The organism is Chryseobacterium sp. P1-3 (assembly GCF_000738495.1).
Taxonomy (GTDB): domain Bacteria; phylum Bacteroidota; class Bacteroidia; order Flavobacteriales; family Weeksellaceae; genus Chryseobacterium; species Chryseobacterium gallinarum.
On sequence record NZ_JPEQ01000005.1, the window covers coordinates 115,344 to 230,686 of the forward strand.

The following is a 115,343-nucleotide window of genomic DNA, read 5'->3' on the forward strand; positions in this document are numbered from 1 at the left end:
CTTCCGCCGGTTTTTCAGGTTCAGGCTTTTTGGCAGCAATAGCGCCTCCTGTTTTTCTGTCAATAGCTTTTTTGTAATCAATGACAGCATTGTAAATACTTTCTGCAATTTCATTCTGTCCTTTTTCGGAAGCGATATAATGGCTTTCTTCAGGGTGATTGATAAAGCCGGTTTCTATCAGAACGGAAGGCATCGCGTTCATACGGAGAACGTGAAGGTTTTTCTGGAAAACACCTCTTGAAAATCTTTTGTCCTTATTTACAAAATTGTCTTCCACCAGGCCGCCCAAAAGAAGGCTTGATTCCAGATATTTGCTTTGCTGAAGTTTTAAAGCAATTAAAGATTCCGGGGAATCCGGATTATAAGAGCCGAAGATCTGTCTGTCTTTTTCGTCCAGGTAGATCACATCATTTTCCCTTTTAGCTACCTCAAGGTTTTCATTATTCTGGTTGGGGCCCTGTACATAGGTTTCTGTTCCATAAGCGGTAGGCCTTTGTGAAGAATTGCAATGTATGGATATAAAAAGATCCGCTTTGCTCCTGTTGGCCAGGTTGGTCCTTTCGGATAAAGAAGGGTATTCATCAATTTTACGGGTGTAAATTACTTTGAAATCCCTGTTTTTCTCCAGCATTGCACCTACCTTTAAGGTAATGGCAAGGGTAATGTCTTTTTCTGCGACCCTTCCAATATCAGCATAGGTTCTGTTGGCTCCATGGTCACTTCCTCCGTGTCCTGCATCCAGAACGATGGTAAACTTCTTCTGAGAGAATATAAAGTTGGAGATAAGGATAAGGAGAAATGATAAAATTATTTTAAAATTTTGTTTGTGCATCTTACAGTTATAAAAATTATATTAATTTTGGACCTTAATTATATAGAATAAAATTGGCCAAAACCGTCTTCAAAAATATATTACAAATTTTAATTATCCTAATTTTTAACAATTTTTTAGCACAGAAAACACCTGAAAAATTGCCTAAAAATGCGGTTAACGATACTATTCCCAAAAAGGATACCATTGTTGTAAAAAAAGAAGCCTTAGAGGATGTTCTGCGTACCAAAGCTGATGATCAGAGAAGGGACGTTCCTAAAAAAAATGACATTCCTTAATAAAAAATGCGCAGGTAAAGTATCAGGATATGCAGATCGATGCAGATTATATCTCTATTGATGATAATAAAAATATAATCTATGCCCGGGGAAAACAGGATTCTTTAGGGAAAATCATTGAGCCGGTGATTACTACACAAGCCGGAAAAAAATATGAAACCAATGAGTTCAGCTATAATACCAAAACCAGACAGGCCATTGCTTTTAATGCGAGAACTGAGGAAAGTGAGGGGGTGATTATAGCTCAGAAAACAAAGAAATATAACGACTCGGTATTCGCCATGAGAAGAGCGGATTATACCACTGATGATTATTTCATCAAAAAGAAAGATACGGCAGCAGACTACTTTATGAGGGCTTCTAATATCAAACTCATAAAATCCAAAAATAAATCTCAGATTGTTACAGGGCCTATTCAAATGTATATAGAAAAAGTTCCTACACCGTTGGTTTTACCATTTGCTGTTTTGCCGTTTTCGGATAAAAGGGCGGCCGGAATTTTGATTCCGAGTTTTGGTGAAAGGGAAGATGTAGGTTTTTTCCTGAACGGAATAGGATATTACCAGCCGATAGGAGAACATTTTGACCTTAAGGTGCTTGCGGATATTTATACAAAAGGAAGCTGGAACCTGCGGCCACAGATGAACTATCAGAAAAAGTACAGGTATTCCGGTAACTTTACAGCCGATATAGGAACTATGGTCCGAGGAATAAAGGGCCTGGATGATTATACCAAAAACAGTACCTACAGAATTTCCTGGACACACTCACAGGATACTAAGGCTAATCCTTTCCTTACATTCAGTGCTTCTGTAGATATTGTAAGCACTAAATTTTACAATAATCCGCTCAACAACAATTATATTTTCAACCAGAATGTGTTAAATACACAGCAAAATTCAACAGTTACAGTAACGAAGAGATTCCTGAAACTTCCGATGACGATTACCGGGACGGCTTCTTATTCACAGAATTTTGCAACCGGTTTAGCAGACCTGCGTCTTCCACAAATGAACGTGGCCATCAACCAGTTCTATTTATTCAGATCCAAAACAGGGATCAGAAGCGGACTTCTTGAAAATATTACTGTGAATACCGGGTTTAACCTGACCAATTTTGTAAATACCCAGGAGAATGAGCTCTTTACAAAAGCTATGTGGGATAAGATGCAGACAGGATTAAAAAACAATATTGCCATTGCCACCAATACTACTTTAGCGAAGTTCTTTACATTCAGCTTAAGTGCCAATATTGATAATGCATTAACGACAAAATCATTGAACAGGTATTATGATCCTATCAAAAACGTGACAGTAGATGAAATCAGGAAGAACTTTACAGGATATTCCTATTTCTCCACTACAGCTAGTCTTCAGACAACATTGTACGGGATGATGAAGTTTAAAAAAGGATCTGCCGTGGAAGCGGTGAGGCATATGATGACCCCAAGTATCGGGTTTACCTATTCACCGGATTTCTCAAGCCCAAATTTCGGCTATTATAAAAATTACTATAATGCCTCGGGAGCTCTTACCCCTTACTCTATTTTCGAAAAAGGAATTGTAGGAAGTCCTACTAACGGAATGGTGGGTGCTCTTGGTTTTAATATCGGGAACAATATCGAAATGAAGGTGAAGTCTAAAAAGGATTCCACGGGAGTAAAGAAAATCAAGATTTTTGAATCTTTAAACCTTTCAGGAAGCTATAACTTTGCAGCCAAAGATCATCCCTGGTCTGTACTTTCCATCAATGGTCAGTCTTCTTTCTTTAATAACAAGCTTACCGTTAATACAAGCCTTAGCCTGGATCCCTATAAAATTGTTTTTCTTCCGGGACAGGATACGGGAATCAGATCGGAGCAGTTCGGACATTTCAGTGTACAGGGATTCAATGTTCAGATGTCATATCCTTTAAGCAGTGAGCTTTTTGGAGAAAAAACAGATTATGCCAAGAAATATTCTTCGAAGGGAGAGGTACGAAATGAAAATTACTACTTTGATGATGACAATTATGCTCACTTCGACCAAGCGTGGACACTGAATGTAAACGCCAATTATGCTTATACCAAAGGTCTTAGCAGGGTAGGCTCAAAAATTGCATCTATAGGTCTGGATGGAAGCATAAAACTGACGCCTTACTGGAATGTAAACGGAAGTACTCATTATGATTTGGTGACTAAACAACTGGCCTATACAAGAATCGGATTCTCCAGGGATCAGCGAAGCTTTACCATTAATTTTAACTGGGTTCCTTTTGGACAATATAAAGTATATGACTTCTTTATCGGGATTAAAGCCAATATCCTGAGTGATGCTTTGAAATATAAAGACAGAAGTTTTACCCAGCCTAACGCACCTTTCTAATGTCACATTGGCATTTGAAAATATAAATTTTATATTTGCAATCGAAATATATTCTAAAAAAATCACTGTTGAAAAGATTCCCAACGGTAAATACAGAGATGGTGATTGGAAGATAACCCTGAAAAAAAATAAATATCCAGATATGAAACAAATAATCAACACAGTTAATGCACCTGCGGCTATCGGGCCTTATTCACAAGCTAATATGGCAAACGGGGTTTTATATATCTCCGGACAGATTCCTGTAGATCCTGCAACTGGTAAATTGGTAGAAGGGATTGAAAAGGAAACGCATCAGGTAATGAAAAACCTTGAAGCTATTCTTACAGAAGCAGGAATGACTTTTAAAAATGTGGTAAAAGCAACAATCTTCCTGAAAAGTATGGATGACTTTGCGGTAATGAATGATATCTATGCATCTTATCTGGACGCAGAAAGTTACCCTGCACGTGAAACAGTACAGGTTTCTTGCCTGCCTAAAAATGTGGATATCGAAATTTCTATGATTGCACATCAGGATTAATGAATTTTTTAAGAAATACAATTGCGGTGTTGTTGGGTCTTGCTATAGCAGGGCTTATTATCACTCTTGGGATAAGGGCTTTTCCGCAATGGGTTACTTTTGAAGCTTTCGCTCCTTTTGAGCACTGGCAAAGATTTCTTTACAGTATGAAAGACGATAAAGCTTTTTTTGGCTTCCTGCTGTTTATTTCAGGATTAGGAACAACAATTGGCGGCGTCGCTACAGCAATTATCGTTAAATATGCCAAAGTAGCCTATGCTATTCTTATTGGTTTTATCATGCTGTTCATTGCGATGCTGGACATAATTATATATCCTTATCATCCTACATTTTATAAAATTTCTATTTTCCTTACCTTTTTCCCGTTTTCATGGGTTGGAGGTAAAATTGTAGAAGTGATGTATGAGCGGAATAAAAAGAAAAGGATCGCTGAGAAAATGAATAAACCCCAATAAATAAAAACGCTGTAGATTTTCTACAGCGTTTTTTATGAAGTTATTTTATTACTGGTTATGGCATTTTGAAACCTTTTGTATAGATTCTACCATAGTCATCTACAAATTTTACCTGTACATTCCCCTGGTATTTATCCAGAACTTTTTCTACATCTTTTTGAGAGTTGACAGGTTTACCATTGATCTCAATAATGATATAGTTGTCTACAATTCCGATTTTAGCCATTTCGCTGCCTTCAGATACATTTTTAGCCACTACACCGCTTGTCAGTCCATATTCGGTTTTAAATCTGTCATTCAGCGGGTCAAATTCAGCTCCTATCTTTTCCGTTACGCTAAGATCAGCCTTGGTTCTTGTGGAAGTACCTCCTTTCTGATCTCTAAGGGTTACGGTAGTAGTAGATTCTTTACCGTTTCTGGAATACGTTACCTGAACTTTATCTCCAGGACGTTTGCTTCCGATGGACATTGACAGATCAGCGAAATCAGTGATATCATAATTGTCTACTTTGGTAATGATGTCTCCTTTTTTCAGGCCGGCATCTTCTGCTCCACTGTTATCACCAAATCCGGTTACATATACTCCTGAACCTACCTTCAGACTTGTTTTGTTCTGCCTGTTATAAGCCTGAACCAACTGATCATTGGACAGGTCTAATGACTGAACTCCAAGGAAACCTCTTTGTACAATCCCGAATTTCTTGATATCCTCAACAATTTTTCTCGCCAGGTTAGCAGGAACGGCAAATCCATATCCCTGGTAGTATCCTGTGGTAGACTGAATAGCAGAGTTGATACCGATAAGTTCACCATTTGTATTCACCAATGCTCCTCCCGAGTTTCCAGGGTTGATGGCAGCATCCGTTTGAATAAAGCTTTCAATAGGATTGGCAGCTTTTCCCTGGCTTCCCAAGATTCCGATACCTCTTCCTTTAGCAGAAACAATACCTGCCGTTACAGTCGAATTTAAGCCCAGCGGATTTCCTACAGCCAATACCCATTGTCCTACTTCGATATTGTCTGAGTTGGCAAAATTTAAATAAGGAAGCCCTTTTTCTTCAATCTTTAGTAAGGAAATATCCGTGTTAGGATCAGTACCTACTAAAGTGGCTATATATGATTTTTTATTACTCAGCACCACTTCCAGTTTATTGGCACCCGCCACTACGTGGTTGTTGGAAATAATATACCCATCCGGAGAGATAATTACCCCGGAACCCATTCCTGAAGGCATATTATCCGGAGCCTGCTGCTTTTGTCTCTGTTGACCTCTTCCTCCGAAAGGATCTCCGAAGAAGAAATCAAATAAATCCTGCTCTGAAGCTCTGCTGGATGTTCTGCTCTGGTAATTTTTAATGGTAACTACAGCGGGAACGGTTGTTTTGGCTGCTTTTACAAAATCATCACCTACTGCTCCGGTATTCATGCCTGCAAATGAGGCTGTAGGAGCTGATGTGGTAAAATAAGATTGATCTCCATTGTTGGAACCATGACCGAAATATTGTATTGCTCCAACGGTAGTAGCTCCTGAAACGACTCCAACTACTGCAAATGGTAATAGTTTTTTTAAAGTACTCTTCATTGTATATCTTTCTTGTTTATTAATTAATTTTTTATATATGTTTTTGAGTAAACAAATTTAATGTTAAATAAGTAAGCAATTAGTATGCTATGTTTCAATTTTAACTAAAATTTAACGGGTATTGTGTCATTTTATACATTATGTCATAATTATTAATGTCACAGTTAACAAAACTTAAAAAAAATATTAAAGATTGCCTGATTAAAAAGCAATGATAACCTTTTTTATCCGTATCCTATGCGCTGATCGGTTAGGACTATAAATATACTTATTTAAAAATGATTATCTTTGCAAAAATATTTTTCTCACTTAAAAAACGTTTATAGCATGCAACTGTATAACACCTTAAGCGCAGAAGAAAGAGCTAGACTTATTGATGAAGCTGGTAAGGAACGTCTTACTTTATCTTTCTATGCGTATGCCAAAATTGAAGATCCAAAAAAATTTCGCGACGATTTATTTATAGCCTGGGATGCTCTTGATGCCCTTGGCCGTATTTATGTTGCCCATGAAGGAATTAACGCTCAGATGAGTATTCCGGCGGACAATTTTGAGGCTTTTCGTGATACGCTGGAAGCATATGATTTTATGAAAGGCATTCGTCTGAATGTGGCAGTGGAGCAAGATAACCATTCCTTTTTAAAATTAACAATAAAGGTCAGAAATAAGATCGTTGCCGATGGATTGAATGATGATACTTTCGATGTTACCAATAAAGGAATCCACTTAAAAGCACATGAATTTAATACTATGCTGGAAGACCCGAATACGATTGTAGTAGATTTTAGAAATCACTACGAAAGTGAAGTAGGGCATTTCGAAGGCGCTATTACTCCTGATGTGGAAAACTTCAGGGAAAGCTTGCCGATTATTAATGAACAGTTACAAAATTTTAAAGAAGACAAAAACTTACTGATGTATTGTACAGGAGGAATCCGTTGTGAAAAAGCGAGTGCATACTTCAAACATCAGGGTTTTAAAAATGTTTATCAGCTGGAAGGCGGAATTATTGAATATACACGCCAGATAAAAGAAGAAGGAATAAAAAGTAAGTTCATTGGAAAGAACTTTGTATTCGACCATAGATTAGGAGAGAGAATTACAGATGATATTATTGCACAATGCCATCAATGTGGTAAACCTTGTGATAATCATACGAACTGTGCCAATGATGCCTGTCATTTGTTGTTTATTCAATGTGATGAATGCAAAGCTGCAATGGAAAACTGTTGTTCTACAGAATGCCAGGAAATTATACATTTACCGTGGGAAGAACAGGTAAAACTAAGAAAAGGATTGCAGGTTGGAAATAAAGTATTCAGAAAAGGGAAATCAGAAGCCTTAAAATTCAAAAAATCCGGGGATCTGCCCACTCAGCCTTTAGCCAAAGCTACAAAAGCTGAAACAAAAGATATCCGCCAGAAAATAAAAATCAAGAAAACTTTAATCGGAAAAGCTGAGCATTACTATTCAAAATCGAAAATTGCCCAGTTCTTAATTGAAAACAAAGAGCTTTCAATTGGGGATAAAGTTTTAATATCAGGACCTACAACCGGTGAGCAGGAGGTTATTATTACTCAGATTTATGCCAACGGTGGGCCTGCTGAAACAGCAAAAGCAGGAGATCAGATTACTTTTAAACTCCCTTTCAGGGTTCGCTTATCAGATAAGTTATATAAAATTTTAGAAGCTGAAAACGCATAGATCCATGTTGAAAGCTGAACTTAGAAAAAAATATATGCAAAAAAGAAAAGCCTTGTCTTATGATGAGGCTTTCTTGTTATCCGGAAAAATACTGGAGCATTTTATCGAATATTTTAATCCTGAAGCAGGACAAAAGATACATGTTTTTATTCCTATTGAGAAGTTCAATGAGATAGATACCCGGCTCTTTATTCACTATTTTTTATCACATGATATCCGTGTTTTCGTCCCTAAAGTAATAGAAGGTCAGTTGCTTAATATTGAGATATTTGAAGAAACAGAGTTTGAGGTAAGCAGTTGGGGAATCCCGGAGCCTGTTTCGGGACAGGATTCCGGGGAGACATTTTTTGATTATGTGATTACTCCTTTACTATATTGCGACAGAAGAGGAAACAGGGTAGGTTATGGTAAAGGCTTTTATGACAGGCTTTTTCAAAGTATTTCGCCGAGCGCAAAAAAAATCGGAGTCAATTATTTTGACCCCGAAGAATATATCGATGATGTCTGGGAGAATGATATTCCCCTGGACTATTTGGTCACTCCTGTGGAAGTGCTGTCCTTTTTAAGCGGCTTGGAATAGAAATCCAGGAAATAAAATTTGAACTCCTTTTTAAATTTTGGAGTTGAAATTAAAATATACTGTGCATTCTTCTCAAAATTTCCCAAGGATTTATTTTTGTTATCAAAATATTCTACATTGAATCTGGCATAGTCAAGGGTATCCTTTTTATAAAATTCTTTGTAGACATTCAGATTATTTACTTTTACCGATTTTACTTTCATGCTGTCCAGTTCTTTGAACAGCCTTTTAAATGTTAAGGAATCGGGTTTGTGGAAATAGCTCTGCATCTGTGAATAGATCACAGTATCTATTTCTGTATTTCTGTTCCCGGACAGGTAGAGTGTCGACAGATCGAGAAGCTCCTGTACTTTTTGTTTGGTAATGGAATTGATGGCCTGCATGCTGTCCATTTGTACGGCAGGATAACTTTTTGCGTTATTGCTGTTTCTTAATTTATCGAGATCGCTTACTTCTGTTTTTTTATTATTGCAGGCAACAAATGCTAAAAGAAGCATTGCGGAGATTAAAAAATTAGGGATTCTTTTCATCTGTGGAGGCAATTTTAAATTTGATGGATATGATCTTTCCTTTGTCTTTTTTCATTTCTATTACGCTCAGGTTTTTCAAAGAGGTAGTAGGAGTGGTTACAAGTGTAATATATTTTTGTTTATCGAGTCTTTCAATTCCGTAAGTATTATTATCATACACCTGATAAATAACTGCATTGTTACTGATCAGGTTTTCCAATTGACTTCTTTTCTGCTTAAGGAGTTCCGGATTTCCATTGGCATCTTTTACTGAGAAATAATTGACAGCCATTTTATAATCATCGGGTTTTAGCTCTATCATTTCCTCTTCAGGAGCATTTTCCAGATTCCTGTTGATTTCCATGTATTCATAAAAAGGAGCATTGATCTGCATTTTTTATATTTTTATCCTTTGTAGAATAATAAAAGCATTCGCCCGGTTTTATTTTATAGAGAAGAGGAGATTCATTTTGTTTGATAACCCGTATTTCAAGTGTGTTAATTACAGCAACCCCGCGATCTTTATCGGTGAAGCAATATTTATATGTTTTAGAAAAAAGGACATCTTTAAATCCTAATACTCCGGTTATGGCAATAAGAACTGAAGTAACAAGAGCCCATGCATTTTTTTTGAAGAAATTTTTCTCAGGTAATGCTGGCGGAATTTCAGAAGGGTGTGAAATTTCTGTATTTTTTGTAACTATTTGATTATCAATAGTTGTTTTTTGTAAATCAGTAATTTCCTGAATAGTATTCTCTTCTTTTTTGGGTGAAAACTCCGTTTTTGGAAGATCCTGAGCTTCGGAAACAGCTTTTTCCAATTCATTGATATCTTCTTCTTCCATATTATCATTTTCCTGTAACAATTCTCCTGCAAAAAGATGTTGCTTTTTGAATTCGTACCATGAGTCGTATCCTGCATAAATACTCAATAAATTGAGCATATCAATTCTTGGTAATTTGGTTACCGGTGAGGTTTTGAAATAGGTGTAAAATGATTTTTCACTGATGTTACCTTTGGCTTTTTTGCGAAGGTCTTCCTGGAAATATATGATATCTATACCCTTCCACTTTGAAATATCATCGTGAGAAGGGGTGTGTTCTTTTAAATATTGCCCCTGAACATCCTTTTTCAACTGTTCAAAGTGTAATAGATCTAAATCTGTCAATTTTTTTAAAAATGATTAAATTATTGATTATCAGTTATATTTTTTTGTAAAACTATTTTACAAAGGTATTACAATTATTTTTCATAGACAAATTTCATATCTGCTCTACCTTTGTCTTGTTCAAATAACAGAACAGAAGAAAATTTTATAAACAATATTAACAAAATTAAATTTAATTTATTATGAAAAAGTCATTATTCGTAGCTGCTATCGCTGCAATCTCTCTAGTTGCTTGTAAAAAAACTGAAGCTACTTCTACTGAAGGTGCTACTGATTCTGCTGCTGCTCAAGTAGCTGATTCTGCTGCTGTAGTTTCTGATTCTGCTGCTAAAGTTGTTGATTCTGCTGCTACTGCTGCTGTAGGTGCTACTAAAGATGCTGCTGCTGCTACAACTGCTGCTGGTGCTGAAGTTGCTAAAGATGCTGCTAAAGGTGCTGCTGACGCTGCTAAAGGAGCTGCTGATGCTGCTAAAGGAGCTGCTGACGCTGCTAAAGATGCTGCAAAAGACGCTGCTAAGAAATAATTTTAGCTTACGCTTAACAATAAAAGAACCGTTTCACCCAGTGAGACGGTTTTTTATGTTTTACACTCAAGTCTCGTATCAGTCTCAAAAATTGGGGACATAATAAATTGGGTCTGAATATAAAAAATTCTGTCCATTATTGATTAGCATCAAAATTATCGAGCTCGTTTTTCACGCAAAGTTTTAAAAAATAATGTCTATTTCAAGTAGGCAAAGAAGGCAGCATAGCTCCTACGAATTATGGGATACCTCCGAAAATAATATATTATTTAGCCCTTCTTCTGTCTTAACGATTCATAGCAAGTAATTGCCACGGCATTGCTCAGGTTCAGTGAATCAATGCTGCCGGCCATTGGGATCAGCGTATTCTTTCCTTTTCCCATCCAAAAATCACTGAGTCCTGAATGCTCAGTGCCAAACAGAACAGCTGAACGCTGCTTAAAATCTCTTTTATAAAGGTCTTCAGCACTTTCGTCCATTAAGGTCGTATAAATATTGAATTGGTTTTGCTGAAGAAATGCCAGCGTTTCTTCATTTTCAGCCTGGTACACTTCCATACCGAAAAGACATCCCACACTGGAGCGGATCACATTGGGATTGTAAAAGTCTGTTTTCCCGTCAGCAACAATTAATGCATCGATTCCGAATGCTTCACAGCTTCTTAGAATGGCACCAAGATTTCCGGGTTTTTCCACTCCTTCTACTATGATTACAGTAGCATTATCTTTAGGAATAAACGAAGAGAGAGATACTTCTTTTGTCTGATATATTCCGATAATACCTTCTGAAGTTCCCCTATAGGCTATTTTTTCATATACTTTTTCACTTACAAAATGAATTTTACCGGCGGGAATCTTCCCCTTAAAGATATTTTCACAGATAAAATATTCTACAGGTTCATAATGGAATTGTTCAGCCCTTTCATTTTCCTGCTGACCTTCTACGACAAAGACCTTTGATTTTTTACGGAATCTGTTGTCAGTAAGAAGCTTAGTGACATTTTTTATTTTTTCGTTTTGAAAACTTTCTATCAACATGCCGCAAAATTATGCAAAATTTATGATTGAATTTCCCTGATTTTGATAAAATGGCCTCCGCATACTGAGAGAAGTTGATATTACCGGTAAGTAGGAAAGAGGACTTATCACCCGGAAGAAACTGTTTTATTCTAATATATTGCTGTTGTCAATCAGGCTCGGAGGAAGGTCTTTTTTATTTTTAATACCCAGTGATTTCAGTTTCTGGGTTTGGAGTACCAGATTATCATTTCCGGTATGAAGCTGCTTATAGGCTTCATTATATACATTCTTAGCCTGGTCAAGATTTCTTCCTACCTTCTCAAGATTTTCCACAAAGCCTACGAATTTATCATATAACCGGGCACCACGTTCTGCGATTTCCAGGGAGTTTCTGTTTTGGTATTCCCGTTTCCAAAGGTCGGCAATCAGCTTTAAGGAAGTAATCAGGTTGCTTGGATTCAGTAAGAGAATCCTTCTCTCGTAGGCATAATTCCAAAGGTTCTGGTCTGCCTGCATGGCCGCAATATACGCAGGTTCACTCGGAATGAACATCATCACGAAATCCAGAGATTTTCCATAATCATCGTAAGCTTTCTGACTAAGCTGTGTGATATGGTTTTTAATAGAGCCCAGATGTTGATTCAGTTTCATCAGATAAACATCCTGGTCCGTTTCATCTACCAATTCTGTGAAAGCTGTGAGGGATACTTTGGAGTCTATGATGACATTTCTTTCATCGGGATATTTTACCACGGCATCGGGACGCATCTTCTTACCTGAAAACTCTGAATATAAGGCTTTATTATCTTCATCACGGAGCTCATGTTCCAGAAAATACTCCCTGCCTTTTACCAATCCTGATTTTTCAAGGATGCTTTCAAGAATCATTTCACCCCAATTTCCCTGGGTTTTACTTTCCCCTTTTAAGGCTCTGGTCAGTTTTTTAGCATCCTCGGAGATTTGCTGATTCAGCTCCGCAAGTTCCTTTACTTTTTCAGCCAAGGAGAAGCGCTCTTTGTTTTCTTTTTCGTAGGCCTCATTGACCTTGTTTTTCAGATCTGCGATTTTTTCCTGGAAAGGCTCAAGGATGTTTTTCAGGTTATTTTGATTCAGAGTAGTGAACTTTTCCGTTTTTTCTTCCAGAATCTTATTAGCCAGATTTTCAAACTGCAATTTTGATTCTTCCTGAATTCTTGTAATTTCTTCTTTCTGAGACTCCAGAGATTTCTGAAGGCTTTCATTTTGAGCTGAAAGCTCAGAGTTCTTGGCAAAAAGCTCCTGTTTTTCGTTGATGAGTGTTTCGATATGGGAGCCCTGTTTAATATTAAGTTGTTTCAGCTCCTGGAACTGGAGATTCAATGATGAATATTCCGCCGAAATTTTGGAAAACTCGTTTTTCAGATCATTCATCAGGTCCTGATGAAGAAGATGCTGTTCTCTTTCTTTTTGAATGTCGAGATTCAGCTCCTGGATTTTCGTTGTCGCGTTTGGAAAAGTCTGAATTACTTTTAATATATAAAGTATTCAGTTCATCATAAGAGCTTCTTGAAACCATTGATGATTTCAGGGCAAAATATAAAATAACCGCCCCCAGTATTCCGCCGGCAATACAACCTATAATTAAATATATCATCTCCATCTTCCAAAATTATGAAAAAAGGGCGTAAGTTGTAGAAAAGGTGGCAGGAATAGCTGAACCATTTGATTTTTTATGTCTTCGGAAACTTCTGTGCTGCGGGTTCCTTTTTCGAAAGATTACCTATATTTATGGGAAATTTCTGAAAGTATGAATATTTTGTTGGTAGAAGATGATCAAAGAATCAGTAATTTCCTGGTGAAGGGCCTTTCTGAAGCAGGCTACAATATGACGCTGGCAGATTCAGGTGAAAAGGCCAGGAAGTTTCTCAATGATTATGATTTTGACATTATTCTTATGGATATCATGCTTCCGGGATTGGATGGTATGCAGCTCACTCAAATTATAAGGTTTAAAGGAAACTATACTCCAATTATTGTTCTGAGCGCCTTAAACAGCCCGGATGATAAGATCAAAATGCTTGATCTGGGAGCTGATGATTATTTATCCAAACCTTTCCATTTTGAAGAACTTATTTCCCGTATTAAGGCTTTGACAAGGCGTAATAAATTAAGTTACCAGAAAGATAGTAAGCTTTTGACCTGTGGAAATATTGTGATTGATACAGACCTTTATAAGGTAACCCAAAACGGAAAGGATATAGAGTTTTCTCCTACAGAATATAAACTTTTTGCTTTCCTGATGGAAAATAAAAATAAAGTATTAAGCAGGACCCAGATTTTACATGCGGTATGGGGAATAGATTTTGATAACAGCACCAATGTGGTGGATGTATATATTTCTTATATCCGGAATAAAATTGATGAAAATGAACAGAAAATTATTCACACAGTGAAGGGAACAGGATATCTGATCAAAGATTGATATGACTTTAAGAAACAGATTTACTCTTATTTCGAGCCTGTCGTTTGGTATTGTGTCTATCATTACTTTTGGGGTGATATTTTTTGCCTATTACGATAGTACCAAAATTTTTTTATTTTGAAAAATTAAGGAATACGGCTCTTATTTCTGCGATTTATTATCTTGAAAAAGATGAGCTTCCCAAAGACAGGCATGACCAGATAAAAAAAGGAATACAATCATCTTATTCAGAATAACAGAGTAGCAGTTTATAATCAGAACAATGAAGTTACATTCGGGCAAAATCTGAATGATAAGAATATCCGGCCTTTTCATTTACAAGCTGTCAGGAATAACAAAGGAATGCAGTTTATGTCTGACAATCAGTTTTACTATGGAATCTTTTATCCTGACAACCAGGGAGACTTTGTTGTATTTGTAAAGTCACCCAATGATTCCTTCCGTTCACAGATCCTGAGACTCTCTATTATTATGCTTTCCGTATTGGTGATTGGTTTGCTGGCTATTTATTTTTTAAGCAGATATTTGTCAAAGATCGTTTACAAACCTATCTCCAACGTTGTTGCACGTATCAATAAAGTAGATTACAATAATATTTCTACAGCCATTACCTCTACCCATACGAATGATGAAGTTGATGAACTCATCAAATCTTATAATAAACTGATAGGGAGGATTTCTGAAAATGTACTGTTGCAGCAGAATTTTATTAATTATGTATCTCATGAATTTAAAACCCCGCTGGCAGCCATATCCGGAAACCTGGAAGTATTTGCCCAAAAGGACCGAACCCCTGAAGAATATAGAAAAGTAGCCAAAGAATCCCTGGATAATGTATATGAGATTGAAAATATTCTCAATAATCTTCTTCTGATGTCAGGAATGACCAAGCTTGAATCTTCACATCAACAGGTAAGAGTGGATGAGCTGGTCTGGAAGATTTATGAAAAGCTGGAAGCCAGAGCAAAGGAAAACCGCTCTGCAATTAAAATTCAGCTTGAAGTGACGAAGCCTGCATTACTGGAATTTCCCGGGAATGAAACCCTTTTATACCTGGCCTTATACAATATTGTGGAAAATGCCATTAAATATTCTGAAGATCATCCTGTCACGATCCGTTTGCTGGAGAAAGAAGGCAGGCTCAATATTGAAGTGAAAGATAAGGGCAGGGGAATTCCTGCAGATGATCTTATTAAAATCTCTGAAACTTTTTACAGAGGGAAAAATGTAGATCAGGTTAAGGGAAGTGGTATTGGCTTATCATTATCCAAAAGTATTTTTGACCACCATCATATTGCCATGAAAATTGATTCTGAAATAGGGGTTGGCACAAATGTTTTGCTTGTGTTTCCTTCTGATGCTTAAAATTGCTGCGCCTTCTAAGTTTTGGCTGAAGCCAATTGAATTTTAATTAAAAGATAAACGGACTAAAGTCCGTTTGATATTCTTGAAAAGGATGAGTGGTATTCCTGTTAAACCTGCCCTTTTTTGATTGTTCTAATCAAACTCTAATGTTGGGCTAATTGAATTTTAATCCCATTCGAAATTGGGTCTAATACTGGAAAAATAGTTTTGTAGTCCTAAATATGAGACTTTGAAGAAGACTATTTTTATTTTATTGTATATCCATTTTTTCAGTTTTTTCTCAGCACAGGTTTCTGACACTCTGACGATCGGCAGAAAAGATGCTGAAGCTATGTTTCTTGCGAGAAATCTCGATCTTATTGCCCAAAAACTAGAGATTTCCCAGGCTGAAGCCCGTGCCGTACAGGCTAAATATTGGCCTAACCCTAAATTAAGCGTCAGCGAAGTTAATCTATGGCGGACTTACGACATTGAAGAACAGCCAGCCCTTATTGGAAACTGGGGGAAAAACACCCAGATTTCTGCGGAAATAGAACAGGTGATTCAGACTGCCGGTAAACGAAGGAAAAATATAGAACTTCAAAAAATAGAGGTAGAAGGAGAAAAATATGAATTACAGGAAGTATTGCGGGAGCTGAAAAAGAGTTTAAGAAATACTATTACCGAAATTCTTTACAATCAGGAACAGCAAAAAATCTATCAGGGACAGATTGCATCCATCGAAAAATTAACAAAGTCCTATCAGAATCAATTAAATCTTGGGAATATCAGTAAAGCGGAATATGTCCGTTTAAAAGCGCAGGAAATTGAATTCAGGAAAAAACTGGTTTCATTGAAACAGGAAATTGAAGATCAGCAGGTAGAGCTGAAAGCTTTACTAATGATTCCGTCCCATTCTTATGTGATTATTTCTGATTCTTTGCATATGCCAGAAAGAGAGCTTTCGGAAATAGAGCTTACCCAATGGCTGGAGAAAGCGAAAGAAAACCGCCCGGATATTCTGATTTCTAAAAATAAAGAGAAACATGCCGAAAAAAACCTGGAAATACAAAATGCAATGAAGACCCCTGATATTGCTGTTTCCATAGGATATGACCGGGGTGGAAACATTATGAAGGATTTCATAGGGCTGGGGCTGTCTGTTGATCTTCCCATTTTCGACAGAAATAAAGGAAACATTCAGGAAGCGAAACTGGAAATAGAAAAAATGAAAAATGAAACCCGCAAAAATGTCCTGAAGTCTGAAAATGAAATAGTTTCCGTTTTCAGGAATTATATCCGGACCCAAAAGGTATCTGAAGAAATTGATGAGTCATATGAGTCTGTCCTGGACGGATTATTGGTAAGCCATGAGAAAAATTTCAGACTCAGAAATATCAGTATGCTGGAATACATGGACTTCTTGGATACATATATCGGCAATAAAATGATCATCCTGGATACTAAAAAAGAACTTAATCAATATTACGAAAACCTGCAATATGTTGTAGGACAAGATTTATAAGATATGAAATCACCATTAGTGAAATTTCCTCACCAACCGATACAAATGAAAATGAAAACAACCCGATATATTGCTGTGATTTACCTGTCCGCATTAGTGGCTTTCACAGGCTGTAAGGATATGAAGCAAAATGACGAAGTTAATAAAAGTTACTGCATTAGTAAAGAGCTTAAAAAAGATCTTAAACTGGTAAGAGTGGAAAGGCTGCCCATTGAAGAAAGTATTACCCTTACCGGAGAAGTTGAAAGTAATTCGGACAAAACTGTTCCTTTTGTAAGTCTTGTAGATGGGGTAGTGACAGATACATATTTTTCTTTAGGAGATTATGTGAAAAAAGGCCAGGTACTGGCAACGGTAAAAAGTACAGCTGTCAATGAAATGCAGGATGATACCCAGACTTTACAGGCACAGCTGGCTGTAGCCAGGAGAAAACTGGCCTCCGTGGAAGCAATGTATAAAGATGATATTGCTTCTCAGAAAGATTTGCAGGAAGCCCGGTCTGAAGTAGCCATATTACAGTCCAATATTTCCAAAACCCGGAAAAACATGCAGCTGTATTCTGCAGGAGGGAATACAATTCAGATTAAAGCCCCGGCAGATGGATATGTTATCTCAAAGAATGTATCTAAAGGAATGCCGGTTACTGCAGGAGGAGATCAGCTCTTTACAATTTCCAATCTGGATAAAGTCTGGGTAATGGCGAATGTGTATGCCACCAATATGCGGAATGTATATGTAGATCAGCCGGTAGTGGTGAAAACACTGGCGTATCCGGATGAAAGTTTTTCAGGAAAAATCAATACAATTTCACAAGTGTTTAATGAAAATGAAAGAGTGTTGAAAGCTAAAATCATTATGGATAACAATGGGATGAAGCTAAGGCCGGGAATGTCGGCAGATGTTGTTTTACCAATCAATTCACAGAACAAAAATGCCCTGGCCATTCCTGCAAAAGCTTTGATTTTTGATAACAATCAAAGCTATGTAGTAGTGTATAAAAAAGACTGTGAGCTGGAAATAAGACCGGTAACGGAGATCGCATCCAACAGTCAGTATATTTATGTAGAAGGAAACCTGAAGGAAGGAGAAAACGTGATTGCTTCCAATGGCCTGCTTATTTATGAAAACCTGAAAAATCAATTCAATAACACTACGAAGTAATGCGAAAATTTGTACAGAATATAGTTTCCTTTTCTTTAAAAAATTCCCTGATTGTTCTTTTGGGCACTCTCCTTTTGTTGGCCGGAGGGATCTATTCCTACATACATACTCCTATTGAAGCCTTTCCTGACGTTACCAATACGAGAGTAAGGGTAATCACCCAATGGCCGGGAAGAAGTGCGGAGGAGATTGAAAAATTCGTCACGTTGCCGATTTCTAAAGAAATGAATGCCATCCCGAATAAAACTTCGGTACGGTCTATTTCATTATTCGGATTGTCGGTGGTTACAGTGATTTTTGATGATCATGTGAATGATTTTTATGCGCAGCAATATGCTTCCAATAAACTGGGAAACGTAAGCCTTCCCAATGGAGCCGAATACAGCATTGAGCCGCCTTCCGGGGCTACCGGTGAAATTTACCGGTATATTATTAAAAGCAAGCTTCCCATTAAAGAAATAACATCTGTACAGGATTGGGTAATTGAGAGGGAATTGCTAGCAGTGCCGGGAGTTGCAGATGTTGTAAGTTTTGGTGGGGAAGAAAAGATATATGAAATAAAAATTAATCCTACGGAATTACACAATTATGACCTTTCCCCCCTGGATGTGTATGAAGCGGTATCGAAGAGTAATATCAATGTAGGTGGAGATGTGGTGGCAAAAGGAGATCAGGCGTATGTAGTGCGGGGGATTGGTCTTTTGGAAAGGAAGGAAGATATTGAAAATATCCAGATTGAGGTGAAAGGATCTACCCCTATTTTGGTAAAGCATGTTGCAGAGGTAAAAGTTTCTGCAAAACCAAGATTAGGGCAGGTAGGCTATAATAAAGAAAATGATGTTGTTGAAGGAATTGTCATCATGCTTCGGGGAGAAAATCCCAATGATGTTATTGCCAGGCTTAAAGAGCGGATAGAACAGCTGAATGGAGGAGAATTGCCGGGAGATATCCAGATTGTACCGATTGTTGATCGTACAGAACTGGTAAATACCACCGTTCATACTGTTTCCAAAAACCTGATTGAAGGTGTGGTTCTGGTATCCATTATTGTATTTATATTCCTGTACAACTGGAGAACCACCTTTATTGTGGCTTCAGTTATCCCACTGGCTTTTCTTTTTGCGATCATTATGCTGAGAATACAGGGACTCCCTGCAAACCTCATTTCCATGGGAGCGCTGGATTTTGGTTTACTGCTGGAAGGAACCCTTGTGATCGTTGAACATGTATTTGTTGCCCTTGAACATAAGGCCCGGAAAATCGGGTTGAGGAGATTCAATAAAATCTCAAAACTTGGGATTATTAAGAGAAGTGCAGGAAGTGTAGCAAGCTATATATTCTTTGCTTTGCTGATACTCATTGTTGCCCTGATGCCTATCTTCTCTTTCCAGAAGGTGGAAGGGAAAATGTTTTCACCTCTGGCATTCACGTTAGGCTATGCATTATTAGGATCCTTGATTTTAAGTTTAACGTATGTTCCGGCAATGTGTAAGCTTTTACTGACAAAAAATATTGAAGAAAAAGAAAACTTTATCTCGAGGTTCTTCAGAGTTAATATCTTCAGGATTTACGAGTTCAGTGACCGTTATAAAAAAGGCTTTATTATAGGGTTTGTAGCATTGCTGGCCGTTTGCGGATGGAAATTTTCCAATTATGGATCCGAGTTTTTACCGAAGCTGAATGAAGGGGCTATTTATGTAAGAGCCACACTGCCCAATAGTGTAAACCTGGATGAATCGGTACGGCTGACTAAAGAAATGAAAGAACTTCTGATGAAATATGACGAAGTACAGTTTATTATGACGCAGACCGGAAGGCCTAATGACGGAACCGATCCCACAGGTTTCTTTAATATTGAATTCAATATCCAGCTGAAACCGGAGAGCGAATGGAAGAAAAAGATATCCAAGGAAGAACTTCTCGAGGAAATGAGAGTGTCTCTTGAAAAATATCCGGGAATCAATTTTGGATTCAGCCAGCCTATTCAGGATAATGTAGAAGAATACGTGGCAGGGGTAAAAGCCCCGTTGGTCATTAAAATATTCGGAAACGATTTGTTCGAGCTTGAAAATTATGCCAATAAGGTAGCCAATTCTATCAGAACCGTTCCGGGGATTTCAGATGTGAACGTTTTTAAAAATATTGGCCTGCCGGAATTGAGAATTCAGCTCCATGATTCAAAAATGGCAAAATATGGGGTCTCTACAGCCGATGCACAGGCGGTCATCGAAATGACCATCGGTGGTCAGGCAGCAACTAAGTTTTATGAACAGGAAAGAATGTTTGATGTCATGCTGAGGTTTGAAAAACAATACCGGGATACTCCTGAAAAAATGGGAAATATTTTGATTCCGACCCAGGATAACAAAAAAGTACCTTTAAAGGAAATTGCTACAATTGATTATCATACCGGGCCTTCATTCATTTACCGTGAAGGGAACAGCAGGTATATCGGGGTAGGTTTTAATATTGAAGGGCGTGACCTGGGCAGTACCATTAAAGAAGCTAAAGCTAAAGTGGATAAAGAAGTGAAGCTTCCGAAGAATCATAAAATGACCTGGGCAGGAGAGTTTGAGAGTAAGGAAAGAGCTGCAAAACAGCTGGCAATGGTAGTTCCGATTTCACTGACGCTTATTTTAATGCTGCTGTATTTTAATTTTGGTAATATAAAAGATACGCTGATTTCTTCCATTACCCTGGCTTTTGCTTTTATCGGCGGGTTTTTATCCCTCTGGTTTACGGGTACTATTTTCGGAATTTCCGCAGGAATCGGTTTTATAATCCTTTTTGGAGTGGCTACTATTGACGGTATTGTTCTGATAGGAGTAATGAAAGAAAACCTTCAAAACAGGATGTCACTGAAAGAATCCATATCCAGGGGAGTTCAAAGCAGGATCCGACCTGTTGTTATGATCGCTCTCATGGGATCTATGGGGCTTTTTCCTGCGGCGATGTCCAACGGAATGGGGTCGGAAATTCAAAAGCCTTTAGCCATTATGATTGTAGGAGGACTGATTATCTGTATGCTGCTGTCCTTTACCATACTGCCTGCTGTGTTCTATTTTGCCTATCGTAAAAAGCATAGGGAAGCAATATAGTTTCTCATCATTTTGTTCATTCTTTAGGCCGGGATTTTGAGGAAGGTCCCGGCCTTTTTGTTGTACCAGAATTCAAAAAGAGCTGTAATGGCTCACTATATTTATTTTTCAGGGACGGATTCTATTGGATTATTATTATCATACATTTTTCTGATGGCTTTTTCCTGTTCCTTCAGAAACTCACTCAATGTTTTTCCATCATTGTAGGGCTTATTCATCATATCTTCCGGAAACATGCCGCGTAGGCTGCTTAACGGATCTTTTTTTATAGGCTGTTTGTACTTTTAAGAACTTTTCCGGGGTGATTTCTATGAGCTTTTCACTATTGGGAAGCTGTTTTTCAGCCAAAGAAATTTCGCTGTAATTTTCAATTTTTTTTATTTCCTTTCAATGTCCAGGAATAATTCTGAGAACTATCACTGATTCTAACGATCAATCCTGGCAATCCGTAAAATTTATAAGGCCCGTCCTGAAAAGGAATGTCTTTTGAAAACCATGCGGTCCATTTTCTTCCTCCGAAGTCGACTTCTGCTTTTTGTGTATCATATTCCCCGATTTTTTCTTTTTCCGGAAGAATCTTCCATTGCAAAGTGGTAGATAAAGGATAAGAGAAATTGGCCTCCAGGAGGTATTCCTGGTACTTCTGCTTCATAGAAGGATATTCTTTAATGATCTTATAGGGTATAGAAGGTTTTTTCAAAGAGGCTGAAAGATCATAATACACCCCGTTTTTTTGCCGGGCTTCAATCTTCGCTGAGATTAAAGAATCCTGTGAATAATAAGTATAATCCTGATATATTGATCCTTTATCGGTAATATCCAATATCGTATATGCTTTTTCTGTTACTTTTGAATTCTTTTGAGGCTTAAAAATCAGCTCATAAAAAAAATCTGTTTGCTGTTTGGGCATTCAGGAAGAAAGGAATAAAGATAATATTTAGTAGGAAGATTTTCATAAGATTAATCAGTCTATATATTTTTCTGTTAAGTTATACAGCGGGAGGTTAAAAATAATATAAAAGTGAGCCATATGACTCACTGTATTTTAAATGTTCAAGATTTATTCTATGGGTACTAAAAGTCCGGGATCAATGGGACCAATGGGACCGATAGGGCCAATAGGTACATTTGGGCCGCAGAATCCGGTTTCAAGCATACATTTTCCTCCCATACAGGAATAACCGGTCATGGAAGTTGTGCCGTTAGGACATTGAACCATAGCTTCACCATAGCGGCTGCAATCTCTGTTGGAGTAGCATTCTAAAGCAGGATACAAAGTTCCTCCGGAAACATTTTTCAATTCTTTTCTTGAAAGTTTTGTTACGTTCATTTTTTTCATGGAATTAATTTTTTATGTTGGTAATAATTAGTGGGTAAATGGGTTAATGAATTGTTTACGTAAGCTAAAATAATAAAAAAAATCAACTCATTATAGGTTAATGGGTTGATTTTTAATTTTTTATGATTTTAAATAAAACATTACAGATTTTCTTTTGTTATCTCTTTATGGTGTTTAAGATATAATGGAAGTGCGGCAGAGCCGTACCAGGGAAAAATCTCATAACTGAAAATGCCGGCCTGAACCGCGGGATCTGTCTTTACCCATTGTTCCGCCTCTTCTTTTGATTGAGTATTGAAGATAAACATACCACGGTAGTTTTCTTTATTCTTTTCTAAAAAAGGACCTGCTACAATCACTTTTCCTTCATCAGCCAATTTCCCGATATTAGTCATATGACCTTTCATCAGTTCCGCCATTTTGGTTTCATCTGCAATCTGTGTTGCACCGGTTGTAAGCATTACAATAGTATAACCTTTCATCCCGTATCTGTCGGCTCCAAGCGAAGTGGCCAGTTCCTGGTTGAATTTTGACTTTTCATTGGCCTTTTTCTGAGCAGAAGATAAACTGAACGTCAGAATACTGAGGATTACATAAAATTTTACTTTCATAACAATAACTTTTATTATAGGATCTGTAACCGGATTCTAAGCTTTTATTCTTAAGAACTCTTTAGCCAGTTCGATCATTTTAGGATCTCCCGTATATTTTCCATGTTCGTCAGAAAGTTTTACCGTAGGAATCCATTCTTTATTGGGAGCCTGTACTCCAATCAATTTCATTACAATATTCATGGGTTTTAGTCCTACATCATTGGTAAGGTTGGTTCCTATTCCAAAAGAGATTCCTATCTTTCCACGGCAATAATTGGTGATTTCTTCTACTTTTTCCAGATTCAGCGCATCTGAGAAAATAATGTATTTAAACATTGGATTAATGCCGTTTTTCTGATAGTGAGCAATGGTTTTATCGGCAAATTCCAAAGCATCCCCACTGTCATGACGGACACCGTCAAACAGTTTAGCAAACTTTTTGTCAAACTGCTGGAAGAAAACATCCGTCGTGTACGTATCGGAAAGAGCCACTCCCAGATCCCCCCTGTAGACATCCACCCAATGTTCCAGTGCCAGTTCATTGGCCATTTTGAAACCATACTCCGCTGCATGGAACATAAACCACTCATGAGCATGGGTCCCTATAGGTTTTACCCCGTATTTCATGGCAAAATGAACATTGGAGCTTCCTATAAAAGTAGAATCTTTTTTCTGGGTTAAAGCTTCCATTACCAGGTTTTGAACTTTGTAAGAATGTCTTCTCCGGGTTCCGAATTCTGCAAAGGTCACCCCAAGCCTTCCCAATGAATCAGCCTTTTCTATGGTTTTGCTCATAACTACCCCGTTGGAATCTCTCTCCATATGATTCATTTCGTAATGAAGCTCGCTGATCAGCGCCAATAAAGGAACTTCCCAAAGAATAGTCCTGTACCAAAGCCCCTCTACCACTACAGAAAGATCGCCTCCTTCCTGATGAATCTTTACTTCAGACGGATCATAATGGTAGCCTTCAAGAAAATCCAGATAAGGAAGGTCGATATAAGGGCAGGTTCTCGCCATGAACTTTTTCTCATCCTTGGTTAATTTAAGCTCTGCCATTTTATTGACAGCTTCCTTCAACGCTACATCAAAACCTTCCGGAAAGTGATGTTTCCCTCTGTTGATAAATTCATATTTTACAATAGAATTAGGAAAGAGTTTCACCACTGCATTTTGCATGGTTATTTTATAAAAGTCATTATCTAGAATAGAATTCAGTCTCACGTCATTCATAATATGTGTAATTTTAACGCAAATATAAAAAATAAAAATAAAATCGCCTAAATGTAAGGCGATTTTTTTGAAATATTCCGATGATGTATCGATTTACTTTCCTAAATACGAGTTGTACATCCAAACTTCTTTTTCCTGTTCAGTGATGTAGTCGCTCATCTGAGAGTTGGTCCCTTCATCCCCGGCTTCATCCGTAATATCTAAAAGTTCCCTCTGAAGATCAATCACTACTTTAAATGAGCTTAGAATTTGTTCAACACTTTTATTTCCGTCAGTTACTTCTTTGCTTTCCTTGATGGTAGCTACTTGTAAATAATCTGAATAATTATGTGCCGGAGTTGCCCCAAGTGTAAGAATTCTTTCAGCAATTTCATCGATCTTTAAAACTAAGCTGTTATAAAGCTCTTCGAACTTTGGATGAAGCGTGAAAAACTGATCTCCTTTAATATTCCAGTGAGAGCCTCTTGTGTTCTGATAAAATACGGAATAATTAGCTAACAGTACATTCAGTTTTTCTGCGATTTTCTTACAGTCGGCTTCTTTAAGGCCGATAATACTAGCGTTTTTCATATGTATATATTTATTTTTTAGGTCAACGTGATCACCGTTTTCTGTCTGTAGCAGGGTACAAAAGTTAAAAAAAATGGTGATTTTATTTAAGTCAATCATTTGCCTGTAACAAATTTAGAAAATATTATGCCGAATACGGTTGATTATTAATAGATGATAACTATAAGAAAATTTTTTAAAATAGTTTGGAAGTATTAATATTGCAGATGATGAAAACCTTTCTGATAACAGCAGCTGTTTTTTTTGGAGTTTGCCTGATCTATATCCTGATCATGCTTTCTTCTACCGATAATTATTTTACTTATCTTTTAGACGATGCTTATATTCATATGTCAATTGCCAAGAATTTTTCCACTTATGGAGTGTGGGGAATTACCAGATATGCATTTTCATCATCTTCCTCATCTCCTGTTTTTACTTTTATTCTTAGTGTTTTAATTGCTGTTTTCGGGAACCAGATTTTGATACCGCTGATTTTTAATTTAATTACAGCCGGTTTTCTTATTTTTTTGCTCAATAAGTATTACATCCATTTTTTTGGTCGGAAACCAATTGTTATTGTTGCTAGTCTGTTTACTCTTTTTCTGGCGGTATTGCATGTACAGGTTATGACCGGGATGGAGCATATCTTACATGCACTGATGGTTGCAATCAATATATATTACTTTCAGCAATGGTCGGAAAGCCATTTTAAAAACAACCGTTTTTCTTATGGTTTTTATACAACCATTGCACTATTGGGGTTGATACGTTTTGAAAGTATGTTTTATTTCGTGGCTCTTGCTTTTGTTTTTTTTATTACCAAGAATGTTAGAAATGCATTGCTTGTCCTTATTTTAGGTTTTGCACCTGTTTTTGTCTTTGGCTATTTTAATTATGGCAAAACGGGGTATTTTCTTCCCAATTCAGTTGTCTTAAAAGGCCCTCTGTTGGATTTATCAGGAAATATGGGTAAACAGATCATAGAAATTTTTGTTGAAAGAATCCTTATTAACCTTAGTTTTTATAAAATAGGCCTCTTCCCGTTGCTGATCAGTATAGCTTTAGTGGTTAAAGATTATAAAAAGGGAACCGGTCTGCAAAAAATTATTTTACATCATTTTCTTATTATAGCCTGGTGTCTGGTTTTATTAATGCATAGTATATCGGGGCGTCTTACAGGTATTTTCAGGTATGAGGCCTACCTTTTAGTTGCTTTTTCTATGATTTTAATTCCGAAACTGAAGCTTTTTTTTAGCACATCCTCTGGCTGCATTGAAAGCAGAGAAAGTAATTGGTCTTTTTGTTGTTGCCAATTTCATATTACTTATCTATAAATCCGGATATGCCCATCTTATCATTTCCAACGGTAGTGCCAATGTGTATCAACAACAGATACAGTCTGCAAGATTTTTTAAAGAAATATTATAATAATTCTAAGGTGGTTGCCAATGATATAGGGGCGATCAGCTATTTTACCGATATTCATTTACTGGATTTTATGGGGTTGGGGTCTAACGAAATTGTACATTTCAGAGCTAATACTAAAAAAGCTTGATGAAGATTTTTATGGCTTTTTGTCCCAATATTCTGAAAAGGAGAACTATAAACTGGCTATAGCTTATGAAGAATGGCTGGATTGGCAGACTCCTGAAAACTGGAGAAAAGTGGCGCGTCTGGAAATAAGTGGAAGAAATCTGGTCCTTGGGGAAAAACATTTGTTTATTTATTCTATTGATCCCCGAATTCATGATTCGCTGAAACAAAATATAAAATCTTTCCGGTGGGACAAAAATGTAAAGGTTACCCTGTTGGAATAAGTGGGAGGCTTTATATATAAGGTGTGAAATTTCCCTTGTTGTTGAATTTTTAAGAAATAGATAATAATCTGTTAACAAAAACTCGGATCCTGTTTTCCTAGCTTTGCACTCAAAATCCACAAATATAAAAAAGCTATGAAAAAAAATCTTCATGTATTTAATCCTGTCAGTTGCTGTTTTCTCATGCAGCAATGATAAAGACGAAACAATCAGAATTGAAGAAAAGTATCAAACAAAAAATGTTGTTCTTTTAGTTGTTGACGGACCCCGTATTTCAGAAACCTGGGAAGCGCAGGGTAAGGAGAATATTCCCAACAGGGTTGCTCTTTTAAACCAGGGGGTGTTTATCAGCAATTTTAAAAATAACGGAACCACGAATACCAACCCGGGGCATAGTGCTATGTGTTCGGGAGTATATGAAAATATCAAAAATGATGGAACTGAATTGCCAGGGTTCCCATCTGTAATGCAGCAATGGCTGAAGTTTACCGGTGCGGATAAAACCAAAGCCTGGGTAATTGCATCAAAAGATAAGCTGGAGGTTTTGAATGACTGTAAACTTGCAGACTGGAAAGGCAAATTCCAGCCTAGTACTGATTGCGGGGTGAGTGGAAACGGATCAGACTATCGTGATGATGTTATTACCATGACCAATACAAAAAAAGTAATGAAAGAATATAGCCCGAATATTATCGTAATCAATCTTAAAGATGTAGATCCTACGGACACGCTAATAATTGGAATGAATATATTAAGGCTATAAAAACCACTGATGCTTCAATAAAAGAAATCTGGGATTATATTCAATCACTTCCTGCCTATAAAGACAAAAACGACTTTGATTGTTTCTAACGATCATGGAAGACATCTTGATGCTAAAGGCGGGTTTAAAAGTCACGGAGACGGCTGTGAAGGATGCAGGCACATCGAATTTTTTGCAATAGGGCCGGATTTTAAAAAGAATACCATCATTACTACCGGAAATTACGAGCAGATTGATATTACCAGTACTATTGCCGAGCTTCTGAGATTCCCTTTACAATATGGAAAAGGAAAAGTAATAAAAGATGCCTTTAAATAAATAAAAAATATTTTTCTACCAGCCTTCATGATTTTAAACCGTTTTAAATCATGAAGGTTTTTGTTAGTTATGGAGACAAATAAAAATATTGTGAAGAAATAAAAATACATAACTGCTTGTCAATTAAAAAAATATTATTATTTTTGCAGCCTAAAATAAAAAGCAATTAAATGCCTACTATTCAACAATTAGTAAGAAAAGGAAGAGCCACGCTTGCCAAGAAGAGCAAATCGGCTGCCCTTGATTCTTGTCCACAAAGACGTGGTGTATGTACGAGAGTATATACGACTACACCTAAGAAACCTAACTCAGCACTTAGAAAAGTTGCAAGGGTAAGACTTTCTAACGGTAAAGAAGTGAATGCCTATATCCCGGGCGAAGGACATAATCTTCAAGAGCACTCGATAGTATTGGTTAGAGGCGGAAGGGTGAAAGACCTACCGGGAGTACGTTACCACATCGTAAGAGGTGCATTAGACACAGCTGGTGTAAATGGAAGAACACAGAGAAGATCTAAGTACGGAGCTAAGAGACCTAAACCAGGACAAGCAGCTGCTGCACCTGCAAAAGGAAAGAAAAAATAATCATTAAATAAGGTACAGAAACAATGAGAAAGACAAAAGCGAAAAAAAGACCGTTGTTACCAGATCCGAAATTTAATGATCAATTGGTAACTAGATTCGTAAACAATTTAATGCTTGACGGTAAGAAGTCAATCGCATTCAAAATTTTCTATGATGCATTAGATATCGTAGAAACTAAAAAAGGAGATAGTGAAAAAACTGCACTTGAAATCTGGAAAGACGCACTTACAAATGTAATGCCTCACGTAGAAGTACGTTCCAGAAGAGTAGGTGGAGCTAACTTCCAGATTCCTATGCCAATCAGAGCTGATAGAAAAATTTCTATGGCGATGAAATGGTTAATCAAATATTCTAAAGCCAGAAATGATAAGTCTATGGCTTTGAAATTAGCTAACGAAGTTGTAGCTGCTTCAAGAGAAGAAGGTGCCGCTTTCAAAAAAGAAAACAGATACTCACAAAATGGCGGAAGCTAACAAGGCTTTCTCACACTTCAAATTCTAATCTGAAATGGGAAGAGATCTTAAATATACAAGAAATATTGGTATCGCTGCTCACATTGACGCAGGTAAGACTACCACTACAGAAAGAATTCTATTCTATACAGGTAAAACTCACAAAAATTGGTGAGGTTCACGAAGGTGCATCTACGATGGACTGGATGGAGCAGGAAGCAGAAAGAGGGATCACCATTACTTCTGCTGCCACTACTTGTACTTGGAATTTCCCAACAGATCAGGGACAAAATTTACCTGAAACTAAAGGATATCACTTCAACATCATCGATACACCGGGACACGTTGACTTCACCGTAGAGGTAAACAGATCTTTAAGAGTATTAGATGGTCTTGTATTCTTATTCTCTGCGGTAGATGGGGTAGAGCCTCAGTCTGAAACCAACTGGAGACTTGCGGACAACTATAAAGTTGCTCGTATGGGATTCGTTAACAAAATGGACAGACAAGGTGCTGACTTCCTTAAACGTTTGTAAGCAAGTAAAAGAAATGCTTGGATCTAACGCAGTTCCAATCGTTCTTCCAATTGGTGCAGAAGAGGATTTCAAAGGAGTTGTTGACTTGATCAAAAACAGAGCTATCGTATGGGATGAAGCAGGACAAGGAGCAACTTTTGAAGTAGTTCCAATTCCTGAGGACATGAAAGACGAAGTTCTTGAATATAGAGAGAAATTAGTAGAAGCTGTAGCTGACTATGATGAGACTTTGATGGAGAAATTCTTCGAAGATCCGGATTCAATTTCTGAAGAAGAGATCAACGAAGCATTAAGAAAAGCTACTATCGACCTTTCTATCATTCCAATGACTTGTGGTTCTTCTTTCAAAAACAAAGGAGTACAGTTCATGCTTGACGCTGTTTGTAAATATCTTCCTTCTCCAATGGATAAAGATGATATCAAAGGAACAGACCCAAGAACTGACGCTGAGATCACAAGAAAGCCAGATGTAAACGAACCTTTCGCTGCATTAGCATTTAAGATTGCTACTGACCCGTTCGTAGGTAGATTAGCATTCTTCAGAGCTTATTCAGGAAGATTAGATGCTGGTTCTTATGTATTGAACACCCGTTCAAACAACAAAGAAAGAATCTCAAGAATCTATCAGATGCACGCTAACAAGCAAAACCCAGTAGAATTCATTGAAGCTGGAGATATCGGTGCAGCTGTAGGATTTAAAGATATCAAAACAGGAGATACCCTATCTGATGAAAAGAACCCAATCGTTCTTGAATCTATGATCTTCCCGGATCCGGTAATCGGTATTGCTGTTGAACCTAAAACTAAAGCTGACCAGGATAAAATGGGTAACGCTTTAGCTAAATTGGCAGAAGAAGATCCTACTTTCACAGTGAAAACTGACGAAGCTTCCGGACAAACTATTATCTCTGGTATGGGTGAGCTTCACCTTGACATCATCGTTGACCGTATGAGAAGAGAGTTCAAAGTAGAAGTTAACCAAGGACAGCCGCAGGTAGAATACAAAGAAGCTCTTACTCAAAAAGCTAACCACAGAGAGGTTTACAAAAAGCAATCTGGAGGTAGAGGTAAGTTCGCAGATATCGTATTCGAAATCGGTCCAGCTGACGAAGGTAAGACAGGTCTTGAATTCATCAACGAAATTAAAGGGGGTAACATTCCTAAGGAATTCGTTCCTTCAGTTGAAAAAGGATTCAGAGAAGCAATGAAGAATGGTCCATTAGCTGGATTCGAAGTTGAATCAATGAAAGTGACATTGAAAGATGGATCTTTCCACGCGGTTGACTCTGACCAGTTATCATTCGAATTAGCTGCTAAATTAGGATTCAAAGAATCCGGTAGAGCTGCTAAAGCTGTTATCATGGAACCAATCATGAAACTTGAGGTAGTAACTCCTGAAGAATACATGGGTGATATCGTAGGTGACCTTAACAGAAGAAGAGGTACTGTAAACGGTATGGATGACAGAAACAATGCTAAGGTAATCAAAGCTTTCGTTCCACTTTCTGAAATGTTTGGTTATGTAACTTCATTAAGAACATTATCTTCTGGTAGAGCTACATCTTCTATGGAGTTTGAAAGATATGAAGCTGCTCCGCAAAACATTGCTGAAGAAGTAATCGCTAAAGCTAAAGGTTAATATTAAATTAGATTAAAATGTCACAAAGAATCAGAATAAAACTTAAGTCTTACGATTACAATTTGGTAGATAAGTCTGCAGAGAAAATCGTAAAAACGGTAAAGGCTACTGGTGCTGTTGTAAACGGACCCATTCCATTGCCAACCAATAAGAGAATCTTCACTGTGTTGAGATCTCCGCACGTAAACAAGAAAGCAAGAGAGCAGTTCCAACTTTCCGCTCACAAGAGATTGATGGATATCTACTCTTCTTCTTCTAAAACTGTTGATGCTCTAATGAAATTGGAGTTACCTTCAGGTGTAGACGTAGAAATTAAAGTGTGATACTTGCATACTTTGCAATGATTATAGAATCCGTTCCTTTTCAGGAGCGGATTTTTGTTTTTAAAACTTATTTTTGTATTTAAGCTAAGATTATAACTAATTTCTATGAACCAACAAATAAAAAAGAACGGCAGAATCATTTGGAATTTACTATGACAGCTTTTATTATGAAACCAATAGTTCCGGAGAAGTTATTGAGCTGGAGCTATATGAGCCGGAATATAATAGACTTACTGATGAAGACAGGGCAAACCATCTGCGTTTTGCGACAACATTCGATAAACTTGAAAGCCTTGAAATTTCCTTTTACGATTATGAAATTACCGACCTTAGCTTCCTGTCCGGTCTAAAAAAACTTAAATACCTGTCGATAGATTGTAATTCGCAATTTTTTAACCTGAGCGGTTTCCTTCACCTGACGGAGCTTGAGATGCTTCATATCCAGGGATCAAAATTAGAGTCTATAGCAGGTATAGAATTATTTCATAAGCTTGAATATCTGAGTTTGGGATATAGTAAAATTAAAGATATCAGCCTGCTTGCAAAATTATCAGCTACTTTAAAGGGAATTTATTTAAGTGATAATCAGATTACAGATATATCATGTTTTGCTTTGTTACATCAACTTGAATATTTTCATGTATCCAAGAATTATATTTCCGAAATCCCTGATCTGACCGATTTAACTGATCTGACTGAAATAATGGTAGATGATAATCAGATCAGTTCCCTTGAAGGTTTGAGTAATTTGAAAAAGCTTACAAAACTTGAAGCAAGTGGTAACAGACTTACTAATATTGATTCGCTTACCAATCTTCCCGCAATTCAGGAGCTTTATTTGAAAAACAATCTGATTTCTGATATTTCATGTCTTTCCGGCCTGCAGACACTTGTCAATCTTGATATTTCAGATAATAAAATTGAATCTTTAATTTCCGTAAGCAGCTTGAAAAAACTCAATTTTTTAAGCTGTAATAATAATGCGATTAAAGATTTTGACAAGACCCAACTAAGTTCCTCCATAAAGTTTTTATATCTGAATAATTGTGGCATACGTGACATTCGATTTTTGAACAGACTGGCAGAATTGAGCACATTGTATTTAAATGATAACCATATATCAGAATTTTCATCTTTTAAAAATACAGGCTGCTTAAGGTATTTGTCTTTAGAGAATAATAATATTGCGGAACCATTCTCTCTTAATGATTATCCTAATATTCATATGGTTTCTCTTTCTGGTAATACATTTGGTAATAAAAAAATTTGCTGTAAATCCGTCTGATAGATCTGTAGGAACAATCAAAGAGCTTTCAGCAATGAGTAATCATTCCACATCGGATAAGGTAACCCATGAACTTGATAAGGGACCTTCAGACTTTGTGTTCAATAAAGTTAGGAATGAACATCACCCTTTTATAAAAGCTGTGAGAATAGCTCTTCTTGTTTTTCTCATCGTAATGCTGATAATCATAGTCAAAGCAATTGGTTTTGGCTTATAAATGTTATCGTATGAATATCTTTAGTGTTTCCAGTTATACCTTTAACAACGTTCTTTTGACACCATAAAACTCCCCTTTTTTTATTTTCTAGCTAAAAGATATATTTTACGTACTAAGTTAAATTATAATTATAGTCGTTTATATGCTTGCGATAAATTCAGAGTTGATACTATGATATTGATTTTTTTTTGTAGGTGACATATGTCATCCGACTTTCTTTATTTAGAATCAATAAAAACAATAAATTTGCAAAAAAATTATCAGATGAATAAAGTAGTATCCTTTTCTCTGCTTGTATTGGGTGGGGTTTTTTGTAAATGCACAGAAAGTAAATGATTCAATTAAGCATAAAAAAAATTGAAGAAATAGAGCTATTTGGAGACAGAAAAAAACAACCGGAGGGCTTAGAGGCTATTACAAGGCTGCCTTTGAAAACTAGGGATCAGATTCAGAGTATTTCTGTCATCTCCCATAAAGCAATTGAAGAGTTAGGAGCACTTACCGTTACCGATGTTGCTAAAAATGTACCGGGGGTTACTTTATTCTCCAGCTATGGAGGAGGTAGTGAAAGTATGTCAATCAGAGGGTACAGAGGAGTTCCTGTTTTAAAAAACGGAGTTCAGATGGATTCGGATTTCCGTACAGCCGGAATGATGACTGATATGCAGGGAGTAGAAAGCATTCAGGTGATCAAAGGATCTGCGGCAGTAAGCCAGGGAATAGGAAATGGTTTAGGCTCTGCAGGAGGTGTAATCAATGTAGTGACCAAAAGACCTCAGTTTATTGATCAGACTAATATAGGATTTCGTTATGGAAGCTGGGACTTTTACAGACCTACACTAGATTTCCAGAGAGTATTGGATTCTCAGGGGAAAGTAGCCGTAAGATTCAATGGAGCTTATCAGAATAACAATTCATTCAGAAGTCATGTTTCAGGCGAAAGAATTTATGTAAACCCATCAGTAGCATTCCGCCCGGATGATAAAACTTACATCAATGTTGAGCTGGATTATTTGCATGATAAAAGAACTCCGGACAGGGGAACCATCAATACGGCTCCGGGAGATGTGGAAGCACTATACCATATGCCGAAAGGTAAATTCTTAGGATATTCTTCGGATTATTTAAAAACACAGACTTATAATTTTGCTACTACTGCAGTAAGGAAACTTACCAATAAATTGAAGGTAAGAGCAGCTTTTGTAAACTCTGTTACCAATACAGATAATCTGGCTTCTTCCATTGCATTGCCAAAAGGAGAAACCAATTACAATATAAGACAGCGTACCATTGGAAGGTCAGAATCAGAGGATATCAATAGAGTATTGCAGCTGGACTTCATTGGTGAGCAAATTAAAACAGGCATCATCAACCATACCTTCCAGGTTGGGTTTGACTGGCGCGAAACAGAAACCTCTTCAGTAGGATATAAAATTTATAAAAACTCTGTTTCCCCTGAGAATCTTCTTAGCTCTGCTGCTCCGGTTAATGGAAAACCTTTTACTTCTGTTCCGCTTGATCGTTTTGATGTAGTGAACGGGACAATTCCAAATGAACTTCCGTTCAATCTTGTATTCCAGAGCTTAGACCGTTCCAATCCTATTATGACTCCAAGTATTGGGGCAATGGCCCAGGATGTGATGTCAATCGGGAAATATGTAAAAGCACATTTGGGTATCCGTTATAGCAGGCTTAATGGTTCATCGAGCCAAACGGTAGATGCATGGAATCCGTCTTTGGGATTAATTGTTTCCCCTATTGAAAATATTAATGTTTTCGGATCATATACCACCACCACTTCATTGAGGGCTGCCAATAATATTCTACAGGCAGGCGGATTTGTCGGAGCATCAAACACAAAGCAATGGGAGGCGGGAATTAAATCAGATTGGTTTAATGAGCGTTTGAGATTTAATGTTACATGGTTCGATATTAATACAGAAAATTTATCCTTCCAGATATTGGATGATTCTTACCAGCCGATCAGAGATGCCAACAATAATGTGCTGTATGGGCTGGCCGGTAATTTAAGAAGAAAAGGTTTGGAAGTGGAGCTTATCGGAAGAATCTTACCGAATCTGCAGGTAATGTCAGGATGGGCGTACCTTGATGCCCAATATCAGGACAGCCCGGCGTATGTAAACGGTTCAAGACCTATGAATGCCCCGAAACATACAGCCAATGCATGGTTGAACTACAAATTTAACAGGGGAATATTGGATGGCCTGGATCTGGGTGCCGGGATTTATTATGTTGGCAGCCGTCCGGTAGATGAATGGACTCAGAAAACATTTACAGCAGCCCATGTGAATAGTGTACAACCCGGGGTAAAGCCATTTAATATGCCGGAATATACAACGGTAGATGCCCAGGTAGGATATTCTTTGAAAAATGGTATGGGAGTACGGGTATTCTTTAATAACATCTTTGACGCTGTGGGATATAGTTCTTATTTCCGAGGTGGATATATCGATCAGATTCAACCTAGAAACTTTGCCGTACAGGTAAACTATAAATTTTAATAAATGAACAGGCCTTTATAGCCACTCTTATATTAACTTTTTTTAATTATTCATATCAATTTTAATTTTGGAAACATTAAGGCAGTAAACTGTCTTAATGTTTTTTTTATATGGATACTCTATGAATATCAATCTAAAGTGATTTTAAGCTATTTTGATTCCTCTTTTCAGTTTTATGTTCCTCATTTTAATTTTATTTTTTGAATTCATGTTAATTTTATACATTTATTAATAGAAAAATAAATATTATGAATCGGAATAATAATAATTTTTTTTGAAAAATTTTCAAACTGGGCCGTAAAATTTACCGGGAGTGCCAGTGCTTTTATAGGAGCAATGCTTATTGTGGTAATTTGGGGTATTTCAGGGCCTCTTTTTAACTATTCCGAGACCTGGCAGCTTGTCATCAATACCGGAACGACCATCATTACCTTTCTAATGGTTTTCCTGATTCAAAAGGCACAAAATAAAGATTCGAAAGCCATACAGATCAAGCTGAACGAGCTCCTTGCTGCCCATGAAAAAGCCAGCAACAGAATTGTAGATATTGAGGAGCTTACAGAAGAAGAACTGGATCAGATTCATCATTATTATGAAAATCTGGCACAATTTGCCAAGAAAGATGCCGATATTCATACCTCGCATTCCATTGATGCTGCACAGAGGAACCAGGATTACAAATATGAGTTCTTTAAAAAGAAACATGAGGAATGGCTGCAAAAGCAGGAACAACAAAAAAAGGAATCTTAACGATTCCTTTTTTATAAGCCTTTGCCTATCTTATTTTGTAATAATTATCTCTTCATAAAGTAACTGAAATAAGAACAGCTTCCCATCAGCCCTTTTGCAGTTTCAGTATCAGAATATTGAGCTTTCAGCTGGGCAAAGTAAGTTCTGTACTTTTGGTTTCTGAGGTTGTTAAGCTCTTTCTGGTAGGCCTCTTCTTTTTCAGACCACTTCGGGTCAGAATAGTCATACTCCTTTTGGTTTTTTGCCTCATACTGGTAATACTTACCCTGCTCGGCACTTGCCATCTGGAATAAAATCCTGGCTTTTTCTTCTTTATTGCCGGAAAGCTTCAGGGCTTTCTGATAATACCCGATGGACAGATCAAAATTATCCGGTTCAATATAAGAGGTATCCAGGAAATTTTTATAGTAATATTGATAAGGGTTGGATCTTTCTGTGTTCCAGAAGTTATATTTCCCTCCATTGCTATTGTCGATATCCATAACGAATAATTCACGATAATACCCTAAAATGGAGGTGTTGTATAACAGGTTTCCGATAAGTTGGTTCGCTTTTGCCGCTTTTTCATCAGTTCCGTTTCCAATTTTTTTAAGCTGTATTAAAATATCGGCCAATTCCAGTTTATTCATGCTGTTTTTGATAAACGGGAAATAAGAATAGTCCTCTGCCTTCATACTTTCGGTATCGGGACTTTGGTAACTTTCCCAGACATTATGTCCAAAGACAAGACTGGAGATATTTTTAAAGCCATTGTATTCCGTACTGCTGTACTGTTTGGTGGTGATTTTTTCCCCTTTGTCTGTCCAGTCATAATTGAGCCTTGGAATTCCTGTAAAATTCTGAGCTTTTTCATAATATGATCTCGCTTTTTCAAAGTCTGCCTGCCTCATTGCCCTGTCTCCGTAGATCGTATTGAAGAATGCATCAATATTGCCTACACTGTCCATATTTTTAGCGATGATCTGCTGCTCAAACCGGGTTTTATTGGCTTTCCTGTAGAAATCTTCAACACTTTTCACCAGGCTGGAATTTGGGTTGTACTGAAGGTCAGAAAGCTTATTACTCATCAGGAAAGATTTTCCGTCTTCACCTTGCAGGAAGTAACGGTTGGCAAGCACATCTCTAAGGAAATCTGCGGTAGAGGGAACCTCTCCGTAATAATCAAAATTATCGGTAATGGTACTATCTTTTTTTACTTCTTTCTCTACAAAATATTCAGGATAATCTTTCATCAGATGATCTTCATAAGCGGCATCAATTTTAGGCTGGGAAACAATATCGTTAAGAACCTTCATCCTTTTGATCTGTTCCTGATATTCGGGATTGGAAGTTTTGATATTAGCAAGGACCTCACTGCTTCCCTTATAATCCTTTTTCAAAAATTTTAGATAGGCATCAGCGATCTGCCAGTATTCATCTTTAGACTTTTCCTTTGTTTTTTCTGTGAATTTTTCCAGATCATCAAGAAAGTCCTGAGTTTTATTATCGTAATAATAAGCAGTTCTGTTGTAAAACGGAATCCGGTCCGGATTGCTGAACAATTCATCATCGCTTTGATCAGCTTTGGTACTATTTCCGGCTTTATCCGATTTTGAGCCCCCGAAAAGGTTTTTAAAGAATCTTACAATTTTTTGCCAGAACGAAAGTTTTTCCTCTTTTACTTCAGCAACAGGGTTGCTTTTGCCGGCATCTTTTGTATCACCTGTTCCTGTATTCGCTTTTTGGATGGAAGCCTTTTGTGACGCATCAGAGGAATAATAATAGGTGGGAAGATAGCTTCTTTCCAGCTCATTAATACTTCTCACCGCCATTACTTTCAGGATTTCAGAATCAGGATTGATGTCATACATTTTTTCCATAATAGGAATCGGATTGTTGAAGTCCTCATAACCCAGAAGGAAATAAGCCATATTTTTTTCCTCATTCGTGTTGGCTCTTTTCATAATATTACTGAAAGAGGCTGTATCAGAAAGTTTCATTGAAACGAAAGCAGACTCTTTGCGGTCCTTACTATTCATAAACACCTGGAAAAAGTTCCAGTTGGCTTCATTATTCATAGACAGGCCTCTTTGAGCTCCTGCCAGCTGATCCAGAGCCATAAAATAGACCGTGCCTTTCAGTCTGACTGGTTCCACATACATTTTGAATGCCTGCAGTGCCGAGTCATAATTTCTTGTATAATGATTCAAACGTACCAGCTGATAACCGTAGCGTTGTTTGATCTCGGGATTTCTTGCAGCATTATATAACGAAGTCAGCGCAGAGATGGTTTTATTATAGTCAAGGCCTGTAGCATCCTTTCTGTTGGCGTCTCTGTCATAATAAAATGAATTCTCACTTTCGACATAATTGATGCTCATGTAAGGCTCGAGGTATTTGGCCTCAATCAAATAGTCAATCCCTTCTCTATATTTTTGGTAAAAACCCGTACCTAACTTTTGCAGCAGGGGGTTGGTGGGTGCCCCGTTCTTTAGGGCATTAAGGTCATTTATGCTTACCTTGTAGACCAGGTTCTCTGTTTCGGCATAGCTGAGCTGGTTATTAAAATATTTTTTCCATGACTCCACATTATCGTCAGGAACCAGAGCAGCATTGTATCCCGTATAAAACCTTGTAGAATAACTGTGTAAAAAAGGCAGATATGATTTGTCTTTAATGATGCTTTGCGTAAAAAGATTGAAATACTCATAATCAGGATCTGACCAGGCACAGGCATCAGATTTTGTATAGAAAAGTGATGCAACAGCAATTGAAAGAATATACTTTTTCATATGGGTTGTGGTTTTTTATTTAAAATAGTTAATAGTAAAGTCGTGACGGGGATAATATGAGCTTGGTAAATATTCCTCCTACAACTGGCCGACTGATTTTCCTCCGGGATTAAAACTGCCGATCTAACACAAATTTACTATCTAATTGATAATATATAATGTTAAAATGAGGTATTTTTTTCTGGAGAAACAGAATGACATCTTCCAGCTGTTCAGGGGATATTTCTTCTACTTTTATTCTGAACCCTTTGTTCAGGTAATTCCCGAAATAAAACCCGTCTTTCAGAATTTCAGCTTCGTTTTCAGTAATTTTTTTAAAGTCCGGATTGTTCAGATCGTTTTTGGATAGTGCATTGATCAATCTGTGTTTTTCGAGATGATTAGTCACGATTCCCCATGAATAGATGGGCAAGGCTACTTCAATTTTCTTAATGGGATAGTCTTCAATTTTAGAAAGGTAACTTTTTAAAACGCCAACATCCAGAATGGAATTCTTATCAGATTTTTCCAACGGTGAGGAAGTGGAGTAGCACATCAGGTATACCTTTTCTACAGGAGGAATCCCTGTTTGCTTTTTATCCTTTACCTGATGGAGTCGTAGAGTACAGGTGACCTCTTTTCCTGAGATTTTTTTCAGTTCCTTTAAAAATTTGAAATAATCATTTCGTGTTCCGGCTGTCCAGTCGCAGTCGATCTGGATTTCGTTTGCTGTTTTTAAGTGATATTCTTTCGTTTTTTTCTGTATTAATTGATAAATTCTTTCCGCCAGAAACCTGATCTCTCCTGGCGAGATATTGAATAAGGCCTGATTGGTAATAAATACAGTGGGAACAATTTGTTTTTCGGTTTGAAAACTTGGATCTTTTGTAATCACAGCTACCGGCTGAAATCTTCCATTGATTTTATCCACATCGAAAAACCTTGTATATAAATAAGGAACAGAAGACTGGTCCAAGACTTTTTTTTTCCTCCCGGTCCAACCTGAGATTGGTTTTCCAATAATAAAAAGTATGAGCATGGTCGTCCTTCTTACTGCATGAGACAATAAAAAATAAAATCCATAAAGCCAGTAGTCTTTTCATGCTTTGGTCAATATAATTATTCTTCAAAAGTAAAATTATTTAAGCAAAGAATAAACCGTAAAATCCCGGTAATTCTTTATTCAAGGCTATTTCTGTAAATTCTCTGTTCTGCTTTCCTTAAAAATTCATATTTATATACCTGCCTTTCACCGGAAGGAAGCAAGTCACAGATGTACGGATGGTATCTCATAACAATAAAAATCCACTCCCGGGGAGTGGCTATGATTTTATTCGTATAATTCGCTTTCGCATTTACAGGTGTCTTTATCAATGCTTTCCCTGGAAGAGCAGCAGCCTTCAAGGCTTTTAATATTTCCTTTTTCGTCGGTAAGATAGATCTTATCCTTATTAAATTTTACGAAGAATGTTTCTTTGAATTTCTTAAATTGTACTTTCATCACCTTGTTGGGGGTATACTTGCCGGCATTCATTTCCTCTGTTGTCTCTTTCCCATTTGCCTGGTTGACCTGAATGTATCCGAAAAAGACATCTCCATTCTTTTTTACATCCAGGTAATAATGAGGAGTGCCGGTACCACTGTAACCTTTCATGATATCAAAAACCCTGCGTCCCGTAAAAGGAGTTTTTACCTGTGCTAGAGTGAAAATGCTGATGCATAAAATGATTACACTTAAAATCTTTTTCATAGTTTTTTTTTCAAAATTAAAAATATTTGTTTAAACCATAAGCCGTAAAATCCCGGTGATTCTTATCCGGTATCAATTGCATATCCGACTCTTTTCAATATACCTGGTGATTTGTATAACTACTCCGTTCACAGGTATTGGTGTAACAAAAACCACCCCAAAAAAGGAATGGTTTTCTATATAATTTCAGCTGAAATTAAAAAACAGTCGCAGCCAATTGAATCCTTGCATACTTATTAGAAGGATTCCACATGGCCAACATAGCAACAGGAAGACTGTAATGATCGGATATTTTAATAACTTTTCCTGCTTTTAGACCTACGTTTACGATATCAAAACTATTCTTTCCGTTTCCGTACAGAAAGGTGTTGTCATTAAGTGCAAAACCGGCACCTACAAAAGCATCCAGATTTACTTTCTGATCTTTGATTACCGGATAGCTTGCCTGGATATAAGTAGAATATCTGTTTTTCTTATAACTTCCGTCCGGTTCAAGAATAACCTCTCCGGCGTTGGCGCCACCATACAGCATGATATCGGCTTCTATATTGATCGGAAAAGAAGGCCCGAAAGTATAATTGGTTCTCAGATCTATAATATGGGCCGTTCTCCTTTGGGAATAACTGAAAATATCATCAGCAGCCACTGCTGTATTGATGTTTCTGGAATTATAGAGATCCCATAAACCTATATAAAAACGACCGTCAGAATACTGAACGTAATAATTGATCTCTTTGTAATGAGTGTTGTCCTTATCATCTGCCAATGCTGATGCACCCCAGATCCCTACCTTCCATTTCTTTTCTGCATCCAGGGCATAAGAGAGATTTCCCATTACCACGGGTTTGTCTGTAATAATCAGTCCTCTCCATAAATGGTTGTTTTGAATGTTGGCTGTAAAATCGAGCCTGCCTTCTTTGGCTTGCACGTTTTCCTGAGAAAACAATCTTCCAATGCTTAAGGCAGAGAGAAAGATTCCTTGTAAGATTTTTTTCATCATTTGTCTTTATTTTAAAAATCCATATAAAAAAGCAGCGATAATAGCGCCTATTACAGGTCCTATCACCGGAACCCAGGCATAGCTCCAGTCGCTGCTGCCTTTTACGGGCAAAATAGCATGCATGATTCTTGGGGCAAGATCTCTGGCGGGGTTAATGGCGTACCCTGTTGTCCCCCCTAAAGACAAGCCTATTACCCATACAACAAAAGTAACCGGTATGGCTCCTATGGAACCTAGCCCTACTTTCGCTGTAGGATCAGCCTGTAAAGAAAGGCTGGGATCTGCAAAATAAAAAAATCGTAAATACCAATACAAATGTTCCGATAATCTCACTGATCAGATTGGAAGAAAACTTTCTGATAGCAGGTCCTGTGCTGAAACATGCCAGCTTAGCTCCTTCGTCCTCTGTAATGGCAAAATGGTCTTTATGAAATAGCCATACCAGAAAAGCCCCCAGCATTCCTCCGATCATCTGGGCAGCAATATAAGAAGGTACCAAATCCCATGAAAATTTTCCTGCAGTAGCGAGACCAATGGTGACAGCGGGGTTCAGGTGCGCACCACTTACCGGTCCTGCTACGGTTACTCCTACAAATACAGCCAGTGCCCATGCAGTCGTAATAACAATCCATCCGGAATTATTCCCTTTAGTATCTTTTAATACAACATTGGCCACAACGCCGTTGCCTAGCAATATAAGAAGCATCGTGCCGATAACTTCTGCAATAAATGGGGTCATATAAGTTTTTTTAGATGAGGTAAATTAATCTTCTATCCAGCTTTGTGCACTCTTGATAGCCTTCTTCCAAAAGTGAATCATTTTATCCACTTGATCTTTACCCAGTTGAGGGTGGAAATCTTTGTCTACAATCCATTGCTCCTGGATTTCGTCAATGTTTTTCCAGTATCCTACTGCAAGTCCGGCCAGGTAGGCTGCTCCAAGGGCTGTCGTTTCAAGGGTTTTCGGGCGGGTTATTTTAAAGCCGAAAAGGTCAGATTGTATCTGCATCAACAGGTCGCTTGCCGACGCGCCGCCATCTACTCTCAGCTCAAGACTCTCTCTTCCCGAATCTGCCTCCATTGCTTTCACAATATCATACACCTGGAATGCTATTCCTTCCAATGTAGCTCTTGCAATATGTCCGTCAGTGGTACCACGGGTCATTCCCACAATAGTTCCGCGGGCATATTGATCCCAGTAGGGAGCACCAAGGCCAGTAAGTGCCGGAACGAAATAAACTCCCCCGTTATCTTTTACAGAAGCAGCCAGCTTATTGACTTCCTCAGAAGAATGAATAATTTTAAGCCCGTCTCTCAGCCATTGAATAGCCGCACCACCTACAAATACACTCCCTTCCAGGGCATAGTTTACTTCCCCGTTAATTTTCCAGGCTACAGTGGTAAGCAGGTTGTTTTTGGAAGAAACAGCTTCTTTACCTGTATTCATGAGCAGGAAACATCCTGTTCCATAGGTGTTTTTTACCATTCCAGGAGTGGTACACATCTGCCCGAATAAAGCTGCCTGCTGATCTCCGGCAATACCCGCTATTGGAATTTTTGTAGAGAAAAGGGTTGTGGCTGTCTCTCCGTATATTTCGCTGCTTTGCTTCACTTCAGGAAGAATAGCTTCAGGAATATCAAATAGTTCCAACAGGTCGTTGTCCCATTCCAAAGTGTGAATGTTCAGAAGCATAGTTCTGCTGGCATTGGAAACATCTGTAATAAACATTTTTCCCCGGGTCAGTTTCCATACCAACCAGGTGTCTACAGTTCCGAAACATAATTTCCCCTCTTCAGCCTTTTGCCTTGCTCCTTCTACATGATCAAGGATCCATTTCAGCTTGGTGGCCGAGAAGTAGGCATCAAGGACCAGTCCTGTTTTTTCTTTAATCGTTTCTGCGTGCCCTTGTTCTTTCAGTTCATCACAGTATTTTGAGGTTCTGCGGTCCTGCCATACGATAGCGTTGTAAATAGGGTCACCTGTTTCCTTATCCCATACAATAGTAGTTTCACGTTGATTGGTAATTCCGATTGCAGCAACTTCCAGTCCGGATATTCCGGCTTTTGCTATCACTTCTGCAGCTACGGATATCTGTGAAGACCAGATTTCATTGGGATCATGTTCTACCCAGCCCGGAGTAGGGAAAATCTGTCTGAAATCTTTCTGAGAAACATATTTTATTTCTCCGCTGTGATTGAAGAGAATCGCTCTGGAGGAAGTTGTTCCCTGGTCTAGAGCGAGAATTAATTTTTCATTCATATAAAGCGTGTTAATTTAGGTTAGTAACTTTAGGTGAATAAGGAGTTAATAAATATCCTTTTGCCAGTTCAATAAATTCGTTTTCCTGCTGCTGTGCCCATTCTTCAGAATACCCTTTTTCTTCAGCAATAATTCTGGCTACATGATGAGCGCTGTCTATCGCTGCCCTTGCATCCAGGAATAACAGGCGGACTCTTCTTGCCAGGATATCCTCAATGGTTTCTGCCATCTCATTTCTTACAGCCCAAACCACTTCTGCAACAGTAAAGGGATGGTCAGGATGTATTTTTTGAGCATAACGCGGGTTGCTTTCCTGTAAAGCTTTTATAGCTGGAATATCAGAACCGTAAACATATAGATGATTGGTTCTGTCTACCTGTTCAGGTTTTACATTTCCATGGATGGAAAGATGTTCTGTTTTAGAAGGGGTATTGCCTAACCGGTGAACTTTCATGGCTTCATTCACAGTATCTTCAGCCATTTTACGGTAAGTAGTCCACTTACCTCCGATAATGGAGACCAATCCTGTGTCAGAAGCAATCACCTTATGGCTCCGGGAAACTTCTTTGGTGTTTTTGCTTCCATCTTTAGGAGCGGCAAGGGGACGAAGCCCTGCGAAAACTGATTTTACATCTTCGCGGGTTGGTTTTTTGGCAAGGTATTGTCTTGCGGTATTCAAAACAAAGCTGATTTCTTCTTCCAAAGCGCGAGGCTCAAAACTTTCATTTTCCAAAAGCGTGTCTGTAGTTCCTACTAATGCCCTGTCGTGCCATGGAACGACAAACAGAACCCTGCCGTCTGATGTTTTCGGGATCATGATCGCGTCATCACTTTTCAGGAATGACTTATCCAGAACCAGATGGATCCCCTGGCTTGGAACAACAAGCTTTCCGTGCTTAGGATTGTTCATATTGAGGATATCATTAGTAAACACACCTGTCGCATTGATCACGACATTCCCATGAATCTGATATTGCTGTTGGGTAAACTGGTCTTCAGCGGTAACCCCGATAATCTTACCTGAGTCATTTTTCAGAAGTCCGACTACTTTCATATAGTTGATAGCGGTTCCCCCTTTTTCAATAATAGTCTGGGTTAAGTTGATCGCTAATCTGGCATCATCAAACTGTCCGTCCTGGTAAACAACACCACTCATCAAGTGGTTTTGTTCAATAGTAGGGAGTTTTTCAACGGTTTTTGATTTGCTGATGTATTTTGTTTTCCCCAAGCTCAGTTTCCCGGCAAGAAAGTCATAGATTGATAGTCCTATTTTATAGTAAATTCCGCCCCACCAGGTATAATTAGGGATAATAAAAGACTGGTTTTTGACAATGTGGGCTGCATTTTTTGCCAATAATCCTCTTTCTTTTAAGGCTTCTTTTACCAGGCCAACATCTCCCTGTGCCAGATATCTTACTCCACCATGTACCAATTTGGTACTTCTGCTGGACGTTGCTTTTGCAAAATCATGTGATTCAAGCAATAAGGTTTTAAAGCCTCTGCTTACTGCGTCTAAAGCTGAACCTAAACCACTGGCTCCTCCTCCTATGACTATAAAGTCCCATTCTTTTACATGGTTTAATTTGCTGAGTTCTTCGTTTCGTTTCATAAATGTTTCGTTTATGTTTCGTTTTCAAATATATAAATTAAAAATGAAAGCAAAAAGAAAATAAATGAAATTTCAGCATATAAGAAAAAAATGGTATTTTTGAGCAAACGAATAAAATGGAGAAGCTGATACATAGGCATGACCAAATATTAAAAGAGCTTGATGAAAAAGGCCATGTGCTTGTTCAGGACTTGTGTGAGAAACTGAACGTATCTTCAGTTACGATCCGAAAGGATCTGAACTATCTCGAAAGTCTCGGACTGCTCTTTAGAAACCATGGGGGAGCGAGCAAACAGGTAAGATATGCATATGAAAAAAATGTAGGAGAGAAGGAAAATATCAATGTGGAAGCCAAACAGGCTATTGCAAAAGCTGCTTTGTCTCTGATTCAGGAAAATGACTGTATTATACTGGCTTCGGGAACAACAATGCATTATCTGGCAAGGATGCTGGTGAATTCCGGGCCGCTTACCGTATTGACATCTTCCCTGCGGGTGGCTATTGAATTATGCAATAATCCCAATATTAATATTATACAACTGGGAGGTGAAGTTAGGAAGAGTTCCACTTCTATAGTAGGATCCATTTCGGAAGGCATTCTTAAACAGTTTTCCTGCAATAAACTTTTCCTGGGAGTAGACGGGATTGATCCCGAATTCGGAATCAGTACTTCTAATGCGGCCGAAGCCCATTTGAACCAGGTGATGATAGAGTGTGCTGATCAAACGGTAATCCTTGCTGATTCTTCCAAGCTGAACAAAAAGGGATTTGGTAAAATTGCCTCGTTGGATAAAATAGATTATCTGATTACTGATGCGGGAATTTCTGATGAAGATAAACTTGGTCTTGAAGAGCTGGGAGTAAATGTTATGATGTAAAACCGGACCCTTTCCGGCTTCTTTTTTTTAAAATCAAAATAATTTCCGGGAAAATTTGTTCTGAATTTTTTCAAAATCATCTAATTGATTAAAAATCAAAATATTTTAGTCAAAATATTTGTCAGTTATAAAATTATTCATAAATTTGCACACTCATTTTAGGGGCGTAGTATGCCTATATCAAAAGTAGAAATTACTTCAGACTCCCGGGAAATGGTGATAAATAAAGGATAAATTTTATTATAATATAAACAATGTCAGGTATTATTGGTAAAAAAATCGGTATGACATCTTTGTTTAACGAAGAAGGGAAAAACATTCCTTGTACAGTTATTCAGGCTGGTCCATGCTCGGTTTTACAGGTCAGAACCTTAGAAAAAGACGGTTATAAAGCTGTTCAATTAGGTTTCGATGACAAGAGTGAGAAGAACGTTGGTAAAGCGTTAGCTGGTCATTTTAAAAAGGCTGGTTCTGCTCCTAAAGCTAAATTGGTTGAATTCTACAGAGAATTCGTTGATGAAGTGAAAGTAGGAGAAGAAGTGAAAGTTGATTTATTCACAGAAGGTGAGTATGTTGACGTAACAGGAACTTCAAAAGGTAAAGGCTTCCAGGGTGTTGTTAAAAGACACGGATTTGGAGGTGTAATGCAGGCAACTCATGGTCAGCACAACAGACTTAGAGCTCCAGGTTCTATCGGTGCTGGTTCAGACCCTTCAAGAGTATTCAAAGGGATGAGAATGGCTGGAAGAATGGGAGGTAAGCAGGTAACTGTTCAAAACCTTCAAGTGTTAAAAGTTGATCAAGAACAAAATCTTTTAGTAGTAAAAGGTGCTGTTCCGGGAGCTAAAAATTCTTATGTAATTATCAGAAAATGGAACTAGTAGTATTAAATACATCAGGAAAAGAGACCGGAAGAAAAGTAACTCTAGACGAAACAGTATTCGGAATTGAGCCAAATCAGCACGCGGTTTACTTAGAAGTTAAACAGTATCTTGCTGCTCAAAGACAAGGTACTCATAAAGCGAAAGAAAGAAGCGAAATTACTGCTTCTACTAAAAAGCTTAAGAAGCAAAAAGGATCAGGATCTGCTAGATACGGGGATATCAAGTCTCCGGTATTCAGAGGTGGAGGTAGAGTATTCGGACCAAAACCAAGAGATTACAGATTCAAATTGAACAAAGCTCTTAAGAGATTAGCTAAAAAATCTGTTTTATCTCAGAAAATGAGAGACAACAGCATCAAAGTTTTAGAAGATATGAGCTTTGCAGCTCCTAAGACTAAAGATTTCATCAATGTATTAAACGCATTGGAACTTAACGGTAAAAAATCTTTATTCGTTCTTCCTGAAGCTAATAAGAATGTGTATTTATCTTCAAGAAACTTACCTAAAGCTAAAGTAATGAACTACAATGAAATCAGTTCTTACGATTTAGTAAATGCTGGTGAGATCATTTTCTTTGAAGGTGCAGTTGAAAAATTCCAGGAAAATTTAAAGAAATAAGTCATGTCAGTTATTATTAAACCAGTTATTTCAGAAAAGGCTAATTACCTTACAGATTTAAGAGGTTCTTATTCTTTCTTAGTGAATCCTAAGGCGAATAAAATCGAGATCAAAAAGGCTGTTGAAGCAGCTTACGGTGTAAAAGTAGCAGACGTTAACACAATGATTTATGCTCCGAAGGTTTCTTCAAAATACACTAAAAAAGGTCTTCAAGTAGGAAAGACAAACAAATTGAAAAAAGCGGTAATCAAACTTGCTGAAGGTGAGGTTATCGATATTTTTGCTGTAAATTAATTATTAATTATAAATAATAGTAATGTCTGTTAGAAAATTAAAACCTATCACCCCGGGACAGAGATTCAGAATTGTAAACAATTTTGAGGAAATTACTACTAACAAGCCAGAGAAATCTCTAGTAGTTGGTATTAAAAAGTCAGGTGGACGTAACAACACAGGTAAAATGACCATGCGTTACACCGGAGGTGGACACAAAAAGAAATACAGAATTATTGACTTCAAAAGAAACAAAGCAAACGTTGAAGCTACTGTAAAATCTGTAGAATACGATCCAAACAGAACTGCATTTATCGCTTTATTAGAATACGCAGACGGAGAGAAGAGATATATCATCGCTCCAAACGGTATCAAAGTAGATCAGAAAGTAGTATCAGGAGAAAGCGTTGAACCAAACGTAGGTAACGCAATGAAATTGAAAAATATTCCATTGGGTACTGTAATCTCTTGTGTTGAAATGAAGCCTGGACAAGGTGCTATTTTAGCAAGAAGTGCTGGTTCTTCAGCTCAATTAACTTCCAGAGATGGTAAATATGCAATCATCAAGTTACCTTCAGGAGAATCAAGAATGATCCTTACTGAGTGTATGGCAATGATTGGTTCAGTTTCCAACTCAGATCACCAATTAACGGTATCAGGTAAGGCTGGTAGAAGCAGATGGTTAGGTAGAAGACCAAGAACAAGAGCGGTTGTAATGAACCCTGTAGATCACCCGATGGGTGGTGGTGAAGGACGTTCTTCAGGAGGTCACCCAAGATCTAGAAACGGTAAACCGGCTAAAGGTTACAAAACTAGAAAGAAAAACAAAGTGTCTAACCGTTACATCGTATCTAAAAGAAAATAATTATGGCAAGATCACTTAAAAAAGGACCGTTCATTCATCATACTTTAGATAAGAAGGTTCAGGCAAATATAGAGTCTGGTAAGAAGACAGTTATCAAAACTTGGTCTAGAGCATCTATGATCTCTCCGGACTTCGTAGGACAAACTATCGCTGTACACAACGGGAAATCTTTTATCCCTGTTTACGTTACAGAAAATATGGTTGGTCACAAGTTAGGCGAATTTTCTCCAACAAGATCTTTCAGAGGTCATGGTGGTAACAAAAACAAAGGAAGCAGATAAACATGGGATCTAGAAAACAAGATAGCGCAATCGCAAGAAAAGAAGCAAACAAAGACGTTGTTAAAGCTTCATTAAATAATTGCCCGTCTTCTCCAAGAAAAATGAGATTAGTTGCTGATATCATCAGAGGAGAGCAGGTAGACAAAGCACTTTATATCCTAAAATATTCTAAGAAAGAAGCTTCTAACAAATTAGAAAAATTACTTCTTTCTGCAATTGCCAACTGGCAAGTGAAAAACGAAGGAGCTGACATTGAGGAAGCCAACCTTATCGTTAAAGAAATCTTCGTGGATAGTGCAAGACAATTGAAGAGACTAAGACCAGCTCCACAAGGTAGAGGGTATAGAATCAGAAAAAGATCTAACCACGTTACATTAATCTTAGGTAACAAAGAAAATTAATCAAGGTATGGGACAGAAGACAAATCCAATTGGTAACAGATTAGGTATCATCAGAGGATGGGATTCTAACTGGTTTGGTGGAAACGATTATGGAGACAGAATCGCTGAAGACTACAAAATCAGAAGATACCTTGAAGCTAGATTATCTAAAGGTGGTATTTCAAAAATTTATATTGAAAGAACTTTAAAATTAGTTACAGTAACTATTACTACTGCTAGACCGGGACTTATCATCGGTAAAGGAGGTCAGGAAGTTGATAAATTGAAAGAAGAGTTGAAAAAACTTACAGGTAAGGATATTCAAATCAACATCTTCGAAATCAAAAGACCTGAATTAGATGCTGTATTGGTTGCTGATAGTATTTCTAAGCAAATTGAAAACAGAATTTCTTACAGAAGAGCTGTTAAAATGGCAATGGCAAGTACTATGAGAATGGGTGCTGAAGGTATCAAAGTTCAGATCTCTGGTAGATTAAACGGTGCTGAAATGGCAAGATCAGAATCTTTCAAAGAAGGAAGAATTCCATTGTCAACTTTCAGAGCTGATATCGATTACCACTGGGCTGAAGCTCACACTACTTACGGTAGACTAGGTGTAAAAGTTTGGATCATGAAAGGTGAGGTTTACGGTAAAAGAGAACTTTCTCCACTAGTGGGACAACAGAAAAAAGGTGGTCAGTCTGATAGAGGAAACAGAGGAGGAGACAGAGACAACAGAAGACCTAGAAAAAACAACAATAACAATAATAATTAATTAGAAGTTAGAAGATAGAAACTAGAAATTAGATCTTCCGTTACAAGAACTGATTCAATTTTATCTAACATCTAACATCTAACGTCTAACATCTAATATTAAATTATGTTACAACCAAAAAGAACCAAATTCCGTAGAGTTCACAAGATGAAGATGAAGGGGAATGCCCAGAGAGGTAGTCAACTTGCATACGGAACTTTTGGGATCAAAGCTACTGAAGGAGCTTGGATCACTGCAAGACAAATTGAAGCGGCTCGTATCGCTGCGACAAGATATATGAAGAGAGAAGGTCAACTATGGATCAAAATCTTCCCGGATAAGCCAATTACTAAGAAACCAGCTGAAGTAAGGATGGGTAAAGGTAAAGGTGCTGTTGAATACTGGGTAGCTGTAGTAAAACCAGGTAAAATTATGTTCGAAGTAGGAGGAGTTCCTTACGAAGTTGCGAAAGAAGCTCTTAGACTTGCTGCACAGAAATTACCAGTAGTTACTAAATTCATCGTTGCTAACGATTTTGTTAAACCTCTATAATCTTTGAATACAATGAAAAAAGCTGATATTAAAAATCTAAGCGCGGGTGATATTCAAGCTCAATTAACTGAAGCAAAAGCTCAATATTCTAAATTGAAATTGGCTCATGCTATCAGCCCAATTGAAAACCCTATTCAAATCAAAGATTTGAGAAAAACAATCGCAAGACTAAACACTGAGTTAACTAACAAACAATAATTTCATTTTACAATGGATAGAAATTTAAGAAAAGAAAGAATCGGAGTGGTTTCCAGCAATAAAATGGAAAAGACCATTGTTGTTAGTGAAACGATGAGAATGAAGCACCCGATGTACGGTAAATTCGTATTAAAAACGAAAAAATATACTGCACACGACGAGAACAATGAGTGCAACGAAGGAGATACAGTTTTGATCCAGGAAACTAGACCTTTGAGCAAGAACAAGAGATGGAGATTAGTAAGAATCATTGAAAAAGCTAAGTAATAATGTTACAAACAGAATCAAGATTAAAAGTTGCTGATAACACAGGTGCAAAAGAAGTACTGGTTATCAGAGTTCTGGGAGGAACCAGAAGAAGATATGCTTCAGTTGGTGATAAAATCGTTGTTACTATCAAGGATTCTACACCATCAGGAAACGCTAAAAAAAGGTCAGGTATCTAAAGCTGTAGTAGTAAGAACGAAAAAAGCAGTAAGAAGAAAAGATGGTTCATACATCAAATTCGACGACAATGCTTGTGTATTACTAAACGCAGCGGGAGAAATGAGAGGAACGCGTGTTTTTGGACCAGTTGCTCGTGAGTTGAGAGACAAAGAATATATGAAAATCATTTCATTAGCTCCTGAAGTACTTTAATTTTTAAAATTTTTTAAAGAAATGTCAAAGTTAAAAATAAAAAGAGGAGATAACGTCATCATTACTACTGGTAAGAAAGATATCAAAGGTAAGACTGGTGAAGTTATTGAAGTGATCAAGAAAGAAGGTAGAGACCCTAGAGTAGTTGTTGCAGGACTTAACATCATCAAAAAGCACGTTAAGCCTTCAGCTTCAAATCCTCAAGGAGGAATCGTTGAAAGAGAAGCTTCTATTCATATCTCAAACGTAGCTTTAGTAGGTAAAGACGGAAAAGCTATCAAAGTAGGTTACAAAATCGAAGGAGATAAGAAAGTAAGAATCAACAAAAAAACGGGTGAAACTTTATAATTTTAAATAACACATGGAATATATAGCAAGACCCAAAAAAGCATATAAAGAGAAAATTGTTCCTGCAATGATGGAAGAATTCGGGTACAAGTCAGTAATGCAAGTACCTAGATTAGAGAAAATCGTTGTATCACAAGGTTTAGGTGATGCTACTGCAGACAAGAAAATCATTGACTATGCTGTAGAAGAACTTACAAATATCACTGGTCAAAAGGCTGTTGGTACGATCTCTAAGAAAGACGAAGCTGCTTTCAAATTGAGAAAAGGAATGCCTGTAGGTGCTAAAGTAACATTGAGAGCTGACAAGATGTATGAGTTCTTAGACAGACTTACTTCTTCTGCTTTACCACGTATCAGAGATTTCTCTGGTATCAAAGCAGATGGTTTCGATGGTAGAGGTAACTACAACTTAGGGATTACTGAGCAGATTATCTTCCCTGAAATCGTAATTGACAAAGTGAAAAAAATCCAGGGGATGGACATCACTTTCGTAACAACTGCGAAAACAGATAAAGAAGCTAAAGCATTATTAACTCACTTCGGTTTACCATTTAAAAAGAACTAAGAAATGGCTAAAGAATCAATGAAAGCGCGTGAGCGCAAAAGAGAAGCACTAGTTGCTAAATACGCTGCTAAAAGACAAGCTCTTAAAGAAGCAGGTGATTACGAAGGGCTTCAAAAATTACCTAAAAATGCTTCTCCTGTAAGATTACACAACAGATGTAAACTAACAGGTAGACCAAGAGGATATATGAGAACGTTCGGTATTTCCAGAGTAACTTTCAGAGAAATGGCAAACAACGGTCTTATCCCGGGAGTAAGAAAAGCTAGTTGGTAACAATTACAAATTAATCGGGACAATTAAGTTGTTCAGATACTAAAGATAAAAATATCAGACCTAAGATTTTCTGAAGTCTGATATTTTACTCTTCAAGTCTTTGCAAAACTGATTGTTCTTTAACCAATAATTTATAAAAGAAAAATGGTAACAGATCCAATTTCAGATTTCCTAACAAGAGTAAGGAACGCACAAAGCGCAGGCCACAAAGTGGTGGAAATTCCTGCATCGAAAATCAAAAAGGAGATTACTAAGATCTTATTTGATCAAGGGTATATCTTAAACTACAAGTTTGAAGATAACGCTGTTCAAGGAGTGATCAAAATCGCTTTAAAGTACGACAAGCAAACCAACAAACCAGCTATCAAGTCTATCCAAAGAGCTTCTAGACCAGGTTTGAGACAGTACAAAGGTTCAACTGAACTTCCAAGAGTACTAAACGGTTTGGGTATTTCTATCATCTCTACTTCAAAAGGAGTAATGACTGACAAGAAAGCTAGAGAAGAGAAAGTAGGCGGTGAAGTAATCTGCTATGTTTATTAATTTTTAATCAGAGGAAAATGTCAAGAATTGGTAAAGCAATTATAACAATTCCAGCAGGAGTTACAATCACTGAAAACAACGGTGTGGTAACTGTAAAAGGAGCGAAAGGAGAACTTTCCCAGGAGCTTACAGCAGGAATTACTTTAGAACAAAAAGATGGTGAGCTTAACGTAAACAGACCATCTGATTCTAAACAACACAAAGCGCTTCACGGTTTATACAGAGCGTTGATCGCTAACATGGTCGTTGGTGTATCAGAAGGTTTCGAAAAGAAACTAGAACTAGTAGGAGTAGGATACAGAGCTTCTCACTCAGGTCAAAAACTTGAGTTAGCTTTAGGATTCTCTCACGGTATCGTATTGGAACTTCCAAGTGAAGTAAAAGTAGATACATTGACTGAAAAAGGTAAAAACCCAATTATTACTTTAACGTCTCATGACAAGCAACTTCTAGGAATGGTTACTGCAAAGATCCGTTCTTTCAGAAAGCCTGAGCCATACAAAGGAAAAGGTGTAAGATTCGTTGGTGAAAATGTTAGACGTAAAGCTGGTAAATCTGCTTAATAAATTATAAGTATTATGGCATTAAGTAAATTAGAAAAAAGAATAAGAATCAAAAGAAGAGTAAGAGGAAAAATCTCTGGTTCTTCTGAATTGCCAAGATTATCTGTATACAAAAGTAATAAGGAAATTTACGCTCAGTTAATCGACGATAAAAATGGTAAAACTTTAGCATCAGCTTCTTCCAGAGAGAAAGGCGTAGACGCTAAAGGGACTAAGACAGAAGTTTCTACAGCTGTTGGTAAAGCTATTGCTGCTAAAGCTATCGCTGCAGGAATCGAAAATATTGTATTCGACAGAAACGGATTCGTATACCACGGTAGAGTAAAAGCTTTAGCGGATGGTGCGAGAGAAGGAGGACTTAAATTCTAATCATTAAATTTCGGAAATATGTTAGGACTAGATAATATAGAAAGAGTAAAACCGGGAGGATTAGAATTAAAAGATCGTCTCGTAGCTGTTAACAGAGTAACAAAAGTAACTAAAGGAGGTAGGGCTTTCGGATTTTCTGCTATCGTTGTAGTAGGAAATGAAGAAGGTATTATCGGTTTCGGTTTAGGGAAATCTAAAGAAGTTGCTTCTGCAATTGCTAAAGCAGTTGAAGATGCTAAGAAAAACCTTGTGAAAGTTCCTGTAATGAACCATACTATTCCTCACCAGACTACTGCCAGATACGGTGGTGCAGATATCTTCCTGAGACCTGCTTCTCATGGTACCGGATTGATCGCTGGTGGTGCGGTAAGAGCAGTATTGGAATCAGCTGGTATTCACGATATCCTTTCAAAATCTAAAGGATCTTCTAACCCTCACAACGTGGTGAAAGCTACTTTCAAGGCGTTATTGGATATCAGAAGACCTGAAGAAATCGCTAGAATGAGAGGAGTTTCTCTAAGTAAAGTGTTTAACGGTTAATAATTAAAACAATGGCAACAATTAAAGTAAAGCAAGTAAGAAGCGCTATTGGTAGAACAAAAACCCAAAAGAGAACGCTTGAAGCATTAGGATTAAAGAAACTTCACCAAGTTGTAGAACACGAAGCTACTCCTTCTATCTTAGGAATGATAGCTGCAGTAAGTCACTTACTTGAAGTTCAAAAATAATTTTATAAAAGAGAAATTAAAATGAATTTAAATAATATACAACCAGCTGCAGGATCTACTTTCAATTCAAAAAGAATTGGTAGAGGTCAGGGGTCCGGAAAAGGAGGTACTTCAACAAAAGGACATAAAGGTCAAAAATCCAGAGCTGGTTATTCTCAGAAGATCGGTTTTGAAGGTGGACAGATGCCTTTACAAAGAAGATTACCTAAATTCGGATTCAAAAACGTAAATAGAAAAGAGTTTAGAGGAATTAACCTTGATACTATCCAGACTTTAATCGAGAACAAATCCATCACAGGAGATATCACGAAAGAAGTTTTAGTAGAAAACGGTTTAGTTTCTAAAAACGAATTAGTGAAAATTATGGGTAGAGGAGAATTGAAATCTGCGGTTTCAATCTCTGCTGACAAATTCACTAAATCTGCTGAAGAGCTTATTGCTAAGGCAGGTGGAAAAGCAATTACCTTATAATACTTACTAATGAAAGAATTTATACAAACACTTAAAAATATTTGGAGTCTTAAAGAATTGAGAGATAAAATTCTCTTCACTTTAGGGATAATCCTTGTGTATAGATTCGCATCTTATATCTCACTTCCGGCAATTAACCTTGCAGAAGTGGGAGATCTCTTAGAGCATTATAAAAATCAAGGCGGTAACAAGCAAGGAGCAGGTCTCCTTGGCTTGCTTTCGTCGTTTACGGGGGGAGCTTTCAGCCACGCTTCCGTAATGGCGTTGGGTATCATGCCTTATATTTCTGCTTCTATTATTGTTCAGTTGATGGGGATGGCTATTCCTTATCTTCAGAAGCTTCAGAAAGATGGAGAGTCAGGTAGAAATACATTGAACCAAATTACAAGATGGTTAACGATCGGGGTTTGTCTGGTACAGGCACCTTCTTACTTAACTTCTATTACTCAATTATTCTTACCGTATGCTCAGTTCCAGTCTGCATACTATGTAGAGCCAAATTCAATCATGTTCTGGTTACCAAGTATTGTTATTTTGGTTGCCGGTTCAGTATTTGCAATGTGGCTAGGTGAAAAGATTACCGATAAGGGAATCGGAAATGGTATCTCTATCCTGATTATGGTGGGGATCCTTTCAAGATTACCTGAGGCATTCGTACAGGAGATAGCCGTGCAGAACGGAAAAGGGGGAATGGGATCTATCATGATCCTTATTGAAGTATTATTCTGGATGTTAGTAGTTCTTTTAGCAGTGATCTTATCAGTAGCTGTTAGAAAAATTCCCATTCAGTATGTAAGCAGAGCTCAAGCAAGAGGAGGTGTAAACAGAAATCTTATGCAGGGAGCAAGACAATGGATTCCATTGAAAGTAAATGCTGCTGGTGTAATGCCGATTATCTTTGCCCAGGCATTGATGTTCGTACCAGGATTATTAACCAAATTCGATGAGTCTAATACTTTTCTTGCAGGTTTCAAGAATGTTTTTAGCTGGCAGTACAACGTATTGTTTGCGCTATTAATTATTATCTTCTCATTTTTCTATACTGCGATTACAATTCCGGTAAACCAAATGGCTGATGATTTAAAGAGAAACGGAGGTTTAGTACCAAAAGTAAGACCCGGAAAAGAGACCGCTGATTATTTAGATGATATTTTATCAAAAATTACCTTGCCAGGTGCAATTTTTTTTATCTATCTTTGCAGTCCTTCCGGCAATTGTGCATGGAAGCTTTGTTCAGACAGATGCGTTTGCCCTATTTTTCGGGGGAACGTCCCTATTAATTATGGTGGGTGTAATTTTAGATACAGTTCAACAGATTAATACATATCTGCTGAACCATCATTATGATGGCTTAATGCAGTCTAAATTATCAAGAACGACTGGATATTAATTTATGGCAAAACAAAAACATATTGAACAGGATGGCGTGATCGTGGAAGCACTTTCGAACGCCATGTTCCGTGTAGAGCTGGAAAATGGGCATATCCTTATTGCTCATATCTCCGGCAAAATGAGAATGCATTATATTAAACTTTTACCTGGAGATAAGGTGAAACTAGAAATGTCTCCTTATGATTTAACGAAAGGGAGAATCACATTTAGATATTAAACAATTAGCCAAATGGAATACTCATTCCATTTGGCATTTGTAAAAAATAAATACTATCAAAAATGAAATCTCATGATTCCATTCGGTAGTTATAAAAAAATAAATATTTTCAAATGAAAGTAAGAGCATCAATTAAAAAAAAGAAGCGCTGATTGCAAAATCGTACGCAGAAAAGGTGTACTGTTCGTAATCAACAAGAAGAACCCAAAATTTAAACAAAGACAAGGTTAACATTAAATTATGGCGAGAATTGCAGGTATTGATTTACCAAAAAACAAAAGAGGTGTTATCGGTTTAACTTACATCTATGGAATAGGAAGAAGTACTTCTTCTGAAATCCTTAAAGCTGCCGGTATCAGCGAAGACAAGAAAGTCAACGAATGGAATGACGATGAATTGGCTGCAATCAGAACCTATATCTCTGAAAACATAAAAGTAGAAGGAGAATTGAGATCTGAAGTGCAATTGAACATCAAGAGATTGATGGACATAGGATGCCAACGAGGAATACGTCACAGACTTGGATTACCTTTAAGAGGCCAGAGAACGAAAAACAACTCTAGAACACGTAAAGGGAAGAGAAAAACTGTTGCTAACAAGAAAAAAGCTAGTAAATAATCGTTAGGAATTATGGCAAAACAAACTAAAGTAGTTAAGAAAAGAAAAGTAAAAGTTGAAGCTATTGGTGAAGCTCATATTCAGGCTTCTTTCAATAACATCATCATTTCTTTAACAAATAAAAACGGAGAGGTTATCTCTTGGGCTTCTGCCGGTAAAATGGGTTTCAGAGGTTCTAAAAAGAATACTCCATTTGCTGCTCAGATGGCAGCTGAAAATTGCTCTGCTGTAGCTCACGAAGCTGGTTTAAGAAGAGTAAAGGTGTTTGTGAAAGGACCAGGTGCAGGTAGAGAATCTGCCATCAGATCTATCCACAATTCAGGAATTGAAGTTAGCGAAATCATTGATGTGACTCCAATGCCACACAATGGATGTAGACCACCAAAAAGAAGAAGAGTTTAATTTTTAGAATTTACCCATTATGGCAAGATATATTGGACCTAAAACTAAGATTGCTAGAAAGTTTGGTGCTGCAATCTACGGAGATGATAAAAAACTTCGAAAAAAGAAAGAACCAACCGCCAGGACAACACGGTCCTAACAAGAGAAGAGGTGCTAAAAAATCTGAATACGCAGTTCAGTTGGCTGAAAAGCAAAAAGCTAAATATACTTATGGTATTTTAGAAAGACAGTTTGCTAACTTATTTGATAAAGCACACAGAAGTAAAGGTGTAACAGGTGAAGTACTATTACAACTTTGCGAATCCAGATTGGATAACGTAGTATACAGATTAGGTTTTGCTAAAACAAGATCTGCTGCTAGACAATTGGTTTCTCACAGACACATCACTGTGAACGGAGAACTGGTAAACATTCCATCTTATTTGCTTAAAGCTGGTGATGTAATCGCTGTAAGAGAAAAGTCTAAGTCTCTTGAAGTGGTAACCAATGCATTAGCTTCTAAAGCAAACTATGAGTGGTTACAATTCAACGATGAGAAGAAAGAAGGTACTTTCGTTTCTGCTCCTGAAAGAATCCAGATTCCGGAGGACATTAAGGAACAGCTTATCGTCGAACTTTACTCTAAATAATTTTTTAATCAAATTTTTGCTCAACCCAATAATATGGCAATTTTACAATTCATAAAACCCGATAAAGTAATTTTACTTAACTCTGATGAATTTAAAGGTCAATTTGAATTCAGACCTTTAGAACCAGGTTTCGGGCTTACAATCGGTAATGCTTTGAGAAGAGTGTTGCTTTCTTCTCTGGAAGGATACGCTATTTCATCTATCAAAATAGAAGGTGTAGAGCACGAATTTTCAACTATTCCAGGAGTAATCGAAGACGTTACCGAAATTATTCTTAACCTTAAGCAGGTAAGATTAAAAGCTGCAGCAGAAAACCAGGCTAACGAGCAGGTAGTTGCTAAAGTTTCAGGTCAAACGGTTATTACTGCTGGTGATTTAGGAAAATCGATCAACGGATTCGAGGTTTTAAACCCGGATTTAGTGATTTGTAACCTAAATACTGATGTAACTTTCGAAATTACTTTCAATATTGAAAAAGGTAGAGGATATGTTCCTTCAGAACAAAATAAGTCAAACAATGCGCCTGTAGGTACTATTGCTATTGACTCTATTTTCACGCCAATCAAGAAAGTACAATACAGCATTGAAAATTATCGTGTAGAGCAAAAAACAGACTACGAAAAACTTGTATTAGATATAGAAACTGACGGGTCTATCAGCCCTCAGAATGCTTTAACTGAAGCTTCTAAGATATTAATTTATCATTTCATGTTATTCTCTGATGAGAGAATCACGCTTGAAACAGAAGCGGTAAAAGCATCTATCCAATACGATGAAGAAACTCTTCATACAAGACAATTACTTAAGTCTAAATTAGCAGATATGGATCTTTCCGTAAGAGCCCTTAACTGTCTGAAAGCTGCTGAAGTAGAAACTCTTGGAGAGCTGGTTTCTTACAGTAAGTCTGATTTGATGAAATTCAGAAATTTTGGTAAAAAATCTTTGACAGAACTAGAAGAATTAGTGCATTCAAAAGGTCTTAACTTCGGTTTCGACGTTGCAAAATATAAGTTAGACGCTGATAAATAATTAATAATGAGACACGGTAAAAAATTCAATCACTTAGGAAGAACAGCTTCTCACAGAAGTGCTTTACTTTCTAATATGGCTTGTTCTCTAATTGAGCATAAAAGAATCAACACTACTGTAGCTAAAGCTAAAGCTTTAAGAGTATATGTTGAGCCTCTATTAACAAAAGCAAAAGAAGATACTACACACAACAGAAGAGTAGTATTCTCTTACCTTCAAAATAAATATGCGGTTGCTGAATTATTCAGAACTGTAGCTCCTAAAATCGCTGAAAGAAACGGTGGTTATACAAGAATCATCAAAACAGGATTCAGACCAGGTGATGCTGCTGATACTGCTCTTATCGAATTGGTAGATTTCAACGAGCTTTACAACCCTAATGCTGAAGAGAAAAAAAGCTACAAGAAGAAGCAGAAGATCTACATCTGCTAAAAAAAGCTGAAGCAGTAGTTGCTGAAGCTCCAAAAGCAGAAGAGAAAGTTGAAGAGCCTAAGGCTGAAGCAGCTGACTCTGCTGAAGAAAAAACTGAAGAATAATATTCATTCAGATATTGAAAAACCATCCGGGATCCGGATGGTTTTTTGTTTTCTGTTTATTCGGATTTTGATGGAAATTCATCAAAAAGTTTATGGTTATAAAGTAAATGTCCCTCAACATTGGAGGGACATCCTTATTCTAGATCTTTGTTCTTTTTAACTCAATAATGTTATCCCCCTGTTCAAGATGCAGACTGTCTCCCTTTACCCTTGCTGTCATATCATCTTTCTTATAGATGGTTTCATCACCTTTGGTTTCCGCTTTAGGTAAGGTAAAAGTTTTCTTATTGCTGGTAATAGCTACCGTACTTTCTTTCGGATCATTTTTGAATACGACTTTTACCAGGGTGCCATCTGTCGCTTTATAGACAAAATCGGTTTTTTCATACCTTTTCCCGTTTACATCTACTGTTGAAGAACTCTGGCTTACAGAATCAATTTTACCATTGGTATCCGTAACAATTGTTGCAGTACTATCGGTTTTGATAACGCTTTTATTTCCGCTTTCACTTTTTTTACAGCTGATCACTGCCAATGAAAGAATAGCGCCAAATGTTAAGAGGCTTTTTTTCATGATTATTTTTATTTGATATCCAATATAATTTTTTCATCTTTAATTTTACAAAAATCATGCCTTATCATATGAGAATTTTCAGCAGATATTTTTACATAATTCTTTTTATTTCCTCAATAAATCTCATGTTTTGCCAAAAAGGAAAGTTTGGGATTGAAGATGGTCATTTTATGTTAAATGGAAAACCTTTCAGCATCTATTCGGGAGAAATGCATTACCCCCGGGTTCCGTCACAATATTGGAAGCACCGTTTACAAATGATGAAAGCAATGGGGCTGAATACTGTTACCACATATGTATTCTGGAATTACCATGAAGAAGAACCCGGCAAATGGAATTTTTCAGGAGAGAAAGATCTACAGAGATTTATTAAAACAGCACAGGAAGCAGGCTTATTTGTGATAATACGCCCGGGGCCATATGTTTGCGCGGAATGGGAGTTTGGAGGATATCCCTGGTGGCTGCAAAAGAACAAAGGATTGGAAATAAGAAGAGATAATCAAGCATTTCTGGAAGAATGTGAGAACTATATCAGGCAGCTTGCAAAACAGATCGTTCCATTACAGATTGATCATGGAGGTCCTGTCATCATGGTTCAGGCCGAAAATGAATTTGGGTCTTATGTTGCCCAAAGAAAAGATATCTCCCTGGAAGAACACCGGAAATACAGCCATAAGATCAAGGAAATGCTTTTGAAAAGCGGAATTTCGGTACCATTATTTACTTCAGACGGGAGTTCACTGTTTAAAGGAGGCTCCATTGAGGGAGCTCTGCCAACTGCCAACGGAGAAGGTGATATTGATGTTTTAAAGAAAAGTATTAATGAATACACCGGAGGAAAGGGCCCCTACATGGTTGCTGAATATTACCCGGGATGGCTGGATCATTGGGCGGAGCCTTTTGTAAAAGTGAGTACAGAAGAAGTGGTAAAGCAAACAGAGCTCTATTTAAAAAATGGTGTTTCTTTCAATTATTATATGGTTCATGGAGGAACTAATTTCGGTTTTACCAGTGGGGCCAATTATGATAAAGACCATGATATTCAGCCGGATCTTACCAGCTATGATTATGATGCCCCGATCAGTGAGCCGGGATGGGCTACTCCAAAATATAAAGCTTTACGGGAGATCTTTCAGAAAATAAATCATGAAAAGCTTCCGGATATTCCCCTGCCTGCAAAAGTAATTACAATTCCGGAAATCAGGTTTACAAAAATAAATAACCTATTTGATTTAATTGCTCAAAAGAAACCCATTGTGAGTAATGTGCCTCTTACCTTTGAGGATCTGAATATTGGAAATGGATATGTATTGTACAGGAGAAAGTTTGATAAAAATCAAAACGGAGTTCTTGATTTGTCGGGGCTGAGAGATTATGCCAATATTTATATTAACGGAATCTGGAAAGGAGAAGTAAACCGGGTCTTCAAAAAATATAATCTTAATATTGACATCAAGGTAGGTGACCAGCTGGACATTTTGGTTGAAAACATGGGCAGAATCAATTACGGAGCCAATATCATTCATAATCTAAAAGGGATTATAAGTCCTGTGAAAATTAACGGCGTTGAGATTTCCGGAAATTGGGAAATGTTCCCGTTACCTTTTGATAAGTTTCCCAGCTACAATTACCAATTTAAAAATATTGCAGACCATTCACCGGTTATTCAGGAAGCAGAATTTAATCTTTACGAAACAGGAGATACATTTCTCGATATGAGAAAACTGGGAAAAGGAATTGTTTTTATTAATGGCAGGAATATAGGCAGATATTGGAGTAAGGTTGGTCCCCAGCAGACCTTATATATCCCGGGTGTCTGGCTAAAGAAAGGCAAGAACACCATTCAGGTTTTTGAGCAGATTTTTGAGGGAACCCGTTCCATTAACAGTATTGATCATCCCATTTTGGATCAGCTTGTGAAATAACAAGCAGCATTTATTATTTGAAGCAGCGGGATGGAAGCCGTGGGACCCTTTAAAGAATAACCATTCATCTGTTTTTATCTTCTTTAAAGTTAAAATTAATGGTGTCGTTGGCTGCCAGACTTTTATACTTAATTTCCTTAACCCGATCTCAGATTAATTATTTAAAATGAAATTGACTTTATAGTGAATAAATAACTAAATTTAATCAAAAATTAAAAATATAACCGCGAACTCAATCATTAAGATTACACAAAGGGGTAATTGTTTCCGATCTGTTTTCTGTTGAAATTTGCTTCAAACAAAAAAAGACATGAGCATTTCTATAGTCATAGTGGAAGATGAGAAAAACTACAACAATGCGTTGAAGAAGATCATCAATTATCAGCATGATATGAAAGTAATTGCTCAGTTTTTTTGATGGCAATGAAGCATTGAAAAATCTTCCCGGCCTTGTTCCCGATGTTGTAATGATGGATATCCAGCTGCAGGATATGCTGGGAATTGAAATTATCGGAAAGCTTAAAAAAGAAATGCCGGGAACCCAATTCATCATGTGTACCAGTTTTGAAGATGATGAGAAAATATTCAGTTCTTTAAAAGCCGGTGCTATGGGATATCTTGTGAAAGGAGAAAGTATGGACAAAATCCTATCTTCGATCCGGGATGTATATAACGGAGGTGCTCCGATGAGTTTTTCCATCGCCAGAAGAGTCCTGAGCCATTTTGAAAGAAAGCTTCCCGAAATTAAAAAATTTTGGTGCACTTACTGCACGCGAAAAAGAGATCCTCGAACTTCTTTCCGAAGGGCTGCTATACAAAGAAATTGCCGATAAAAAATGTATCAGTATGGATACGGTGAAAAAACATGTAGGCAATATCTATAGAAAACTGCACGTCAGCAATAAAGTAGAAGCAGTTAATAAATTTAACCATTTTAAAAACTAAGAAATCATGGAGAACTTAAATGAAACCAACCAGACAGCTATTATTGAAACGATGCTGTACAACGGACCAATCGGAAATAAATTTGAACAACTGGTTGAAGGAGTAGAATTTACACCAATCAGTCGTATTATAGCAGAAAGTTTTATTGATAACGCAAAAAGAGGAACCTTATCTTTTTTGAAAGCTCAAAACGTGAATTTTAATCTCGGAGGCATTTATGAGATAAAATACTCGCTGCTGAAGGACATTTGTGAGGTTATGGAAGAAATTCAGGCCACTTATTTAACATTTACTTTTGTACAGATAGATCCCCGGGATCAGAGATTGCAGTGTAAACCATATTCTGAAAACAAAATGATGTATATGATTGCCTCTTTACAAACGCAGTCTAAAGAAACTATTGAAGAAAATAATTACCTGATCATTAATGTAAAACAGGATCTTTCGCTCGGGGATTTGAAAATTTCAGATGAAGACCTAAACGGTTTTAGGGAATCTTATCTTAAGAATGGTCACCTGCTTTTGACGGATTACCTAAAGAATAACAATACGCTTTATATAAGCTATCATATTGTTGATCTGCTGGATACTTTATCAAAGGATGTTTGTGAACAATTTATAATCAACCTTTGTGAGATCAGTGATGTGAAGAAAGTGATTTTTGAAAATAATCTCGGAGACAGACTTCTGCAGGACCAGTATAAAAAATTCTTTGAAACCCGCGAAAAACAAATGACACTGGTTTTTGGTACAGACAAAGGGTATTACGATATGGGCTCATTATATCCATAGCATGCTGATTCAGATCCTGTATATTGCAGTACTCTTTGCAGCTACTGTAAAGTCTGTAGTTTTAGCTGGAAAAAAGAGCCTTTCCAGCCAAAACTTTCTGGCAGCTTTTTTAATAATTTCGCTGGGACTGGAGTTGTATGGGCATTATAAAATTTATATCAAAGAATTTGATTTTGCTTTTCTGTTCAACTACTACAGTATCTTTATGATTGTATTTTTTTACAGCTATTACAGTAAAATATTTCCGGGTAAATTAAAAACAGCCTCTTTGTGTATTGTTATTGCTATCCTTGTTTATATTTTGTTGTTCGTAAAATTTTATGAGGAAAATTATCAGAACGAGCTCGGCATCCTGGTTTGCCTTTACTTTATCATGAACACTCTGGTCTGGTTTTATTTCAGGCTTAAAAATTTTGATGAAATTAAAATAACACATGACCCTCATTTTTGGGTGTCATTGTGGGCTGCTTTTTTGGAGCATCTTTTTTAATTTTCCGGTCCATTCCGATGTTTTTTCTTAAAGATAACGATCCCGCTTTCCTGGAGGTTTTAAAGAATATGCAATATGGAGTGAATATTGTCATGTATGGAATGTTCTATATTGCCTTGACCCAATTTGACAAATCAACAAAATAGGAGATTACCATGAAACAGCTGCCGGATACAATCAGATTGACATACATTATTGCAGCGATTTTGTTAATTGCATTTGTGGTATTCATTGTTTTGATGGTAATTTTATATAATAAGAGACAGATTTTTTTTCATACAGCAGCAAAGACTTAGAGATATGGAACATCAAAACGAGCTGCTGCAGAAAGAACTTGAAAAACAAAAATCAATAGAAAAAGAAAGGGAACGGATTTCCCATGATATGCATGACGATCTGGGAGCAGGCATCTCAGCAATAAAACTGCAGGCAGAATTTTTAAGACAGAGGGTCCGCAATGAGGAATTTCAGGCTGATATTGATGAGTTGATGAAAACTTCTGAAGAAATGAACATTTCTATGAGGGAAATGCTCTGGAGTCTTAATTCAGGAAATGATACTCTGGGAGGTTTTATAGATTATGCCATCCTTTATACCGGTAGCTTTTTAAAAAAAACAACAATTCTGCTGCATTCAGAGTGTGAAGGTATTGCTGTCGAAACCCCTATCTCTACAGAATTGAGACGTAACCTTTTTCTGTGTTTAAAAGAAGCCGTCAATAATGTTTATAAGCATAGTGGTGCAGATTGTCTAGACCTTTCTTTTTTCCAGGAAAAAAATAATTTCATTATGAAAATAGCAGATAATGGAATCGGAATCTCGGAGAGCCGGCAGGAAGGTAACGGACTCAGGAATATGAGGCGAAGAATGACAGAACAAAAAGGTGAGTTCAGGTATTTGTCCGGAAGCCCCGGGACCTGCTTATTTTTTAAAATAACCGTGTAACTGATGGCCGGAAGAATGATACAGACTTTTATAATCACCCTTTTGTGTAATTGACAGGTGTATTTTTTTTGTGGAACTTTGAAGTGCAAAACCAAAACAATTAGCCATGGAACTTTATTCCAACTGTGATATATTACAGGGAGGAAAGCAATGACTCCCGGATATAGAGGAGTATTGTCATAAATCAGGTAGTCCCATTATCTATAAACAATATTTAAAACCGGAATCATGAAAAAATTAACATTAAACCTTACCGTATATGGCGGAATTTCTGTTTTAGGAATTATTTTTAAACTTTTTAAAAAAGGAATCGCCGATCCGGTAGTTGAGGAAACAAAAAGCGGATCTTTCTCTTATGATTTTGAATTAGAACCCGATACAGAATATGACCTTTACATCATTGGCTCAAATCCTATTTCTGAAAATAAGAGGACAATCATAAAACTTGATCACGATCACTTTACTTTTGATCCGACATCTGATAAAAATCCTGTCACTAAAACAGGAAAAGCATATCTGGTAACCTATTCATTTAATACGAATTAATATCATGAAAACACTGTTTTATAAACTTCTTATCTTAGTTTCTCTCCACAACCTGATTATGACGTCAGCACAGGAAACTCAATTGAATACGCGGGCCATAAGCTCAGATGAAGTGTATAAGAGTATGCAGGAAATGAAATCAGGCAACTGGAAGGATGTAATGACTGATTTTATGCAGGCAGCAGTTAAAGATCTTACGGGTGATAAAAAAATCTTTTCAGTATAAAGCGAGTATTTTTTCCATAAAATCAAAGGCGGACAGTACATTATTAACTGACTATAATTATACAAAAGAAACATTCAGCAGAAACTTTCAGGTAGCCATTGGACTGAATCTCGATAATGATTATAAATTCACAGGCTTTGAATACGGATTTGACTGGGCAATTATTAATAAAAGAGACCTGAGTGTTGCAAAGCCGGCCCAAAGCCTGCAAAAAATGTTTCAGGATTCTAACCTGCTTCTTATTGAAAAATTACAACTTTACAAAGAAAAAATAAATGATAGCAGGGAGTTCCTAAGAGTAAAAAAAATAATTGATGATGCTCTGGATAAAGGAGAATACATTCCCCGTGAGAATTTACCGGAAGAATTTTTGAGTTTATTGCCGGATAGTTATAATGATACCTCTGTAAGATTTGAAAAGGAATTTAATGAAGAAATTGAAAAAATTAAAATGCGCCCGCTACTTACATTGGGATTTCGGAGTAACTTCCGGAAAGATGCTAAGTTTTTAGATGAGTTTAATGCAGATCTGGTCTACTTGCAAGGATTGAAATCAAAAAACAACAGTAAGCTGGAAATTGATTTTAGAAACCGGTTCAGCGCCAAAGATAGTATGACGACCTCCATAATTAAAAGAAAAGAATTTTCTTCTCAATTGGGTTTGAATATTTCCGTCCTTAAAAAAGGAAATAAATCTTTGATAGAGTTCAAACCTAATTTTGAATTTAAGAGGGTTATTTCAGGATTAATGGATGAAGAAAAAAATAATCAGTTTCTGGCCAACGCAGATCTGAGGCTGAGAGTTTTAAAAAATCTTTGGATTCCTCTGGTATTAAAGTATGATATTGAAAATAATAACCTTTTCGGGTTTTTGAATGTTAGTTTCAATTTTGAAGCAATAAAAAATGATTAGAATTCAACAAAAAACTCCTGGTATTAAATCTCCGGGAGTTTTTTTGGATATCAGGTTCCAGAACCCAATATTCCGTATAATAGCCTTGAATAAATTGACAGATTTATCATAATATAAAGTAACTGTAATTTAACTTTGAATTGTTTCAAAAAGATACTTCCAAAATACCCTTAAAAGTTAAATTTTGATTAAATTTGTCTAAACTAAAAAAAATAAAAAATGAGTGCAATTTCTTACATAGAAGCAAGACAGATTTTAGATTCCAGAGGTAATCCTACCATTGAAGTAGATGTATTTACAGAAAAGGGAGCAATGGGCCGTGCTGCTGTACCATCAGGGGCATCTACAGGAGAACATGAAGCCGTGGAATTACGTGACGGAGGTTCAGACTACCAGGGGAAAGGAGTCCTGAAAGCTGTTGAAAATGTAAAAGAAATAATTGCAGAAAATTTAGTTGGCCAGCCTGTTTTTGAACAAAACTATATCGATCAGATTATGATTGATCTTGACGGATCGGCAAACAAAGGAAATCTTGGTGCTAATGCAATTTTAGGAGTTTCCCTGGCGGTGGCTAAAGCAGCGGCGGCAGAATTAGGAATGCCTTTATACAAATATGTAGGTGGTGTGAATGCCAATACACTTCCTGTTCCGATGATGAATGTAATCAATGGAGGATCTCACTCTGATGCTCCTATTGCGTTCCAGGAATTTATGATTATGCCGGTAAAAGCAGATTCTTTCTCTCACGCTTTGAGAAAAGGAACTGAAATTTTCCACAATCTTAAATCAATCCTTAAATCAAGAGGACTTTCTACAGCAGTAGGAGATGAAGGTGGTTTCGCTCCGACGTTCAATGGAACTGAAGATGCCCTGGATACCTTATTGCAGGCTATTGAAAAAGCAGGTTATAAGCCTGGTGACGATATCATGTTGGCATTAGACTGTGCTTCTTCAGAATTCTATAAGGACGGTACGTATGATTACAGAAAATTTGAAGGAGATAAAGGAGCTCACAGAACAAGAGAAGAGCAGGTTTCTTACCTTGCTGAGCTTACCCAGAAATACCCGATCATCTCCATCGAAGACGGAATGCAGGAAAATGACTGGGAAGGTTGGAAAATGCTAACAGATAAAATCGGGGACAGAGTACAATTGGTAGGGGATGACCTGTTCGTAACCAATGTGGAAAGACTATCCAGAGGAGTGAAAGAAGGTATTGCCAATTCAATCCTTGTAAAAGTAAACCAGATCGGTTCCCTTTCTGAAACTATGGCCGCTGTACAAATGGCTCAGAATAACAAATTCACTTCAGTAATGTCTCACAGATCAGGGGAAACTGAAGATGCTACCATCGCAGATTTGGCAGTAGCAATGAACTGTGGGCAGATCAAAACAGGTTCTGCTTCAAGATCAGACAGAATGGCAAAATACAACCAGCTATTGAGAATTGAAGAAGCCTTAGGTGAAACTGCAATTTTCCCAGGATTAGAAGCATTTAAAATCAAAAGATAATCGAATTTATAAATAACGGCAAGCGATAATTTTTGTTTGCCGTATTTTATGGAAAGTAGTATATTTAAAAAAAAATAAATAAATGTCAGACAACAAAGTAATATTGAATTACGACGGTAATTCATATGAATATCCAATCGTGGATAGTACTATCGGAGACAGAGGGATTGATATTTCAAAATTAAGAGACCAGACAGGTTTAATCACTCTGGATTTAGGTTACAAAAATACAGGAGCTACCATTAGCGACATCACTTACTTAGACGGAGATAAAGGAGAATTATTCTACAGAGGTTATCCAATCGAACAGATTGCTGAAAAATCAAACTTCACAGAAGTAATGTATCTTTTATTACATGGAGAATTACCTACTCAGGATCAGTACACGTCTTTCGAAAACAATATCAAAAAATATAACTTTATTGCAGACGAGATGAAAAAAATCATCGATGTTTTCCCTCGTTCTGCTCACCCTATGGGAGTTTTATCTTCTTTAACTTCTGCATTGACTGCCTTCAACCCGAAAGCCGTTAACGTAAACTCTAAAGAGGAAATGGATCATGCTGCTGAGCTAATGATCGCTAAGTTCTCTCACCTTTGTGCCTGGACTTACAGAAAAACTCAAGGTTTACCATTAAACCACGGAGACAACAACCTAAACTATGTAGAAAACTTCTACAAAATGGCATTCAGATTGCCAAATGCCGATTTCGAAATCGATCCGGTAGTTGTAGATGCATTGGATAAATTATTAATCCTTCACGCTGACCACGAACAAAACTGTTCTACTTCTACAGTAAGAATGGTAGGTTCTGCTCATACCGGTCTTTTTGCTTCTATCTCTGCAGGGGTGTCTGCACTTTGGGGACCTCTTCACGGTGGAGCTAACCAGGCGGTAATCGAAATGCTTGAGCTTATCGAAAAAGATGGTGGTGATGTAGCTAAATATGTAGCTAAAGCTAAAGATAAAAACGATAGCTTCCGTCTAATGGGATTCGGACACAGAGTATACAAAAACTTCGACCCGAGAGCAAAAATCATCAAGAAAGCTGCTGACGATATCCTTAAAGCTTTAGGGATCCAGGATAAAGCTCTTGATATTGCAATGCAGTTGGAAAGAGTAGCCCTTGAAGATGAGTACTTCGTAGAAAGAAAACTATACCCGAACGTAGATTTCTATTCAGGAATTATCTACAGAGCGCTAGGAATTCCTACAGAAATGTTTACCGTAATGTTCGCATTAGGAAGATTACCAGGATGGATCTCTCAATGGAAAGAAATGAGATTAAAAGGAGACCCGATCGGAAGACCAAGACAGGTTTACCAGGGTGCTCAGCAAAGAAACTACATCGATATTGCAAGCAGATAATATTTGCTTTTACCATATCAGAATCCCAAAGCTTGCTTTGGGATTTTTTGTTGCTTTAATACTCCAATGGAACGTTCATTTTAAAATATTTATTCAATAGGCTTTAGCCCCAAGCGTACAACGGGAATAAAATTTTCAGTAAATAAAAGGTATCTTGTTGAAATTGAATTCAATAAAATTACTAAATTTACTCTTGCAGAATATAAGGTTTTGGCTGAAGCCGGACAGATGATCTTTATTGATTAACGGACTAAAGTTCGTTTCTATTTAAATTGTCAATTATAGGAATTTGTAACGGGTGTTTAATAAATAGCTGGTTCATTATGACTTTCGGACAACAGATGTTATTTTTTTTCAGTGCAGTGGGAGCTTTCAATGGGCTTTTGCTGGGGATTTATCTGCTGTTTATCAAAAAACTAAGGTACCTGCCGGATTTTTTTCTGGGGCTTCTTCTGTTAATGTTGAGTATCAAGGTCGGAATCTCGGTTTGCTTTTATTTTTATCCTGACTGGCCGGGGATCATCGGACATCTGGGATTATCAGCATTGTTTTTTACAGGACCGGCTCTGTTTTATTACATTAAAGCTTCTTTTCAGCAGGAAGAATTTGATTTGAAAAACTGTCGGAAAATATTCGGAATATTAACGCTTGTATTAGGGGCTGTAGGATTATTGTATTTGTTTTTCCCCATTATCTGGAACCATTATTATGGAACCTTTATCTATACAGTCTGGTCAATATTTATAGTCTTGGCGGTGTATCAGTTTTATGTTTTTTCAAAACAGAATACTAAAAGCTCACATCCGTTTGTTTTCCCTGTTTTATTCAGCAATGTAATTATTTTTCTAACTTATCAGCTTATTTCTACAGGCTGGGTACAGATTTATTGTGCAGGCGGAAGCCTGGTATTTACATTCGTATTATATGCTAATTTCCTCATTTTATTTGATAATAAATATCAGCGGATATCAGCTAAAGAACCCAATAAATATTCCAATAAAAAAATTCCGGGAGAAAAGGCCGGTAATTTTGCTTCAAAACTGGAACAATTGATGGATTCAGAAGAATTGTATAAAAATCCTAATCTTAAGCTAAGTGATCTTGCTGCCAGAATGAATATACCGGCACATCAGCTTTCCCAATTGCTGAATGATAACCTGGGAAAAAGTTTTTCCACTTATATCAATGAATACAGAATCAGTGAAGCCTGTGAAAAAATAGAAAATGGTTCTTATCTGAAAATTGAAGAAATAGGATATGAGGTAGGATTTAATTCCAAATCAACTTTCTTTTCAACATTTAAAAAAATTAAAAATACAACCCCGCTTTTGTATAAACAAACACAAACCCCTTCTGAGCCGAGACTTCAGGGTTCAAATTTATAATTCCGTACTGCGGAATTTAGAATTCAAAACCTTATTTTTTCATCAAGCCGTTACTTTTGATTTCATAAAATATAAAATTTATGATGTTCAAATTATGGCTGTTCCTGCTACTTTTATTTCTTTCTCTTTTTGGCAAAGCGCAGGAGATTGCAAAAGGAAAAATATCAGATTCCCTGAAAGAAGAATCTTCAACAACAAGTATCTCAGAAGTCGTTCTTCGGGCCGCTCCCCGGAATCTGAAACTGAATGACGGAAATATCGTAATGTCTGTTGCCGGTAACAAGAATTTTAAAACTTCTACCAATCTTCTCGAAGTTTTGAGGAAAACACCTGGCGTAACTATAGATCAGGAGGAAGGAATCTTCATCGGCGGCAGGATAGCACCGGCAATTTTTATTGATGGAAAAGCAGTGGTAATGAGTAGCCAGGAACTGCAGGGCTATTTGCGGTCACTGTCTCCGGAAATGGTAGAATCTGTAGAAATCAATACTAACCCGTCTTCCCGTTATGATGCAGAATTTAAAGGAATCATTGATATAAAACTGAAAAAAAATATGAACCTTGGCTGGAAGGGTAACTATAATGGAAATATGTATATCAATAAGTTCACTTACAGGGAAAATTCCTTAAACCTGTCATATAATACTGAGAAAGTCGCTTATCATTTTCTGACAGGCTATAACAACGGGATTTATACTTACCGTTATAATGCTTTGCAGAATCTTGCCAATACCAATATCATGAGAACCCGTATGTATCAGATTGATGATGGAGCTGTATACAATATTCAGGCAGGCATGGATTTCAGACTGAATGAAAAAAACAGGTTAGGAATTAATATAAGAAGAAATCTGCGGGAAAGTCACCGGACACGGTCAGGAACCTTATACATTACTGGGAAAAACGAGTCTGAGGTAGTTCTTAATAGCGAGAACGATAATCCTACAGATTATTCACAGGGAAATTATGGTATAACAGCGGATTATACTTTTCAGAACAAAGATTTTAAGCTTAACTTTCTGGGAAATTATCTTGCTGTAAAAAATAAACAGCAGGATGACTTTATTAACAGGGATAAGCCCACATCTGACCTCTTATCATACTGGAAGTCCGATCTTTTGAATAAAATCAATATCCAGACTGTTCAGGCAGATGCTTCCTACAAGGCCGGAAATGCTGATTTTGAAGCAGGAGTTAAATACAGCCATTCTGATACGAACAACAATATCAGATACGATACATTATCTACCGGCAATCAGTTTGTATTTGATCCTACAAGGAGTAATATATTCAGATACAAGGAAAAAATACTGGCAGGATACATTGCCTACAATCAAAAATTTGATCAGCTACAGATTAATGCCGGACTAAGATTTGAAAACACGCAAAGTATTTCCAACGCAGTGACCGTTGACTCCGTTGTTTCAAGAAATTACCTTGAATGGCTGCCTTCTTTCAGTGCCAGTTACTCATTCAATCCATCCCATGAACTGTCTTTTTCCTATAGCAGAAAAATAACAAGGCCGGTTTTTTCACAGCTGAATCCGTTCAGGTTCTATTTCAGCCCATTGAATTATTGGATCGGAAATCCCTACCTGCAGCCATCCTTCACCAGCCAGGTTAAAGCAACCTATCGTTATAAAAACTGGATCACGAGCTTTATCATCGGAAAGGAAAAAGATGTGATGACCCGTTACCCGATGTATAACCCGGAAACCAATGTGCTGGAATATCTCGGAGCCAATCTCCCTTACCGGAACTTTGCTATCATGGAGACGAGCTTTCCTGTGAAGATTGCAAAATGGTGGAATATTACAGGACAGGTTACGGGATATTATAACTATGAATTCAGGCCGTATCTGGATGAAGTTTTTGCTTTAGATACTTATAACTATGAAATCAGAATCAATCAGGTTTTTTCGCTTCCCAAGGGGTATACCATTAATTTATTTGGGAATTACGAATCAAAATCAGGAAACAGTCTTTATCGTATTAAGCCACGTTATTCAATTGACTTGTCAGTACATAAATCCTGGTTTAATAATACGTTACATACAAAAATTGGTTATAATAATATTTTCGACTCCTATGATCAACGGCTGGAATTCAGGCATAAACAAATTATGGACAATCAGTTTACACATTGGTGGGATAGCAGCCGCGTATTTTTTTCGCTGAGCTATAATTTCGGAGATTCAAAATATCAGACTAAAGAAATCCAGAAGACGGACGAAGAAAATAGGACAAGATAAAGAAAACCTGCTTTTTAGGCAGGTTCTTCTTTTTATGGACATGCACAGTTACCACATGTCCAGATGCTGCAGCTGCCATCATCATTCCATTTCACAGCAGTACCTTGGTTTGGTGATACCTGCTCCTCCAATAATAGATTTCTGTTCATCTCTTCCTAACTTTTGTGCATTTTTTAGCACTGATTTACTCTTGTTCATGATTTTGTTGTTTGATGTTAATAGTAAAGTTTTAATGGATATAATTCCGCGAAAATTATATCACTAAACCATGAAATTAAATTGTAAAAATATCTGTTTTATTATGTTTATGTAGATGAAATATAGTAGGTTGTAGATGTTTTTGTATACTGTTTACTACAGTTTGTTTAATAGAAGGAGATTTTTGCTGAAGAATGTGTTTTGGAGCGGCTAAAATTCATACATAAAATAATCCAAAAGTTTTATAGGTAGAGACCTTTACTTATATTTGTAGTATTGCATAAATCTTTATGAGACTAAACATTAAAAACGAAACAGGAAGGCTAAAGTCAGTAGTTTTGGGCCAGCCTAATTCTTTGGGGCCGGTTCCCACGCTGGAGGAAAGTTATGACGCCAAGTCATATTACTCAATCGAGCACAACATTTATCCTAAAGAAGAGGATATTATCAATGAAATGAACGCTTTTGAAGCGGTTTTAAAAAAGTATGACGTGGAAGTACTGCGTCCAAGCATTATAGAGGACTATAATCAGGTTTTTTCAAGAGATGTAGCCTTTGTAATTGATGATAAAATGATCATTTCCAATGTGATTGCAGACAGGGCTGATGAGCAGGAAGCCTATAAAAAACGTCTTCGAAAAAGTAGCCTGGAGGAAAATAATCAACCTTCCGGAAACTGCGCATATTGAAGGAGGGGATGTGATTGTATGGAATGATTTCCTTTTTATCGGAACCTGCTTTAGTGAAGATTACAGAAACTATAAAACGGCAAGAACCAATGAGTATGCTATCGAAATATTAAAAGAATATTTTCCGAAGAAAAGAATCATTGACCTGGAGCTGAAAAAGAATGATAAAGTTCCGCTTGAGGGCATTCTTCATTTAGACTGTACTTTTAATCCCGTAGGAGAAGACAAGTGTATTATTTATAAAAATGGATTTGTAGACGAAAGTGACTATCGTCTGATTATCGATATTTTCGGAGAAGAAAACTGCTTCCATATTAATGATGAAGAGATGTTTGAGATGTTCCCGAATATTTTTTTCCATTTCGCCAGAAGTCGTTGTGTCAGACAAAACATTCACGAGAATGAATAATCATCTGAGAAACGAATGGGGAATGACCGTAGAAGAAATTCCTTACCGGGAAATCTCTAAAATGGGCGGTCTGCTGAGATGCTCCACAATGCCGCTTGTGAGAGAGTAATGGTGTGGGAGAGTTTAAGGGGTGAGAGTCGGAGTGTTGACGTGTATTAAAAACAGCTCAACTGATTTACGAACTTTCAAAATCCTTTCCGAAAGAAGAACTTACTCTCTTACAGACCAGATTCAGAGGGAAAGGCATGAGAACCCGGACATGGCTTCAGTTTGCTTTTACCTGTAATTATATGAATGAAGAGCAATATGAAAATTTGCACAAAGAATATAACCAAATAATAGGAATGTTAGCTAATATGATGAGTCAGTCAGAAAAATGGTGTTCATTTTCTCCAGGTAATAAAGAAGAGAAAAATCTATAAACAGCAGCAAAGACTCTCATACTCTAACATCCTCAAAATTATTAAATAATGCAAACAACAGATACCGTATTAATGATAGAACCGATAGCATTCGGTTACAATGCAGAAACTGCAAAAAATAATTACTTTCAGGTTGAACAGACAGGTTCCGATATCCAGTCAAAAGCCCTAGCAGAGTTCAATACCTTTGTTGGAAAACTGAGAGAAAAAGGGATCAATGTTATCACGATAAAAGATACATTGGATCCACATACGCCGGATTCGATTTTCCCGAATAACTGGGTGAGCTTCCATAAGGATGGGAAAGTGGTTTTATACCCGATGTTCGCGTCGAACAGAAGAGTAGAAAGAAGAGAAGATATTATTGAAAGTATCGAGAAGCAAGGATTTGAAGTTGCTGAAATTGACGACTGGTCATTTTCTGAAACTCAGGGACATTTCCTGGAAGGAACGGGAAGTATGATTTTCGATCACGATAATAAAATTGCTTACGGCTCCGTTTCTTTGAGACTGGATGAAAAACTGTTCAGAGAATTCTGTACAAAATACGGGTTTACTCCTGTTGTTTTCCATTCTTTCCAGACGGTAGGAACAGAAAGGCTTCCAATCTACCACACCAATGTAATGATGTGTGTAGCAGACAGGTTTGTGGTAATCTGCCTTGATTGTATCGATGATGAGCTGGAAAGGGAAAAGGTAGTAGAAACTATCAAAGGTTCCGGAAAAGAAATCATCGAAATTTCAGAAGAACAAATGCAGCAGTTTGCAGGAAACATGCTTCAGGTTCAAAATAAAGAAGGTAAAAAGTTTTTGGTGATGAGCCAGACCGCTTATCAGTCATTGACTCCGGAACAGGTAGCCGCTATTGAAAAATACTGCGAAATTATTTACTCAGACCTGAATACCATTGAAGTAAATGGTGGAGGAAGCGCAAGATGTATGCTTGCCGAGGTCTTTCTTCCAAAAAAATAATTGAAATATTCTTAAGTAAACTATATCTTCTGATTCTGGAAACGGGGTCGGAAGTTTTTTTTAAAAGAATGAACTATCCTGGCCACATTTCATGGCTTCAGATATAAAGTAAGAAACCCGAAAAGTTGTTAACTTTGCCCTGAATGTAAAAAATCTAAAAATGAGACAATACTTTTTATTATTAGCAATTTTCCTTGGAATGGTTGTAGGAGCTCAGCAAAAAACCTTCTGTAATCCTATCAACATAGATTATGGATATACTCCTTTTGAAGCCTTTTCAAAACAAGGAAAGCACCGTGCCACGGCAGATCCGGTGATTGTTAATTTTAAGAATAAATTGTTTCTTTTTTCTACCAATCAGGAAGGATACTGGTATAGTGATGATATGCTGGACTGGAAGTTTGTTAAAAGGAAATTTCTCAGGGATAACAAATACATTCACGACCTTAACGCTCCGGCAGTGTGGGCAATGAAAGACACCCTGTATGTATATGGCTCTACCTGGGAACAGGATTTTCCGATCTGGAAAAGTACCAACCCTACTAAAGATGACTGGAAAATTGCCGTGGATACTTTAAAAGTCGGTGCATGGGATCCGGCATTCCATTATGATGAAGATAAAAATAAGCTGTATTTGTATTGGGGTTCCAGTAATGAATGGCCTTTATTGGGAACAGAAGTTAAGGTTAAAAATCTTCAGTCCGAAGGTTTCGTAAAGCCGATCATTAAGCTGAAACCGGAAGATCATGGCTGGGAAAGATTCGGGGAATACAATGATAATGTTTTCCTTCAGCCTTTTGTAGAAGGAGCGTGGATGACAAAGCATAACGGGAAATATTATATGCAGTACGGAGCACCGGCCACAGAATTCAGCGGATATTCAGACGGAGTATATGTAAGTAAAAATCCACTGGAAGGTTTCGAATACCAGCAGCACAATCCATTTTCATATAAGCCGGGAGGTTTTGCAAGGGGAGCAGGGCATGGTGCTACCTTTGAAGATAATTACAAAAACTGGTGGCATGTTTCAACTATTTTTATTTCCACCAAAAATAATTTTGAAAGAAGGCTGGGAATCTGGCCCGCAGGTTTTGATAAAGATGATGTGATGTACTGTAATACGGCCTATGGTGATTATCCTACTTATCTTCCGCAATATGCACGGGGAAAGGATTTTACCAAAGGACTTTTTGCCGGATGGATGTTGCTGAACTATAACAAGCCTGTCCAGGTTTCCTCTACCCTAGGAAGTTATCAGCCCAATTTTGCGGTAGATGAAGATATTAAAACGTATTGGAGCGCCAAAACAGGAAATGCAGGAGAATGGTTTCAGACAGATCTCGGTGAAATTTCTACCATCAACGCAATACAAATCAATTATGCAGATCAGGATGCAGAATTTATGGGTAAAACCTTAGGAAAAATGCATCAGTATAAAATCTACGGATCCAATGACGGAAAGAAATGGAGTGTCATTGTTGATAAAAGCAAAAATACTAAAGATGTTCCCCACGATTATGTTGAATTGGAAAAGCCGGCAACGGCAAGATTCCTTAAAATGGAAAATCTGAAAATGCCTACCGGGAAATTTGCTCTGAGCGGTTTCCGGGTGTTTGGAAAAGGGGCAGGTGGGAAGCCTGAAAAAGTAAAAGGGTTTGTTCCTCTGAGAGCAGATCCTAAGAAGTACGGTGAAAGAAGAAGCATCTGGATGAAATGGCAACAGAATCCTGAAGCAGACGGCTATGTAATTTATTGGGGTAAATCTCCTGATAAAATGTACGGAAGCATTATGGTCTATGGTAAAAATGAATATTTCTTTACCGGTGCAGACAGGACGGATGCCTATTATTTTCAGATTGAAGCCTTCAATAGCAATGGTATTTCAGACAGAACGGAAATTGTAAAATCTGAATAAATAAAAAAAATAATTAAAGACAAGTTTTGAATTATCAAAGCTTGTCTTTAATTTGAACTAATTCTAAGGAATTACATTGAAAGTTAAATTTCTTTTAAACCTTCAATTGGAAAAGATTGATGCTGATATTCTGGTAATGTGCGGGTAGCCCTTGAGTATTAGCAGGTGTTTTAACACCCAGGTAAGTGAATCCGCAGTTGACATAATAATTAACCAGCTTAGGGTTTAAACCAACAGTATCCATTCTTACATATTGCTTATTATTTTGCTCTGCAAATGATTTTGCCCATATAGCAATTTGCTCAACAAATTTTTGTCCTCTGAAGCTTGGATGAGTTGCAATCCTATGAATGTAAAGGGATGGATCCGAATTTTGTTCTTCCCAAATTTGAGGATCTTCAAAAGCTATACTCCATATACAGGCTATTTTACCTTCTATCGTGAATTTGTATAAGCGGTTTTCCTTTATTTCGGTTTCTATCATATTATAACCGAATTCCGGCCATTGAATATTTGATTTTACTTTTTTTAAAATCAGATGCTTGTTTGTACAGGCTGAAAATTTCATCAATATCCTGTAAGGTGTTGGTTGTGATCATTGGTATTTTTTAATTATTTATATCAAAAATAATTAAATATTCACTTAATAGTGAAAATAATTATATGATATAAATATTAAATTATATGGACACAATTATTCATAATAATGTAATATACTGCAATAATATATTATCATAATGCCTTATTTATCATGTATTTGTATGTTTGAATAAGCTATGTGAGAATAAAAATTATAAACACATTACCAATAAAAATGTTAATCATTACTATTCATAAAAATTAAAAAATCCGATGAAGATCACCGGATTATACAAAATAATTTGATTGATATGAAGAAAGATAACTTTTATCTTGTTCTGCTTTTAATAGAATCGGAGGCTCCTTCAATGTCTCTTACTTTTTTCACTTTCTGATTTCCAAAATTATAGGTAAGGCTTACGGTTAAACTTCTTGGATATTGATTTTGATGAATATAGTTGTAGTTCCCGTTCGATTGATAATCTTCAATTTTAACAATATTGGTTCTTAAAATATCGTTTACATTCACTGCAAAGGTCCATTCATTCCATGTTTTTTTGATGCTGAGGTCCAGGCTCATCAGGCTTTTCAATGTACCCAGCTCAATCTGTTGCTTGTCTACAAAGAAATAATTGATCCCCAGGAACCATGTTTTCTTTTTATCCAGCCGGATGGTGTTATTAGTCTGGATAATAAGACTGGTAGAATTGTTTTTATTGGTATACACGATGAACTCTCCCTGTTTATTTTTGAATCTGTCTCCTGTAGTAGGATCGGTGTCAAGGCTTCCATCATTAATGTTGTGCTGAACCCCAATATTGAAATTTGTAGTCCAGTATTGTTTGAAGAAAGATTTCTGAATGCCTAACATTGCAGACATTTCCTGTTTATCCCCAAAATTTGTTCTGATATACCTTAATACCGGATTTTCTCCTACGCTTCCATCGGGAGCTACAGGATAGCCTTGCAATGGTACCTGAGTAATAGCATCCTTAAAATAAGAATGATTTAAAATCAGGAAATATGAATTTTTATACATATAGGTAAGTTCCTGGTTATAGGTAGAAGAGGCCTTTACAAAAGGGTTATTCTGTGTATAATTATAATCTGTCAGAATATTTTTTACCGGATTGATTTCCCAGAAGCTTGGTCTTCTCATTCTGCTTGAAAACGAGTATGAGATGTTATTTTTATCATTGATGGCATAATTAAAACTTAGATACGGAAGAAGATTATTATAATTTCTTTCAATTCTTCTGAGATCCGCTGTAGGCGCATTGTCGGATGTGCCTAAACTGTTGGTGATTTCATATCTTGCCCCGATTTTTCCAGAGAATTTATCGGAAAACTTTTTTTCAGCTGTTACATAAAAGCCATAAATGTTTTCATCATAAATAAAATGATTCGGTTTTGAATCCGGATCTTTTGCCGGATCAAAAAAATAAGTAATGTTTTTAGAATCGTTGTCTGTTTTGGTTTTGTTATAATTTCCTCCTACTGAAATGGTGAGATCATTTTTGAATTTCTGGATGTAATCTACCATTCCCGAAAAGTTGTTAATGATCTGGGGCAAATCCTGAAATACCTGCGTCGTCATGTTTTCCAGCCCTCTGTTGATATTGGAGGCGTAAGTCCTGTTATCAGTAAACTGAAATCTCTTATAGTTCAGGTAGGCTGCATTTACATTTAATTTACTGCCCAGGGAATCTGTTTTTAATTCATAATTTAAATTGACAGAATTATTGTAAGATCTTGCATCCTCCTTATTTTTCGACCAGGTATATATTGTGTTCTCCCCGCTTTTGACAGTATTGAACAAGCTTACCGTAGAATTATAACTTTTGTTGGCCCACGTGTTCCAGGAGAGGGCAATATTGCTCTTATCAGTAAGTTGATAATCAATATTCAGATAGCCCCCGATATTCTTGTTCGGATCATCAATATCTCCGGTAGATTCATTTGAGGTAGTGGCGGTACCGTTTCTTAAAGTATAGGTCTGGGCTTGTATATTTTCACCCCCGTTGAGGTTGGCACTGATTCCCAGTTTATCCTTTCTGTAATTGGCAGAAAAGCTGGCCTGGCTTCCGTTGTATTTACTTTGTGTATTGGAGAATCTCATATTTCCGTTCAGCCCGTCACTCATTTTTTTCTTTAAAACAATATTGATGATTCCATCAGATGATTCTACCTGATATTCACTTCCCGGAACGGTGATTACCTCAATTTTCTGAATGTTTTCCGCAGGTGTATTTTTTAGAAACTGAACCAATGATTCGGCATCCATATTCGTTTTTCTTCCGTTGATATAGATTAAAGCATTGTTTTTTCCTGCAATTTTCAATGTCTTATCATCAGTTGAGGACAACAGTGGAGTTTGCTTCAGAAGATCAAAGGTTGTGTTTCCTTTAGCAACAGGGGATGCGGCAACATCATATACAAAACGGTCGCTTTGTTTTTTAAAGACCTGTTTCGTCAGGGTGATACCTTCTATACTTTTTGTTTTTGCCGTATCGGATTTCTTTTCCTGTGCAAAAGCACAGGTTCCGGAGAGAATAACTATGGCAAAGAGAATACGTTTCATGTTTTTGTTTTTAGAGTGGTGAATAAATGATATAATTAGGTTCTTGATTTTACAGCATCATTAGCAGACTTCATTTCCCGTGCTTTTTTCAGTTTCTGATTTCCGAAATTGTAGGTAACTCCTATATTCAGCAACCTTGGATAATAGAAGTTCGTTATATTATTATAGCTTCCGTTGGGTTGTACTCCCTGAACCCGGTAATAACTTTGATTAAATAAGTCGTTTACTTCCGCTACAATAGTCCAGTCGCCTATAATTTTTTTTAAGGCTGATATCAAAACTTTGCCGTACTCCTATTGTACCGGCTTCCATTGCAGTTTTACTGGCAAAGAAATAATTAACCCCTAGAAACCAGTCTTTTTTGGAAGAAAGCCGGATCACATTATTAATGGTAGCAGACATATTATAGTTTTTAACATCAATAATGTAAGGCTCGATAATTTCGGTTTCTCCAGGAACCGGTATAGACGTAGGGTCTTCCAGTACTGCACCCTTGAAAGCAATATAACCCAGGTTGACAGAGTAATTGGTGGTCCAGATATCTTTGAACCAGGATTTGTTCATCCCAAGAGTTAAACCAAGTTCTCTGCTCTTTCCATAATTGGTTCTTATATATCTCAGAAACTTTGTTGTTGCCATAATCTGATTGCCACTGCCATCATATATGATATTGCCGTCAGCATCTTTTTTTAGGAGCAGTTACCGTTCCCTGTAACGGAATCAGATCCGTAGCCATGGCATCCTCTACCATCGTGAAGCTGAGGTTGGCATAGAATGCATTCTTATACATATAATTGAGCTCCTGATTGTAATACTTGGCAGCCAGAATGAATGGATTGTTCTGAGTATAATTAGTAGGAGTGAAGTAAGTTCTTGAAGGATTTAACTCCCAGAATCTGGGTCTTCTGATCCTGCTGGAAAAAGTATAGCTGAGATTATGATTGGCATTGATGGCATAATTCAAATTCAGGGAAGGCAATAGATTATTATAATTTCTTTCAAACCCGGTTTTTTCTACAATATCTCCGGTGCTTCGGGTCATTTCGTAACGTGCTCCTATTTTTCCGGTAAGCTTCTCTGTCAGTTTTCTTTCATAATTAAGATAAATACCTAAGATGTTTTCCTTATAAATAAAGTGGTTGGTTTGATTGGGATCAATGATAAAATCTCCGTTAATAAGCTTATCCTGCTGGGTGTCATTATCCGTTTCGGTGTGGTTATAGCTTACTCCGGTCAGCCAAGTTGCCCCATTAGTCGTCTTTTTCATATAATCTATATTGCCGGCGTAGTTATTGATGATCTGTGGTACCGATTGATGTAGTGCAGAATATTTATTATTGGGATCACTATTCAAAGGAAAACTTTCATTAAAGCTTACTTTATCCCTGTTATACCAGAAATAAGAGACATTGGAAGTAAGCTTACTGCCTATAGAATCTGTTTTGAGTTCATAGTTTAAATTAAAAGAATGATATCGTGTCTGAGCATCTTCGTTATTCACAGTCCTGTTGGCTAATACTCCATTTTGCCAGTTGGTAATGTCCAGCACTGAGTTGAAACTCTTGTTATACCGCATGTTGTAAGAAAATCCTAAGCTCTGCTTCCTGTTAATTTCATAATCAATATTAAAGCCTCCTGTGAAGTTTTTATTAGGATCATCATTATACCCGTAAGACTCATTTCTGAAGGTTGGATCTCCATTGGATAACGTGTATTTCTGACGGTCTGTCCAGTTTCCCATTCTGAAATTAGAATTCCCGGACCATTTGCCCTGCCTGAAGTTGAAAGAACCTCCAGCTGATGGATTATTATAATAAGCCTGCTCATTCTGCATTTTCATTGTCCCATTGTACCCGTTATTCCTGTTCTTTTTCATGACTATATTAATAACCCCTTCTTTAGACTCCACCTGGAATTCACTTCCCGGAACAGTAATCACTTCAATTTTTTGTATATCCTCTGACGGGGTAGACTTCAGCATTTCAATTAATGCTTCAGAATCCATATTGGTTTTTTTATTATTGATATAAATGACAGCGTCAGACTTTCCTAGAATTTTTTAATGTTTTCCCATCTATACTGGAAATCATAGGAGTCTGTTTCAAAAGATTGAATGTATTAGTGCCTTTAGCGATAGGTGAGGAAGCCACATCATAAACCAGCCGGTCCCCTTCTTTTTTGAAAACCTGTTTTCTGATAGTAACAGCTTCGATCGTGTTCACTTTCAAACTGTCTTTCTTTTGCTGGGCTGCAGCAAATCCACTAAAAAATAAAGCGGCAATAAGAAGTTGAGTTTTCATGATTATTATTTTTTTAATTTTTAATAGCTTGTATGGGTAGTTATTTAACATAGCAAAGATATATAATAAATTTAGTATTATGCAATACAAAGTACTTAAAAATGATTATTTAAAATTTTAACTATTTGATTTTCAGTATGTAAAATTTTAACTAAAAAAATAAGTAGCTTAACTTTCTACATAATAAGACACCTGTAACAATAATTTTGTTACATAAAAATTTGACGTTTTTTTAAAAAAAGAAATTATTCTCTGTCGAATCGGGCTAATTTTTTATCAACCCAAACAGTGGCAAAAGGGAAAAATGCAGCCAGTAAAGCGAATACAAAATCTTCATCATCCCAATTAAAGATTTTTCTTACAGGAAGGCAAAATAATAAATAGAGCGTAAAAAATAAACCGTGAATATTACCAACGATTATAATAAAAATAGTAGGCAGAATACCTTCATCATCATATCTCTTCCAGATCATGGCAATTCCGTAAAGAAGAAAACAGGTAATTGCTTCAGCAAGGCAAATTTGCTTAAACCATTTAATGATTTTTTCCTGGGGATACTTTGAGAAAAATTTATTAATGAAGTCCATTCTATATTGATAAGTTGAATAGTAGAAGTGAAGAGTCTTTCTCTAACTTCCGGCTTCTGATTTCTTATTGGCAAAATTACTTATAAAAACTGCTTCCATCCAAATATTCAAAAACTTCAGGAGGAAGCATGGGCCTTACATTTTTTCCATCCCTGATCATATTGCGGATTTCCGTAGCAGAAAGCTCTATGACAGGGGCTTTTATCAGAGATATATTTTCATGCTGCAAATATTCAGAGTCCTTTTTCTCACCTACAAAAACCCTGGGATACACTATAATATGATGATTTTTGATCAGGATGTCAGAATTTTTCCATTTATGCAGGCTTTCCAGATTATCTTCTCCCATAATAAGGCTGAAAGAATATTCGGGATATTTTTCATGAAGATAAGTGAGAGTATCAATTGTATAACTAGGTTTTGGGAGTGAAAATTCTACATTGGAAGCCCTCATATTAGGATAGTTTTTTACAGCAAGCTGTACCATGTCTAATCTGTTGTGGTCTTTTAATAAAGACTTTTTATCTTTAAAAGGATTTTGAGGGCTTACCACAAACCACAATTCATCCATATCAGAATTTTCCAATATATAATTGGCTAAAATAAGATGTCCGATATGAATAGGATTGAATGATCCGAAAAATAAACCTATTTTTTTCATTGTTTAAGGAGTAGATGGCAGGCAGTGGAAAGCAGTTGCTAATCTCTGAACTTTACATCTTTAATATTAAGATAATGGGTGACATTGCCTTTCCAATGGTTTTCTTCCAAAGTGAAAGCAAGATCAAAATTCTTGTTTTTAAAATCTTCGGCAAAAGGGCCCAGCTTAAAACCTACACATTCAATATTCCTTCCTGTAGATTCCTGTTTAATATAAAACTTAAGGTGATTATTGTCTTTTCCCATGGTTTTCACATAGCCTGAAAGCTTTTGATTCGTCAGGGTAAAGATAGGTTTCATATTGTGAGGTCCAAAAGGAGCTAATTTTCTATGGAAGTTAATAAACTCTCTGTTGATGTCATCAATCCGGATTTCAGAATCAATTGTGATAGAAGGTTCTTTCTGATGTTCCTGAATTTTTTCAGAAACAATTCTCTTCAAACTTTTCTTTAAATGCATCAAATTTATCTTTTTCCATGGAAAGCCCGGCAGCTGCGTGGTGCCCTCCGAATTTCAGAAAGTATTCTGAACACATATCCAGTGCTTCATGTACATCAAAATCAGAAACAGACCTTGCTGATGCTACCATTTCTCCGTTATTTCCATCTGTAAATACCAGAGTGGGTTTATAATAAGTTTCGATAAGTCTTGAAGCAACGATACCGATAACTCCTTTATTCCATTCAGGATGGTAAACAATGGTTGTATGTTTTGTTTCCTGCTGTGATTCAATAATCTGATTCAGGGCAGAAAGGGTAGAATTCATGTCCAGTTCACGCCTTTCATCGTTGAGGTTCATGATATCATTTACGATCTGATTGGCATGTTTTAGGTTATCAGAAACCATTAGCTCAACGGCTGCTTTACCATGTGAAATTCTTCCGGCAGCATTGATTTTAGGAGCAATTTCAAAAACAATATTTGAAATTTCAAAATTGAGAGAGTTTGTCTTCCGGGATTAATAGCCTTAATCCCATATTTCTTGTTTTCCGGAGGATTTTTAGACCCATTTTGGCCAGTACCCTGTTTTCCCCGGTCATCGATACGATGTCGGCAGCAATGGAAATGGCTAAAAGGTCCGTTAATTCAAATAATTCCGCTTCAGGAATTTTATAAATGGTATTTAATCCCTGGCATAGCTTGAAGCCTACACCACAACCGGAAAGTTCTTTAAAAGGATATCTGCAGTCGCTTCGTTTGGGATCCAGAACCGCTGCGGCATTGGGAATTTCCTCACCCGGAAGGTGATGATCGCAGATGATAAAATCTATTCCCAGACTGGCGGCATAATTGATCATATCAATTGCCTTGATTCCACAATCCAGAGCGATAATCAAAGAAAAACCGTTCTCCTTGGCGAAATCAATTCCCTCGGTAGAAATTCCATATCCTTCAGAATTTCTGTCCGGAATATAATAATCCAGATATTTTTTTTCTACAATTTTGCTGAGATAAAGGTACATTAAGGCAACAGCCGTAGTCCCGTCTACATCATAATCGCCATATACCAATATTTTTTCGCCATTTTCAATTGCAGTGGCAATACGTTCTACCGCTTTTTGCATATCTGCCATTAAAAACGGGCTGTGTATATCGTTAAGGTTCGGTTTAAAAAACTCTCTGGCCTTTTGATAATTGTCAATCCCTCTCAGAACAAGAAGTTTAGATTCAAAAGTACCAAAACCGAGTGACGAACTTAATCCGTCCACAATTTCCTCATCGGGTTCGGGTTTATAAATCCATTTTTGACTCATTTCACAAAAATAAGGAAAAAAAATAGCATTTTGAAATGATATAGAACGAAGTTTTGCCTTTGTAATTATTAAAAATTATCTATCTTCGTGCACCAATTAAATGACTATGAAAAAAATTATTGTCTGTCTGTTGTTTTTAGGAATAATGCATTCGATGGATGCTCAAAAAATTAATCTCGGAAAAGCAGCCGGAATCGTTTCAAACGGAGCAAAAGCTTTAACATTCACTAATGAAGACGCTATTAAGTTATCCAAAGAATCTGTAGATTGGATGGATAAGAATAATCCTGTAGCCGGACCAAAAGATCCGTATACCGTGAGACTGAATAAATTGTTTGGTAAACATAAGTCCCAGGACGGACTGAACCTGAATTATAAGGTTTACAAGGTAAAAGATATTAATGCTTTTGCCTGCGCAGACGGTAGTGTAAGAGTATTTTCTTCTTTGATGGATATCATGACGGATAATGAGCTTTTGGCAGTTATCGGACATGAAATTGGACATGTTAAAAATCAGGATACAAAAGATGCAATGAAATCCGCCTATTTAAAGGCTGCGGCATTAGATGCTGCATCATCGGCTTCTTCTGCAGTGGCTACCCTTAATGACAGCCAGATCGGTAAAATGGCAAACGCCTTTTTAGATGCTTCCCACAGTAAAAAACAAGAATCTGAGGCTGATACATATTCTTATGATTTTATGAAAGCCAATAAGTATGATGTGGTAGGCGCTTATTCTGCTTTCAAAAAACTGGCATTGCTTTCAGAAGGAAGCAAGCAATCAGGATTTGAGAAAATGTTTAACTCTCATCCGGATAGTGAGAAAAGAGCCCAGGCTATCAAAAAAAGAGCAGAAAAGGATGGGTTATGGAAAGATCCGGGAACTATTTCTATTCCGACTACGAAATTGACAAAATAATTAATTATTTATTTATTGTTTAAACAAAAATACCTCAAAGCTCTGCTTTGAGGTATTTTTTATAATGTATTGATGATGGTTTCAGATTAAGAATACATTTTTTCTCTTAATTCTTTTACCTTTTTTATCAGCAAGATATTCATCATAAGTCATTTCTCTGTCAATAATTCCTTTAGGAGTCAATTCTATGATTCTGTTACAAACCGTCTGAAGCATTTCATGGTCATGAGAAGCCAATAAAATATTTCCTTTAAAGTTAGACAAGGAGTTGTTCAAAGTCGTAATACTTTCAAGATCCAGGTGGTTGGTAGGTTCATCCAATAAAAGTACGTTGGCTTTCTGAAGCATCATTCTGCTGAACATACATCTCATTTTCTCACCTCCCGAAAGAACTTTACATGACTTCAATGCTTCATCGCCCGAGAAGAGCATTCTTCCTAAGAATCCTCTTACAAATTCTTCATGGCGCTCTTCATCATTTTTTGTAAATTGTCTCAGCCAGTCTACCAGGCTTAAATCTTCCTGGAAGAAATTAGTGTTATCTAAAGGCATATGAGATTGGTTAGTAGTAACCCCCCATGCGAAAGTTCCTTTATCAGGCTCAACATTTCCTGCCAGAATTTCAAAAAATTCTGTAATTGCTAAAGAGTTTTTAGAAAGGACAGCTACTTTATCTCCTTTTTTAAGATTCAGGTCGATGTTTGAGAATAGCAATTCACCGTCTTTAGTTTTTTCAAGTCCCTTTACGTCCAGGATCTGATCTCCGGCTTCTCTTTCCATTTCAAAAATAATTGCCGGGTATCTTCGTGAAGTTGGTTTAATGTCATCGATGTTTAATTTATCGATCATTTTCTTTCTTGCGGTAGCTTGTTTTGCTTTTGCTACGTTAGAGCTGAATCTTGCAATGAAGTCCTGAAGTTCTTTTTTCTTCTCTTCAGCCTTTTTATTGGCTTGTGCTCTCTGTTTGGTTGCCAGCTGGGAAGCCTGGTACCAGAAAGAGTAGTTACCTGTATAAAGATTAAGTTTGGAATAATCCAGGTCACCAATGTGTGTACATACTGTATCCAGGAAGTGACGGTCGTGAGAAACTACGATTACGGTGTTTTCATAATCAGCAAGGAAATCCTCCAACCAGGAGATTGTATCAATGTCAAGGTCGTTGGTAGGCTCATCCAGGATTAGAACATCAGGGTTACCGAATAATGCCTGAGCCAATAGAACTTTTACCTTGTCCTTGTTCTCAAGTTCACCCATCAGCTGCCAGTGCATATCTTCTGTAATACCTACGTTTGAAAGCATGGTTTGTGCATCAGATTCGGCAGTCCATCCACCCATTTCATCGTAAAGTACCCCCAGTTCACCTGCTTTAATACCATCTGCGTCAGAGAAATCTTCTTTTGCGTATAACGCATCCATTTCCTCTTTTATCTCAAATAATTTTTTGTTTCCTCTCAAAACCGTTTCAAGAACAGTAAACTGATCATAAGCAAAGTGATCCTGCTCCAAAACTGACATTCTTTTTCCTGGCTCAAGAGATACATTTCCTGTTGTGGGATCCTGCTTTCCTGTTAATATTTTAAGGAATGTAGACTTTCCCGCACCGTTTGCTCCGATGATCCCGTAGCAGTTTCCTTTGGTAAACATAATATTTACCTCGTCAAAAAGAACTCTTTTCCCGAATTGTAAAGATAAGTTAGATACTGTTAACATATAGTTTTGTAAATTTGGCGCAAAAATACAAAAAGAATTTGGGTATTGTGTAATAATATAATAGTCAAGTTTTTAAATGTACGGTATTTTTTATTATATTTCATTAACGAAATTTTAAAATGATGAAGATTGAGAAAACAGTTAATATATTAAATAGAAGAGCCAGGTTTGAATATGAAATTCTGGAAGAATATGAAGCCGGAATGGTTTTGACGGGAACCGAAATAAAATCTTTACGTTCTTCAAAAGCATCTATCACAGAATCGTTCTGTCAGTTTATTGATGGGGAATTGTACATCATCAACATGATGATTGATGAGTATAAATTAGGAACTTTTTACAACCATAAGACAAAAAGGGAACGGAAATTGCTGTTGCACAAAAAAGAATTGCAAAAACTTGAGAAAAAGTTAAAGGATGCCGGAAATACTATTATCCCTTTAAAATTATATATCACCGATAGAGGGAAAGCAAAGGTGCTGATAGCGCTGGGTAGAGGGAAAAAGCTTTTCGATAAAAGGGAGGCCATAAAAGATAGAGAAAATAAACGGAACCTGGACAGAATATTAAAGAAAAGTTAAAAATCATTTGAAAAACTTTGTGTATAAAGAAAAATTATATTTATTTTGCATTATCAATTATTTAATCATTTAATTCTATGAAAAATCTAAAATTAGGAATTTCAGCATTGGCGCTTACTGTTGCCTCTACTGTTTTCGCACAGACTACCAACAACCCGTGGTTAATCGGTGTTGGTGCTCATGCAGAAAACCACGTAGCAGCAAGAGGTAATTTCAGTAATACGTTCTCTGCTCAAAATTTAACAAAGAGAATGTTCAATGTGAACAATTTCTCTATTACACCTCCATTATCTAAGTTAACAGTTGCTAGAAACGTTGGAAAAGGTTTAGTTATCGACTGGCAAACTTCTGTTGGAAATGTTGAAAACAAAAGATTCAACATGGGGAAAGAATTTTTCCTAATGACAGGTCTTGGTTTCCAGGCTCACGCTGCAGGTCTTTTATGGAACGAAGAATCTTGGTTTGATCCATATTTAAGAGTTGGTGCTAACTACTTAAGACATGATTATACTGCACTTAGTTTCCCAAGAACAAGTGTAGATGCTAACGGTAATCCAATCGAAACTGTATCAAACGGTAAGGATGGTAACGAAAACGGTAAAGCTAACCACTTTGCAGTAGCTACAGGTGCTGGTGCTAACTTCTGGGTAACTAAAAACTTCGGTCTTGGTATCCAGGGAGATTATGTATCAACTCCAGGTGATAAATCTACAGTTGCTAATTTCTGGCAAGCTTCTGCATCTATCCTATTCAGATTCGGAAACAGAGATAGAGATAAGGATGGTATCCTAGATAAAGATGACCTTTGTCCAGATACTCCAGGTTTACCAGAATTCCAGGGATGTCCTGATACAGATGGTGACGGAGTTCCAGATAAAGACGATCAATGTCCAGATGTTGCTGGTCCAGTTGAAAACAATGGTTGTCCTTGGCCAGATACAGATGGTGACGGTGTAATCGATAAAGATGATGCTTGTCCTACAGTAGCAGGTCCAAAAGAAAACAACGGTTGTCCTTGGCCAGATACAGATGGTGACGGTATCCTAGATAAAGACGATGCTTGTCCTACAGTTCCAGGTCTTCCAGAATACAACGGATGTCCTAAGCCAAAAGATGTTATCGCTAAAGAAGCTACTGGTGCGCTTAAAGATATCTTATTTGATTTCAACAAAGCTACTATCAGACCAGAGTCTAGTACTAAATTAGATCAAGCTGCTACAATCATCAAGCAATCTAACGATGGTACATTCTTAGTAACTGGTCACACAGATAAGAAAGGTGCTGATGCTTACAACTTGAAACTTTCAAGACAAAGAGCTGCTGCTGTAGTTGCTGCTCTTGAAACTAGAGGTGTTAGCGGAACTCAATTGAAATCTGTAGGAGTTGGTGAAAGAGACGCTACTGTTTCTGAAAAAGCTTCTGATGCTGAAAGAATGGTAGACAGAAAAGTAGTTGTTGAAGCTGTAAACGGTGCTGCCTGGGATGCACTTAAGAAATCTGATCTAGATGTAGTAGAGAAGAAGACTGTAGTGAAAAAAGGGAAAAAAGCTCCAGTTAAAAGAAAAGCTCCAGCTTAAAAAAAGAAAATAATTAATTTTTCTAAATAATGAATACCTCCAATTTTTTGGAGGTATTTTATTTTTGTTGACTTTTAAGTAATTTTGTTGAAAATTTAAAAATTAAAATGGGAAGAGCATTTGAATATAGAAAAGCTTCTAAAATGGCCAGATGGGATAAAATGGCCAAAACATTCTCCAAAATAGGTAAAGACATTGCATTGGCAGTAAAAGCAGGAGGGCCGGATCCGGAATCAAACCCTGCCTTAAGGAGATGTATCCAAAATGCAAAAGGGGCCAATATGCCTAAAGATAACGTAGAAAGAGCCATCAAAAAGGCCAGCGGTGCAGATGCAGAGAACTATGAAGAAGTTACTTATGAAGGATATGGGCAGGGAGGTGTTGCCTTCTTCGTAGAATGTACCACTAATAACACCACAAGAACCGTAGCTAATGTAAGAGCCGTTTTCAATAAGTTTGACGGAAATCTTGGTAAGAATGGTGAGCTTGCATTTATCTTTGACAGAAAAGGAATTTTTACTATTGACCTGGCTCAGATCAAAATGGATTGGGATGATTTTGAAATGGAAATGATTGATGGGGGTGCAGAAGATGTAGAAAAAGATGAAGAAGAGGTAATGATTACAACTGCCTTTGAAGATTTCGGTTCTTTATCCCACAAACTGGATGAACTTGGCATAGAAGCCAAAAGTGCCGAGCTGCAAAGAATTCCAAACAATACAAAAGAGGTAAGTGAAGAGCAATTCAAAGCTAATATGAAAATGCTTGAACGTTTCGAAGAAGATGACGATGTTCAGAATGTTTATCACAATATGGAAATTACAGAAGAGTTAATGAACTCTCTATAAAAAATAATATAGCATTCATATACAGTTAACTTTCAATGAGTTTCTTTGTATAAAATCTGGGAATGCCTTGTTCAGCTTTTTTATATTTTAAAAAACATTCGGACATTCCCCTGGCTAATTAAAAGCTGAAAATTATACGGATGAAAAGAAACGTAGAGTTAGTTGTTATTTCGGATGTTCATTTGGGAACTTATGGATGTAAGGCTAAAGAATTGCTAAGATACCTTAATTCTATACAGCCTAAAACGTTAGTATTGAATGGTGATATCATTGATATCTGGCAATTCAAAAAGTCTTACTTCCCTAAACCTCATTTGAAAGTGATCAGGAAGATCCTTTCATTCGCTACCAAAAGTACGGATGTCTATTATATTACGGGTAATCACGATGAAATGTTTCGTAAGTTTACCGATTTTGAGCTTGGTAAGCTTAAGGTCTGTAATAAAATATGCCTGACTATAGATGAAAAGAAAACCTGGATCTTTCACGGTGATGTTTTTGATGCATCGGTACAACATTCCAAATGGATCGCCAAACTTGGCGGGAAAGGGTATGATCTTTTAATTGTTATCAATAACATTGTCAATTGGTTTTTAGAAAAAATGGGTAAGGAAAAATATTCATTTTCAAAGAAAATCAAAAACAATGTGAAAAAAGCAGTCAAATATATCGGGGATTTTGAACTTACCGCTTCTGAATTGGCTATTGACAACAATTATGATTACGTCATTTGCGGACATATTCATCAACCGCAAATTCGGGAGGTTATCAATAAAAAGGGGTCTTGTACCTATCTGAATTCCGGAGACTGGATAGAAAACCTGTCAGCATTGGAATACCATGATAAGCAATGGAAGATCTTTTATTACGATGAGCATAAACATTTGCTGAAAGATGATGAAGCAGAAGAAATTCAGGAAATGGACAGCTCAACACTTTTAAAAATGGTAACTAACTTTTCCTGATGAAGATCTTGTATGCCTTTCAAGGAACCGGAAACGGACATGTAGCAAGAGCTCAGGAAATTATTCCGATTCTCAAAAAATACGCATCGGTAGATACTTTAATCAGCGGACATCAATCACAATTAAAGGCTGATTTTGACATTAATTTCCAGCATAGGGGCATTTCCCTGCTTTATAATAAAACAGGCGGATTATCCTACCTCAAAACATTTACTGAGAATAAGTTTCTGGAGGCGATAAAAACCATACATGAGCTGGAACTTACCAAGTATGATCTGATTATTAATGATTATGAACCTTTAACGGGATGGGCTTGTAAGCTAAAAAAAGCTCTCAATGATAGAGCTCAGCCATCAGGCATCCATGAGTTTTCCGGAAACTCCAAAACCTGAAAAGAAGGATTTTCTGGGGGAACTGATCCTGAAATATTATGTTCCTGGCGAAAAGAAGATCGGCTTTCATTTTGAAAACTATCACCCGCAGATCAAAAAACCGGTAATCCGTAAGAAAATCAGAAACCTTAATCCTTATAAGCAGGGATATTACCTTGTATATCTGCCGAGTTTTGCCGACGAGAATATCATTAAAGTACTTAGAAAAATCCCGGTACAATGGAAAGTCTTTTCAAAGTACAGCAAAGTACATGTCAAATTGAAAAATATTGAAGTATTTCCTATTGATGAACTTCAGTATCTGAAATATTTTGAAGGATGTGACGGGATTCTATGCAATGCAGGCTTTGAAACTCCTGCAGAAGCTTTATTCATGAACAAAAAACTATTTGTAATTCCTATTCATAATCAATACGAGCAGGAGTGTAATGCATGTGCCCTTGACCGAATGGGAATCCCAAATTCCAAAGTTTTAAATCTCCGGGAAATTATGGAATGGGTAGCTTCTGACCATCATCTCCAAGTGGATTATCCTGATAATATTGAAGAGATCCTGGTCAATGAAGTTTTAATTCTTTAAAAAAATATCTTCCACATCATTCATTCTCATCATGACAGACCTTGCATAGGAACAATGAGGATAAACTTTCCAGTTGTTTTCCCTGGCAAACCTGATTGCTTCTTCCACCAGATATTTTCCCATTCCTCTACCCTCAAATTCTGGATGCACCAGTACAAAGGAAATAATCAGCCTGTTATCTTCCGGAAAAATGGTATAAGTAAGCCTTCCAATTTCTTTAGTTTCGTTATTCAGGGTAAGAACTCCTCCATTTCCTGATTTGTTATTTTCAAATTTCATAATTCAGAACTTTACTGTTAAAGATACAAAAATTACACCGGGCTCAATGATGGATAAAAACAGACCTTATTACAAACTGTTACATTAGGACAAAAAGTAAAATTGGAAAAAATGGTTATAGCTTAATTGTCTTTACCTGTATAGTAGTTGTAATCTTTTATGATGATGTTAATAAACTGCCTTTCCGTCATTTTGGTAGGATCGATCTCGAGTTTCAGAATACTTTTGATTTTATCGGAAAGTTTACTGATAATCTGACGGTCATCGATTTTTAAGGCTTTGGTATAATTGTCCTTGATAATTCTCATATCGTTATCACTCAATGCAATAACCTGAGGAAAAGAAGGAATATAATCTTCGTGAATATTTTCCAGGATGGTATGGGAAATATTGATGTTATTTTTTAAAGAAATCACTGCTGTCCCGGCTGCAATATCCCCTAAACGCTGATTGTTTTTCGAGATAATCATTGACGTTAAGCCTACAATTCCTCCAGAAGTTACATCAATGAGCCTGAATACCCACCGGATGAGATAATCTCCAAAACTTGCCTGATACCCGTCAATCTTTACGACTTTAATTTTCAAAAGCTTTTTTCCGGGAGTCTGTCCTTCCATCAGGCTTTCCAGCACAAGAGGATAAATATAAACAGGAAAGGTGAGAATAATGTAAATGGCCATTACAGACCACTGATCGAGGCCGCTCAATAAATATCCCAAATCAAAAATATTAAAGAAAAGATACATGACAATAATGACATACGCAACCCTGATCAGAAGATCGATGATAAATGCAAGCATCCTTTCTCCCACACTGGCTGTATTGAAGTTAATATTTACATTTTGTGAAGTATTTATCGCAATTTGAGACATAATTTTTATTATTTTAGCCTTTACAATTATGAGAGAAGTTTATTTCATTAAACAAAATAAAGAAAAATGGTTGGGAATTGAACAGGTTATTCAAGGGAAAATTAAAAAAAAATCCTGATGACCTGTCTTCATTGTATATCAATCTGATCAATGATCTTTCTTTTGCCCAGACCTACTATCCTAAAAGCAATACAACGGTCTACCTGAATCATTTATCAGCCCAGGTATTCCAGAAGATCTATAAGACAAAAAGGGTAGAGGAGAACAGGATTCTTTATTTTTTCAAAACAGAAGTCCCTTTATTGGTGTATCAGTATAGAAGATACCTGATGTATGCCTTCCTTTTCTTTATTCTGTTTACATCAATAGGTGTGCTTTCAGCAATGTATGATAAGGATTTTGCCAATATTATTCTTGGAGAAAGTTATGTGAACGAAACTATTGAAAACATAAAGAATAATAATGCTGTAGGGATTTATCAAAGCGGTTCCACATGGGGGAGTACCATTGGAATAATTTTTAATAATATTCAGGTAGGTGCAAAATTGTATATCTACGGAATTACAGGAGGAGTGGGGACATTATTTGCACTTCTTTCCAATAGTGTGATGCTGGGGTCTTTTCAGTATTTTTTCTATGATTATGGAGCCTTGAAAGATAGTGCGAGAGGGATCTGGCTTCACGGCGTTTTTGAAATTTTTGCTATGGTTGTCGAGGCCATGTGCGGATTGATTCTCGGAGCTTCTATTCTTTTCCCGAGAACATTTTCAAGATTTAATTCTTTTAAAAAAGGATTTAAAGATTCTTTTAAAATATTTCTGAGTACGATTCCATTTACAATTTGTGCCGGAATCATTGAAGGCTACGTTACGAGACATGCTTTAAAGATGCCTTTAACTTTAAATCTGGCGATCATTATCAGTTCGCTTACGATTATAGGATTTTACTATTTTGTATATCCGTCCATTGTTAATAAAAAAATGAATAACCATACCCATGATACAATTTTATAAAAAAAGAGATTTCGGAACTTTCATCAGTGATAGTTTTAATTTCTTCAAATTATATGGAAAAAACTATTTTAAGAATTATATTCTGATAAATGGTTTGCTGTTGATTTTAATCATTACCATTTTTATTTTTGGATATAAAGAGCTCTTTTCACAGATATTCGGCTCCAATTTAAGAGGAGAAACCTATTATTTTGAGCAATACTTTTCAGATAATGCCGGGATGCTGATTGTAGTTGGTATACTGACATTTTTTACTTTTTTATTGTGCTGGCAATTGTCAATTATCTATATCCTGTTTTTTACCTGAAAAGGATTGCACAGGGTGCAGAAAAAAATAAAAAACTGATGATATTTTAAGTGATTTTAAAAACAATACAGGCAGAATTGCAAGGCTCTGTCTCGGAATGATCTTTATTGTAGTTCCGCTTACTCTTTTTGTTGTAGGATTTTCTTATATGCTGGTTTTCATTATCATAGGCTTGTTTCTGATATTGCTTCTTTATCCTACTATTTTTAATGTCAACACCTTTTTAATGTATGATTATTTTAACTCAAACAGAGGTTTTTTAGAAAGTCTGAGTTATTCAATACGTGCCCAGTTTTCTTATCCCAACGGAAGTGAGAAATCTCCCTACTGGAAGTATTGGGGATCGGCATTTGTTATGTTTATTATTATATACATCGCAACTTCGGTTTTTACAGTTATTCCTATGATTTTTTTTTTACGGATCTGTTCTCACCTCTTCTCCGGATGGAAACTTTGAACAAAATCCGTTTACCGGAGTTGCCGGAGTTATATTTTTTATATTCTACGGAATTTCTATTTTGTTATCATTAGTTCTTTCCAACCTGATGTATATAAATGCAGGATTGATGTATTATGACAGCAGAACGGATCTTCATCAGAAAGCTGAATTGGCAGAAATAGATACTATTGGTAGCAATGAATAATTTCTTTTCTTTTCTGATACTGCTTTTCACTCTTGGAACTTTTCAGGCCCAGGAAGCTTCTCCCGTAGATGATTATCTGGTAGATTCTTTAGGCACGGGACACTATCGCAATATGCTGCGTGCAGACTCTGTTCTGATGAAAAACCCGGTTTCAGAAAATACAGTCTATCCTAAACAATTTAAAGAAAATATCCCGGCAAGATACAAAGGGAATGAATTTGATTATTCCGTATCAAAACCAAGGGAATCGTTTTGGCAAAAATTATTAAGAAAAATAGACCGGGTTCTGAGAGGAATCTTTGGAGAAACAGTTTTTACGAGATCCGAGCAGTTTACAACAAATCTTATCCGTTTCTTTGCTATTATTCTCGTAGGATTCCTGCTTTATTTTGTTATTAAATACATCTTAGGAAAAGACGGTAGCTTTATTTTTGGCAAAAAGAATAAAAAAACTGGATTTAAATGTAGAAGAACTTCATGAAAATATTCAATGAAATCAATTTTCCGGAAAGCATTGCAAAGTTTGAGCACACCGGAGATTACCGGTCTGCAGTTCGTTACCAGTTTTTATTTATTTTAAAAAAGTTAAGTGACAAAAAACTGATCAGCTGGAATCCGGAAAAAACCAATAAGGATTATGTTGCAGAGATGAAGGCAGATCACCTTAAAGAAGCTTTTGCAGACCTTTCCTATATTTTCGATTATGTTTGGTATGGGGAATTTAAGATTGAAGAACAAAGCTACCGGAAATTTAAAGATCAATACCAGGCATTTAAACCATAACAAAACTGACCATGAACAAAACTTTCAAAATATATGCTGTAATTTTCATCGTAATGATGCTTATTCTGGCATTGCTTGAAGTTAATAAAAAAGAAACTACAGACTGGCGTAAGAATTTTGATCCCAATGAGAAGTCCCCTTTTGGGTTATTTGTTTTTAGTAACGAAGCCAAAGATCTTTTTAAGAATAAGCTGAAAGAGATTGAGCAGACTCCTTATGAATATTATAACCAGAAAAAAGGAGCTCACAATATTATCGTTATCGAGCATGATATTGACAGGGAATCATGGAAGAAAATTCTGGAACAGGTATCTGCCGGCTCAGATGCAATGCTGATGGTAAGCAATATTCCTAAGGAAATTTCCGATAGTATTGGCTTCTATAATTCAGATATTTCTTTTGAAGAAGAAAATGTTCTGAAACTTACGGATAAAAAATATCAGAATGATTTCATTCAATTAGACAAATTTCCGTCGGGAAGAGGATTTTCTTACATCAAACCTCAAGCTGAGATATTGGGGAAAACGGTGGAGAAAAAGAATACCGATCAGGCAAACTTTATTAAGGTACAATTTGGAAAAGGAACCATTTATGCTCATAGCGAACCTCTTTTCCTGACGAATTACTATCTCCTTAAACCCGGAAATATAAAATATGCACAGGATGTATTTTCTTACCTTCCGGATAGGGAGACACTTTGGTTTGTAGAAAGCAAATCAAAAGTTTCCCGCTTCTTTATGAGATTTGTATTGTCTAATCCGGCATTAAAGTATGCATGGTGGACATTCCTGGGAGGGCTAATCCTGTTTATCTTCTTTAATGCAAAAAGAAAACAAAGAATCGTGCCTGTGATTGAACCTTTACGGAATACCTCTGTCGATTTTGTGAAAAGTATCGGAAATCTCTATCTTCAGGAAGGCGATTTTCATGATATGATGGCTAAAAAAGCCCAATACTTTCTGAATAAAGTAAGAATGGATCTTCTGATCGATACCCAAAACATCGACGAAGAATTTGCTAAGAAGCTCCAGATGAAAACCGGAAAACCTATTGAAAAGATTAATGAAGCAATCAGCCTTATCAAAAGAGCACAGGATCCTTATGCGAGTGTAATGAAGGAAGACCTGGAAAAAATCAATAAACTACTAGACGAAATATTAAAATAAGAGTCCCGAAGGGACGATTTAGTCAAAGATAGAACGAAGACCTATCAAACCCAAAATAAAAAAAATTATGGAAAATCTTGATAACCCGAACATAGAAAATCAACCCCCAATCAATCTAAATAAAAACGAAGAACAGTTCCAGTCGAGAATTGATATGATAGAACTTCGTGCAAGTTTAGATAAGGTAAAAGCAGAAATAGGAAAAGTAATTGTAGGGCAGGAGAACATGATAGAGCATCTTCTTGCAGCATTACTTTCAAACGGTCACGTTTTTGATAGAAGGTGTTCCCGGAGTAGCCAAAACCATTACAGCAAAATTGCTGGCTAAAACCATCGATGTGGGATTCAGCAGGATCCAGTTTACACCGGATCTTATGCCTTCTGATATTCTGGGGACCTCTGTTTTCAATGTGAAAAATTCAGAATTTGAATTTAAAAAAGGACCTGTTTTTTCCAATTTTATTTTAATTGATGAAATCAACAGATCTCCAGCGAAAACACAGGCTGCTTTATTTGAAGTGATGGAAGAAAGGCAGATTACTATGGATGGCGTCCGTTATATCATGGATGAACCGTTTCTGGTTGTAGCTACCCAAAACCCAATAGAGCATGAAGGAACCTACAGGCTTCCAGAGGCACAGCTGGATCGTTTTTTATTCAAAATCAATGTAGGATATCCCAACCTTGAGCAGGAAATTGCCATCATTAGAAATCAGCACGAAAGTAAAAAAGAAGATAAAACAGAGGGAGTCAATCGTGTAATTACTGCAGAGCAGCTGAGAAACTATCAGCATTTGGTAAAAGAAATCATTGTGGAAACTCAGTTGATGGAATATATTGCTAAAATTATTATTAATACCAGGGAAAACCAGTTTTTATACCTGGGGGCTTCGCCAAGAGCCTCTCTCGCACTTCTTACCGCTTCAAAAGCATTTGCTGCACTAAGGGGAAGAGATTTCGTCACTCCGGAAGATATTAAAGAAGCAAGCTATGCTGTGTTACGCCACAGGGTTATTGTATCTCCTGAAAGAGAAATGGAGGGTCTTACAGCAGATGAAATTATCCGCCAGATTTTAGAGGGAATAGAGATCCCCAGATAAAACATCATTCATTATTGCAAAGAATTTCAAATTTTAAAAAAGATGTTAAAGAAGGGGGTTGATATAAATATCTAAATGTTGAACAAACCCATTAATCCCTGCAATAATATTGATGGTGAAAAATATAATAAATATACTCCCAAGACCTGGGATCTATAATCAGCAACCCTGACCAATGAAAGACCTATATATCAATACCCGTTTTTTCTTTACACTCATCGGAGTGGGAGTTTTGTATGTCCTGGCATTTTTCTTTCCGTTTCTGATGTGGGTGGCACATATTGTTCTATTGATATGTTTTCTGGCAGCTATGGTTGATTATCTGTTACTTTTTAATCAAAAAAATGCATTACAAGCCCAAAGAATATTGCCGGAAAAACTTTCGAACGGAGATGAGAATTTTGTGAAAATTGATATTAAAAATAATTACAGCTTTAAAATTACGTCCAGAATTATTGATGAAATCCCGTTTCAATTTCAGAAAAGAGATTTTTTAATAGAAAAGAATATCAACAGTGGATCAAATACATATTTCCAATATAGCCTGGAACCTAAGGAAAGAGGAGAATATCAGTTTGGAAGCCTTAATATTTATGCATCTTCACCACTGGGTTTTGTTTCTAAACGATTCCGTTTTCAAAAAGATGCGATGTTACCTTCCTATCCCTCCTTCATTCATCTCAGAAAATATGAGTTGATGGCTCTTCAAAGTGAATTTTTGCTGGGAGGAATTAAAAAAGTCAGAAAATTAGGCCATACAATGGAGTTTGAGCAGATCAAAGACTATGTTCCCGGTGATGATATCAGAACCATCAACTGGAAAGCTACCTCCAAAACAAATCGCCTGATGGTTAATCAATTTCAGGATGAAAAATCACAACGTATTTTCATGCTGATTGATAAAGGCAGAACAATGAAAATGCCTTTTAATGGCTTAAGTTTACTCGACTACTCCATTAATGCAACGATGGCATTGTCTCATATTATTCTGCGGAAAGGAGATCGAGCAGGGATGATGACCTTTTCCAAAAAAGCGGAGAATAAAATTGCAGCAGATAATAAATCGGGACAGCTTAAAAAAATTTCTGAAGCACTTTACAATATCAAAACAGATTTTTTTGAAAGTGATTTTAATCGTCTCTATCAGGATATAAAATACTCTATCAATCAAAGAAGTTTGATTCTGCTTTTTACCAATTTTGAAACATTGGACGGATTAAACCGCCAGTTAAAATATCTCCGGGGTATTGCCAAAAACCATCTTTTAGTGGTGGTGTTTTTCAAAAATTCAGAACTTCAGACATTAATCCATAAAAATCCTGAAAATATACAGGAAATATATGATGAAATTATATCTGAAAAATTTGAATTTGAAAAAAAACTCATCATTCAGGAACTTCGTAAATACGGTATTTATACAGTATATACACTCCCGGAAAATTTGAATATTGATGTTATCAATAAATATCTGGAAATAAAAGCGAGAGGAATTTTATAATTTTGCAATAAGCAATAAGCAATAAGCAATAAGCAATAAGCAATAAGCAATAAGCAATAATGAAAATAACACTTAACAGAATCAACGACGACTTTTTTATTTGAATGTACCAATTCGCAGGGGAATTCTATTCTTTTGGACAATACTTCCCAGCCTGGAGCAAAAGGGGTTTCACCAATGGAAAGCGTATTGATGGCAGTAGCAGGCTGTAGTGGTATTGATGTAGTTTCTATTTTAAAGAAGCAACGTCAGGAAATTACCGGTTTTAAAGCAGAAGTAGAAGGAGAGAGAATTCCTGTAGATGATGCGAAACCTTTTAAATCTATGAATGTAAAATTCCTTTTGGAAGGAGAAATTGATCCTAAAAAGGCTTTAAAAGCAGCACAACTGTCTTTTGAAAAATACTGTTCCGTATCCAAAACTTTAGAACCGAATGTAGAGATCCGATACGAAGTATACGTTAACGGAGAAAAAATTTAAATGCATAGATGAGGCTTTCGAGCCTCATTTTTATTTACCACGGCTAAAGCATAAACGTTATAGGTTTCAAAAACCTATAACGTTTTAATCCTCGTCTTTTTAAATAAAATTTCAGTATAAGCTAGTGGGGTAAAAAGAAATTCATTTTTTCTCTTCAGATTAACCAACTTTTTTAGTACTCATTACCTATTATTCATTGCTCATTAAAAGGTAAGTCTTGGTTTGATTAACTTCGCTACCGTAGCTGTCCAGCCCGTCTGGTGAGAAGCCCCTACGCCTCTTCCGTTCTTTTGGACAATACTTCCCAGCCTGGAGCAAAAGGGGTTTCACCAATGGAAAGCGTATTGATGGCAGTAGCAGGCTGTAGTGGTATTGATGTAGTTTCTATTTTAAAGAAGCAACGTCAGGAAATTACCGGTTTTAAAGCAGAAGTAGAAGGAGAGAGAATTCCTGTAGATGATGCGAAACCTTTTAAATCTATGAATGTAAAATTCCTTTTGGAAGGAGAAATTGATTCTAAGAAAGCATTAAAAGCAGCACAGCTGTCTTTTGAAAAATACTGTTCCGTATCCAAAACTTTAGAACCGAATGTAGAGATCCGATACGAAGTATACGTTAACGGAAAAAAAATTAAATGCATAGATGAGGCTTTCGAGCCTCATTTTTATTTACCACGGCTAAAGCATAAACGTTATAGGTTTCAAAAACCTATAACGTTTTAATATCCTCGTCTTTTTAAATAAAATTTCAGTATAAGCTAGTGGGGTAAAAAGAAATTCATTTTTTCTCTTCAGATTCACCAACTTTTTTAGTACTCATTACCTATTATTCATTGCTCATTAAAAGGTAAGTCTTGGTTTGATTAACTTCGCTACCGTGGCCGTCCATCCTGTCTGGTGAGAAGCCCCTACGCCTCTTCCGTTATCACCATGGAAATACTCAAAGAATGTAATATAATCTTTAAAGTGTTCATCATGATTAAACTTAGGATTTCCTCCATTGAAAGCTCGCTCTCCATGTTCATTTTTTAAAAATATGGAACAGAGCCTTCTGCTGATATTCTGTGCCACTTCATCCAGATTTCTTTTATCACCGCTGCCGGTGGGAAATTCTACTTTCAGGCTGTTTCCGTAATAATAATGGAAGCGTTGTAAACTTTCCACAATCAGGAAATTGATAGGAAACCAGATCGGGCCACGCCAGTTGCTGTTGCCGCCAAACATCCTGCTGTCACTTTCGGCAGGAGTATAATAGACCACATTTTCCGTACCATGCACAGAAAATACAAACGGGTTTTCCTCATAAACTTTGGACATAGCCCGTATTCCATAAGAGCTCAAAAACTCTTTCTCATCAAGCATTCTTGTTAAAACTTTTGTTAACCTGTTTTTACGGAGGATGCTCATCAGATGTTTTCTCCCTTGCCCTTCCTCATCCCAGTGAGAGACAAGCTTGGTCAGCTCGGGCTTGTTTTTTAAAATCCATTCCATACGGCTCCGGAAGTTGGGCATCTTTTCCAATAAGCGATGATCAACAATTTCTACCGCAAACAAAGGGATGAGTCCAACAATACTTCTCAGCCTTAAAGAGACACTGTCCCCATTTCCCAGTTGCAGAACATCATAGAAAAATCCGTCTTCCTCATTCCATAATCCTTTTGTTCCTTCACCCAGGTTTTCCATGGCTTCTGCGATATAAAGATAATGTTCAAAGAATTTAATAGCCATATCTTCATACACCTGGTAATACTGGGCAAGTTCCATGGCAATCCTCATCATATTGAGGGCATACATAGCCATCCAGCTGGTACCGTCTGCCTGTTCGAGGTGTTGCCCGTCCTTTAAAACCATATTTCTGTCAAAAGCTCCGATATTATCGAGGCCAAGGAAACCGCCACCAAAAATATTCTTACCGTTCTTGTCCTTCCTGTTCACCCACCAGGTGAAATTTAAAAGAAGTTTTTGGAAGACCTTTTCAAGAAATAGCAGATCAGGATTTCCATTATTCTTTTCATCTATTTTAAAAACCCGGAAACATGACCAGGCATGTACAGGAGGATTTACATCACTCATATTCCATTCATAGGCAGGAAGCTGTCCGTTGGGATGCATATACCATTCTTTGGTAAGAAGTAAAAGCTGTCCTTTTGCAAACTCAGCATCAATAATGGAAAAAGGAACACAATGAAAGGCGAGATCCCAGGTTGCGTACCAGGGATATTCCCACTTATCAGGCATAGATATAATATCCTTATTGTGAAGATGGTTCCACTCTGTATTTCTTACATATTCGTTGAAGTTTCGGGGGGCTTCAAAATTAGGATCACCTTTCAGCCACTTTCCAATATTATAATGATAGAATTGCTTATTCCAGAGAAGACCTGCAAAAGCTTGTCTCTGAACGTTCTTTTCATCTTCATCAGTGGTTTCATTTTGAATCTCACTGTAAAACTCTTCCGCTTCGGCAATTCTGGTGTTGAAAATTTCATCAAAATCTTTAAAAGGCTCGTCAACTCCGTCAGGGCAAAACCTGAAATCGAATGTTCCGGACTGTCCTGCACCAATCATTTCATCAATCAGAAAAGCAGCTTTGGTACCTCTTTTCTCAGGATTTATCGTATTGCCCTGATGAATAATAAAATCATTGATTCCATCTTTATAATAGGTGTTTTCTGTTTTAGGGGCACCATATAGTTTTGGAGTATTGGTTTCATTATCACAAAATACACTTTGTGCATTCAAATTTCGGGAATAGATCTTTTTGATTGAAATACTGTCATGATTAACATTGATACATCCGTCGTGAGAAGCATTCATTTCTGCTTTATAAGTGTTGTAACCCCATTTCCAGTTATTCCTGAACCAGGCTGTAGGAGCCATAACAATGGGAGCATCAGATTGGCTTCTGTTGTAAACTGTAACCCTGGCCAGAATGTCATTATGATCGGCCTTACAATACTCAATGAAAATGTCAAAATATTCATTATTATCAAAAATTCCCGTATCGAATAGTTCATATTCAGGTTCCTTTTTACTGCGTCTTCCGTTTTCAGTAAGGAGATCATCATAAGGAAATGCATTGATAGGGTATTTATACACCATTTTCATATAGCTATGCGTAGGTGTATTATCCAGGTAATAAAAAATTTCTTTGATATCCTCCCCATGGTTACCCTGGGGATTGCTCAATCCAAAGAAACGTTCTTTGACCATTTTGTCTTTCTTATTCCAGAATGAAAAGGCAAAACATAAAAGTTGTTTTGTATCAGAAATTCCGGCAATACCTTCTTCTCCCCACCGGTATGCATAGCTTTCCGCATTATTATGATTGGTATAATTCCAGGCATTTCCGTTGGGACTATAATCTTCCCGTACATTTCCCCATTGCCGGTTGCTTACATAAGGTCCCCAGTTTTTCCAATTGGTATCTTGTAATCTTTCTTTTTCGGCAGTCATATATCATCATTTTCCATACGAAGTTAGTTTTTTTGGAAAATAATTCCAATTCTTTTCATCTGAAGAATTATTAATATGCACTTGGAATACTTGTATTTAAGGCATTTTTTAAATATTAAATTATTTTTTTTTTGAAATTCAAAGAAAAGAATTACCTTTGCACCATTCGTTCATTCAAATATTGAAAATGTTATCAAGAAAGGTTGAGGGATTAGACCCTATGAAACCTTAGCAACCCTTTGTGAAAGCAAAGAAGGTGCTACGTTCTACCAAAACTATTTTGGACAGATAACTTACTGAAGTTCTTTCAGCCATTTCCTGTGGCATTTTCAATTGTATTAAAATAATAGAATTGAAAACAGAACTAAACTATATTAATCTTTCGTATCAAACCAATTCCAATAAGGAATATAATATCCCGTTGAGTTATGAGCTTTTCGGGAAAGACCTGTTTACTGCCCCCATTATTTTGATTAACCATGCCCTTACCGGAAATTCCAATGTTTCAGGAGAAAAAGGATGGTGGAAGCAATTGATCGGAGAAAATCAGGTGATAGATACCCAAAAATACACTGTTCTGTGTTTTAATATTCCCGGAAACGGTTACGATCATTTTTTAATTGAAAATTATGAAGATTTCACTCCTTCAGATATCGCCGGTATATTTCTGAAAGGGCTGGAAGCACTGCATATCAAAAACGTGTATGCCATTATTGGAGGCTCCTTAGGAGGAGGAATTGCCTGGGAGATGCTTGCCAAGCAACCCGAACTGGCCGAAATTTTTATTCCCATAGCCTGCGATCACAGAACCCACGACTGGCTCCATGCACAATGTCTGGTTCAGAAATTTTTATTGAATGATAAAGATGAGCCATTACAAAAAGCAAGAATTCATGCCATGTTGTGTTACAGAACTCCACAATCACTTAACGACAGATTTCAAAATAAATACAATCAGGAAAAAGAAAGGTTAGAATCAGAAGACTGGCTTATTTATCATGGTAATGCTTTAAACGAAAGATTTAGTTTAAAAGCCTATAAACTGATGAATCATTTACTGATGAATATTAATACTGATGAATCAGCATTGGAGAAAATACAAGCACGAATGCACATGATCTCCGTTGATACCGATCTATTCTTTCCCGCTTCTGAAATACGGATGTGTTTTGAAAATCTAAAAAGGAAAAAAAAAGAATATTTCTTATCACGAGATCCAATCTGTACATGGGCATGATGCCTTCCTAATGGAATATCAACAATTAAACAATATCATAAAAAACATTTTATAGTAATGAAAAATGCTAACGAAATAAAATTTTTTGAAGAACAGATCAATCATCAAATTTGAAGGAGAAGATTTTTTAGGCGAAATTGGAATTGACGGACGAATTTTTAAAGCGCTGACCCTGGCGCGCATCAGTGTAGGCGTAATTTCTCAGCAGGCCATAGAAAACGGAATTTCCATATTAGTACATGAAAATGATGCAGAGAAAGCTGTAACGTGCCTTATTGATGAATTTGAAGAAGAAAGAAAATCAGGTAAAGTATCCCAGATATATAGTATTAATAATGTTTCTGTTATTGGTTTTGTAGCAGAAGACTTCAATAAAGTATTTGCCGAACTGGCCAGAAATAACGTTTTTCCGTTGCTTTTAAATCAAGTGGCCGGTGAAAATAGAGTAAATATCGTTGTTACATCATCGCAGGATGAGAAAACTAAAAATATTATAGAATCCGAAATTTTCAAAAAACCGAAAACTGTTCATCTGGCAATCATTGGACATGGAAACGTTGGAAAAACACTCATAGAACAGGTGCTGGAATCTTCGGATGAAATTAAAAAACGTAAAAATATAGACCTTAAGGTAGTGGCTGTAGCCAATTCAAAGAAAATAGCTTTCAATAAAAAAGGGTTTGATACCCAATGGAATGATGAGGTGCTGGCGGCAGAAAAACCTTCCAATATTGAAGAGCTGATCAGTTTCTCAAAAGAAAATCAGTTGGAAAATCTCATTGTTGTAGATAACACGGCAAGCAAGGACTTTGTTAAAAATTATCATGCATTGGCGGAAAATGGTTTCGACCTGGTTTCTTCCAATAAAATTTTCAATACACTTCCTATTGAAGAATACCGTAAACTAAGATATACGTTGAACAAAAATAACAGACGTTATTTGTACGAGACTAATGTTGGAGCTGGTTTGCCATTAATTGATACGATTAAATTATTGCACCTTTCAGGAGAAAATATCACAAGGATCAAAGGAGTATTTTCAGGAACACTAAGTTATGTTTTTAATAATTTCTCTTTGAGAGATGATAAATTCTCAACCATCATTAACGAAGCTCTGGAAAAAGGCTACACCGAACCGGATCCAAGAGAAGATCTGTCCGGAAACGACGTAGCCAGAAAATTATTGATTTTAGCAAGAGAACTGGACCTGATCAATGAGTTTGAAGATATCCATATTCAAAACCTTGTTCCGGAAAACTTACTTTCCGTTTCAAAATCAGAATTTCTTTCGAGACTTGGAGAACTGGATGAAGAATATCAGAAGATCAAAGAAAATCAAGAGCCCGGCCATGTATTGAGGTATGTTGGTGATTTACATGGAGACTTGCAGAAAGACAAAGGAGAACTGGATGTGCAGCTGATTTCTGTTCCGGCAACTTCAGCATTGGGACAGCTAAAAGGTTCAGACTCCATTTTTGAGATTTATACAGAAAGCTATGGAGAAAATCCTATCGTGATTATGGGAGCCGGAGCGGGAGCACAGGTAACAGCAAGAGGCGTATTCGGAGATATTTTGAGAGTAAGTGAAACAAAATAAAAACTAATGTAAAAATCTGGCAATATAACAGTGTACCAATGATGGTTATTACCGTTCTGGGCAAAATGAAGAATCTCATTGTTATATTGTTAGACTGCTACATTGGTAAATTGACAAATTAAAACTATATGGAAAATTTTGAAACATCAGCAATAAGAACACAAACGGAGCGAACACAGTTTGATGAACATTCTACTCCGCTATATCTTACATCCAGCTTTATTTTTCAGGATGCTGAAGATATGAGAGCGAGTTTTGCAGAAGAAAAACCTAAAAACCTCTACAGCCGTTTTTCTAATCCGAACGTAACAGAATTTACAGAGAAGATCGCAAAAATGGAAGGAGCAGAAACCGGATATGCATTTGCAACAGGAATGGCTGCTATTTATTCAACATTTGCCGCATTGTTAAGCGCAGGAGATCATATCGTAAGCTGTCAGTCGGTATTCGGTTCTACCCATACATTGTTTACGAAGTATTTTCCGAAATGGAATATCGAAACAACCTATTTCAAAGCCGAAGATGCAGAAAACGTTGAAAAACTGATTAAACCCAATACAAAAGTCCTATACCTCGAAACCCCTACCAATCCGGCCATTGAAATCCTGGATCTGGAATTTTTCGGGAAAATTGCAAAGAAACATAATCTTATTTTTATTGTAGATAACTGTTTTGCAACTCCTTATCTTCAGCAGCCCGTTAAATATGGTGCGGATGTTGTTGTACATTCTGCGACGAAGCTGATTGACGGACAGGGAAGAGTGCTAGGAGGCATAGCAGTAGGAAAAGCGGAACTGATCAGGGAAATTTATCTCTTTGCAAGAAATACCGGGCCTGCATTATCACCTTTCAATGCATGGGTTTTATCAAAGAGCCTGGAAACATTGGCGATCCGTGTGGAGAAACACTGTGAAAATGCATTGAAAGTAGCAGAATTTCTGGAAAGCCACCCCAATGTAGAACTGGTAAAATATCCGTTCCTGAAATCTCACCCGAGCTACGAGATAGCTAAGAAACAAATGAAGCTTGGAGGTAATATTGTCGCTTTTGAAATTAAAGGAGGGATAGAAGGCGGAAGAAACTTTCTTAATAAGATAAAAATGTGCTCGCTTTCTGCAAACCTCGGGGATACAAGAACAATCGTCACTCATCCGGCATCTACAACACACTCGAAACTGACTGATGAAGAAAGAAACGAAGTAGGAATTACAGCAGGCCTGGTGCGTTGTTCAGTTGGTTTAGAGAATATAGATGATATTATCGCAGACTTAAAACAGGCATTAGATTAATCAGACAGAGAGCCCCGAAGGGGCGATTTAACACAAAACAGGACGCAGTCCTGCCATTCTCATCAAAACAAGAGACTATGACCAATATAGAATCACTAAACAAAGCCCTTAATGAACGTATCCTCGTCCTCGATGGGGCAATGGGTACCATGCTTCAGCGGTACAAGTTCGAGGAAGAAGATTACCGTGGTGAACGCTTCAAAGATTGGAAATATCCGGTGAAAGGAAATAATGACCTGCTTTCCCTGACACAGCCTCAGGCTATAGAAGAAGTTCATAAAAAATACCTGGAGGCCGGTGCCGATATCATTGAAACCAATACATTCTCAGGAACTACGATTGCCATGGCAGATTATCACATGGAAGAACTCGTTTATGAGCTGAACTATGAATCCGCAAAGATTGCCAGAAAAGCCTGTGATGAATATACAGCAAAAAATCCTGATAAACCAAGATTCGTAGCAGGATCTATCGGACCTACCAACAGAACGGCAAGCTTAAGTCCTGATGTTAACGATCCGGGATACAGAGCTATTACTTTTGAAGAATTGCGGGTAGCATACAAACAGCAGTGTGAAGCTCTGTTAGATGGCGGCTCTGACATCCTTTTGGTAGAAACCATCTTTGATACACTCAATGCTAAAGCAGCTTTATTTGCGATCGATGAGCTACAGGAAGAAAGAGGAATTGAAATTCCTATCATGGTTTCAGGAACAATAACCGATGCCTCAGGAAGAACATTGAGCGGACAGACAGCAGAAGCCTTTCTCATTTCGGTTTCCCATCTGAACTTATTAAGTGTGGGATTCAATTGTGCATTGGGAGCAGATCAATTAACACCTTACCTGGAAACACTAGCCCACAATTCAGAATTCTATGTTTCAGCCTATCCCAATGCAGGCTTGCCCAATGCATTCGGGAAATATGATGAAACACCGGAAGATATGGCAAGGCAGATTAAAGAATATGTAGAAAAAGGTTTGATCAATATTATCGGAGGATGCTGCGGAACAACTCCCGAACATATAAAAGCAATTGCTGATCTGGTAGAAAAATATGAGCCGAGAAAATTGAGGAAATTAGTATGATTTAATAGATTTTTTTTAATTAAAATCAAAGATGTAGGCTGGCTTATAAATATTAATTTTAAATAAACCACAAAATTTAATGTAATGGAAAAGCCGATTTACTTGAAAGATCCAGAAGATGCTAAACTGTTTAATGAATTAAGAAAGAAAGTGAACCAACGTGTAGAAGCCATTCCTGAAAACAGGGATATTTATATTCAGATCAAAGCAGTTATTCTGCCGTTGAGTTATGTTGGGTTATATTTATTGGCTGTTTTAAATGCAGAAAAGCATTGGCTTTATATATTGAGTTTTATTCTGATGGGAATCTTTCTGGTCCTGATTTATTTGAATCTAATTCATGAAGCAGCTCATAATAACATCTATAAAAAGCAAAAAACTGAACTGGCTGGTCTTACACATCTTTGACTTCGTAGGGGCCAATTCCTACATCTGGAAAAAAAGGCATATTGTAAGTCACCATGCATATCCTAATGTGGATGGATGGGATACAGATATAGAGCAAAGCGGTTTGTTATTAATCGTTCCATGGATCAAAGCTAAAGGGATTCAGAAATATCAGCATAAGTTTTTCTTTTTAGTATACCCGTTGTATTTGTTCAACTGGATGTTTATAAGAGACTTTAGAGATTTCTTTGATAAAGACAGAGTGATTTTAAAAACACAAGGCAGCATACCTGTTGTAGAAAAAATAAAAATGGTGGGTTATAAACTATTTTACTTTTTTTATCAGATTGTAGTTCCTGTTGTGTTCTTTAAAGTATCAATAGGCTTAGCATTAGGAGCCTGGTTTTTACAAGTGATATCTGCAAGTATCTTTGCTTTGTTTGTGCTTTTGCCTTTACACCCGCTACCGGATAACGCTTTTCCGAAATTAAGTAAAGATAATGGTCTCCCGTTTAGCTGGCTTCGTCACCAGCTGGAAGTGACTAATGATTTAAAAGAAAATAACTGGTTGGTAAGAAATGTATTGGGGAACTTTAATTTCCATGTTGCCCATCATCTTTTTCCCAATTACAGTTATATGTATTATAATGAAATCACGGAGGAAATTGAAAAATTTGCCAAAGAACATGGGCTGGCGTATAAAAGATTTCCGTTGATGACTGCTTTAAGCAAGCATAGAGATTTATTGAAGCAGAATGCCAATAATGCCTACTATATTTTAGAAGAATAAAAAATTGATGAAATATTTAAGATTATCAGGCCTTGAGCCTCTGATCATAACACCGGAGAGTAATTTCATTAACGTTGGTGAAAGAACTAATGTTGCCGGTTCCAAAAAAATTTTTAAGACTGATTAAAGAAGAGAAATTCTCTGAAGCATTAGATATTGCCCGTCATCAGGTAGAAGGAGGGGCACAGATTCTGGATGTAAATTTTGATGACGGATTGATTGACGGAAAAGCTTCCATGATCAAATTTCTGAATTTAATTGCCTCCGAACCGGATATTGCGAGAATTCCAATCATGGTAGATTCCTCCAAATGGGAGATTCTCGAAGCAGGTCTTCAGGTGGCACAAGGAAAATGTGTGGTGAATTCCATCAGCCTGAAAGAAGGTGAGGAAGAATTTATCAAACACGCAAAAGCAATCAAAAGATATGGGGCAGCAGTCATCGTAATGGCATTTGATGAGGTAGGACAGGCAGATAGTCTTGAACGGAGGATTGAAATCTCAAAGAGATCTTATGATATCCTGGTTAATCAGGTGAAATTTCCTGCAGAAGATATCATTTTTGATTTAAATATTTTCCCGGTGGCAACAGGAATGGATGAGCATAGAAGAAATGCGATCGATTTTATCGAAGCTACGCGCTGGGTAAGACAAAACCTTCCTTATGCCTCTGTGAGCGGAGGAGTCAGCAATGTTTCTTTTTCATTCCGTGGAAATGACACTGTAAGAGAAGCAATGCATTCCGTATTCCTTTATCATGCCATTCAGGCAGGAATGAACATTGGAATTGTAAATCCTGCTATGCTGGAAGTATACGACGAAATCAATAAAGAATTACTGGAGCTCGTAGAAGACGTTATTCTGGATAGGAGAGAAGACGCTACAGAAAGGCTTCTTGAGTATTCAGAGAAGCATAAATCAGTAAAAAAAGAGAAAACTGAAGATTTAGAATGGAGAAGTTATCCTCTTCAGGAAAGGATCACCCATGCCCTGGTGAAAGGGATTGATCGCTTTATTGAAGAAGATGTGGAAGAAGCCAGACAACAGGCCGAAAAGCCACTGCATGTTATTGAAATTAATCTGATGACGGGAATGGGAGTTGTAGGGGATTTATTTGGAAGCGGAAAAATGTTTCTTCCCCAGGTGGTAAAGTCTGCAAGAGTAATGAAAAAAGCAGTTGCTTATTTACAACCTTTTATAGAAGCAGAAAAAGACAATACAAAACCTGCTAATGGAAAAATTTTAATGGCTACTGTAAAAGGCGATGTTCATGATATCGGAAAAAATATTGTGAGTGTTGTTTTAGGCTGTAACAATTATGAAATCGTTGATCTTGGGGTGATGGTTCCTGCCGAAAAAATTATTCAGACTGCCATTGAAGAAAAAGTAGATGTGATTGGACTAAGCGGATTGATTACCCCCAGTCTGGATGAAATGGTATATATCGCATCAGAATTAGAAAGACAAAACCTGGATTTCCCGTTATTGATAGGTGGTGCCACCACTTCAAAAGCACATACCGCAGTGAAAATCGATTTAAAATATAAGAATGCCGTAGTTCACGTTAATGATGCATCAAGAGCAGTAAATGTGGTAAGTTCCCTATTGGGAGACAGAAATAAAGAGTATGTTTCTGACCTGAAGAATGACTATTCGGATTTCAGAGAGAAGTTCCTGAGCAGGCAGGTTGATAAAGATTACGTTTCTATTGAAGAAGCAAGAGAAAATAAATTCAAAATAGACTGGGAAAACGAAGAAATTTTTACACCGAATAAATTAGGGATAACTGTAATCGAAAATCAGGATTTGAGAGAACTATTGCCTTTTATAGACTGGTCTCCGTTCTTCAGAAGCTGGGATCTTCATGGGAAATACCCGAATATCTTAGAAGATGAGGTGGTAGGAGTACAGGCAAAGGAGCTTTTCAAAGATGCACAGGTTATCTTAAATAGGATTCTTGACGAAAAGCTATTAACAGCAAAAGCCATTTTTGGAATTTTCAAAGCTAATTCCAATGAAACCGATGATATCATAATTTTTGATGAAAATAATAACGAGCAGGCTAGATTTTTAACCTTAAGGCAACAAGCTCAAAGATCAAAAGGAAAAGATTATCTGGCATTAAGTGATTTTATTGCACCGCAAAGTTCCGGTAAAACTGATTATATGGGAGTGTTTTGCGTCACAACAGGCTTCGGAACAGATGAACTGGCAGAAGAATATGAAAAGGCCAATGATGATTACAACGCTATTATGGTAAAAGCGCTGGCAGACCGTTTTGCAGAAGCCTATGCAGAATTTCTACACAAAAAAGTAAGAACAGAATACTGGGGATATGCTAACCAGGAAAACTTAAGTAATGAAGAGCTTATTGCTGAAAAATATAAAGGAATCCGTCCTGCGCCGGGATATCCGGCTTGCCCG

Annotated in this window: 112 protein-coding genes, 17 pseudogenes and 1 riboswitch (2 of these 130 cut by a window edge); of the genes and pseudogenes, 95 read left to right on the forward strand and 34 right to left on the reverse strand. The window is 36.9% G+C overall.

What is annotated here, in order from left to right; genetic code table 11:
• On the reverse strand, positions 1–832 hold the 5' portion of the coding sequence (locus HX13_RS07405) for an N-acetylmuramoyl-L-alanine amidase (RefSeq protein ID WP_050020575.1). The gene continues 455 nt to the left of window position 1, outside the view; only the first 832 of its 1,287 coding nucleotides appear in the window; its start codon is at positions 830–832; its stop codon lies beyond the left edge, outside the window.
• A 140-nt stretch (positions 833–972) separates the two neighbouring features.
• Here HX13_RS07405 and HX13_RS23765 point away from each other — a divergent pair, with 140 nt between their 5' ends.
• The 4 genes from HX13_RS23765 to HX13_RS07420 all read left to right on the forward strand — a co-directional run bounded on the left by HX13_RS23765 (position 973) and on the right by HX13_RS07420 (position 4,451).
• A complete protein-coding gene (locus HX13_RS23765; protein ID WP_238555143.1) occupies positions 973–1,110 on the forward strand; it encodes a hypothetical protein in 138 nt (45 codons plus the stop codon).
• Between the two features lie 29 nt (positions 1,111–1,139).
• Entirely contained in the window at positions 1,140–3,473 is a 2,334-nt protein-coding gene (locus tag HX13_RS07410; RefSeq protein ID WP_238555144.1) for a putative LPS assembly protein LptD, read from the forward strand.
• A 142-nt stretch (positions 3,474–3,615) separates the two neighbouring features.
• Complete coding sequence (locus tag HX13_RS07415) at positions 3,616–3,996, forward strand: RidA family protein (RefSeq protein WP_045491236.1); 381 nt, start codon at positions 3,616–3,618, stop codon at positions 3,994–3,996.
• On the forward strand, positions 3,996–4,451 hold the full coding sequence (locus HX13_RS07420) for a hypothetical protein (RefSeq protein WP_050020576.1): 456 nt from the start codon (positions 3,996–3,998) through the stop codon (positions 4,449–4,451). Before HX13_RS07415 ends, HX13_RS07420 begins: the two co-directional genes overlap by 1 nt.
• A 55-nt stretch (positions 4,452–4,506) precedes the next feature.
• On the opposite strand, the gene HX13_RS07425 is transcribed toward HX13_RS07420, so the two are convergent.
• Positions 4,507–6,033, reverse strand: a complete 1,527-nt coding sequence (locus HX13_RS07425) for a trypsin-like peptidase domain-containing protein (protein ID WP_050020577.1) — start codon at positions 6,031–6,033, stop codon at positions 4,507–4,509.
• A gap of 327 nt (positions 6,034–6,360) precedes the next feature.
• On the opposite strand from HX13_RS07425, the gene HX13_RS07430 reads away from it, so the two are divergent.
• The gene (locus tag HX13_RS07430) at positions 6,361–7,737 is read left to right on the forward strand and encodes a rhodanese-related sulfurtransferase (protein WP_050020578.1); all 1,377 of its coding nucleotides are present in this window, start codon (positions 6,361–6,363) and stop codon (positions 7,735–7,737) included.
• A 4-nt stretch (positions 7,738–7,741) separates the two neighbouring features.
• A complete protein-coding gene (locus tag HX13_RS07435) occupies positions 7,742–8,317 on the forward strand; it encodes a 5-formyltetrahydrofolate cyclo-ligase (RefSeq protein ID WP_050020579.1) in 576 nt (191 codons plus the stop codon).
• Here the strand turns inward: HX13_RS07435 and HX13_RS07440 are convergent.
• From HX13_RS07440 to HX13_RS07445, 3 genes are read right to left on the reverse strand one after another with little or no spacing between them, the layout of a single operon-like run.
• Positions 8,266–8,847, reverse strand: a complete 582-nt coding sequence (locus HX13_RS07440; RefSeq protein ID WP_050020580.1) for a hypothetical protein — start codon at positions 8,845–8,847, stop codon at positions 8,266–8,268. The genes HX13_RS07435 and HX13_RS07440 overlap by 52 nt on opposite strands.
• On the reverse strand, positions 8,831–9,220 hold the full coding sequence (locus HX13_RS23770; protein WP_238555145.1) for a hypothetical protein: 390 nt from the start codon (positions 9,218–9,220) through the stop codon (positions 8,831–8,833). Before HX13_RS23770 ends, HX13_RS07440 begins: the two co-directional genes overlap by 17 nt.
• A complete protein-coding gene (locus tag HX13_RS07445) occupies positions 9,195–9,995 on the reverse strand; it encodes a hypothetical protein (protein ID WP_238555146.1) in 801 nt (266 codons plus the stop codon). The genes HX13_RS23770 and HX13_RS07445 overlap by 26 nt, the downstream gene beginning before the upstream one ends.
• Positions 9,996–10,177: 182 nt before the next feature.
• Here HX13_RS07445 and HX13_RS07450 point away from each other — a divergent pair, with 182 nt between their 5' ends.
• Complete coding sequence (locus HX13_RS07450; protein ID WP_050020581.1) at positions 10,178–10,519, forward strand: hypothetical protein; 342 nt, start codon at positions 10,178–10,180, stop codon at positions 10,517–10,519.
• A gap of 269 nt (positions 10,520–10,788) precedes the next feature.
• Here the strand turns inward: HX13_RS07450 and HX13_RS07455 are convergent, their stop codons facing one another.
• Positions 10,789–11,556: an RNA methyltransferase gene (locus HX13_RS07455; RefSeq protein WP_050020582.1), complete on the reverse strand. Its 768-nt coding sequence runs from the start codon at positions 11,554–11,556 to the stop codon at positions 10,789–10,791.
• Positions 11,557–11,682: 126 nt separating this feature from the next.
• Positions 11,683–13,177, reverse strand: a pseudogene (rmuC, locus tag HX13_RS07460) (DNA recombination protein RmuC).
• A gap of 147 nt (positions 13,178–13,324) precedes the next feature.
• Between rmuC and HX13_RS07465 the strand changes: the two are divergent.
• The 5 genes from HX13_RS07465 to HX13_RS07485 all read left to right on the forward strand — a co-directional run bounded on the left by HX13_RS07465 (position 13,325) and on the right by HX13_RS07485 (position 21,127).
• Complete coding sequence (locus HX13_RS07465) at positions 13,325–13,999, forward strand: response regulator transcription factor (protein ID WP_050020662.1); 675 nt, start codon at positions 13,325–13,327, stop codon at positions 13,997–13,999.
• A gap of 351 nt (positions 14,000–14,350) precedes the next feature.
• The gene (locus HX13_RS07470; protein WP_238555149.1) at positions 14,351–15,364 is read left to right on the forward strand and encodes a sensor histidine kinase; all 1,014 of its coding nucleotides are present in this window, start codon (positions 14,351–14,353) and stop codon (positions 15,362–15,364) included.
• Between the two features lie 229 nt (positions 15,365–15,593).
• A complete protein-coding gene (locus HX13_RS07475) occupies positions 15,594–16,868 on the forward strand; it encodes a TolC family protein (protein ID WP_050020583.1) in 1,275 nt (424 codons plus the stop codon).
• A 3-nt stretch (positions 16,869–16,871) separates the two neighbouring features.
• The gene (locus HX13_RS07480; RefSeq protein ID WP_228377718.1) at positions 16,872–18,029 is read left to right on the forward strand and encodes an efflux RND transporter periplasmic adaptor subunit; all 1,158 of its coding nucleotides are present in this window, start codon (positions 16,872–16,874) and stop codon (positions 18,027–18,029) included.
• Positions 18,029–21,127, forward strand: a complete 3,099-nt coding sequence (locus tag HX13_RS07485) for an efflux RND transporter permease subunit (protein ID WP_050020585.1) — start codon at positions 18,029–18,031, stop codon at positions 21,125–21,127. The genes HX13_RS07480 and HX13_RS07485 overlap by 1 nt, the downstream gene beginning before the upstream one ends.
• A gap of 101 nt (positions 21,128–21,228) precedes the next feature.
• On the opposite strand, the gene HX13_RS25430 is transcribed toward HX13_RS07485, so the two are convergent.
• The 6 genes from HX13_RS25430 to HX13_RS07510 all read right to left on the reverse strand — a co-directional run bounded on the left by HX13_RS25430 (position 21,229) and on the right by HX13_RS07510 (position 24,862).
• A complete protein-coding gene (locus HX13_RS25430) occupies positions 21,229–21,363 on the reverse strand; it encodes a hypothetical protein (RefSeq protein ID WP_262483507.1) in 135 nt (44 codons plus the stop codon).
• Positions 21,364–21,494: 131 nt separating this feature from the next.
• Positions 21,495–22,037, reverse strand: coding sequence for a GLPGLI family protein (locus HX13_RS23780; protein ID WP_238555150.1), 543 nt, complete (start codon positions 22,035–22,037; stop codon positions 21,495–21,497).
• A 150-nt stretch (positions 22,038–22,187) separates the two neighbouring features.
• Positions 22,188–22,466 (reverse strand): hypothetical protein, encoded by a 279-nt coding sequence (locus HX13_RS07495; protein ID WP_050020586.1) that lies wholly within the window; start codon positions 22,464–22,466, stop codon positions 22,188–22,190.
• Between the two features lie 140 nt (positions 22,467–22,606).
• Positions 22,607–23,077 carry a YciI family protein gene (locus tag HX13_RS07500; RefSeq protein ID WP_050020587.1) on the reverse strand — a complete coding sequence of 157 codons (471 nt, stop codon included), beginning with the start codon at positions 23,075–23,077 and terminating at the stop codon, positions 22,607–22,609.
• A gap of 36 nt (positions 23,078–23,113) precedes the next feature.
• Entirely contained in the window at positions 23,114–24,292 is a 1,179-nt protein-coding gene (pncB, locus tag HX13_RS07505; RefSeq protein ID WP_050020588.1) for a nicotinate phosphoribosyltransferase, read from the reverse strand.
• Between the two features lie 93 nt (positions 24,293–24,385).
• Positions 24,386–24,862 (reverse strand): Dps family protein, encoded by a 477-nt coding sequence (locus HX13_RS07510; protein WP_050020663.1) that lies wholly within the window; start codon positions 24,860–24,862, stop codon positions 24,386–24,388.
• 185 nt (positions 24,863–25,047) lie between these two features.
• Here HX13_RS07510 and HX13_RS07515 point away from each other — a divergent pair, with 185 nt between their 5' ends.
• From HX13_RS07515 to HX13_RS07570, 12 genes and pseudogenes are all read left to right on the forward strand, one after another.
• Entirely contained in the window at positions 25,048–26,178 is a 1,131-nt protein-coding gene (locus HX13_RS07515) for a hypothetical protein (RefSeq protein ID WP_128572262.1), read from the forward strand.
• A gap of 8 nt (positions 26,179–26,186) precedes the next feature.
• Positions 26,187–26,399 (forward strand): hypothetical protein, encoded by a 213-nt coding sequence (locus tag HX13_RS07520; protein ID WP_128572263.1) that lies wholly within the window; start codon positions 26,187–26,189, stop codon positions 26,397–26,399.
• A 19-nt stretch (positions 26,400–26,418) separates the two neighbouring features.
• Entirely contained in the window at positions 26,419–26,661 is a 243-nt protein-coding gene (locus tag HX13_RS07525; RefSeq protein WP_050020591.1) for a hypothetical protein, read from the forward strand.
• Between the two features lie 151 nt (positions 26,662–26,812).
• Entirely contained in the window at positions 26,813–27,424 is a 612-nt protein-coding gene (locus tag HX13_RS07530) for a hypothetical protein (RefSeq protein WP_238555151.1), read from the forward strand.
• Positions 27,425–27,499: 75 nt separating this feature from the next.
• A complete protein-coding gene (locus HX13_RS23785) occupies positions 27,500–27,742 on the forward strand; it encodes a hypothetical protein (RefSeq protein ID WP_238555152.1) in 243 nt (80 codons plus the stop codon).
• 170 nt (positions 27,743–27,912) lie between these two features.
• Positions 27,913–28,326: a 30S ribosomal protein S12 gene (gene rpsL / locus HX13_RS07535; protein ID WP_002983146.1), complete on the forward strand. Its 414-nt coding sequence runs from the start codon at positions 27,913–27,915 to the stop codon at positions 28,324–28,326.
• Between the two features lie 23 nt (positions 28,327–28,349).
• A pseudogene (rpsG, locus tag HX13_RS07540) lies at positions 28,350–28,827 on the forward strand (30S ribosomal protein S7).
• Positions 28,828–28,833: 6 nt separating this feature from the next.
• A pseudogene (gene fusA / locus HX13_RS07545) lies at positions 28,834–30,953 on the forward strand (elongation factor G).
• A 17-nt stretch (positions 30,954–30,970) separates the two neighbouring features.
• Positions 30,971–31,276 carry a 30S ribosomal protein S10 gene (rpsJ, locus tag HX13_RS07550; RefSeq protein ID WP_002661363.1) on the forward strand — a complete coding sequence of 102 codons (306 nt, stop codon included), beginning with the start codon at positions 30,971–30,973 and terminating at the stop codon, positions 31,274–31,276.
• 430 nt (positions 31,277–31,706) lie between these two features.
• Positions 31,707–32,561: a leucine-rich repeat domain-containing protein gene (locus HX13_RS07555; protein WP_050020593.1), complete on the forward strand. Its 855-nt coding sequence runs from the start codon at positions 31,707–31,709 to the stop codon at positions 32,559–32,561.
• 549 nt (positions 32,562–33,110) lie between these two features.
• Positions 33,111–35,300: a TonB-dependent siderophore receptor gene (locus HX13_RS07565; protein ID WP_238555153.1), complete on the forward strand. Its 2,190-nt coding sequence runs from the start codon at positions 33,111–33,113 to the stop codon at positions 35,298–35,300.
• 258 nt (positions 35,301–35,558) lie between these two features.
• Entirely contained in the window at positions 35,559–36,050 is a 492-nt protein-coding gene (locus tag HX13_RS07570; RefSeq protein WP_050020595.1) for a low affinity iron permease family protein, read from the forward strand.
• Between the two features lie 44 nt (positions 36,051–36,094).
• Here HX13_RS07570 and HX13_RS07575 read toward each other — a convergent pair whose 3' ends face one another.
• The 7 genes and pseudogenes from HX13_RS07575 to HX13_RS07605 all read right to left on the reverse strand — a co-directional run bounded on the left by HX13_RS07575 (position 36,095) and on the right by HX13_RS07605 (position 45,419).
• Positions 36,095–38,821: a hypothetical protein gene (locus HX13_RS07575; RefSeq protein WP_050020596.1), complete on the reverse strand. Its 2,727-nt coding sequence runs from the start codon at positions 38,819–38,821 to the stop codon at positions 36,095–36,097.
• A 109-nt stretch (positions 38,822–38,930) separates the two neighbouring features.
• The gene (locus tag HX13_RS07580) at positions 38,931–39,839 is read right to left on the reverse strand and encodes a hypothetical protein (RefSeq protein WP_316931268.1); all 909 of its coding nucleotides are present in this window, start codon (positions 39,837–39,839) and stop codon (positions 38,931–38,933) included.
• A gap of 291 nt (positions 39,840–40,130) precedes the next feature.
• Positions 40,131–40,550 (reverse strand): hypothetical protein, encoded by a 420-nt coding sequence (locus HX13_RS07585; RefSeq protein WP_050020597.1) that lies wholly within the window; start codon positions 40,548–40,550, stop codon positions 40,131–40,133.
• A gap of 196 nt (positions 40,551–40,746) precedes the next feature.
• A complete protein-coding gene (locus HX13_RS07590) occupies positions 40,747–41,550 on the reverse strand; it encodes a hypothetical protein (protein ID WP_050020598.1) in 804 nt (267 codons plus the stop codon).
• A 6-nt stretch (positions 41,551–41,556) separates the two neighbouring features.
• Positions 41,557–42,289, reverse strand: a pseudogene (locus HX13_RS07595) (MIP/aquaporin family protein).
• Between the two features lie 24 nt (positions 42,290–42,313).
• On the reverse strand, positions 42,314–43,810 hold the full coding sequence (gene glpK / locus HX13_RS07600; RefSeq protein ID WP_050020599.1) for a glycerol kinase GlpK: 1,497 nt from the start codon (positions 43,808–43,810) through the stop codon (positions 42,314–42,316).
• A gap of 10 nt (positions 43,811–43,820) precedes the next feature.
• Positions 43,821–45,419, reverse strand: a complete 1,599-nt coding sequence (locus HX13_RS07605) for a glycerol-3-phosphate dehydrogenase/oxidase (protein ID WP_050020600.1) — start codon at positions 45,417–45,419, stop codon at positions 43,821–43,823.
• Positions 45,420–45,535: 116 nt separating this feature from the next.
• Between HX13_RS07605 and HX13_RS07610 the strand changes: the two genes are divergently transcribed.
• From HX13_RS07610 to rplQ, 29 genes and pseudogenes are all read left to right on the forward strand, one after another.
• The gene (locus HX13_RS07610; protein ID WP_050020601.1) at positions 45,536–46,297 is read left to right on the forward strand and encodes a DeoR/GlpR family DNA-binding transcription regulator; all 762 of its coding nucleotides are present in this window, start codon (positions 45,536–45,538) and stop codon (positions 46,295–46,297) included.
• A gap of 254 nt (positions 46,298–46,551) precedes the next feature.
• Positions 46,552–47,178, forward strand: a complete 627-nt coding sequence (gene rplC / locus HX13_RS07615; protein WP_050020602.1) for a 50S ribosomal protein L3 — start codon at positions 46,552–46,554, stop codon at positions 47,176–47,178.
• Positions 47,169–47,798: a 50S ribosomal protein L4 gene (rplD, locus tag HX13_RS07620; RefSeq protein ID WP_050020603.1), complete on the forward strand. Its 630-nt coding sequence runs from the start codon at positions 47,169–47,171 to the stop codon at positions 47,796–47,798. The genes rplC and rplD overlap by 10 nt, the downstream gene beginning before the upstream one ends.
• 3 nt (positions 47,799–47,801) lie before the next feature.
• Complete coding sequence (gene rplW / locus HX13_RS07625; protein WP_002983204.1) at positions 47,802–48,092, forward strand: 50S ribosomal protein L23; 291 nt, start codon at positions 47,802–47,804, stop codon at positions 48,090–48,092.
• A 22-nt stretch (positions 48,093–48,114) separates the two neighbouring features.
• Positions 48,115–48,936 (forward strand): 50S ribosomal protein L2, encoded by an 822-nt coding sequence (gene rplB, locus HX13_RS07630; protein WP_002983208.1) that lies wholly within the window; start codon positions 48,115–48,117, stop codon positions 48,934–48,936.
• Positions 48,937–48,938: 2 nt separating this feature from the next.
• A complete protein-coding gene (gene rpsS, locus HX13_RS07635) occupies positions 48,939–49,217 on the forward strand; it encodes a 30S ribosomal protein S19 (protein ID WP_002983209.1) in 279 nt (92 codons plus the stop codon).
• Between the two features lie 2 nt (positions 49,218–49,219).
• A complete protein-coding gene (gene rplV / locus HX13_RS07640) occupies positions 49,220–49,618 on the forward strand; it encodes a 50S ribosomal protein L22 (protein WP_050020604.1) in 399 nt (132 codons plus the stop codon).
• Positions 49,619–49,625: 7 nt separating this feature from the next.
• Complete coding sequence (gene rpsC / locus HX13_RS07645; RefSeq protein WP_050020605.1) at positions 49,626–50,372, forward strand: 30S ribosomal protein S3; 747 nt, start codon at positions 49,626–49,628, stop codon at positions 50,370–50,372.
• Positions 50,373–50,477: 105 nt separating this feature from the next.
• Positions 50,478–50,903, forward strand: a complete 426-nt coding sequence (gene rplP / locus HX13_RS07650; RefSeq protein ID WP_002983219.1) for a 50S ribosomal protein L16 — start codon at positions 50,478–50,480, stop codon at positions 50,901–50,903.
• A gap of 12 nt (positions 50,904–50,915) precedes the next feature.
• Entirely contained in the window at positions 50,916–51,101 is a 186-nt protein-coding gene (rpmC, locus tag HX13_RS07655) for a 50S ribosomal protein L29 (RefSeq protein WP_002983223.1), read from the forward strand.
• Between the two features lie 12 nt (positions 51,102–51,113).
• Positions 51,114–51,368: a 30S ribosomal protein S17 gene (gene rpsQ, locus HX13_RS07660; protein ID WP_027381310.1), complete on the forward strand. Its 255-nt coding sequence runs from the start codon at positions 51,114–51,116 to the stop codon at positions 51,366–51,368.
• Between the two features lie 2 nt (positions 51,369–51,370).
• Positions 51,371–51,740, forward strand: a pseudogene (gene rplN / locus HX13_RS07665) (50S ribosomal protein L14).
• A 21-nt stretch (positions 51,741–51,761) separates the two neighbouring features.
• Positions 51,762–52,088 (forward strand): 50S ribosomal protein L24, encoded by a 327-nt coding sequence (gene rplX / locus HX13_RS07670; protein ID WP_002983229.1) that lies wholly within the window; start codon positions 51,762–51,764, stop codon positions 52,086–52,088.
• Positions 52,089–52,101: 13 nt separating this feature from the next.
• Positions 52,102–52,653 (forward strand): 50S ribosomal protein L5, encoded by a 552-nt coding sequence (gene rplE / locus HX13_RS07675; RefSeq protein WP_050020607.1) that lies wholly within the window; start codon positions 52,102–52,104, stop codon positions 52,651–52,653.
• 3 nt (positions 52,654–52,656) lie between these two features.
• Entirely contained in the window at positions 52,657–52,926 is a 270-nt protein-coding gene (gene rpsN, locus HX13_RS07680; protein WP_002983233.1) for a 30S ribosomal protein S14, read from the forward strand.
• Positions 52,927–53,070: 144 nt separating this feature from the next.
• Positions 53,071–53,469 carry a 30S ribosomal protein S8 gene (gene rpsH, locus HX13_RS07685; RefSeq protein WP_034694686.1) on the forward strand — a complete coding sequence of 133 codons (399 nt, stop codon included), beginning with the start codon at positions 53,071–53,073 and terminating at the stop codon, positions 53,467–53,469.
• A 17-nt stretch (positions 53,470–53,486) separates the two neighbouring features.
• Entirely contained in the window at positions 53,487–54,032 is a 546-nt protein-coding gene (gene rplF, locus HX13_RS07690; protein WP_050020608.1) for a 50S ribosomal protein L6, read from the forward strand.
• Positions 54,033–54,047: 15 nt separating this feature from the next.
• Positions 54,048–54,401, forward strand: coding sequence for a 50S ribosomal protein L18 (gene rplR / locus HX13_RS07695; protein WP_050020609.1), 354 nt, complete (start codon positions 54,048–54,050; stop codon positions 54,399–54,401).
• Positions 54,402–54,419: 18 nt separating this feature from the next.
• Positions 54,420–54,941, forward strand: coding sequence for a 30S ribosomal protein S5 (rpsE, locus tag HX13_RS07700; protein WP_045491132.1), 522 nt, complete (start codon positions 54,420–54,422; stop codon positions 54,939–54,941).
• Between the two features lie 11 nt (positions 54,942–54,952).
• Complete coding sequence (gene rpmD / locus HX13_RS07705) at positions 54,953–55,129, forward strand: 50S ribosomal protein L30 (protein ID WP_029297759.1); 177 nt, start codon at positions 54,953–54,955, stop codon at positions 55,127–55,129.
• Between the two features lie 21 nt (positions 55,130–55,150).
• Complete coding sequence (gene rplO, locus HX13_RS07710; RefSeq protein WP_050020610.1) at positions 55,151–55,600, forward strand: 50S ribosomal protein L15; 450 nt, start codon at positions 55,151–55,153, stop codon at positions 55,598–55,600.
• 9 nt (positions 55,601–55,609) lie between these two features.
• Positions 55,610–56,990, forward strand: a pseudogene (secY, locus tag HX13_RS07715) (preprotein translocase subunit SecY).
• Between the two features lie 3 nt (positions 56,991–56,993).
• On the forward strand, positions 56,994–57,209 hold the full coding sequence (gene infA, locus HX13_RS07720) for a translation initiation factor IF-1 (protein WP_002983257.1): 216 nt from the start codon (positions 56,994–56,996) through the stop codon (positions 57,207–57,209).
• 113 nt (positions 57,210–57,322) lie between these two features.
• Positions 57,323–57,440: pseudogene (gene rpmJ, locus HX13_RS21950) on the forward strand (50S ribosomal protein L36).
• Positions 57,441–57,449: 9 nt separating this feature from the next.
• The gene (rpsM, locus tag HX13_RS07725; protein ID WP_050020611.1) at positions 57,450–57,827 is read left to right on the forward strand and encodes a 30S ribosomal protein S13; all 378 of its coding nucleotides are present in this window, start codon (positions 57,450–57,452) and stop codon (positions 57,825–57,827) included.
• Between the two features lie 12 nt (positions 57,828–57,839).
• Complete coding sequence (gene rpsK / locus HX13_RS07730) at positions 57,840–58,229, forward strand: 30S ribosomal protein S11 (RefSeq protein ID WP_002983263.1); 390 nt, start codon at positions 57,840–57,842, stop codon at positions 58,227–58,229.
• Positions 58,230–58,248: 19 nt separating this feature from the next.
• Positions 58,249–58,858 (forward strand): annotated as a pseudogene (gene rpsD / locus HX13_RS07735) (30S ribosomal protein S4).
• Positions 58,859–58,891: 33 nt separating this feature from the next.
• Positions 58,892–59,887, forward strand: a complete 996-nt coding sequence (locus HX13_RS07740) for a DNA-directed RNA polymerase subunit alpha (RefSeq protein WP_050020613.1) — start codon at positions 58,892–58,894, stop codon at positions 59,885–59,887.
• A 6-nt stretch (positions 59,888–59,893) separates the two neighbouring features.
• Positions 59,894–60,423, forward strand: a pseudogene (gene rplQ / locus HX13_RS07745) (50S ribosomal protein L17).
• Between the two features lie 139 nt (positions 60,424–60,562).
• Here rplQ and HX13_RS07755 read toward each other — a convergent pair.
• Entirely contained in the window at positions 60,563–60,997 is a 435-nt protein-coding gene (locus HX13_RS07755; RefSeq protein ID WP_050020616.1) for a hypothetical protein, read from the reverse strand.
• A 68-nt stretch (positions 60,998–61,065) separates the two neighbouring features.
• Between HX13_RS07755 and HX13_RS07760 the strand changes: the two genes are divergently transcribed.
• The 17 genes and pseudogenes from HX13_RS07760 to HX13_RS07835 all read left to right on the forward strand — a co-directional run bounded on the left by HX13_RS07760 (position 61,066) and on the right by HX13_RS07835 (position 78,902).
• A complete protein-coding gene (locus tag HX13_RS07760; protein WP_050020664.1) occupies positions 61,066–62,922 on the forward strand; it encodes a glycoside hydrolase family 35 protein in 1,857 nt (618 codons plus the stop codon).
• Positions 62,923–63,323: 401 nt separating this feature from the next.
• Positions 63,324–63,755: a response regulator transcription factor gene (locus HX13_RS07765; RefSeq protein ID WP_238555154.1), complete on the forward strand. Its 432-nt coding sequence runs from the start codon at positions 63,324–63,326 to the stop codon at positions 63,753–63,755.
• Entirely contained in the window at positions 63,730–63,867 is a 138-nt protein-coding gene (locus HX13_RS23790) for a response regulator transcription factor (RefSeq protein ID WP_410493113.1), read from the forward strand. Before HX13_RS07765 ends, HX13_RS23790 begins: the two co-directional genes overlap by 26 nt.
• 6 nt (positions 63,868–63,873) lie before the next feature.
• Positions 63,874–64,659 (forward strand): hypothetical protein, encoded by a 786-nt coding sequence (locus HX13_RS07770; RefSeq protein WP_050020617.1) that lies wholly within the window; start codon positions 63,874–63,876, stop codon positions 64,657–64,659.
• A gap of 1 nt (position 64,660) precedes the next feature.
• Positions 64,661–65,149 carry a hypothetical protein gene (locus HX13_RS07775; protein WP_050020618.1) on the forward strand — a complete coding sequence of 163 codons (489 nt, stop codon included), beginning with the start codon at positions 64,661–64,663 and terminating at the stop codon, positions 65,147–65,149.
• A gap of 300 nt (positions 65,150–65,449) precedes the next feature.
• Positions 65,450–66,094: a sensor histidine kinase gene (locus HX13_RS07780; RefSeq protein WP_238555155.1), complete on the forward strand. Its 645-nt coding sequence runs from the start codon at positions 65,450–65,452 to the stop codon at positions 66,092–66,094.
• 228 nt (positions 66,095–66,322) lie between these two features.
• Positions 66,323–66,640: a hypothetical protein gene (locus HX13_RS07785; protein ID WP_050020619.1), complete on the forward strand. Its 318-nt coding sequence runs from the start codon at positions 66,323–66,325 to the stop codon at positions 66,638–66,640.
• Positions 66,641–66,644: 4 nt separating this feature from the next.
• Positions 66,645–66,866, forward strand: coding sequence for a hypothetical protein (locus HX13_RS07790; RefSeq protein WP_050020620.1), 222 nt, complete (start codon positions 66,645–66,647; stop codon positions 66,864–66,866).
• Positions 66,841–67,779 (forward strand): hypothetical protein, encoded by a 939-nt coding sequence (locus tag HX13_RS07795; RefSeq protein ID WP_050020621.1) that lies wholly within the window; start codon positions 66,841–66,843, stop codon positions 67,777–67,779. The genes HX13_RS07790 and HX13_RS07795 overlap by 26 nt, the downstream gene beginning before the upstream one ends.
• Before the next feature lie 219 nt (positions 67,780–67,998).
• The gene (gene eno, locus HX13_RS07800; RefSeq protein ID WP_050020622.1) at positions 67,999–69,291 is read left to right on the forward strand and encodes a phosphopyruvate hydratase; all 1,293 of its coding nucleotides are present in this window, start codon (positions 67,999–68,001) and stop codon (positions 69,289–69,291) included.
• 82 nt (positions 69,292–69,373) lie between these two features.
• Entirely contained in the window at positions 69,374–70,660 is a 1,287-nt protein-coding gene (locus HX13_RS07805; RefSeq protein ID WP_050020623.1) for a citrate synthase, read from the forward strand.
• 341 nt (positions 70,661–71,001) lie between these two features.
• Positions 71,002–72,045, forward strand: a complete 1,044-nt coding sequence (locus HX13_RS07810) for a helix-turn-helix domain-containing protein (protein ID WP_238555156.1) — start codon at positions 71,002–71,004, stop codon at positions 72,043–72,045.
• 80 nt (positions 72,046–72,125) lie between these two features.
• The gene (locus tag HX13_RS07815; RefSeq protein ID WP_050020625.1) at positions 72,126–74,297 is read left to right on the forward strand and encodes a TonB-dependent receptor domain-containing protein; all 2,172 of its coding nucleotides are present in this window, start codon (positions 72,126–72,128) and stop codon (positions 74,295–74,297) included.
• Positions 74,298–74,785: 488 nt separating this feature from the next.
• Positions 74,786–75,702: pseudogene (locus tag HX13_RS07820) on the forward strand (dimethylarginine dimethylaminohydrolase family protein).
• Between the two features lie 136 nt (positions 75,703–75,838).
• Complete coding sequence (locus HX13_RS23795; RefSeq protein ID WP_262483508.1) at positions 75,839–76,015, forward strand: four helix bundle protein; 177 nt, start codon at positions 75,839–75,841, stop codon at positions 76,013–76,015.
• A 48-nt stretch (positions 76,016–76,063) separates the two neighbouring features.
• A complete protein-coding gene (gene ctlX / locus HX13_RS07830; RefSeq protein WP_050020626.1) occupies positions 76,064–76,987 on the forward strand; it encodes a citrulline utilization hydrolase CtlX in 924 nt (307 codons plus the stop codon).
• Positions 76,988–77,147: 160 nt separating this feature from the next.
• Positions 77,148–78,902, forward strand: a complete 1,755-nt coding sequence (locus HX13_RS07835; RefSeq protein WP_050020627.1) for a discoidin domain-containing protein — start codon at positions 77,148–77,150, stop codon at positions 78,900–78,902.
• 94 nt (positions 78,903–78,996) lie between these two features.
• Here HX13_RS07835 and HX13_RS07840 read toward each other — a convergent pair whose 3' ends face one another.
• From HX13_RS07840 to recJ, 9 genes and pseudogenes are all read right to left on the reverse strand, one after another.
• The gene (locus tag HX13_RS07840) at positions 78,997–79,386 is read right to left on the reverse strand and encodes a GNAT family N-acetyltransferase (RefSeq protein ID WP_238555158.1); all 390 of its coding nucleotides are present in this window, start codon (positions 79,384–79,386) and stop codon (positions 78,997–78,999) included.
• Positions 79,387–79,809: 423 nt separating this feature from the next.
• On the reverse strand, positions 79,810–82,062 hold the full coding sequence (locus tag HX13_RS07845) for an outer membrane beta-barrel family protein (RefSeq protein WP_050020628.1): 2,253 nt from the start codon (positions 82,060–82,062) through the stop codon (positions 79,810–79,812).
• Between the two features lie 35 nt (positions 82,063–82,097).
• A complete protein-coding gene (locus HX13_RS21955; RefSeq protein ID WP_128572268.1) occupies positions 82,098–82,340 on the reverse strand; it encodes a hypothetical protein in 243 nt (80 codons plus the stop codon).
• Positions 82,273–82,701: an outer membrane beta-barrel protein gene (locus HX13_RS25435; RefSeq protein WP_050020629.1), complete on the reverse strand. Its 429-nt coding sequence runs from the start codon at positions 82,699–82,701 to the stop codon at positions 82,273–82,275. The genes HX13_RS21955 and HX13_RS25435 overlap by 68 nt, the downstream gene beginning before the upstream one ends.
• Positions 82,702–82,738: 37 nt before the next feature.
• The gene (locus HX13_RS25440) at positions 82,739–84,067 is read right to left on the reverse strand and encodes a TonB-dependent receptor domain-containing protein (protein WP_050020630.1); all 1,329 of its coding nucleotides are present in this window, start codon (positions 84,065–84,067) and stop codon (positions 82,739–82,741) included.
• Between the two features lie 34 nt (positions 84,068–84,101).
• Complete coding sequence (locus HX13_RS07860) at positions 84,102–84,362, reverse strand: hypothetical protein (protein ID WP_128572270.1); 261 nt, start codon at positions 84,360–84,362, stop codon at positions 84,102–84,104.
• 245 nt (positions 84,363–84,607) lie between these two features.
• Positions 84,608–84,949 (reverse strand): DUF3817 domain-containing protein, encoded by a 342-nt coding sequence (locus tag HX13_RS07865; RefSeq protein ID WP_050020632.1) that lies wholly within the window; start codon positions 84,947–84,949, stop codon positions 84,608–84,610.
• Between the two features lie 76 nt (positions 84,950–85,025).
• On the reverse strand, positions 85,026–85,610 hold the full coding sequence (nadD, locus tag HX13_RS07870; RefSeq protein ID WP_050020633.1) for a nicotinate (nicotinamide) nucleotide adenylyltransferase: 585 nt from the start codon (positions 85,608–85,610) through the stop codon (positions 85,026–85,028).
• Between the two features lie 38 nt (positions 85,611–85,648).
• Positions 85,649–87,363 (reverse strand): annotated as a pseudogene (recJ, locus tag HX13_RS07875) (single-stranded-DNA-specific exonuclease RecJ).
• Between the two features lie 106 nt (positions 87,364–87,469).
• Between recJ and HX13_RS07880 the strand changes: the two are divergent.
• Complete coding sequence (locus tag HX13_RS07880; protein ID WP_050020634.1) at positions 87,470–88,282, forward strand: M48 family metallopeptidase; 813 nt, start codon at positions 87,470–87,472, stop codon at positions 88,280–88,282.
• Between the two features lie 86 nt (positions 88,283–88,368).
• On the opposite strand, the pseudogene HX13_RS07885 reads toward HX13_RS07880, so the two are convergent.
• Positions 88,369–89,992, reverse strand: a pseudogene (locus HX13_RS07885) (ABC-F family ATP-binding cassette domain-containing protein).
• A 122-nt stretch (positions 89,993–90,114) separates the two neighbouring features.
• Here HX13_RS07885 and smpB point away from each other — a divergent pair.
• From smpB to HX13_RS07910, 6 genes are all read left to right on the forward strand, one after another.
• The gene (gene smpB / locus HX13_RS07890) at positions 90,115–90,573 is read left to right on the forward strand and encodes an SsrA-binding protein SmpB (protein ID WP_041462062.1); all 459 of its coding nucleotides are present in this window, start codon (positions 90,115–90,117) and stop codon (positions 90,571–90,573) included.
• 77 nt (positions 90,574–90,650) lie between these two features.
• On the forward strand, positions 90,651–92,150 hold the full coding sequence (locus tag HX13_RS07895) for an OmpA family protein (RefSeq protein ID WP_050020636.1): 1,500 nt from the start codon (positions 90,651–90,653) through the stop codon (positions 92,148–92,150).
• Between the two features lie 107 nt (positions 92,151–92,257).
• Positions 92,258–92,998: a YebC/PmpR family DNA-binding transcriptional regulator gene (locus tag HX13_RS07900; protein ID WP_050020637.1), complete on the forward strand. Its 741-nt coding sequence runs from the start codon at positions 92,258–92,260 to the stop codon at positions 92,996–92,998.
• A 140-nt stretch (positions 92,999–93,138) separates the two neighbouring features.
• Positions 93,139–93,963, forward strand: a complete 825-nt coding sequence (locus HX13_RS07905) for a UDP-2,3-diacylglucosamine diphosphatase (protein WP_050020638.1) — start codon at positions 93,139–93,141, stop codon at positions 93,961–93,963.
• A complete protein-coding gene (locus HX13_RS23805; RefSeq protein WP_238555159.1) occupies positions 93,963–94,355 on the forward strand; it encodes a glycosyltransferase family protein in 393 nt (130 codons plus the stop codon). Before HX13_RS07905 ends, HX13_RS23805 begins: the two co-directional genes overlap by 1 nt.
• The gene (locus HX13_RS07910; protein ID WP_238555160.1) at positions 94,300–94,935 is read left to right on the forward strand and encodes a glycosyltransferase family protein; all 636 of its coding nucleotides are present in this window, start codon (positions 94,300–94,302) and stop codon (positions 94,933–94,935) included. Before HX13_RS23805 ends, HX13_RS07910 begins: the two co-directional genes overlap by 56 nt.
• On the opposite strand, the gene HX13_RS07915 is transcribed toward HX13_RS07910, so the two are convergent.
• Together HX13_RS07915 and HX13_RS07920 are read right to left on the reverse strand one after the other, a co-directional pair.
• The gene (locus HX13_RS07915; protein ID WP_050020639.1) at positions 94,924–95,214 is read right to left on the reverse strand and encodes a GNAT family N-acetyltransferase; all 291 of its coding nucleotides are present in this window, start codon (positions 95,212–95,214) and stop codon (positions 94,924–94,926) included. The genes HX13_RS07910 and HX13_RS07915 overlap by 12 nt on opposite strands.
• A 122-nt stretch (positions 95,215–95,336) precedes the next feature.
• A complete protein-coding gene (locus HX13_RS07920) occupies positions 95,337–96,086 on the reverse strand; it encodes an RDD family protein (protein ID WP_050020640.1) in 750 nt (249 codons plus the stop codon).
• Between the two features lie 28 nt (positions 96,087–96,114).
• Here HX13_RS07920 and HX13_RS07925 point away from each other — a divergent pair.
• From HX13_RS07925 to HX13_RS07965, 11 genes and pseudogenes are all read left to right on the forward strand, one after another.
• Positions 96,115–97,099 (forward strand): annotated as a pseudogene (locus HX13_RS07925) (stage II sporulation protein M).
• Positions 97,083–97,406, forward strand: a complete 324-nt coding sequence (locus tag HX13_RS23810; RefSeq protein WP_050020641.1) for a hypothetical protein — start codon at positions 97,083–97,085, stop codon at positions 97,404–97,406. The pseudogene HX13_RS07925 and the gene HX13_RS23810 overlap by 17 nt, the downstream one beginning before the upstream one ends.
• Positions 97,407–97,503: 97 nt before the next feature.
• On the forward strand, positions 97,504–97,863 hold the full coding sequence (locus HX13_RS23815; protein WP_050020642.1) for a hypothetical protein: 360 nt from the start codon (positions 97,504–97,506) through the stop codon (positions 97,861–97,863).
• A gap of 61 nt (positions 97,864–97,924) precedes the next feature.
• On the forward strand, positions 97,925–98,050 hold the full coding sequence (locus HX13_RS25445; protein WP_262483509.1) for a hypothetical protein: 126 nt from the start codon (positions 97,925–97,927) through the stop codon (positions 98,048–98,050).
• Positions 98,043–98,531 (forward strand): hypothetical protein, encoded by a 489-nt coding sequence (locus HX13_RS23820; protein ID WP_238555161.1) that lies wholly within the window; start codon positions 98,043–98,045, stop codon positions 98,529–98,531. Before HX13_RS25445 ends, HX13_RS23820 begins: the two co-directional genes overlap by 8 nt.
• Entirely contained in the window at positions 98,528–98,833 is a 306-nt protein-coding gene (locus HX13_RS23825; RefSeq protein ID WP_238555162.1) for a DUF4129 domain-containing protein, read from the forward strand. The genes HX13_RS23820 and HX13_RS23825 overlap by 4 nt, the downstream gene beginning before the upstream one ends.
• 11 nt (positions 98,834–98,844) lie before the next feature.
• Positions 98,845–99,999 carry a DUF4350 domain-containing protein gene (locus tag HX13_RS07945; RefSeq protein WP_050020643.1) on the forward strand — a complete coding sequence of 385 codons (1,155 nt, stop codon included), beginning with the start codon at positions 98,845–98,847 and terminating at the stop codon, positions 99,997–99,999.
• Positions 100,000–100,066: 67 nt separating this feature from the next.
• Positions 100,067–101,099, forward strand: a pseudogene (locus HX13_RS07950) (AAA family ATPase).
• 175 nt (positions 101,100–101,274) lie between these two features.
• The gene (locus HX13_RS07955; RefSeq protein ID WP_050020644.1) at positions 101,275–102,597 is read left to right on the forward strand and encodes a DUF58 domain-containing protein; all 1,323 of its coding nucleotides are present in this window, start codon (positions 101,275–101,277) and stop codon (positions 102,595–102,597) included.
• A 59-nt stretch (positions 102,598–102,656) separates the two neighbouring features.
• A pseudogene (locus tag HX13_RS07960) lies at positions 102,657–103,077 on the forward strand (OsmC family protein).
• Positions 103,078–103,337: 260 nt separating this feature from the next.
• Positions 103,338–103,709, forward strand: a pseudogene (locus tag HX13_RS07965) (OsmC family protein); the annotation flags it as partial.
• A 207-nt stretch (positions 103,710–103,916) separates the two neighbouring features.
• Here HX13_RS07965 and HX13_RS07970 read toward each other — a convergent pair.
• The gene (locus tag HX13_RS07970) at positions 103,917–106,532 is read right to left on the reverse strand and encodes an MGH1-like glycoside hydrolase domain-containing protein (RefSeq protein WP_050020645.1); all 2,616 of its coding nucleotides are present in this window, start codon (positions 106,530–106,532) and stop codon (positions 103,917–103,919) included.
• Between the two features lie 187 nt (positions 106,533–106,719).
• Positions 106,720–106,827, forward strand: a riboswitch (SAM riboswitch).
• Between the two features lie 57 nt (positions 106,828–106,884).
• Between HX13_RS07970 and HX13_RS26285 the strand changes: the two genes are divergently transcribed.
• The 7 genes and pseudogenes from HX13_RS26285 to metH form a co-directional block, all read left to right on the forward strand.
• Positions 106,885–107,769 (forward strand): alpha/beta fold hydrolase, encoded by an 885-nt coding sequence (locus HX13_RS26285; RefSeq protein ID WP_410493112.1) that lies wholly within the window; start codon positions 106,885–106,887, stop codon positions 107,767–107,769.
• An 85-nt stretch (positions 107,770–107,854) separates the two neighbouring features.
• Positions 107,855–109,366: an ACT domain-containing protein gene (locus HX13_RS26290; RefSeq protein WP_128572271.1), complete on the forward strand. Its 1,512-nt coding sequence runs from the start codon at positions 107,855–107,857 to the stop codon at positions 109,364–109,366.
• 128 nt (positions 109,367–109,494) lie between these two features.
• Positions 109,495–110,655, forward strand: coding sequence for an O-succinylhomoserine sulfhydrylase (locus HX13_RS07985; protein WP_050020646.1), 1,161 nt, complete (start codon positions 109,495–109,497; stop codon positions 110,653–110,655).
• 77 nt (positions 110,656–110,732) lie between these two features.
• Positions 110,733–111,743: a homocysteine S-methyltransferase family protein gene (locus HX13_RS07990; protein ID WP_050020647.1), complete on the forward strand. Its 1,011-nt coding sequence runs from the start codon at positions 110,733–110,735 to the stop codon at positions 111,741–111,743.
• Between the two features lie 102 nt (positions 111,744–111,845).
• Positions 111,846–112,151: a hypothetical protein gene (locus tag HX13_RS23835; protein ID WP_238555163.1), complete on the forward strand. Its 306-nt coding sequence runs from the start codon at positions 111,846–111,848 to the stop codon at positions 112,149–112,151.
• Entirely contained in the window at positions 112,084–112,920 is an 837-nt protein-coding gene (locus tag HX13_RS07995; protein ID WP_238555164.1) for a fatty acid desaturase family protein, read from the forward strand. Before HX13_RS23835 ends, HX13_RS07995 begins: the two co-directional genes overlap by 68 nt.
• 7 nt (positions 112,921–112,927) lie before the next feature.
• Positions 112,928–115,343, forward strand: a pseudogene (metH, locus tag HX13_RS08000) (methionine synthase); it runs 246 nt beyond the window's last position.

What these genes read in the sequence shown, in the direction of transcription:
- rplR (WP_050020609.1), top strand. Translation starts at nt 54,048, where the DNA reads ATGGCATTAAGTAAATTAGAAAAAAGAATAAGAATCAAAAGAAGAGTA.
- HX13_RS07790 (WP_050020620.1), top strand. Translation starts at nt 66,645, where the DNA reads ATGAAAACACTGTTTTATAAACTTCTTATCTTAGTTTCTCTCCACAAC.
- HX13_RS07425 (WP_050020577.1), bottom strand. Translation starts at nt 6,033, where the DNA reads ATGAAGAGTACTTTAAAAAAACTATTACCATTTGCAGTAGTTGGAGTC.
- HX13_RS07585 (WP_050020597.1), bottom strand. Translation starts at nt 40,550, where the DNA reads ATGAAAAAGATTTTAAGTGTAATCATTTTATGCATCAGCATTTTCACT.
- HX13_RS07500 (WP_050020587.1), bottom strand. Translation starts at nt 23,077, where the DNA reads ATGAAAGTAAAATTTTATGTAATCCTCAGTATTCTGACGTTCAGTTTA.
- HX13_RS07450 (WP_050020581.1), top strand. Translation starts at nt 10,178, where the DNA reads ATGAAAAAGTCATTATTCGTAGCTGCTATCGCTGCAATCTCTCTAGTT.
- HX13_RS07465 (WP_050020662.1), top strand. Translation starts at nt 13,325, where the DNA reads ATGAATATTTTGTTGGTAGAAGATGATCAAAGAATCAGTAATTTCCTG.
- HX13_RS07815 (WP_050020625.1), top strand. Translation starts at nt 72,126, where the DNA reads ATGATGTTCAAATTATGGCTGTTCCTGCTACTTTTATTTCTTTCTCTT.
- smpB (WP_041462062.1), top strand. Translation starts at nt 90,115, where the DNA reads ATGAAGATTGAGAAAACAGTTAATATATTAAATAGAAGAGCCAGGTTT.
- rplD (WP_050020603.1), top strand. Translation starts at nt 47,169, where the DNA reads ATGGAACTAGTAGTATTAAATACATCAGGAAAAGAGACCGGAAGAAAA.
- HX13_RS07895 (WP_050020636.1), top strand. Translation starts at nt 90,651, where the DNA reads ATGAAAAATCTAAAATTAGGAATTTCAGCATTGGCGCTTACTGTTGCC.
- rplP (WP_002983219.1), top strand. Translation starts at nt 50,478, where the DNA reads ATGTTACAACCAAAAAGAACCAAATTCCGTAGAGTTCACAAGATGAAG.
- HX13_RS07495 (WP_050020586.1), bottom strand. Translation starts at nt 22,466, where the DNA reads ATGAAAAAAATGAACGTAACAAAACTTTCAAGAAAAGAATTGAAAAAT.
- HX13_RS07805 (WP_050020623.1), top strand. Translation starts at nt 69,374, where the DNA reads ATGTCAGACAACAAAGTAATATTGAATTACGACGGTAATTCATATGAA.
- HX13_RS07435 (WP_050020579.1), top strand. Translation starts at nt 7,742, where the DNA reads ATGTTGAAAGCTGAACTTAGAAAAAAATATATGCAAAAAAGAAAAGCC.
- HX13_RS23795 (WP_262483508.1), top strand. Translation starts at nt 75,839, where the DNA reads ATGAGAACCCGGACATGGCTTCAGTTTGCTTTTACCTGTAATTATATG.
- HX13_RS07565 (WP_238555153.1), top strand. Translation starts at nt 33,111, where the DNA reads ATGATTCAATTAAGCATAAAAAAAATTGAAGAAATAGAGCTATTTGGA.
- rpsN (WP_002983233.1), top strand. Translation starts at nt 52,657, where the DNA reads ATGGCTAAAGAATCAATGAAAGCGCGTGAGCGCAAAAGAGAAGCACTA.
- nadD (WP_050020633.1), bottom strand. Translation starts at nt 85,610, where the DNA reads ATGAAAAAAATAGGTTTATTTTTCGGATCATTCAATCCTATTCATATC.
- rplF (WP_050020608.1), top strand. Translation starts at nt 53,487, where the DNA reads ATGTCAAGAATTGGTAAAGCAATTATAACAATTCCAGCAGGAGTTACA.
- rpsM (WP_050020611.1), top strand. Translation starts at nt 57,450, where the DNA reads ATGGCGAGAATTGCAGGTATTGATTTACCAAAAAACAAAAGAGGTGTT.
- rplE (WP_050020607.1), top strand. Translation starts at nt 52,102, where the DNA reads ATGGAATATATAGCAAGACCCAAAAAAGCATATAAAGAGAAAATTGTT.
- HX13_RS23805 (WP_238555159.1), top strand. Translation starts at nt 93,963, where the DNA reads ATGAAGATCTTGTATGCCTTTCAAGGAACCGGAAACGGACATGTAGCA.
- HX13_RS07905 (WP_050020638.1), top strand. Translation starts at nt 93,139, where the DNA reads ATGAAAAGAAACGTAGAGTTAGTTGTTATTTCGGATGTTCATTTGGGA.
- rpsS (WP_002983209.1), top strand. Translation starts at nt 48,939, where the DNA reads ATGGCAAGATCACTTAAAAAAGGACCGTTCATTCATCATACTTTAGAT.
- rpsQ (WP_027381310.1), top strand. Translation starts at nt 51,114, where the DNA reads ATGGATAGAAATTTAAGAAAAGAAAGAATCGGAGTGGTTTCCAGCAAT.
- HX13_RS07415 (WP_045491236.1), top strand. Translation starts at nt 3,616, where the DNA reads ATGAAACAAATAATCAACACAGTTAATGCACCTGCGGCTATCGGGCCT.
- rplC (WP_050020602.1), top strand. Translation starts at nt 46,552, where the DNA reads ATGTCAGGTATTATTGGTAAAAAAATCGGTATGACATCTTTGTTTAAC.
- HX13_RS07910 (WP_238555160.1), top strand. Translation starts at nt 94,300, where the DNA reads ATGATAGAGCTCAGCCATCAGGCATCCATGAGTTTTCCGGAAACTCCA.
- HX13_RS07860 (WP_128572270.1), bottom strand. Translation starts at nt 84,362, where the DNA reads ATGAAAACTCAACTTCTTATTGCCGCTTTATTTTTTAGTGGATTTGCT.
- HX13_RS07915 (WP_050020639.1), bottom strand. Translation starts at nt 95,214, where the DNA reads ATGAAATTTGAAAATAACAAATCAGGAAATGGAGGAGTTCTTACCCTG.
- HX13_RS07410 (WP_238555144.1), top strand. Translation starts at nt 1,140, where the DNA reads ATGCAGATCGATGCAGATTATATCTCTATTGATGATAATAAAAATATA.
- HX13_RS23820 (WP_238555161.1), top strand. Translation starts at nt 98,043, where the DNA reads ATGAATAATTTCTTTTCTTTTCTGATACTGCTTTTCACTCTTGGAACT.
- HX13_RS25435 (WP_050020629.1), bottom strand. Translation starts at nt 82,701, where the DNA reads ATGGCAACAACAAAGTTTCTGAGATATATAAGAACCAATTATGGAAAG.
- HX13_RS07420 (WP_050020576.1), top strand. Translation starts at nt 3,996, where the DNA reads ATGAATTTTTTAAGAAATACAATTGCGGTGTTGTTGGGTCTTGCTATA.
- ctlX (WP_050020626.1), top strand. Translation starts at nt 76,064, where the DNA reads ATGCAAACAACAGATACCGTATTAATGATAGAACCGATAGCATTCGGT.
- HX13_RS07575 (WP_050020596.1), bottom strand. Translation starts at nt 38,821, where the DNA reads ATGAAAAAGTATATTCTTTCAATTGCTGTTGCATCACTTTTCTATACA.
- rpmD (WP_029297759.1), top strand. Translation starts at nt 54,953, where the DNA reads ATGGCAACAATTAAAGTAAAGCAAGTAAGAAGCGCTATTGGTAGAACA.
- HX13_RS07430 (WP_050020578.1), top strand. Translation starts at nt 6,361, where the DNA reads ATGCAACTGTATAACACCTTAAGCGCAGAAGAAAGAGCTAGACTTATT.
- HX13_RS07985 (WP_050020646.1), top strand. Translation starts at nt 109,495, where the DNA reads ATGGAAAATTTTGAAACATCAGCAATAAGAACACAAACGGAGCGAACA.
- HX13_RS07900 (WP_050020637.1), top strand. Translation starts at nt 92,258, where the DNA reads ATGGGAAGAGCATTTGAATATAGAAAAGCTTCTAAAATGGCCAGATGG.
- rplX (WP_002983229.1), top strand. Translation starts at nt 51,762, where the DNA reads ATGTCAAAGTTAAAAATAAAAAGAGGAGATAACGTCATCATTACTACT.
- HX13_RS07740 (WP_050020613.1), top strand. Translation starts at nt 58,892, where the DNA reads ATGGCAATTTTACAATTCATAAAACCCGATAAAGTAATTTTACTTAAC.
- HX13_RS07455 (WP_050020582.1), bottom strand. Translation starts at nt 11,556, where the DNA reads ATGTTGATAGAAAGTTTTCAAAACGAAAAAATAAAAAATGTCACTAAG.
- rpsK (WP_002983263.1), top strand. Translation starts at nt 57,840, where the DNA reads ATGGCAAAACAAACTAAAGTAGTTAAGAAAAGAAAAGTAAAAGTTGAA.
- HX13_RS07835 (WP_050020627.1), top strand. Translation starts at nt 77,148, where the DNA reads ATGAGACAATACTTTTTATTATTAGCAATTTTCCTTGGAATGGTTGTA.
- HX13_RS07845 (WP_050020628.1), bottom strand. Translation starts at nt 82,062, where the DNA reads ATGAAACGTATTCTCTTTGCCATAGTTATTCTCTCCGGAACCTGTGCT.
- infA (WP_002983257.1), top strand. Translation starts at nt 56,994, where the DNA reads ATGGCAAAACAAAAACATATTGAACAGGATGGCGTGATCGTGGAAGCA.
- HX13_RS07520 (WP_128572263.1), top strand. Translation starts at nt 26,187, where the DNA reads ATGCCCATCTTATCATTTCCAACGGTAGTGCCAATGTGTATCAACAAC.
- rpsE (WP_045491132.1), top strand. Translation starts at nt 54,420, where the DNA reads ATGTTAGGACTAGATAATATAGAAAGAGTAAAACCGGGAGGATTAGAA.
- rpsJ (WP_002661363.1), top strand. Translation starts at nt 30,971, where the DNA reads ATGTCACAAAGAATCAGAATAAAACTTAAGTCTTACGATTACAATTTG.
- HX13_RS07580 (WP_316931268.1), bottom strand. Translation starts at nt 39,839, where the DNA reads ATGCTCATACTTTTTATTATTGGAAAACCAATCTCAGGTTGGACCGGG.
- rplV (WP_050020604.1), top strand. Translation starts at nt 49,220, where the DNA reads ATGGGATCTAGAAAACAAGATAGCGCAATCGCAAGAAAAGAAGCAAAC.
- HX13_RS07485 (WP_050020585.1), top strand. Translation starts at nt 18,029, where the DNA reads ATGCGAAAATTTGTACAGAATATAGTTTCCTTTTCTTTAAAAAATTCC.
- HX13_RS23825 (WP_238555162.1), top strand. Translation starts at nt 98,528, where the DNA reads ATGAAAATATTCAATGAAATCAATTTTCCGGAAAGCATTGCAAAGTTT.
- pncB (WP_050020588.1), bottom strand. Translation starts at nt 24,292, where the DNA reads ATGAATGACGTGAGACTGAATTCTATTCTAGATAATGACTTTTATAAA.
- HX13_RS07785 (WP_050020619.1), top strand. Translation starts at nt 66,323, where the DNA reads ATGAAAAAATTAACATTAAACCTTACCGTATATGGCGGAATTTCTGTT.
- rplO (WP_050020610.1), top strand. Translation starts at nt 55,151, where the DNA reads ATGAATTTAAATAATATACAACCAGCTGCAGGATCTACTTTCAATTCA.
- HX13_RS07810 (WP_238555156.1), top strand. Translation starts at nt 71,002, where the DNA reads ATGTTATTTTTTTTCAGTGCAGTGGGAGCTTTCAATGGGCTTTTGCTG.
- rpsL (WP_002983146.1), top strand. Translation starts at nt 27,913, where the DNA reads ATGCCTACTATTCAACAATTAGTAAGAAAAGGAAGAGCCACGCTTGCC.
- HX13_RS07755 (WP_050020616.1), bottom strand. Translation starts at nt 60,997, where the DNA reads ATGAAAAAAAGCCTCTTAACATTTGGCGCTATTCTTTCATTGGCAGTG.
- HX13_RS23810 (WP_050020641.1), top strand. Translation starts at nt 97,083, where the DNA reads ATGATACAATTTTATAAAAAAAGAGATTTCGGAACTTTCATCAGTGAT.
- HX13_RS07920 (WP_050020640.1), bottom strand. Translation starts at nt 96,086, where the DNA reads ATGTCTCAAATTGCGATAAATACTTCACAAAATGTAAATATTAACTTC.
- HX13_RS25430 (WP_262483507.1), bottom strand. Translation starts at nt 21,363, where the DNA reads ATGTTTCCGGAAGATATGATGAATAAGCCCTACAATGATGGAAAAACA.
- HX13_RS23815 (WP_050020642.1), top strand. Translation starts at nt 97,504, where the DNA reads ATGATCTTTATTGTAGTTCCGCTTACTCTTTTTGTTGTAGGATTTTCT.
- rpmC (WP_002983223.1), top strand. Translation starts at nt 50,916, where the DNA reads ATGAAAAAAGCTGATATTAAAAATCTAAGCGCGGGTGATATTCAAGCT.
- HX13_RS07865 (WP_050020632.1), bottom strand. Translation starts at nt 84,949, where the DNA reads ATGGACTTCATTAATAAATTTTTCTCAAAGTATCCCCAGGAAAAAATC.
- rpsH (WP_034694686.1), top strand. Translation starts at nt 53,071, where the DNA reads ATGGTAACAGATCCAATTTCAGATTTCCTAACAAGAGTAAGGAACGCA.
- HX13_RS07775 (WP_050020618.1), top strand. Translation starts at nt 64,661, where the DNA reads ATGCTGATTCAGATCCTGTATATTGCAGTACTCTTTGCAGCTACTGTA.
- eno (WP_050020622.1), top strand. Translation starts at nt 67,999, where the DNA reads ATGAGTGCAATTTCTTACATAGAAGCAAGACAGATTTTAGATTCCAGA.
- HX13_RS07840 (WP_238555158.1), bottom strand. Translation starts at nt 79,386, where the DNA reads ATGATAGAAACCGAAATAAAGGAAAACCGCTTATACAAATTCACGATA.
- HX13_RS07510 (WP_050020663.1), bottom strand. Translation starts at nt 24,862, where the DNA reads ATGAAAAACGCTAGTATTATCGGCCTTAAAGAAGCCGACTGTAAGAAA.
- HX13_RS07555 (WP_050020593.1), top strand. Translation starts at nt 31,707, where the DNA reads ATGCTTCATATCCAGGGATCAAAATTAGAGTCTATAGCAGGTATAGAA.
- HX13_RS07995 (WP_238555164.1), top strand. Translation starts at nt 112,084, where the DNA reads ATGAAGCAGCTCATAATAACATCTATAAAAAGCAAAAAACTGAACTGG.
- HX13_RS07440 (WP_050020580.1), bottom strand. Translation starts at nt 8,847, where the DNA reads ATGAAAAGAATCCCTAATTTTTTAATCTCCGCAATGCTTCTTTTAGCA.
- glpK (WP_050020599.1), bottom strand. Translation starts at nt 43,810, where the DNA reads ATGAATGAAAAATTAATTCTCGCTCTAGACCAGGGAACAACTTCCTCC.
- HX13_RS07605 (WP_050020600.1), bottom strand. Translation starts at nt 45,419, where the DNA reads ATGAAACGAAACGAAGAACTCAGCAAATTAAACCATGTAAAAGAATGG.
- HX13_RS07470 (WP_238555149.1), top strand. Translation starts at nt 14,351, where the DNA reads ATGTCTGACAATCAGTTTTACTATGGAATCTTTTATCCTGACAACCAG.
- HX13_RS07760 (WP_050020664.1), top strand. Translation starts at nt 61,066, where the DNA reads ATGAGAATTTTCAGCAGATATTTTTACATAATTCTTTTTATTTCCTCA.
- rplW (WP_002983204.1), top strand. Translation starts at nt 47,802, where the DNA reads ATGTCAGTTATTATTAAACCAGTTATTTCAGAAAAGGCTAATTACCTT.
- HX13_RS07990 (WP_050020647.1), top strand. Translation starts at nt 110,733, where the DNA reads ATGACCAATATAGAATCACTAAACAAAGCCCTTAATGAACGTATCCTC.
- HX13_RS07945 (WP_050020643.1), top strand. Translation starts at nt 98,845, where the DNA reads ATGAACAAAACTTTCAAAATATATGCTGTAATTTTCATCGTAATGATG.
- HX13_RS07770 (WP_050020617.1), top strand. Translation starts at nt 63,874, where the DNA reads ATGGAGAACTTAAATGAAACCAACCAGACAGCTATTATTGAAACGATG.
- HX13_RS25440 (WP_050020630.1), bottom strand. Translation starts at nt 84,067, where the DNA reads ATGGATTCTGAAGCATTAATTGAAATGCTGAAGTCTACCCCGTCAGAG.
- HX13_RS07880 (WP_050020634.1), top strand. Translation starts at nt 87,470, where the DNA reads ATGAAAAAAATTATTGTCTGTCTGTTGTTTTTAGGAATAATGCATTCG.
- HX13_RS23770 (WP_238555145.1), bottom strand. Translation starts at nt 9,220, where the DNA reads ATGCAGATCAATGCTCCTTTTTATGAATACATGGAAATCAACAGGAAT.
- HX13_RS07530 (WP_238555151.1), top strand. Translation starts at nt 26,813, where the DNA reads ATGTATTTAATCCTGTCAGTTGCTGTTTTCTCATGCAGCAATGATAAA.
- HX13_RS07610 (WP_050020601.1), top strand. Translation starts at nt 45,536, where the DNA reads ATGGAGAAGCTGATACATAGGCATGACCAAATATTAAAAGAGCTTGAT.
- HX13_RS07590 (WP_050020598.1), bottom strand. Translation starts at nt 41,550, where the DNA reads ATGATGAAAAAAATCTTACAAGGAATCTTTCTCTCTGCCTTAAGCATT.
- HX13_RS07780 (WP_238555155.1), top strand. Translation starts at nt 65,450, where the DNA reads ATGGAACATCAAAACGAGCTGCTGCAGAAAGAACTTGAAAAACAAAAA.
- HX13_RS07970 (WP_050020645.1), bottom strand. Translation starts at nt 106,532, where the DNA reads ATGACTGCCGAAAAAGAAAGATTACAAGATACCAATTGGAAAAACTGG.
- rpsC (WP_050020605.1), top strand. Translation starts at nt 49,626, where the DNA reads ATGGGACAGAAGACAAATCCAATTGGTAACAGATTAGGTATCATCAGA.
- HX13_RS07955 (WP_050020644.1), top strand. Translation starts at nt 101,275, where the DNA reads ATGAAAGACCTATATATCAATACCCGTTTTTTCTTTACACTCATCGGA.
- rplB (WP_002983208.1), top strand. Translation starts at nt 48,115, where the DNA reads ATGTCTGTTAGAAAATTAAAACCTATCACCCCGGGACAGAGATTCAGA.
- HX13_RS23780 (WP_238555150.1), bottom strand. Translation starts at nt 22,037, where the DNA reads ATGCCCAAACAGCAAACAGATTTTTTTTATGAGCTGATTTTTAAGCCT.
- HX13_RS07480 (WP_228377718.1), top strand. Translation starts at nt 16,872, where the DNA reads ATGAAATCACCATTAGTGAAATTTCCTCACCAACCGATACAAATGAAA.